General features: G+C 45.5%; 103 protein-coding genes (2 of these 103 cut by a window edge). 51 read left to right on the top strand and 52 right to left on the bottom strand.

What is annotated here, in order from left to right; translation table 11 throughout:
* A protein-coding gene (locus ACFFUV_RS11890) for an NADPH-dependent F420 reductase (RefSeq protein ID WP_390192892.1) crosses the window boundary here: on the bottom strand, nt 1-193 show its beginning. The gene continues 521 nt to the left of window position 1, outside the view; only the first 193 of its 714 coding nucleotides appear in the window; it begins with the start codon at nt 191-193; its stop codon lies beyond the left edge, outside the window.
* Between the two features lie 57 nt (nt 194-250).
* Between ACFFUV_RS11890 and ACFFUV_RS11885 the strand changes: the two genes are divergently transcribed.
* From ACFFUV_RS11885 to ACFFUV_RS11870, 4 genes are all read left to right on the top strand, one after another.
* On the top strand, nt 251-1,171 hold the full coding sequence (locus tag ACFFUV_RS11885) for a LysR family transcriptional regulator (protein ID WP_390192890.1): 921 nt from the start codon (nt 251-253) through the stop codon (nt 1,169-1,171).
* Between the two features lie 244 nt (nt 1,172-1,415).
* Complete coding sequence (locus ACFFUV_RS11880) at nt 1,416-2,087, top strand: chitosanase (protein ID WP_390192888.1); 672 nt, start codon at nt 1,416-1,418, stop codon at nt 2,085-2,087.
* A gap of 241 nt (nt 2,088-2,328) precedes the next feature.
* Nucleotides 2,329-3,351 (top strand): patatin-like phospholipase family protein, encoded by a 1,023-nt coding sequence (locus ACFFUV_RS11875; RefSeq protein WP_390192886.1) that lies wholly within the window; start codon nt 2,329-2,331, stop codon nt 3,349-3,351.
* A 47-nt stretch (nt 3,352-3,398) separates the two neighbouring features.
* A complete protein-coding gene (locus ACFFUV_RS11870) occupies nt 3,399-4,100 on the top strand; it encodes a hypothetical protein (RefSeq protein ID WP_390192884.1) in 702 nt (233 codons plus the stop codon).
* A 127-nt stretch (nt 4,101-4,227) separates the two neighbouring features.
* Here ACFFUV_RS11870 and ACFFUV_RS11865 read toward each other — a convergent pair whose 3' ends face one another.
* Complete coding sequence (locus ACFFUV_RS11865) at nt 4,228-4,899, bottom strand: type 1 glutamine amidotransferase domain-containing protein (RefSeq protein ID WP_390192882.1); 672 nt, start codon at nt 4,897-4,899, stop codon at nt 4,228-4,230.
* A gap of 109 nt (nt 4,900-5,008) precedes the next feature.
* On the opposite strand from ACFFUV_RS11865, the gene ACFFUV_RS11860 reads away from it, so the two are divergent.
* Nucleotides 5,009-5,887 (top strand): LysR family transcriptional regulator, encoded by an 879-nt coding sequence (locus ACFFUV_RS11860; protein WP_390192879.1) that lies wholly within the window; start codon nt 5,009-5,011, stop codon nt 5,885-5,887.
* Between the two features lie 132 nt (nt 5,888-6,019).
* Nucleotides 6,020-6,268 carry a hypothetical protein gene (locus ACFFUV_RS11855; protein ID WP_390192878.1) on the top strand — a complete coding sequence of 83 codons (249 nt, stop codon included), beginning with the start codon at nt 6,020-6,022 and terminating at the stop codon, nt 6,266-6,268.
* Between the two features lie 60 nt (nt 6,269-6,328).
* Here ACFFUV_RS11855 and araC read toward each other — a convergent pair whose 3' ends face one another.
* From araC to ACFFUV_RS11830, 5 genes are read right to left on the bottom strand one after another with little or no spacing between them, the layout of a single operon-like run.
* On the bottom strand, nt 6,329-7,168 hold the full coding sequence (gene araC / locus ACFFUV_RS11850; RefSeq protein WP_390192877.1) for an arabinose operon transcriptional regulator AraC: 840 nt from the start codon (nt 7,166-7,168) through the stop codon (nt 6,329-6,331).
* 59 nt (nt 7,169-7,227) lie between these two features.
* On the bottom strand, nt 7,228-7,743 hold the full coding sequence (locus tag ACFFUV_RS11845; protein WP_390192876.1) for a hypothetical protein: 516 nt from the start codon (nt 7,741-7,743) through the stop codon (nt 7,228-7,230).
* A 47-nt stretch (nt 7,744-7,790) separates the two neighbouring features.
* On the bottom strand, nt 7,791-9,293 hold the full coding sequence (araA, locus tag ACFFUV_RS11840; RefSeq protein ID WP_390192875.1) for an L-arabinose isomerase: 1,503 nt from the start codon (nt 9,291-9,293) through the stop codon (nt 7,791-7,793).
* Nucleotides 9,294-9,302: 9 nt separating this feature from the next.
* Nucleotides 9,303-10,052, bottom strand: a complete 750-nt coding sequence (locus ACFFUV_RS11835) for an L-ribulose-5-phosphate 4-epimerase (protein WP_390192873.1) — start codon at nt 10,050-10,052, stop codon at nt 9,303-9,305.
* The gene (locus ACFFUV_RS11830) at nt 10,045-11,748 is read right to left on the bottom strand and encodes a ribulokinase (protein ID WP_390192871.1); all 1,704 of its coding nucleotides are present in this window, start codon (nt 11,746-11,748) and stop codon (nt 10,045-10,047) included. The genes ACFFUV_RS11835 and ACFFUV_RS11830 overlap by 8 nt, the downstream gene beginning before the upstream one ends.
* A gap of 372 nt (nt 11,749-12,120) precedes the next feature.
* Between ACFFUV_RS11830 and ACFFUV_RS11825 the strand changes: the two genes are divergently transcribed.
* From ACFFUV_RS11825 to ACFFUV_RS11775, 11 genes are all read left to right on the top strand, one after another.
* On the top strand, nt 12,121-13,122 hold the full coding sequence (locus tag ACFFUV_RS11825) for an arabinose ABC transporter substrate-binding protein (RefSeq protein WP_390192870.1): 1,002 nt from the start codon (nt 12,121-12,123) through the stop codon (nt 13,120-13,122).
* Nucleotides 13,123-13,179: 57 nt separating this feature from the next.
* The gene (gene araG / locus ACFFUV_RS11820; RefSeq protein WP_390192868.1) at nt 13,180-14,694 is read left to right on the top strand and encodes an L-arabinose ABC transporter ATP-binding protein AraG; all 1,515 of its coding nucleotides are present in this window, start codon (nt 13,180-13,182) and stop codon (nt 14,692-14,694) included.
* Nucleotides 14,695-14,710: 16 nt separating this feature from the next.
* Nucleotides 14,711-15,700 carry an L-arabinose ABC transporter permease AraH gene (gene araH / locus ACFFUV_RS11815; protein ID WP_390192866.1) on the top strand — a complete coding sequence of 330 codons (990 nt, stop codon included), beginning with the start codon at nt 14,711-14,713 and terminating at the stop codon, nt 15,698-15,700.
* Nucleotides 15,701-16,037: 337 nt separating this feature from the next.
* The gene (ytfQ, locus tag ACFFUV_RS11810; RefSeq protein ID WP_390192865.1) at nt 16,038-16,997 is read left to right on the top strand and encodes a galactofuranose ABC transporter, galactofuranose-binding protein YtfQ; all 960 of its coding nucleotides are present in this window, start codon (nt 16,038-16,040) and stop codon (nt 16,995-16,997) included.
* A gap of 66 nt (nt 16,998-17,063) precedes the next feature.
* Nucleotides 17,064-18,569 (top strand): galactofuranose ABC transporter, ATP-binding protein YtfR, encoded by a 1,506-nt coding sequence (gene ytfR / locus ACFFUV_RS11805; RefSeq protein ID WP_390192864.1) that lies wholly within the window; start codon nt 17,064-17,066, stop codon nt 18,567-18,569.
* A gap of 7 nt (nt 18,570-18,576) precedes the next feature.
* Complete coding sequence (gene ytfT, locus ACFFUV_RS11800; protein ID WP_390192861.1) at nt 18,577-19,602, top strand: galactofuranose ABC transporter, ATP-binding protein YtfT; 1,026 nt, start codon at nt 18,577-18,579, stop codon at nt 19,600-19,602.
* The gene (gene yjfF / locus ACFFUV_RS11795; RefSeq protein WP_390192860.1) at nt 19,595-20,593 is read left to right on the top strand and encodes a galactofuranose ABC transporter, permease protein YjfF; all 999 of its coding nucleotides are present in this window, start codon (nt 19,595-19,597) and stop codon (nt 20,591-20,593) included. The genes ytfT and yjfF overlap by 8 nt, the downstream gene beginning before the upstream one ends.
* Before the next feature lie 317 nt (nt 20,594-20,910).
* Entirely contained in the window at nt 20,911-21,207 is a 297-nt protein-coding gene (locus ACFFUV_RS11790; RefSeq protein ID WP_390192859.1) for a hypothetical protein, read from the top strand.
* A 184-nt stretch (nt 21,208-21,391) separates the two neighbouring features.
* Nucleotides 21,392-23,089, top strand: coding sequence for an RluA family pseudouridine synthase (locus ACFFUV_RS11785; RefSeq protein ID WP_390193297.1), 1,698 nt, complete (start codon nt 21,392-21,394; stop codon nt 23,087-23,089).
* 132 nt (nt 23,090-23,221) lie between these two features.
* Nucleotides 23,222-24,619 (top strand): sensor histidine kinase, encoded by a 1,398-nt coding sequence (locus tag ACFFUV_RS11780; RefSeq protein WP_390192857.1) that lies wholly within the window; start codon nt 23,222-23,224, stop codon nt 24,617-24,619.
* Nucleotides 24,616-25,248, top strand: coding sequence for a response regulator (locus tag ACFFUV_RS11775; RefSeq protein ID WP_390192855.1), 633 nt, complete (start codon nt 24,616-24,618; stop codon nt 25,246-25,248). Before ACFFUV_RS11780 ends, ACFFUV_RS11775 begins: the two co-directional genes overlap by 4 nt.
* Before the next feature lie 126 nt (nt 25,249-25,374).
* Here the strand turns inward: ACFFUV_RS11775 and ACFFUV_RS11770 are convergent, their stop codons facing one another.
* The 9 genes from ACFFUV_RS11770 to ACFFUV_RS11730 are packed head-to-tail and all read right to left on the bottom strand — an operon-like array spanning nt 25,375 to nt 32,205.
* Entirely contained in the window at nt 25,375-25,815 is a 441-nt protein-coding gene (locus ACFFUV_RS11770; protein WP_390192853.1) for a F0F1 ATP synthase subunit epsilon, read from the bottom strand.
* Nucleotides 25,816-25,830: 15 nt separating this feature from the next.
* On the bottom strand, nt 25,831-27,216 hold the full coding sequence (gene atpD / locus ACFFUV_RS11765) for a F0F1 ATP synthase subunit beta (protein WP_390192852.1): 1,386 nt from the start codon (nt 27,214-27,216) through the stop codon (nt 25,831-25,833).
* Between the two features lie 23 nt (nt 27,217-27,239).
* Nucleotides 27,240-28,100, bottom strand: coding sequence for a F0F1 ATP synthase subunit gamma (gene atpG, locus ACFFUV_RS11760; protein WP_390192851.1), 861 nt, complete (start codon nt 28,098-28,100; stop codon nt 27,240-27,242).
* A 33-nt stretch (nt 28,101-28,133) separates the two neighbouring features.
* Nucleotides 28,134-29,672, bottom strand: coding sequence for a F0F1 ATP synthase subunit alpha (gene atpA, locus ACFFUV_RS11755; protein ID WP_390192849.1), 1,539 nt, complete (start codon nt 29,670-29,672; stop codon nt 28,134-28,136).
* Between the two features lie 12 nt (nt 29,673-29,684).
* The gene (locus tag ACFFUV_RS11750; protein WP_390192847.1) at nt 29,685-30,227 is read right to left on the bottom strand and encodes a F0F1 ATP synthase subunit delta; all 543 of its coding nucleotides are present in this window, start codon (nt 30,225-30,227) and stop codon (nt 29,685-29,687) included.
* 10 nt (nt 30,228-30,237) lie between these two features.
* Nucleotides 30,238-30,708 (bottom strand): F0F1 ATP synthase subunit B, encoded by a 471-nt coding sequence (locus ACFFUV_RS11745; protein ID WP_390192844.1) that lies wholly within the window; start codon nt 30,706-30,708, stop codon nt 30,238-30,240.
* A gap of 43 nt (nt 30,709-30,751) precedes the next feature.
* Complete coding sequence (gene atpE, locus ACFFUV_RS11740; protein WP_004730405.1) at nt 30,752-30,988, bottom strand: F0F1 ATP synthase subunit C; 237 nt, start codon at nt 30,986-30,988, stop codon at nt 30,752-30,754.
* 47 nt (nt 30,989-31,035) lie between these two features.
* Nucleotides 31,036-31,806: a F0F1 ATP synthase subunit A gene (gene atpB, locus ACFFUV_RS11735; protein ID WP_390192809.1), complete on the bottom strand. Its 771-nt coding sequence runs from the start codon at nt 31,804-31,806 to the stop codon at nt 31,036-31,038.
* Nucleotides 31,807-32,205, bottom strand: coding sequence for an ATP synthase subunit I (locus ACFFUV_RS11730; protein ID WP_390192807.1), 399 nt, complete (start codon nt 32,203-32,205; stop codon nt 31,807-31,809). It lies immediately after the preceding gene.
* A gap of 1,227 nt (nt 32,206-33,432) precedes the next feature.
* On the opposite strand from ACFFUV_RS11730, the gene cyoA reads away from it, so the two are divergent.
* From cyoA to cyoE, 5 genes are read left to right on the top strand one after another with little or no spacing between them, the layout of a single operon-like run.
* The gene (gene cyoA, locus ACFFUV_RS11725; protein WP_390192804.1) at nt 33,433-34,332 is read left to right on the top strand and encodes a ubiquinol oxidase subunit II; all 900 of its coding nucleotides are present in this window, start codon (nt 33,433-33,435) and stop codon (nt 34,330-34,332) included.
* Nucleotides 34,333-34,336: 4 nt separating this feature from the next.
* The gene (gene cyoB, locus ACFFUV_RS11720) at nt 34,337-36,373 is read left to right on the top strand and encodes a cytochrome o ubiquinol oxidase subunit I (protein ID WP_390192802.1); all 2,037 of its coding nucleotides are present in this window, start codon (nt 34,337-34,339) and stop codon (nt 36,371-36,373) included.
* The gene (cyoC, locus tag ACFFUV_RS11715) at nt 36,363-36,950 is read left to right on the top strand and encodes a cytochrome o ubiquinol oxidase subunit III (protein ID WP_390192799.1); all 588 of its coding nucleotides are present in this window, start codon (nt 36,363-36,365) and stop codon (nt 36,948-36,950) included. Before cyoB ends, cyoC begins: the two co-directional genes overlap by 11 nt.
* The gene (gene cyoD, locus ACFFUV_RS11710; RefSeq protein WP_390192797.1) at nt 36,950-37,273 is read left to right on the top strand and encodes a cytochrome o ubiquinol oxidase subunit IV; all 324 of its coding nucleotides are present in this window, start codon (nt 36,950-36,952) and stop codon (nt 37,271-37,273) included. The genes cyoC and cyoD overlap by 1 nt, the downstream gene beginning before the upstream one ends.
* Nucleotides 37,274-37,280: 7 nt before the next feature.
* Nucleotides 37,281-38,147, top strand: a complete 867-nt coding sequence (gene cyoE, locus ACFFUV_RS11705; protein WP_390192795.1) for a heme o synthase — start codon at nt 37,281-37,283, stop codon at nt 38,145-38,147.
* A gap of 115 nt (nt 38,148-38,262) precedes the next feature.
* Here the strand turns inward: cyoE and ACFFUV_RS11700 are convergent, their stop codons facing one another.
* On the bottom strand, nt 38,263-38,868 hold the full coding sequence (locus tag ACFFUV_RS11700) for an HAD family hydrolase (RefSeq protein WP_390192793.1): 606 nt from the start codon (nt 38,866-38,868) through the stop codon (nt 38,263-38,265).
* A 176-nt stretch (nt 38,869-39,044) separates the two neighbouring features.
* Here ACFFUV_RS11700 and ACFFUV_RS11695 point away from each other — a divergent pair, with 176 nt between their 5' ends.
* The 3 genes from ACFFUV_RS11695 (at nt 39,045) to ACFFUV_RS11685 (ending at nt 41,400) form a co-directional block, all read left to right on the top strand.
* Nucleotides 39,045-39,632: a TetR/AcrR family transcriptional regulator gene (locus ACFFUV_RS11695; RefSeq protein WP_390192791.1), complete on the top strand. Its 588-nt coding sequence runs from the start codon at nt 39,045-39,047 to the stop codon at nt 39,630-39,632.
* 115 nt (nt 39,633-39,747) lie between these two features.
* Complete coding sequence (gene curA / locus ACFFUV_RS11690; protein WP_390192789.1) at nt 39,748-40,773, top strand: NADPH-dependent curcumin/dihydrocurcumin reductase; 1,026 nt, start codon at nt 39,748-39,750, stop codon at nt 40,771-40,773.
* A gap of 9 nt (nt 40,774-40,782) precedes the next feature.
* Nucleotides 40,783-41,400: a glutathione S-transferase family protein gene (locus tag ACFFUV_RS11685; RefSeq protein ID WP_390192787.1), complete on the top strand. Its 618-nt coding sequence runs from the start codon at nt 40,783-40,785 to the stop codon at nt 41,398-41,400.
* Between the two features lie 85 nt (nt 41,401-41,485).
* Here ACFFUV_RS11685 and ACFFUV_RS11680 read toward each other — a convergent pair whose 3' ends face one another.
* The gene (locus ACFFUV_RS11680) at nt 41,486-42,019 is read right to left on the bottom strand and encodes an NAD(P)-binding domain-containing protein (RefSeq protein ID WP_390192785.1); all 534 of its coding nucleotides are present in this window, start codon (nt 42,017-42,019) and stop codon (nt 41,486-41,488) included.
* Between the two features lie 35 nt (nt 42,020-42,054).
* Nucleotides 42,055-42,987 carry an endonuclease/exonuclease/phosphatase family protein gene (locus ACFFUV_RS11675; protein ID WP_390192783.1) on the bottom strand — a complete coding sequence of 311 codons (933 nt, stop codon included), beginning with the start codon at nt 42,985-42,987 and terminating at the stop codon, nt 42,055-42,057.
* A 521-nt stretch (nt 42,988-43,508) separates the two neighbouring features.
* On the opposite strand from ACFFUV_RS11675, the gene ACFFUV_RS11670 reads away from it, so the two are divergent.
* From ACFFUV_RS11670 to ACFFUV_RS11655, 4 genes are all read left to right on the top strand, one after another.
* The gene (locus tag ACFFUV_RS11670; RefSeq protein ID WP_390192782.1) at nt 43,509-44,009 is read left to right on the top strand and encodes an HAD family hydrolase; all 501 of its coding nucleotides are present in this window, start codon (nt 43,509-43,511) and stop codon (nt 44,007-44,009) included.
* A 148-nt stretch (nt 44,010-44,157) separates the two neighbouring features.
* Nucleotides 44,158-45,453, top strand: a complete 1,296-nt coding sequence (locus ACFFUV_RS11665) for a GGDEF domain-containing protein (RefSeq protein WP_390192779.1) — start codon at nt 44,158-44,160, stop codon at nt 45,451-45,453.
* Nucleotides 45,454-45,531: 78 nt separating this feature from the next.
* Entirely contained in the window at nt 45,532-46,116 is a 585-nt protein-coding gene (locus tag ACFFUV_RS11660) for a mechanosensitive ion channel domain-containing protein (RefSeq protein WP_390192776.1), read from the top strand.
* Between the two features lie 357 nt (nt 46,117-46,473).
* On the top strand, nt 46,474-47,367 hold the full coding sequence (locus ACFFUV_RS11655) for a hypothetical protein (RefSeq protein WP_390192773.1): 894 nt from the start codon (nt 46,474-46,476) through the stop codon (nt 47,365-47,367).
* A gap of 55 nt (nt 47,368-47,422) precedes the next feature.
* Here the strand turns inward: ACFFUV_RS11655 and ACFFUV_RS11650 are convergent, their stop codons facing one another.
* The 3 genes from ACFFUV_RS11650 to ACFFUV_RS11640 all read right to left on the bottom strand — a co-directional run bounded on the left by ACFFUV_RS11650 (nt 47,423) and on the right by ACFFUV_RS11640 (nt 50,379).
* Nucleotides 47,423-47,980 (bottom strand): hypothetical protein, encoded by a 558-nt coding sequence (locus ACFFUV_RS11650; RefSeq protein WP_390192771.1) that lies wholly within the window; start codon nt 47,978-47,980, stop codon nt 47,423-47,425.
* Between the two features lie 293 nt (nt 47,981-48,273).
* Nucleotides 48,274-49,398, bottom strand: coding sequence for a M14 family metallopeptidase (locus tag ACFFUV_RS11645; protein ID WP_390192768.1), 1,125 nt, complete (start codon nt 49,396-49,398; stop codon nt 48,274-48,276).
* Nucleotides 49,399-49,458: 60 nt separating this feature from the next.
* Nucleotides 49,459-50,379, bottom strand: coding sequence for a LysR family transcriptional regulator (locus ACFFUV_RS11640; protein WP_390192766.1), 921 nt, complete (start codon nt 50,377-50,379; stop codon nt 49,459-49,461).
* 138 nt (nt 50,380-50,517) lie between these two features.
* Between ACFFUV_RS11640 and ACFFUV_RS11635 the strand changes: the two genes are divergently transcribed.
* The 3 genes from ACFFUV_RS11635 (at nt 50,518) to ACFFUV_RS11625 (ending at nt 55,036) form a co-directional block, all read left to right on the top strand.
* A complete protein-coding gene (locus ACFFUV_RS11635) occupies nt 50,518-51,312 on the top strand; it encodes an SDR family NAD(P)-dependent oxidoreductase (RefSeq protein WP_390192763.1) in 795 nt (264 codons plus the stop codon).
* Between the two features lie 45 nt (nt 51,313-51,357).
* Nucleotides 51,358-52,311, top strand: a complete 954-nt coding sequence (locus ACFFUV_RS11630) for an aldo/keto reductase (protein ID WP_390192760.1) — start codon at nt 51,358-51,360, stop codon at nt 52,309-52,311.
* A gap of 370 nt (nt 52,312-52,681) precedes the next feature.
* Entirely contained in the window at nt 52,682-55,036 is a 2,355-nt protein-coding gene (locus tag ACFFUV_RS11625) for a glucose/quinate/shikimate family membrane-bound PQQ-dependent dehydrogenase (RefSeq protein WP_390192757.1), read from the top strand.
* Between the two features lie 65 nt (nt 55,037-55,101).
* On the opposite strand, the gene ACFFUV_RS11620 is transcribed toward ACFFUV_RS11625, so the two are convergent.
* The gene (locus ACFFUV_RS11620; RefSeq protein ID WP_390192756.1) at nt 55,102-55,482 is read right to left on the bottom strand and encodes a hypothetical protein; all 381 of its coding nucleotides are present in this window, start codon (nt 55,480-55,482) and stop codon (nt 55,102-55,104) included.
* Nucleotides 55,483-55,614: 132 nt separating this feature from the next.
* Nucleotides 55,615-56,685, bottom strand: coding sequence for a glycerophosphodiester phosphodiesterase (locus tag ACFFUV_RS11615; protein WP_390192754.1), 1,071 nt, complete (start codon nt 56,683-56,685; stop codon nt 55,615-55,617).
* A 339-nt stretch (nt 56,686-57,024) separates the two neighbouring features.
* Between ACFFUV_RS11615 and ACFFUV_RS11610 the strand changes: the two genes are divergently transcribed.
* Complete coding sequence (locus ACFFUV_RS11610) at nt 57,025-57,975, top strand: SPFH domain-containing protein (RefSeq protein WP_390192751.1); 951 nt, start codon at nt 57,025-57,027, stop codon at nt 57,973-57,975.
* A 3-nt stretch (nt 57,976-57,978) separates the two neighbouring features.
* Nucleotides 57,979-58,449: an NfeD family protein gene (locus ACFFUV_RS11605; RefSeq protein ID WP_390192748.1), complete on the top strand. Its 471-nt coding sequence runs from the start codon at nt 57,979-57,981 to the stop codon at nt 58,447-58,449.
* Between the two features lie 88 nt (nt 58,450-58,537).
* Here the strand turns inward: ACFFUV_RS11605 and ACFFUV_RS11600 are convergent, their stop codons facing one another.
* The 3 genes from ACFFUV_RS11600 to ACFFUV_RS11590 all read right to left on the bottom strand — a co-directional run bounded on the left by ACFFUV_RS11600 (nt 58,538) and on the right by ACFFUV_RS11590 (nt 62,570).
* Nucleotides 58,538-60,286 (bottom strand): family 43 glycosylhydrolase, encoded by a 1,749-nt coding sequence (locus ACFFUV_RS11600; protein WP_390192746.1) that lies wholly within the window; start codon nt 60,284-60,286, stop codon nt 58,538-58,540.
* 526 nt (nt 60,287-60,812) lie between these two features.
* Nucleotides 60,813-62,171 carry an 8-oxoguanine deaminase gene (locus tag ACFFUV_RS11595; RefSeq protein WP_390192743.1) on the bottom strand — a complete coding sequence of 453 codons (1,359 nt, stop codon included), beginning with the start codon at nt 62,169-62,171 and terminating at the stop codon, nt 60,813-60,815.
* Nucleotides 62,172-62,360: 189 nt separating this feature from the next.
* The gene (locus tag ACFFUV_RS11590; RefSeq protein WP_390192740.1) at nt 62,361-62,570 is read right to left on the bottom strand and encodes a hypothetical protein; all 210 of its coding nucleotides are present in this window, start codon (nt 62,568-62,570) and stop codon (nt 62,361-62,363) included.
* Nucleotides 62,571-62,998: 428 nt separating this feature from the next.
* Between ACFFUV_RS11590 and ACFFUV_RS11585 the strand changes: the two genes are divergently transcribed.
* Nucleotides 62,999-64,528, top strand: a complete 1,530-nt coding sequence (locus ACFFUV_RS11585; RefSeq protein ID WP_390192738.1) for a sensor domain-containing diguanylate cyclase — start codon at nt 62,999-63,001, stop codon at nt 64,526-64,528.
* A gap of 43 nt (nt 64,529-64,571) precedes the next feature.
* Here the strand turns inward: ACFFUV_RS11585 and ACFFUV_RS11580 are convergent, their stop codons facing one another.
* The 3 genes from ACFFUV_RS11580 to ACFFUV_RS11570 all read right to left on the bottom strand — a co-directional run bounded on the left by ACFFUV_RS11580 (nt 64,572) and on the right by ACFFUV_RS11570 (nt 67,864).
* Nucleotides 64,572-66,026 carry an RICIN domain-containing protein gene (locus ACFFUV_RS11580; RefSeq protein WP_390192734.1) on the bottom strand — a complete coding sequence of 485 codons (1,455 nt, stop codon included), beginning with the start codon at nt 66,024-66,026 and terminating at the stop codon, nt 64,572-64,574.
* A gap of 333 nt (nt 66,027-66,359) precedes the next feature.
* Nucleotides 66,360-66,968 (bottom strand): LysE family transporter, encoded by a 609-nt coding sequence (locus ACFFUV_RS11575; protein WP_390192731.1) that lies wholly within the window; start codon nt 66,966-66,968, stop codon nt 66,360-66,362.
* Nucleotides 66,947-67,864 (bottom strand): 2OG-Fe dioxygenase family protein, encoded by a 918-nt coding sequence (locus tag ACFFUV_RS11570; RefSeq protein ID WP_390192729.1) that lies wholly within the window; start codon nt 67,862-67,864, stop codon nt 66,947-66,949. The genes ACFFUV_RS11575 and ACFFUV_RS11570 overlap by 22 nt, the downstream gene beginning before the upstream one ends.
* 114 nt (nt 67,865-67,978) lie before the next feature.
* Between ACFFUV_RS11570 and ACFFUV_RS11565 the strand changes: the two genes are divergently transcribed.
* Complete coding sequence (locus tag ACFFUV_RS11565) at nt 67,979-68,893, top strand: LysR family transcriptional regulator (RefSeq protein ID WP_390192727.1); 915 nt, start codon at nt 67,979-67,981, stop codon at nt 68,891-68,893.
* Here ACFFUV_RS11565 and ACFFUV_RS11560 read toward each other — a convergent pair.
* The gene (locus ACFFUV_RS11560) at nt 68,890-69,915 is read right to left on the bottom strand and encodes an AraC family transcriptional regulator (RefSeq protein ID WP_390192725.1); all 1,026 of its coding nucleotides are present in this window, start codon (nt 69,913-69,915) and stop codon (nt 68,890-68,892) included. The genes ACFFUV_RS11565 and ACFFUV_RS11560 overlap by 4 nt on opposite strands.
* A 332-nt stretch (nt 69,916-70,247) precedes the next feature.
* Between ACFFUV_RS11560 and ACFFUV_RS11555 the strand changes: the two genes are divergently transcribed.
* Nucleotides 70,248-70,922 (top strand): SDR family oxidoreductase, encoded by a 675-nt coding sequence (locus ACFFUV_RS11555; protein ID WP_390192722.1) that lies wholly within the window; start codon nt 70,248-70,250, stop codon nt 70,920-70,922.
* A 75-nt stretch (nt 70,923-70,997) separates the two neighbouring features.
* Here the strand turns inward: ACFFUV_RS11555 and ACFFUV_RS11550 are convergent, their stop codons facing one another.
* On the bottom strand, nt 70,998-73,652 hold the full coding sequence (locus tag ACFFUV_RS11550) for an alpha-amylase family glycosyl hydrolase (RefSeq protein WP_390192721.1): 2,655 nt from the start codon (nt 73,650-73,652) through the stop codon (nt 70,998-71,000).
* 842 nt (nt 73,653-74,494) lie between these two features.
* On the opposite strand from ACFFUV_RS11550, the gene ACFFUV_RS11545 reads away from it, so the two are divergent.
* On the top strand, nt 74,495-76,117 hold the full coding sequence (locus ACFFUV_RS11545; RefSeq protein ID WP_390192719.1) for a methyl-accepting chemotaxis protein: 1,623 nt from the start codon (nt 74,495-74,497) through the stop codon (nt 76,115-76,117).
* Between the two features lie 66 nt (nt 76,118-76,183).
* Here ACFFUV_RS11545 and ACFFUV_RS11540 read toward each other — a convergent pair whose 3' ends face one another.
* From ACFFUV_RS11540 to ACFFUV_RS11530, 3 genes are all read right to left on the bottom strand, one after another.
* A complete protein-coding gene (locus tag ACFFUV_RS11540) occupies nt 76,184-76,804 on the bottom strand; it encodes a hypothetical protein (RefSeq protein ID WP_390192718.1) in 621 nt (206 codons plus the stop codon).
* Nucleotides 76,805-76,934: 130 nt separating this feature from the next.
* Complete coding sequence (locus ACFFUV_RS11535; RefSeq protein ID WP_390192717.1) at nt 76,935-77,621, bottom strand: response regulator; 687 nt, start codon at nt 77,619-77,621, stop codon at nt 76,935-76,937.
* Nucleotides 77,614-79,209: an ATP-binding protein gene (locus ACFFUV_RS11530; RefSeq protein ID WP_390192714.1), complete on the bottom strand. Its 1,596-nt coding sequence runs from the start codon at nt 79,207-79,209 to the stop codon at nt 77,614-77,616. Before ACFFUV_RS11530 ends, ACFFUV_RS11535 begins: the two co-directional genes overlap by 8 nt.
* Before the next feature lie 222 nt (nt 79,210-79,431).
* Between ACFFUV_RS11530 and ACFFUV_RS11525 the strand changes: the two genes are divergently transcribed.
* Together ACFFUV_RS11525 and maeA are read left to right on the top strand one after the other, a co-directional pair.
* Nucleotides 79,432-80,715: a 2-hydroxycarboxylate transporter family protein gene (locus ACFFUV_RS11525; RefSeq protein WP_390192712.1), complete on the top strand. Its 1,284-nt coding sequence runs from the start codon at nt 79,432-79,434 to the stop codon at nt 80,713-80,715.
* Between the two features lie 9 nt (nt 80,716-80,724).
* Nucleotides 80,725-82,305 carry an oxaloacetate-decarboxylating malate dehydrogenase gene (gene maeA / locus ACFFUV_RS11520; RefSeq protein ID WP_390192710.1) on the top strand — a complete coding sequence of 527 codons (1,581 nt, stop codon included), beginning with the start codon at nt 80,725-80,727 and terminating at the stop codon, nt 82,303-82,305.
* A 68-nt stretch (nt 82,306-82,373) separates the two neighbouring features.
* On the opposite strand, the gene ACFFUV_RS11515 is transcribed toward maeA, so the two are convergent.
* Together ACFFUV_RS11515 and ACFFUV_RS11510 are read right to left on the bottom strand one after the other, a co-directional pair.
* Nucleotides 82,374-83,924 (bottom strand): methyl-accepting chemotaxis protein, encoded by a 1,551-nt coding sequence (locus tag ACFFUV_RS11515; RefSeq protein WP_390192707.1) that lies wholly within the window; start codon nt 83,922-83,924, stop codon nt 82,374-82,376.
* Between the two features lie 269 nt (nt 83,925-84,193).
* Nucleotides 84,194-85,672 (bottom strand): MAC/perforin domain-containing protein, encoded by a 1,479-nt coding sequence (locus ACFFUV_RS11510; protein WP_390192703.1) that lies wholly within the window; start codon nt 85,670-85,672, stop codon nt 84,194-84,196.
* An 866-nt stretch (nt 85,673-86,538) separates the two neighbouring features.
* On the opposite strand from ACFFUV_RS11510, the gene ACFFUV_RS11505 reads away from it, so the two are divergent.
* Complete coding sequence (locus tag ACFFUV_RS11505) at nt 86,539-87,948, top strand: family 43 glycosylhydrolase (protein ID WP_390192701.1); 1,410 nt, start codon at nt 86,539-86,541, stop codon at nt 87,946-87,948.
* 228 nt (nt 87,949-88,176) lie between these two features.
* On the opposite strand, the gene ACFFUV_RS11500 is transcribed toward ACFFUV_RS11505, so the two are convergent.
* The 8 genes from ACFFUV_RS11500 to ACFFUV_RS11465 form a co-directional block, all read right to left on the bottom strand.
* Entirely contained in the window at nt 88,177-88,689 is a 513-nt protein-coding gene (locus ACFFUV_RS11500; protein ID WP_390192699.1) for a hypothetical protein, read from the bottom strand.
* The gene (locus ACFFUV_RS11495) at nt 88,689-88,901 is read right to left on the bottom strand and encodes a hypothetical protein (RefSeq protein ID WP_390192697.1); all 213 of its coding nucleotides are present in this window, start codon (nt 88,899-88,901) and stop codon (nt 88,689-88,691) included. Before ACFFUV_RS11495 ends, ACFFUV_RS11500 begins: the two co-directional genes overlap by 1 nt.
* A 150-nt stretch (nt 88,902-89,051) precedes the next feature.
* Nucleotides 89,052-89,225, bottom strand: a complete 174-nt coding sequence (locus ACFFUV_RS11490) for a hypothetical protein (protein ID WP_390192695.1) — start codon at nt 89,223-89,225, stop codon at nt 89,052-89,054.
* A gap of 208 nt (nt 89,226-89,433) precedes the next feature.
* Nucleotides 89,434-89,817: a hypothetical protein gene (locus tag ACFFUV_RS11485; RefSeq protein ID WP_390192690.1), complete on the bottom strand. Its 384-nt coding sequence runs from the start codon at nt 89,815-89,817 to the stop codon at nt 89,434-89,436.
* 127 nt (nt 89,818-89,944) lie between these two features.
* Nucleotides 89,945-90,379: a hypothetical protein gene (locus ACFFUV_RS11480; protein ID WP_390192686.1), complete on the bottom strand. Its 435-nt coding sequence runs from the start codon at nt 90,377-90,379 to the stop codon at nt 89,945-89,947.
* A 356-nt stretch (nt 90,380-90,735) separates the two neighbouring features.
* Complete coding sequence (locus ACFFUV_RS11475; RefSeq protein ID WP_390192684.1) at nt 90,736-90,948, bottom strand: hypothetical protein; 213 nt, start codon at nt 90,946-90,948, stop codon at nt 90,736-90,738.
* 29 nt (nt 90,949-90,977) lie between these two features.
* Nucleotides 90,978-98,390, bottom strand: a complete 7,413-nt coding sequence (locus tag ACFFUV_RS11470) for a two-partner secretion domain-containing protein (protein WP_390192681.1) — start codon at nt 98,388-98,390, stop codon at nt 90,978-90,980.
* A 23-nt stretch (nt 98,391-98,413) separates the two neighbouring features.
* Complete coding sequence (locus ACFFUV_RS11465) at nt 98,414-100,072, bottom strand: ShlB/FhaC/HecB family hemolysin secretion/activation protein (protein WP_390192678.1); 1,659 nt, start codon at nt 100,070-100,072, stop codon at nt 98,414-98,416.
* A gap of 406 nt (nt 100,073-100,478) precedes the next feature.
* On the opposite strand from ACFFUV_RS11465, the gene ACFFUV_RS11460 reads away from it, so the two are divergent.
* The 4 genes from ACFFUV_RS11460 to ACFFUV_RS11445 all read left to right on the top strand — a co-directional run bounded on the left by ACFFUV_RS11460 (nt 100,479) and on the right by ACFFUV_RS11445 (nt 104,407).
* Entirely contained in the window at nt 100,479-101,351 is an 873-nt protein-coding gene (locus tag ACFFUV_RS11460) for a tetratricopeptide repeat protein (RefSeq protein WP_390192675.1), read from the top strand.
* A gap of 30 nt (nt 101,352-101,381) precedes the next feature.
* Nucleotides 101,382-101,777: a DUF2391 family protein gene (locus tag ACFFUV_RS11455; RefSeq protein WP_390192671.1), complete on the top strand. Its 396-nt coding sequence runs from the start codon at nt 101,382-101,384 to the stop codon at nt 101,775-101,777.
* 227 nt (nt 101,778-102,004) lie between these two features.
* Complete coding sequence (locus tag ACFFUV_RS11450; RefSeq protein ID WP_390192669.1) at nt 102,005-104,026, top strand: LTA synthase family protein; 2,022 nt, start codon at nt 102,005-102,007, stop codon at nt 104,024-104,026.
* Nucleotides 104,027-104,050: 24 nt separating this feature from the next.
* Nucleotides 104,051-104,407 (top strand): diacylglycerol kinase, encoded by a 357-nt coding sequence (locus ACFFUV_RS11445; protein WP_390192666.1) that lies wholly within the window; start codon nt 104,051-104,053, stop codon nt 104,405-104,407.
* 14 nt (nt 104,408-104,421) lie between these two features.
* Here ACFFUV_RS11445 and ACFFUV_RS11440 read toward each other — a convergent pair whose 3' ends face one another.
* Both ACFFUV_RS11440 and soxR read right to left on the bottom strand, forming a co-directional pair.
* The gene (locus ACFFUV_RS11440; RefSeq protein ID WP_390192665.1) at nt 104,422-104,895 is read right to left on the bottom strand and encodes an ASCH domain-containing protein; all 474 of its coding nucleotides are present in this window, start codon (nt 104,893-104,895) and stop codon (nt 104,422-104,424) included.
* Nucleotides 104,896-104,924: 29 nt separating this feature from the next.
* The gene (gene soxR, locus ACFFUV_RS11435; RefSeq protein WP_390192663.1) at nt 104,925-105,350 is read right to left on the bottom strand and encodes a redox-sensitive transcriptional activator SoxR; all 426 of its coding nucleotides are present in this window, start codon (nt 105,348-105,350) and stop codon (nt 104,925-104,927) included.
* Between the two features lie 91 nt (nt 105,351-105,441).
* Here soxR and ACFFUV_RS11430 point away from each other — a divergent pair, with 91 nt between their 5' ends.
* Nucleotides 105,442-106,635, top strand: coding sequence for an MFS transporter (locus ACFFUV_RS11430; RefSeq protein WP_390192660.1), 1,194 nt, complete (start codon nt 105,442-105,444; stop codon nt 106,633-106,635).
* A 149-nt stretch (nt 106,636-106,784) separates the two neighbouring features.
* Here ACFFUV_RS11430 and ACFFUV_RS11425 read toward each other — a convergent pair whose 3' ends face one another.
* The 3 genes from ACFFUV_RS11425 to ACFFUV_RS11415 all read right to left on the bottom strand — a co-directional run bounded on the left by ACFFUV_RS11425 (nt 106,785) and on the right by ACFFUV_RS11415 (nt 108,422).
* A complete protein-coding gene (locus ACFFUV_RS11425; RefSeq protein ID WP_390192659.1) occupies nt 106,785-106,979 on the bottom strand; it encodes a hypothetical protein in 195 nt (64 codons plus the stop codon).
* A 150-nt stretch (nt 106,980-107,129) separates the two neighbouring features.
* Entirely contained in the window at nt 107,130-107,585 is a 456-nt protein-coding gene (locus ACFFUV_RS11420; protein ID WP_390192656.1) for a GNAT family N-acetyltransferase, read from the bottom strand.
* A gap of 75 nt (nt 107,586-107,660) precedes the next feature.
* Complete coding sequence (locus ACFFUV_RS11415; protein ID WP_390192654.1) at nt 107,661-108,422, bottom strand: ferredoxin--NADP reductase; 762 nt, start codon at nt 108,420-108,422, stop codon at nt 107,661-107,663.
* 174 nt (nt 108,423-108,596) lie between these two features.
* On the opposite strand from ACFFUV_RS11415, the gene ACFFUV_RS11410 reads away from it, so the two are divergent.
* The 5 genes from ACFFUV_RS11410 (at nt 108,597) to ACFFUV_RS11390 (ending at nt 113,742) form a co-directional block, all read left to right on the top strand.
* Nucleotides 108,597-109,040 carry an acyl-CoA thioesterase gene (locus ACFFUV_RS11410; protein ID WP_390192651.1) on the top strand — a complete coding sequence of 148 codons (444 nt, stop codon included), beginning with the start codon at nt 108,597-108,599 and terminating at the stop codon, nt 109,038-109,040.
* Nucleotides 109,041-109,194: 154 nt separating this feature from the next.
* Nucleotides 109,195-110,496 (top strand): alpha/beta fold hydrolase, encoded by a 1,302-nt coding sequence (locus tag ACFFUV_RS11405; RefSeq protein ID WP_390192649.1) that lies wholly within the window; start codon nt 109,195-109,197, stop codon nt 110,494-110,496.
* Nucleotides 110,497-110,675: 179 nt separating this feature from the next.
* Nucleotides 110,676-111,656, top strand: a complete 981-nt coding sequence (gene trhO / locus ACFFUV_RS11400) for an oxygen-dependent tRNA uridine(34) hydroxylase TrhO (RefSeq protein ID WP_390192646.1) — start codon at nt 110,676-110,678, stop codon at nt 111,654-111,656.
* A gap of 132 nt (nt 111,657-111,788) precedes the next feature.
* A complete protein-coding gene (locus tag ACFFUV_RS11395; RefSeq protein ID WP_390192644.1) occupies nt 111,789-112,334 on the top strand; it encodes a glutathione peroxidase in 546 nt (181 codons plus the stop codon).
* Nucleotides 112,335-112,551: 217 nt separating this feature from the next.
* Nucleotides 112,552-113,742 (top strand): sugar transporter, encoded by a 1,191-nt coding sequence (locus ACFFUV_RS11390; RefSeq protein WP_390192641.1) that lies wholly within the window; start codon nt 112,552-112,554, stop codon nt 113,740-113,742.
* 66 nt (nt 113,743-113,808) lie between these two features.
* Here the strand turns inward: ACFFUV_RS11390 and ACFFUV_RS11385 are convergent, their stop codons facing one another.
* Both ACFFUV_RS11385 and ACFFUV_RS11380 read right to left on the bottom strand, forming a co-directional pair.
* Nucleotides 113,809-114,819 (bottom strand): LacI family DNA-binding transcriptional regulator, encoded by a 1,011-nt coding sequence (locus ACFFUV_RS11385; RefSeq protein WP_390192638.1) that lies wholly within the window; start codon nt 114,817-114,819, stop codon nt 113,809-113,811.
* A gap of 96 nt (nt 114,820-114,915) precedes the next feature.
* Nucleotides 114,916-115,343, bottom strand: the end of a protein-coding gene (locus tag ACFFUV_RS11380) for a 6-phospho-beta-glucosidase (RefSeq protein ID WP_390192635.1). It continues 1,009 nt past the right edge of the window; 428 of the gene's 1,437 nt are visible here — the last part of the coding sequence; the start codon falls outside the window, past its right edge; it ends in the stop codon at nt 114,916-114,918.

The raw sequence follows: 115,343 nt of genomic DNA, 5'->3' as shown, positions 1-115,343 counted from the left end.
GTGCTGCCTGTACATTTCTTGAGGCGACTGTCACCGTGTAAGCGGTTTGACCAAAAGTCAGAGCCAAACCTGAGCCGATGTTACCTGAACCAATGATTGCGATATTCATAATATTGTCTCCAATTCCTTGTATCTGTTTGTTGCGATGATGTTTCGCTGTGTGAGTAGTATCCCCCTGGTTGACCTTCGCCACAATGGAGATTATAAAGAATCAATTTCCACAAAATATTCTTAATTGAGGTCACTAAGCATGAATGTGATTGATGGTTTAAAAGCGTTTATGTATACCGCACAAACAGGTTCGTTTACGGATGCCGCTAATCGCTTGGGGATTTCTAATCGTTTAACGTCCAAATACGTTGCACAACTCGAAGACAAAATTGGCGCGCGATTATTGCAACGCACCACTCGCCAAGTTGGATTAACACCACAAGGAGAAGCGCTATTAGCGCGAGCCCCTGCGTTAATTGCTGAACTGGACGATTTATTAGGCTGCGCCTCTGAAGACGCGAAAGGATTGACCGGCTCACTGCGAATTTCAGCGCCCGTCACTTTTGGTGAAATGTATATCAGTGAAATGCTTGGCCGTTTCTCGGCGCAGCATCCAAATTTATCAATAGACTTAAGGCTCAATGATTCGCACGTGGACTTAGCCGCAGAAGGGTTTGATGTTGCGTTTCGAATTGGGTCACCAACACTAAATACGCTTAAAGTGCGTAAACTCGGTACCATCACTAGCGTATTAGTCGCTGAAAAGCAGTATCTACAACGTATGGGTGAACCTCGAACTCCAAATGAACTCGAGCATCATATCTGTATTCAAGATACTAATATGCGTGAAGCAAGTCGCTGGGTGTTTACCAAAGACAACATCGAGCATGTATTCCATCCGTCAAAAAACTTTACCGTGAACAATGCTCGTATCGCCAAACGCTGGGCACAAAACGGCTTGGGTATCACACTTTGCCCTAGTTTTCTGTTACAAAACAACCAAGGTAGCGATGGTTCTGCTTTAGTAAGGCTGCTCCCAGATTATACGATGAAAACGCTGCCCATTTGCGCTGTGTACTTGAACGGTAAAGTAACGCCAAAGAAAGTCCGACACTTGATCGACTTTGCGGTTCAAGATTTTGACGATAGCAAGTTATCAGCTTGCCGCTTAGAAAATTAGCAGCTAAGACATAAACCCGTTATTGAATATAAACTCCTGTACCGAAAAATTGGATATTTAACCTTTGAGAATGTCTATTTCATCTTTTCTTAAAAACTAGAAAAATAATAAATATATAAATTACGAAAATGTGAATAAAGAAACCTTTTCTATACTAACGAAATAATTCGGAACAATAGCATCAAAATATATCATCCACCCAGTATGATATATATGAACGAAGCGTTAGTTTAGGAACCCCAAAATGCAGGATAAAAAGGAATTAATTCAAAAAGTTCTTAATGTTTTTGAAACAGGATCAACCAAAGGAAAATATGAGCAATTAGTCATTTACCGTGATGGAATCGATGATAGTAAACAGATTACGTTTGGCCGCTGCCAAACGACAGAACAAGGCAATTTACTGACATTAATAGAAATGTACGTTGAGTGTGAAGGTGCTTATTCTGATGATTTTGTGCCCTATTTAGAGCTAATAGGACATACGCCGTTACATGAAAACAAACCATTTAAGGACCTGTTAATATTGGCAGCCAAAGACGATGAGATCATGCGTAGCACTCAGGATAGATTCTTTGACGATGTTTACTGGGCGCCAGCGATAGCTTGGTGTGAGCGCCACAAGCTGGACCTCGCTTTGAGTGCATTGGTCGTTTACGATTCTTTTATTCACTCTGGCAGTATTCCAATGTTCTTGCGTAAGCGTTTTATCGCCATGCCGCCGTCAAAAGGAGGCAATGAAAAGACATGGATCGCATCCTATGTCAGCACACGCCATCAATGGCTTAAATACCACCGTCGCCCTATCCTACGTAACACGATTTATCGAACTCAAACTTTGATCAATGAAATAGAGAAAAATAACTGGGATCTTAATACCATACCAATTATTGCCAATGGAATACCCGTATCGTAAAACGCATCATTGAACTCGTCACTCATTGATAAAAAGAAATCATTATTTAACGCCCGCCATTTTTCTAAAAGTGAAAGAATGAAATAGTCTCTCACCTATGACGAAAATTTTAATCCTCTCTATCTTCATCTTGCCCAACCATAAGGTTCAAACTTTAATAAATGGCGTTAAAGCACTTACTAATTATTTATTAATAAATCGCTAACTGAATGTAATTGAATTATAACCTAAGGATATAATTATGAATTATCATTTTAAAAACCTTGTTTTTGAAGGTGGTGGGGTAAAAGGAATTGCTTATTTAGGTGCGTTGAAAGTACTTAATGAAAAAAATATTCTTGAAAATATACAACGTGTTGGTGGCACTTCAGCTGGAGCCATCAACGCAGTCTTGGTTGGCCTTGGCTACAGTGAGAAAGAAACAGAAGCTATCCTTTGGAATTTAGATTTCAACAACTTCATGGATGACTCCTGGGGCATAAGTCGCGATACTCAAAGGTTGCTCAATGAATTCGGCTGGTATAAAGGCGACTTTTTTCGACATTGGATCGCTCAATTGATCAAAGCCAAGACTGGCAATACTGAGAGTACCTTCGCCGACATCGAAGCGCTAAAGCAAGCCAAAGGCTTTAAATCGATGTATTTTATGGGCACCAACCTTTCTACCTCTTTTTCTGAAGTGTTCTCAGCAGAACATACGCCCCGAATATGTGTGGCTGATGCAGCAAGAATTTCTATGTCTATCCCACTCTTTTTTGCATCAAAACGCAGTATGCGCGGCGATGTCTATGTGGATGGCGGTGTGTTGGATAACTATCCCATTAAGCTGTTTGACCGTAAAAAGTATCTCGAGAACCAAAACTACGTTGAGCCAAGCTACTACAAAAAGGTCAACAAGCAGGTAAAAGCAATTGCAAGGCCGATATCAGAATACGTCTACAACAAGGAAACGCTTGGATTTCGATTAGATTCCAAAGAAGAAATATCGGTATTTCGTGACCATGCCGCCCCCACCAGCCAGCGAATTGACAGTTTCTTTGACTATACATGGGCCTTGATTAACACCTTCATGGAAGCGCAGCAAAATAGCCACCTTCATAGTGATGACTGGGCTCGCACCGTGTATATCGATACCTTAGGCGTCAATACCACAGAGTTTGATCTCTCCGAACAGAAGAAGCAGGCGTTAGTTAGTTCTGGACTAGAGGGCGCCAGCGACTATTTCAACTGGTATGACAAATCGAAAATTGCACCGAATAAATAGAGCAGCTTATGGATGCCTAAGTCGATGAGCGCAGCAAGGAGCAGAGGATGCCTGAACATTTAAAATCGTTTTTGGTGGGCGGCATTGGTGGAATTTTACCAAAGTCGCTGACGCTCGCCATTTTATTAACCAACAGCCCAACGGCTCAGGTTACAGATAAAATCGTCTTTAGTTTCTACATTGGTATCGCGCTGTTTTTTGTGATCGGCGGTGTGATTTCAGTATTTGCCGTAGAACGAGAGCGTAAATTGGTTGACTACCTATTTGCTGGTATTGCCGCGCCATCACTCATTGTCTCAATTGGCTCGGGGATGAACGAGTCTAATCAGCAAGCATTTGCCAATATATTGGTTCCCTCAGCGATAGCCTCTGAAGTTCACCCAGAGCCAAACGGCTCAGGCTATCGCTATGTCATTACTTCTGTACCGCAAGGCAATCATGACTGGCGAAAATCCACACTCGCCTACGATATCCTGATTACTGACTCCAAGGGCCAGAAAAAGTCGGTCGCCATATCATGGCCGAATCCAACCGAAACCATTCATAGCGACAATCCAATTACCAAAATAGAAATGCAAGATGAGAATGGAAAAGAGATTAATGCATTAACCATTGATGAACCGAGCTCTGGTGAGTTGATAGTGCACCCTGCGGTTGAATCCCAACTCGATTTCATGTGGATACTCGGTGCGAAAGGTAAAGCCAAAGTTGTGAATTGTGATATGAAATTTGTGCCCGAAAAATCGTGATCGAGCCAGTATACAAGACGATTCACTCCTCGCATCGGCCTGTGCTCATAATATATGGCTAAAAAAATAGCTCATTATTTAATGAGCTATTCAACAACGGTTTTTAAACCGTATTCACAGTGGTTCTTTATAACAATGCATCGACTAATGCTTTACCAACGCCGTGAGCGCTGGCCGGGTTTTGACCGGTAATTACTCTTTCATCAACGATAACCAGCTCTTGCCACGGTTGGACTTTGCTAAAGCGAGCAGCTTTTCTTGCCAGTGATTCTTCTAATAGAAACGGGATATCAGCGATGGTTCCGAAATCGATCTCTTCTTCGCGTGTAAAGCCCGTTACTGATTTTGAGCCAAGCAGCGTTTCACCATTGCTCAATGTGATTGGAAGCATCGCCGCTGGACCATGACATACTGCAGCGATATAACCACCGTTCTCGTAATGTTTTGCTGACAATTGGGCAAAACTCGCGTCGGTTGCTAGGTCAGACAGCAACCCAAAGCCTCCGGGATAAAATACTGCGTCATAATCCTCAATCTGAATTTGCGTTACCGGAATCGTATTAGTGACTCGGTTCTGGAAGTCTTGGTTAGCCAATACTTTTGCGTTGACCTCGTCCCCTTCCATATCTGTCCCATAAAGTGGGGCTTTGCCGCCTTGAATCGACGCAATGTCATAATCAAAACCAGCGGCCATTAGCTCATGGATAACATGAGTAATCTCTGGAGAGAAAGTACCGTTAGCCTGATCAGTTTCGCCTAACGTTGCATGGTTGGTGACAGGGATAAGAATTTTTTTCATTGTGCTTTCCTTAAGTGCTGAGTACCAAAACATGTTAATTCAAACCCAATTGGATGATAATATAGATAATTAACAAAATATTATTGCTAAATAGCAACAATAAGGGCGTATGAATAGTTTCGACGGGATCATTGAATTTGTCGCGGTCGCTGAAAGCCAAGGCTTCTCCTCAGCGGCAAAGCAACTCGGCTGTAGTACCAGCCACATCAGTCGTCAGATATCCAAACTGGAAAAGAGACTGGGCGTGACTTTATTTGCTCGCTCTACCCGGCAGGTTAGCTTAACTGATGCCGCACAAGTCTATTATCAACGCTGTAGAGAGCTGGTTAATGGATTAGAACAGGCAAATGAAGGGCTAAAGACACAGCAAATTAATTTAAGTGGCACATTACGAGTCAGCGCTGCTGGCGCTTTTGCCGAAGAACATGTTGCCGCTGCCCTCATGGCGTTCTCAAGCTCGTACCCAGAACTCACCATTGAGATGGATTTTAACTCTCGCTTTGTCAATTTCATCGAGGACGGTATCGACTTCGCGATTCGCTACGGGGAACTGAAAGATTCAGGGTTAATGGCCAGAAAGCTAGTGGATAGGCCGATGGCAGCGGCTGCCAGCTATGACTATTTATCGCGTTATGGTCAACCGACTCATCCAACCCAATTAAAGCAGCATAGCTGTATCGTGACGAACAATGAGCATTGGGTGTTTGAACACAATAACAACACCATAACCACACGGGTTCACGGTCGCTGGAAAAGCAATAACTCACACGCTGCAATTTCGGCGTGCGAGCAAGGTCTGGGCATTGCCTACATGCCTAAAAGTAGCCTGTCAAAAGGCTTAGAGTCCGGTTCGCTGATTCCAGTACTCGAAGATTTTTGGGGACGAGGAAGCAGCAGTTGGATTGTGTATCAGAACCAGCGCTTTCTTCCTTTGCGGGCACGCCTAGCAATAGACTATCTAGTAAAGTATTTCTCAGACTGGGATTAATTTCGAACAGAAACCCCTTCACACCATCCATACAAGCAATGAAAAAGTTCAAGTTCAATGATATCAAAAAGTAAACATGTATCCTTGAGTATGCTACCGTAGCGACGATATTTACGTGCTTGGAGATAGATAATGAATAGCGGTTTGGGTAACTTCTTTCCGTACTTTGCTGGTGCTTTTAAGATCATTGTATTGGTGATCGGAGGCTATTTAGCGATCAAATGGCATTTTGATGAAGATCGAAGAGTGAAAGAAGCAGCCGGCGAGGTATTTGATAGACCAAGTGCGATAAAAAAATTAGCAATAATATTCGCTATCCTGGTGCTTGCGACCCTCGCGATCATTTTGGTGATTTATGCGACCGACAAGTTACTCTACTGATGGTCTTGGTGTAGCGATAGGGGGAAGCGTCCCCCCACACTCACCAATAAAAGCCGCGCATTAAGAAATTTGCTCACGATAACGCTTCGGACTTAACCCCGCCTTACGTTTAAACACTCGCGAAAAATACAGCGGATCAGTATAGCCAACAATGCGACCAATGTGGTTGACTGAGTAGTTGGTGGTGACTAACAACTGCTTGGCGCGGCTGATACGTTGGTCATCTCGCCATTGGGTGATGGTCATTTTCATTTCATCACGAAATAGGTGCCCAAGGCGTGAAGAAGATAAGCAGGTATGGTCAGCAATATCTTCAAGGGTGAAATCTTGATTCAGGTTTTGCGTCATGTAATTCATCGCTTCAATCACACGCGGATCAATCGGCTTACTTACCACATCAGGCTGCACGGTTTTACAGCGAATCAACAATTGTTCCAGTAGGTTGATCGCTAAGTCATCGCGATAAGGCATGTCTGATTTTGCCGCGTATTCAATATCGATAAACAGCCGTTCAATCTGCTCAATATTGTTATGATCGAGGTTTTGGGTCACAAACACACCGTTACGCTGTTCTTGCCAGTTGAGCCAATCATTCCAAAAGGCGCGTGGGCGGAAATAAACCCAGCGGTGAAACCAAGAAGCACTGTCCTTTTGACGCTGATAGAAATGCTCGGCGCTGGGCGGAAACAGCAGCAAATCACCCGCTTTAACATCAAATGCTTGTTCGCCAGAGAAGATCGTCCCTTCGCCTTGGCTGGTCATATTAATGATGTAACCTTTCATGCCGCCGGGACGTTCAATCAGAAAGTCCAGTTCATCACCTTCAATGATTGGCGTCAGACCCGCGACCAAATGGGCATTAAAGTTGTAGCCGGGTTTTAGAGGATCATTATTTTGCATAGGGGGTACTTTTTTTGGCTCAGTGTATGATCGCGTTATCGATAAAACGAATTCATGGTTCACATTTTATTAAGAACGATCCACTGAGTGGCGGAAAAAGCTTCACGAAAAAAGTCCGTTTTTTCAGTTTGAGACAAAAATTCACTCGGCATACCGTTTCGCTGCCGCTTTAAGACATCGGGAATCGAACTCGGATTGACAGGGGCAACATCGCTGAAAGCCGGTTGTAAGGTCGAAATGCTGTGGCGAATATCAAGTCGGGTTGGTACACTATTACGCGCCAAATATTCAATCACTAACGAGCCTTGGTGAAAGTAGTAGTTCATATTGACGGACAGCGTCTCGCTATGCCGTAATTGGCACCACTGCTCTAAACGCTGGGTTTTATGCCGAAATCGCCATTCAACGTCATCAACAGTGAGAAGCTCACCATTGTTTAACACTTCCAGTTGACCCAGGTACATACGTTCACTTTGATAAGTCAGCTCAAATTGGCTAGGTGAATGGTCAAACACCGAGAGTGCCCAAGAAGCATCGTGTAATTGATAGGTTTCCTTTGCGGTATGAGAAGTCACAGTTACTGCCCTATAAGCCCCCACGGATGTGGGGGCCAATTGATGGTTTAAAGACCAGAAGTCATACGGAAATAGGCGCTGTTATTTTTAAGCTCTTGCTTGAATTGACGCAGCTGAGTGCTGTTATCGATCACCACCATTTCAATACCCGCAATTTCCGCGTAGTCCGTTAAAGTATCCACAGATACCGCTTGGCTGTAGACGGAATGGTGAGCACCGCCGCCATGAATCCAAGCTGCTGCTGCAACATTAAGGTTTGGCTGAGGTTCCCATAACGCATGAGCGACAGGTAGATGGGGTAATGATTGTGGCGGAGTTACTGTATCCAGCACATTCACCAACATTCTGTAACGGCTGCCCAAATCAATCACAGAGACATTGAGTGCCGGACCTTGTTCTCCGCTGAAGATCAAACGTGGAATATCCGCGCGGCAACCGATGGTGTGCAGGTGAATTTCCAATTTTGGCTTTTTCGCGGCGATGCTTGGACACACTTCCAACATATGTGCACCAAGAACTTGATCTTTCGCCCCAAAGTTATAGGTGTAATCTTCCATAAAGGAAGTACCACCTTTTTTGCCTTGCGCCATCACTTTCATGATGTGCACCATGGCTGATGTTTTCCAGTCACCCTCACCGCCGTAACCAAACCCTTTTGACATCAAACGTTGGGTCGCTAAACCTGGCAAGTTGGTGGTGCCGGTCAGGTTTTCAAATGTATTGGTAAAAGCTTTCGCGCCAACTGCGTTGAGGAAATTTTCCATCCCCAGCTCTAAACGCGCTTCTTGTACCATGAGTTTTTTCAAATCGGTGTCGGTCAATAGCGACGGTGACATATCATAGGTTGAAGCGTACTCATCAAGTAATGCGTTCACATCGGCATCGGAAGTCTCGTTAATCGCTTCAGCCAACTCACCCAAGCCGTAAGCGTGCACTTCGTAACCAAATTGGATTTGCGCAGAAACTTTATTGCCTTCAGTTACCGCAACTTGACGCATGTTGTCACCAAAGCGCGCCACTTTTAGATTTTGACCTGCATCGATACCAATCGCCGCGCGGCACCAGTCATCAATTTGTTGGTGAACTTCTGGATTTTGCCAGTGACCAACCACTACCTTACGATCAAGGTTTAAACGCGTACCAATAAAGCCAAATTCACGGCAACCATGAGCACTTTGGTTGAGGTTCATGAAGTTCATATCGATCTCATCCCAAGGCAGTGCAGCATTGAATTGAGTGTGCAAATGTAAGAATGGCTTATTAAGTTGTGACAACCCAGCGATCCACATTTTCGCAGGCGAGAACGTATGCATCCACAAAATTAAACCGACACATTCTGGGTCATTATTCGCAGCGCGACATACCGCCAAGATCTCATCAGGCGTTTTCACCGTGCCACGTTCTTCTACCGGTACAGAAATGCTTTCAGCACCATTCAATCCGGCAACAATTTCAGCGCTATCGCGTGCCACTTGCTCTAACACTTTTGGTCCGTAGAGATGTTGAGAACCGGTAACGAACCAAACTTTTTTATCGTTGAAGACTTTCATAGTTATCCCTTATTTTTTGCTGGATTGATGTTGGCCGTAATACGCGTTTGCGCCATGTTTGCGCAGATAATGCTTATCCAATAACGCTTGATTGATGTAGCGAACATCTGGATTAATTTGCAGAGTTTGTAATGCCATCCCGGCGACGACTTCGACCACAACGGCGTTATGTACCGCTTGGTCGGCATCTTTGCCCCAGGTAAAAGGCGCATGTTCTTTCACTAGAATGCCGGGAGTTGCCAGCACTTCACTGTCGGCAATGGTCTCGACAATCACTTTGCCCGTATTCAGTTCGTAATCGTTGGCAATTTCGTCATCACTCAGTGCACGCGTGCAAGGAATGCTGCCGTAAAAATAGTCAGCGTGTGTGGTGCCTAAAGCTGGAATCGCTGTTCCGGCTTGCGCCCAAGCGGTTGCCTGCGGCGAGTGGGTATGCACAATACCGCCAATTTCTGGGAATTGACGATAGAGTTCCAAATGCGTCGCGGTATCAGAAGAAGGATTGAGATCACCTTCGATAATTTCGCCGTGGAGATCAACGACAACCATGTTCTCCGCGCTTAACTCTTCGTACTTCACACCGCTGGGTTTTATTACCACCAGCCCTGAATCACGGTCGATGCCCGAAACGTTGCCCCACGTGAACGTCACCAAGTTGTGGTGCTCAAGATCCATATTGGCTTGCCAAACTTGGTGGCGAAGCGTTTTTAAACGCTCCGCGACATCAGAGGTTGGTTGCCATACTGTGTGTTCAGTCATGATTACGCTCCTGATGTTGATGGTATTCAGCCATCTGTTCGATGTGTCCGCCAAATTCACGGTAGCTGGCGTAGCGCGCCGCACGCAGTGCTTGGACTTCTGGGTTTGGTTGGTAGACAGAACGAATCGGGCTCGCCATCACGTTTTGTGCGGTTTGTGAATCTGGGTGTACTCCCGCTGCCACAGCCGCAAAAATCGCAGCGCCCAAGGCGCAGCACTGATCGGATTCAACAACCGCAATTTCACGGCAAATGACATCAGCACACATTTGCATTACGTAAGGCGATTTCTGGGCAATCCCGCCGATGGCAATCACACGGTCCACTTTGACGTCTTGGTCAACAAAGCAGTCAACAATGGCTTTAGCGCCATGCGCCGTAGATTCGACTAAAGAAGAGAACAGCGCTGGCGCGGTGCTGCCAAGGTTAAGCTCACCTAACGCACCTTTAAGCCGTTGGTTTGCATTGGGGGTGCGGCGACCATTGAGCCAGTCCATCGCCAAAGGCGATTGAGTCTGAATTTGATATTCCTGTGCTGCTTGCGAGAGCATGGGCAGCAGTTCACCATCAAGTTCTTCCGCTGTTAAAGCAAAATCAGGATTTGCCGCTGCATAATGTTGTAGCGGCCACATTAATAAGCGTTTAAACCAGGCGTAGACATCACCAAACGCTGATTGACCCGCCTCTAATGCTAATAAACCAGGCGTTGCACTACCAAGCACCTGCCCGCATATACCATGAATCGTGCGATCGCCGACTTCTTCATTTTCAACCATCAGAATGTCGCAAGTAGAAGTACCAATGACTTTGACCAAATCTCCAGCGCCAGCCCCAGCACCAACTGCGCCCATATGGCAGTCAAACTCACCGACCGCAATGGCGAGCCCTGCAGGCAACCCGAGTTTGTCTGCCCACTCTTGAGTTAATACGCCAGCCTGTTGGTCAGCGGTGAAAACTTCAGTAAACATGCGCTCACGCATGCCATTTAGCGTTGGAGAAATCGCAGATAAAAACGCTTGGTCTGGCAAGCCATCCCAGCTGCTGTGCCACATCGCTTTATGCCCTGCGGCGCAAACGCCGCGGCGCAGATGACTTGGGTGTTCGTTGCCAGACAATAGCGCTGGAATCCAGTCACACAGCTCAACCCAGCTGTAGGCACGCTCTGCAACGCTATCGTCTTGCTCACTCACCCAAGCCGCTTTTGCCCAGAACCATTCCGATGAGTAGATCCCGCCGATGTAGCGAGTGTAATCAGGAAAGTCGCCCGAGTGGGCCAGTTGGTTGATCAAATCGGCTTTCGACACAGAGGTATGGTCTTTCCACAACACAAACATCGCATTTGGGTTGTGTTCGAATTCAGGTAATAACGCTAAGATTTTACCTTCGGCATCAACGGGCGCAGGAGTTGACCCTGTGGTATCAACTCCGATACCAACCACCGACTGTGCCAATTCGCGGGGCGCTTGTGCCAATGCTTCCTGTATCGCATTGGTCATCGCTTCAATATAGTCACGAGGGTGATGGCGGAATTGAGAGTGCTCAGGCACACAGTATTTACCTTCCATCCATCTTGGGTAATACACCACTGAAGAGGTCACCTCAGCTCCCGTTTCAGCATTAACAATAAGGGCACGAACCGAATCTGAACCAAAGTCCAATCCAATGACATGCTGCTGTTTCACATTATTAGTATCCATGACAGCTCCAACTGTAAGGTCGCAATATACCCAATGTTATAGCGAGAGCTCGGCAAATCTCCCATAAACCACAACGCTAAATTTATGGACAAAAACGTTACGAGGTTTTTTTTGCGTCATTGATAATGAAATGCACCCAACTTGTTACCAGTGGTGATTAATTGGTCGAAAAATCGTTTCAATCGCACCAAAATCATTCAAAAGTGCACCATAGCCATGCAAATGAGAGCTAGATCATAGTCTCGCACGCTAAATAAATGGACAAAATCGCTACTTTTTTCTGTTGTGATTTTTATCACTCCAATTACTTGTTAGTTACAAGAATAATGGAGGTGAATATTTACCCCCTACACACCAGTGGATGGAATAACAATGAAACTAAAAACTCTACTCGCAACTGCTGCACTATCGGGTCTGACCTTGATGAGTGCGTCTGCCAATGCCTTCTTTGGTTCTAGTGATGATGAACTTAAGCTCGGCTATCTTGTAAAACAACCTGAAGAACCTTGGTTCCAAACCGAATGGGCCTTTGCTGAAAAAGCCGGTGAGAAGTACGGTTTTGAAGTGGTAAAAATGGCAATTCCAGACGGTGAAAAAACCCTAAATGCCATTGACACACTTGCCGCAAGTGGTGCCAAAGGTTTCGTTATCTGTACGCCAGATCCAAAATTAGGTCCAGCGATCATGGCCAAAGCCAAAAGCTATGATCTAAAAGTCGTCACTGTTGATGACCAGTTCCTGAATGCCAAAGGCGAACCAATGACCAACGTACCATTGGTCATGATGGCTGCGAGCGAAATCGGCTACCGTCAAGGTTCTGAATTGTATAAAGAAATGACTAACCGTGGCTGGGATGCCTCAACCACTGGTGTTATGGCAATCACAGCAGACGAGCTAGATACAGCACGTCGCCGTGTTGATGGTTCCATCAAAGCGTTGAAAGAAGCGGGCTTCCCTGAAAACCAAATTTACCGCGTTCCAACCAAAACCAACGATATTCCTGGCGCACTGGATGCAGCGAACTCTCTACTGGTTCAATACCCAAATGTTAAGCAATGGCTGATTGTTGGTATGAACGACAACACTGTACTGGGTGGCGTACGCGCGACCGAAGGCCAAGGATTTGATGCAGCCAACGTTATCGGTATTGGTATCAATGGTGTTGATGCTGTTAACGAACTGGCGAAATCAAAACCAACGGGCTTCTATGGCTCACTACTTCCTAGCCCAGACGTACACGGCTTCAAGAGTATTGAATCACTTTACCAATGGGTAAATGACGATGTTGAACCGAAGAAATTCGTTGAAGTAACTGATGTCGTCCTGATTACACGTGACAACTTTAAAGCCGAACTCGAGAAAAAAGGCCTATAAGCCGCTGTCGTGGTGGCCCACTTGGGCCGCCACATCACAAATTCGGAGAGAAATACTATGGCGGGATCACCTTCTTACTTAGAGTTTCGCAATATCTCAAAGCATTTCCCTGGCGTAAAAGCGTTGAACAACATCAGCTTTCGAGCCAATAAGGGCAGCGTACATGCGTTGATGGGGGAAAATGGCGCTGGGAAGTCGACTCTACTTAAAACCCTAAGTGGTTTGCATAAGCCCACTGAAGGCGAACTGATCGTCGATGGAAAAAGCCTTGAATTCATCAAAACTACCGATGCGCTCGACGCAGGTATTGCCATCATTTATCAGGAACTTAACCTGGTTCCTGAACTGAGTGTGGCTGAAAATATTTATCTGGGCCAGATGCCAACTAAAAACGGGCGCGTCGATACCGATACGCTCAACAAAAATGCACGTGAACAGCTCAGTCGTTTAGGAGAACATTTTGATCCTTCACGCCCATTAAAAGAGTTTTCAATCGGCCAATGGCAGATGGTGGAAATTGCCAAAGCCTTAAGCCGCAATGCGCAAATCATTGCCTTTGATGAGCCAACCAGTAGCTTGTCTCAAAGAGAAATTAAAAATTTATTTAAAGTCATTCGCGAGCTACGCGATGACGGAAAAATCATTCTTTATGTTTCGCACCGTATGGAAGAGATCTTTGACCTGTGTGATGCCATCACCATTTTTAAAGATGGCACCCATGTTCAAACCTTCGATGACTTAAGCACACTGACCCACGATCGCTTGGTTGAGCTGATGGTTGGTCGTGAAATCAATGATATTTATAACTACCGTTCTCGCCCATTAGGTGAAGATGGCTTGCGCCTTGATAATATCGAAGGCAAAGGCTTAACCGCCCCTGTCTCACTCAACATTCTGCAAGGCGAAATTCTTGGCTTATTTGGTTTGGTGGGCGCAGGGCGTACCGAATTAACTCGTTTAATTTTTGGCGCAGAAAAATCCACCGCTGGGCAAATCTATCTTCACGGTGAACCCATCTCCATCCAATCACCGCAAGATGCGATTAAAGCCGGCATCACGCTATGTCCAGAAGACCGCAAAGCGGATGGCATCATTCCGATCATGTCAGTGGAAGAGAATACCAACGTCAGTGCCCGTCGCTGGCATCTAAAACTTGGCAGCCTGATTGACTTCAGTTGGGAAGGCAAAAACGCAGAGAAGCAACGCCAAGCGCTTAATGTCAAAACCGCCTCTTTACAGCAAGCCATTGGTGAGCTCTCTGGAGGTAACCAACAAAAAGTCATCCTTGGTCGCTGGTTATCCACCGCGATGAGTGTGATTTTGCTCGATGAGCCAACCCGCGGCATCGACGTAGGCGCCAAATCGGAAATCTACGAATTGATTTTCAACTTGGCGGAAAACGGCGTCACCGTATTGGTCGTATCCAGTGACCTTCCTGAAGTCCTTGGCATTTCTGACCGTGTGCTGGTGATGAAAGAAGGCGCCGTAACTGGCGAACTGAAACGTGAAGAATTTAACGAACAAGCAGCTCTGAGCCTCGCCATGTTGGGCGACGGACAAGCTGCAGCCTGATACGAAGGAATATCCTATGTCCCTATCTAGTTCAACCAAAGTCCTCAATGAGGAAAAACCAAAAAGCGCGATGAGTCTCGCCGGTATTTGGGATCGCTTCGGCATGCTAATGGTATTTGCTGGTCTATTCCTGTTGTGTGCCTTTTTCGTTCCCTACTTTGCCACTTTCATTAATATGAAAGGATTGGGGCTTGCCATTTCGATGAGTGGTATGGTCGCTTGTGCCATGTTGTTCTGCCTGGCGTGCGGCGATTTAGACTTATCGGTCGCCTCGATCATTGCGTGTTCAGGTGTCGTAACGGCGGTTGCTATCAACGCGACCTCAAGCGTGGTTCTTGGCATCGGTGCTGGGTTGCTGTCTGGTGTTGCATTTGGCCTGCTTAATGGCTTTGTGATTGCCAAACTGCAAATTAACGCGTTGATCACCACCCTTGCAACCATGCAGATTGCACGTGGTCTTGGCTACATCATCTCCGACGGTAAAGCGGTCGGTATTACGGAAGAAAGCTTCTTCTCTTTGGGTAATTCTTCGTTTATCGGCGTACCAACGCCCGTATGGTTAACCATTGTTACCTTTGCCGTATTTGCGTTCTTGCTTAACCGCACGGTTTATGGTCGTAATACACTCGCCATTGGTGGTAACGAAGAAGCCGCCCGATTGGCCGGGGTTAACGTGGTGAAAACCAAGATGATCATCTTCACTGTCTCTGGGTTTATCTCGGCGCTTGCTGGGGTGATTCTTGCTGCGCGGATGACCAGTGGTCAGCCAATGACTTCCGTCGGTTTTGAACTTGTTGTCATTTCAGCTTGTGTACTTGGTGGTGTTTCACTAAAAGGCGGGATTGGTAAAGTCTCTTACGTCATCGCTGGTGTACTTATTCTCGGTACGGTTGAAAACGCCATGAACCTATTGAATATGTCTCCATTTGCACAATATGTGGTACGCGGTGCGATTCTGCTAGCAGCGGTTATTTTTGACCGATACAAACAAAAGTCTCGCGCTTAAATATTAATTCGAAGCCCATATTAATTTAACTATTTCGATTCTATAAAACGCCTCAATTATGAGGCGTTTTTTTGTTTAAGACTTTTATCGTATTGCTAATTAAATATTGTATAAAATTACAAAAAAAGACATTAACACAAATATTAATAGCTCATAAAAATTCATTACTAATTCCGCTATTATAATGGATTTTTTTGCTATCGATGACCGGCTGTGACCTACCTCTAACCCAATATTCAGTGGGTTTCCTAATCTATTTTCGTATAAAAAATATACACCTGCAGTTCCTATTAATACCCTACACGTGAAATTATAAAATATAAGATAGAGAAAGATTATGCTAAAAAAACTCACCCTTGCGACTGCCATCGGTAGTCTCGTTATGTCTGCCTCCGTTTTTGCCAGTTCCTTAACGGTTGGCTTTTCTCAAATTGGTTCAGAATCTGGATGGCGCGCTGCCGAAACTGCGGTATCCAAAGCTGAAGCCGAAAAGCGTGGCATCAACTTGAAGATTTCTGATGCTCAGCAAAAACAGGAAAACCAAATCAAGGCGGTACGCTCGTTTATCGCCCAAGGCGTTGATGCGATCTTTATCGCCCCCGTGGTTCAAACAGGCTGGGGCCCGGTACTTGAAGAAGCGAAAGACTATGAAATCCCTGTATTTCTTCTTGACCGCGGGATCACCGTCGACGATGACTCTTTGTACATGACTGCCGTTACTGCAGATAACGTATTAGAAGGGAAAGTTGCTGGCCAGTGGCTCCTCGATACTGTCAAAGACAAACCGTGTAACGTGGTCGAACTGCAAGGCACCGTCGGTGCCAGTGTGGCGATTGACCGTAAGGAAGGCTTTAGCGAAGCGATCAGCAATGCGTCCAACGTCAATATTGTGCGTACCCAATCTGGCGAATTTACTCGCAGTAAAGGGAAAGAAGTCATGGAAAGCTTCATTAAAGCGGAGAACGGTGGCAAAAATATTTGTGCGGTATTCTCCCATAATGACGACATGGCCATTGGCGCGATTCAGGCAATTAAAGAAGCCGGTTTAAAACCAGGCGACGATATTTTAGTTGTCTCGATAGATGCGGTTCCGGATATTTTTAAAGCCATGATGAATGGTGAAGCCAATGCCACTGTAGAATTAACACCAAATATGGCAGGCCCTGCCTTTGATGCGCTTATTTCATATAAAGAAAATGGTACTCAACCTCCGAAAAAAATAGTGACCGAATCCAATCTTTATTTGCCGAAAGATGCAAAAGAACAATTGGATATGAAAAAAGACCTCGGTTATTAATTTTTGATAAAAGCCTCTCACTGAATCGAATTTTTTTGACGCTTGGTGGGAGGCTTTGGAGTGGGTATGTCATCGATGCAAAGTAATGACGTTATATTAAGCGCACAAGGGATCAGTAAATTTTTTCCTGGCGTGAAAGCGCTGCAGAATGTCGATTTTTCGTTGAGAAAAGGCGAAATTATGGCGCTGCTTGGTGAAAATGGCGCCGGAAAATCAACCTTAGTGAAAACGCTAACCGGTGTGTACCAACGTGACGCTGGTGATATTTTTTTAGATGGACAATCCATCTCTCCCCAAAATACCGCGCATGCGCAGCAATTAGGAATTGGCACTGTATATCAAGAGGTCAACTTATTGCCAAATATGTCGGTTATGGACAATCTGTTTATCGGCAATGAACCTAAAAAATGGGGCTTTGTCGACCGTAAATTGATGGCGCAAAAAGCCAGCCAAATCGTGACCAGCTATGGTTTAAATTTGGACGTCACTCAACCACTAAATAGCTTTTCCGTCGCGATTCAACAAGTGATTTCCATCGCGCGCGCGGTATCGCTTTCCGCCAAAATCTTAATTCTGGATGAGCCAACCGCCAGCCTTGATAGTAGTGAAGTGGACATGCTGTTTGGTATCATGCGAGATCTGCGTGCGAAAGGCATTAGCCTTGTTTTTATCACTCACTTCCTCGACCAAGTGTATGAAGTAAGTGATCGCATCACGGTACTGCGCAACGGTCAGTTAGTCGGAACGCACGAGACGCGTCAATTACCACAAATTGAACTGGTGAAACTTATGCTTGGGCGTGAACTCGAAGACAACGCACTGAGGCGAGCGGGCAAAACGCAATTGAGTGATGAACCTGTGGTCGAGTTCAGCCAATATGGTAAAAAAGGCACCATCGAGCCCTTTGATCTTAAAGTGCACGCTGGCGAAATCGTTGGGCTTGCCGGACTTCTCGGCTCAGGCCGCACTGAAACCGCCAAAGTTATCTTCGGTATTGAACCGAATGACAGCGGCAGTTGTAAACTGAAAAGTCGTCCAACTAAAGTCACATCGGCGCGCCAGGCGTCCTTGCAAGGTTTTGGTTTCTGCCCTGAAGATCGCAAAACTGATGGTATTATTGGCGCAGCGTCGGTCAGAGAAAATATCATTCTGGCGCTTCAAGCGCAGCGAGGTTGGTTCCGTCCGATATCGCGCGCCGAGCAAGAAGAGATGTCGCAGCGTTTTATCAAACAACTCGACATCAAAACGCCCAATATCGAACAGCCGATAGAGTTTCTCTCGGGTGGTAACCAGCAAAAAGTGCTGCTCGCACGCTGGTTGCTCACTAAACCCCGCTTTTTAATTCTCGACGAACCAACACGCGGCATTGATGTCGGCGCGCATGCCGAGATCATTCGCTTAATTGAATCACTGTGCGCCAATGGCTTAGCACTCCTAGTTATCTCTTCAGAACTTGAAGAGCTAGTCGGCTACGCTGACCGCGTCATCGTGCTGCGCGATCGCAAGCAAGTCGCGGAAATTCCGACCGAAGAACTCTCGGTACCCGCCATTATGCAAGCGATAGCGATGTGAGGTGAGTATGACAACATTTAATCCATCAACCCCGGGACATGCGCAGACTAAGCGCAGATTCAGCTTGCCCAAAGGCGCGCCCCAAATTTTGGCCCTTGTGTGTCTGTTTTTGATCAACGCGATCATCGCCGACAACTTCTTCTCCATTCACATTCAAGACGGACGTCTGTTCGGCAGTGTGATCGATATTTTTAATCGCGGAGCGCCTGTCGCGCTGCTTACTATCGGGATGACACTGGTCATCGCCACGGGGGGCATCGATTTGTCCGTTGGCGCTGTGATGGCGATCAGCGGCGCTGTGATGGCCAGTATGGCATCACAAGATTACGAGCCAACCACTATCTTAATTTGTGCGCTGCTCTCTGGGGTCGCCTGTGGTCTATGGAATGGCTTTTTGGTGGCCGTATTTAAAATTCAGCCGATCGTCGCCACGCTGATTTTAATGGTCGCCGGACGTGGTATTGCCCAGCTGATTACTCAAGGGCAAATCGTCACCTTTAATAGCGACACACTGTCGTGGTTTGGTAGTGGTTCATTCTTACTGCTACCAACTCCGGTCATTTTGTTGATCATCGCCACCATCGCGATTTGGTGTTTAACCAAAAAAACGGCGCTCGGGCTATTTATTGAATCTGTCGGTATCAACATTAAAGCCGCGAAAAATGCCGGTATTAACACGCCAGCCATAGTGATGTCAGTTTATGCCCTTAGCGGTCTAATGGCGGCGCTCGCCGGTATTATTGTCGCCGCCGATATCAAAGGCGCCGACGCCAATAATGCAGGTCTTTGGCTTGAGATGGACGCCATTCTAGCGGTCGTCATCGGGGGCACCTCATTGATGGGTGGCCGCTTTAACTTACTGCTCGCGTTAGTCGGTGCGTTCATCATCCAAAGCATCAATACGGGCATTTTGCTCTCTGGCTACCAACCGCAGTGGAACCATATCGTCAAATCCGTGGTGGTACTGCTTGTACTGGTCATGCAATCTCCCGCAGTCATTCAAATGTTTAAGAGGAAAATGAATCATGATTAAGCGTAACTTTCCTCTGTTTATCACCATCTGTGTGTTTCTTATTGGCTACGTGTTTTGCATGTTGGAATTCCCTGCCTTTATGACCACACGCGTCATCTGTAACATACTCACCGATAATGCGTTTTTGGGCATACTCGCGGTAGGGATGACCTTTGTGATTCTCTCCGGAGGTATTGACCTGTCGGTCGGCTCGGTGGTGGCGTTCACTGGTGTGTTTATGGCGAAGATGATTGGTGACTGGCACATTGCTCCGTTGATGGCGATGCTGATTGTGCTGCTCATGGGGATGCTGTTTGGCGGCTTTATGGGTTGGATTATCGATACCTTAAAAATTCCAGCCTTTATCGTCACGCTGGCTGGCATGTTCTTTTTACGCGGTGCCAGCTTTTTAATTTCCGAGCAATCCATTCCGATTCAACACCCCATGTTTAAAGAGTTGTCACGTACCGCTTGGCATATTTGGGGAGGCGGCCGCCTGAGCCTTATGGCGGTGATCATGCTGGTAATTGTCACACTAGGCATTTTACTTGCCCACCGAACTCGTTTTGGCAATAACGTTTACGCCGTCGGCGGTAATGCCACCTCGGCTGGATTAATGGGGGTTCCCGTTCGCCGAACAACCATTGGCATTTACATGCTGTCAACGTTTTTGGCGACCTGCGCAGGAATCGTTTTCTCGATTTACACCTCTGCGGGCTATCCATTAGCAGGCATTGGGGTTGAGCTCGATGCGATTGCCGCCGTGGTGATTGGTGGAACACTGCTTTCTGGTGGTGTCGGCACGGTATTTGGTTCCCTGTTTGGGGTGCTGATTCAGGGGTTGATTCAAACCTACATCACCTTTGATGGTACATTGAGCTCTTGGTGGACGAAAATCATCGTCGGCATTTTGTTGTTTGGTTTTATCGGTTTACAACGTTTGCTGCTGGTCATGAGCGAACGGCGTAAACAAGTTGCCAGCACCAGCATGATGAAATCAGTTCCCAGCTAAATAAACACCATAACTATTCGCAAAGGCTTCCGATTGGGAGCCTTTTTTATTCTTAACTTTCTCTTTTGCCCTGCCATCCCCGACGCCATGCGACATCTGTCTTTGAATGTGGATCACACGTTGAGTCCGACCAAAAATGATACTTGGATCCAAAACCTAACTGACTGTTTATGTGGAAAAAAGTGACTCTACATTTGTTCTCGAACCCAAATCACACTCCATACAATATGTTGTTTAATCTTGATCTTTAAAAGCCGCATAGTAGTGGCGAACACCATAAAACTTACAACGTTCACGGACAAAAGAATTCATCAGTTATGGCAAAGAAAACTCATCCGCTGGATCGGATCATCATTCAATTGTTGCAGTTTCAAGGATTGATCAAGAAAGAGGCTGAAGCGCAGATTCAATCTGAGGTTTATCAGCTTAATCATTCTGAAATCGTTCAAGTAAAACAGTATGCTCAACACTTTGGTGAAGGTGCCAAAGAGCGATTGATCGAAGAGCTACTGGAACAGCGCCGCGAAGCGTTGTTTCATAAAGTACAAAATCAGCTCAACAATCCGCTATTGCACATGGGTGGAGCCACAGCTGCGCAACTCGCACTAGGCTAAACACTCAAACGCAATCCCCATTGGGTGGCGCGGAATCTTCTTCTCCCCCTTTCTTTGAAGATTCCGTCCCCCAATTCTTTTCGCCGATCTCCAAATATGCGCTCGACACCGCTTTCGGTTAAGCGTGGCATTTGGCCTCATTTTCGGTACAATCGCCGCTCAGAACATCACGACTTCAACGCCCATGCCGCATCAAGACCCACGTTTTCATTCGTTCGCCAGCGATATTCGCTCGATAGAACTGCCGAGCCAGTTTACTTTTCCGTTTTATTATCAGCCTCATTCGCTTTGCAAACTGGCGGCGTCGCAGCTTCAGCAGCATTTACTCACTCAAACCGAGTGGCGGCATGATTTTGGTATCGAGGGGCAGAGTCAAAGTCGTGAAAAAACCGATGCGGTCGGTAAAATGTTTGGGGTACTAGTGGTACAGAGCCCCGAAGGGGAAATCGGTTATCTGGCTGGATTTTCTGGCAAAATCGCTGAGCAAAACCTGCTACCCGGTTTTGTGCCTCCGGTATTTGATATGCTGGCAAAAGACAGCTTTTTTCATGCAGAGCTGGCGCATATTACTGAACTCAATAGCCATGTGACCACGCTCAGCCACGATGATGAATTTATTCGCCTACAGCAGCAATTGGCGCAGTTAGAGTCAGACTACCAACAACACGAAGCGCAGCAGCGCCAGCATATGATTGCTGCGCGCGCCGAACGTAAGCAGCAGCGCATCAATGCAGAGCAAACTTTAGAAGGCGATGCGCTAAAACACGCGCTCGATGCACTCGCCAAAGCCAGTGTCGCCGACAAAAATACCCTCAAATACTTAAAGCTCGAATGGGAAGAAAAAATTGCCCAAGTCAACCAGCACGTTGAGCGCATCCAGCGCAAGCTTGAGCAGTTAAAAACCAAACGTAAGCAACTCTCTCATCAATTACAAAAAAAACTGTTCGACCAATATCAATTTTTAAATCAGCGCGGCGAGCAATTGGGGTTAAACCAAATCTTTCGGCAAACGGGGCTGGAGGTTCCGCCCGCCGGAGCCGGTGAATGCGCCGCGCCAAAACTGCTGCAATACGCCTATTTGCATGGTTATCATCCACTGGCGATGGCCGAGTTTTGGTGGGGCGTATCGCCTAAATCTGAAATTCGTAAGCATGGTCAGTTCTACCCATCATGCCATAGCAAGTGTCAGCCGATCTTAACTCATATGCTCAAGGGGCTAGAGGTGGAACCCAACCCACTGGAGCAAAACTGGGCTGAAGATAAACCGCTGACGATTGTTTACCAAGATGAGGCAATGGTGGTGGTAAACAAGCCCTCAGGACTGCTTTCAGTCCCAGGCAAAACCATCAAAGATTCGGCTTATACTCGGCTACAACAACAATTTCCCGATGTCGAAGGTCCGTTTGTGATTCACCGCCTAGATATGGCTACCTCAGGCTTACTGGTGTTTGCACTCACCAAACGCGCCAATAAGAGTTTACAAAAACAGTTCATCAGTCGTGAAGTCAAAAAGCGCTATGTTGCACTTCTCTGCGGTGAAGTGCCCGCGCCGCAGGGCCAAATTGACTTGCCTATGCGGGGTGATCCCGATGACAGGCCCCGCCAATTGGTGTGTTTCGAACATGGAAAACCGGCGCGTACCGAGTGGCAAGAGATCGTCAATACCCATGGGCAAAGTAAAGTTTACCTGTATCCGCATACCGGGCGGACGCATCAGCTGCGTGTACACTGCGCGCACCATCTTGGGCTCAACTTAGCAATGGTCGGTGACGGCTTATACGGGACGCGCGCCGATCGCCTGCATCTGCATGCCGAAACACTCGAATTTGCCCACCCCTACACCAAGCAGCCAATGGTGTTTCAAGCGGACGCCGAGTTCTAACCACCGCATCGTATCACTGATGCAAAACCGAGAATGGTGGTCATACCAATACCTCATTTTTGAAAAATTACTGTGAGCGAATAGCGCTGAAATCTCATTGCCCGGTTTTCAGCGCTGGCATAGACTGAGCCAATGGATACGCTCATAATTTTTAAGTTTTACTTACTTCACGGCTTAGCCCTTTTCGCTATCTCCTTTGCGATTTTTTTCAGGAAGCTTCATATCAGCCGCATCGCAATTGCCGAGGTGCTGCCCTACTTCGCGCTATTTTGTTTATTACGCGGCGCGCATGAATGGTTTGAGCTTTACACCGTGATGTACGTACACCAAACCGCACAAACCCTGACGCTGGAAACCATTCATACCATTGAATTAGGGCTTTCCATGGCGGCATTAGCCATGTTCTGTTGGAAGATGTTGCCACTGACTCAGTGGCCTGGAGTACGCTTCTTGCGTCGCGGTATGTTGTTGCTGATTTGTCTATTTTTGATTGGTGCCGCTTACCACTTCAACACTTTAGATTACTTCGAGTATCTGCATAATGTCGCGCTGCACATGCGCTGGATTTTTGGATTAGTCTGCGGCTTACTGGCCAGTTTTGCCTTGGCAGACTATGCCTATTCACTCAGCCGCCAAGGCTATGGTAAAGCACTGCCGTTTAAATTGGTGGGGTTTGCCTTGATGATTTATGTCATCAGCATCGGCGGGCTCTCCTCTGAGATGACCCCGTCGGTTATCGCGATTCGCATGGTATGTGCGGTGTTACTGCTTGCGGCGACGTGGTTTGCGCTGCGTGTCTTTGATGAAGAGCACGACAATTTAATCGAAGAAGCGCTGCAACTCTCATTGCAAAACCAAAAGTTGAAAGAGTTAGGTGAATTGACTTCTGCGATTGCTCATGAAATCAAAACGCCACTCAGCAGCGCACTCATGAGCTGCGATATTCTGAGCCACCAAGTGCAACATGAACCAGAAAGCAAAGAAAAACAGACAACAGAACGCCAACTTGAGCGTATTCGTCACGGGCTCTCACGCGCCGCTCAGATCAGCCAAGAAGTCCTAAATTACGCCCATCAAAATCCCCTTAAACGCGATACCGTTGTGGTTGCCGAGGTTATTAAATCTGCGATATCGCTGAATCACTTTCGCTTAAATGACTTTACCGTCGAAACCCATCTCGCACCTGAACTGCGTGTCGATGGCGATGCCGGACAGCTCGAGCAGATGCTGACCAACTTAATTGGCAACGCCATTGATGCTAGCCATACCACAAAATACCTTGCCATCTTCTCCTATCAACGCAAGAAAAATGCGGTGATTGAAATTGTTGATCGCGCTGGCGGCGTCACCAATCAAGTATTGGAGAAAATGACTCAGCCCTTTTTCACCACCAAAGCGGTGGGTGAAGGGACAGGTATGGGACTGGCAATCTGCAAAAAGATTGTTCTACAACATGGCGGCGAGATGAAAATGAAGAATAATCCTCATGGATTAACGGTAGGAGTCCAGTTGCCGAGGAAACGGTCATGAATTTAAAATTATTGCTTGCTGAAGATGATCAACAATTACGTGAAGTGCTGGTCGAAGCCCTAACGCTCGAATCCTTCGAGGTTACGGCCTGTCACTGTGCGGAAGATGCATTGGATGCCGCGTCTCAGCAGCATTTTGATTTGGCACTCTTTGATGTGGTGATGTCCGGGATTACGGGCATTGATGCTTTAACGTCCCTGCGCCGTTTGCAACCCAATATCGGCATCGTCATTACCACCGCATTTGCGACCGTCGATTTGGCTGTTGATGCGATGAAAAAAGGCGCTGATGAGTTTTTAACCAAGCCCTTTAACTTGCCATCGCTGTCTGTCACCTTAAAACGTGTTCATGCCGAACACGCCCCGCGGGTGATGATGGATGACGAAGATCGAGACGTGATTTTTAGCTCACTCTCCAACCCGATTCGGCGCACGGTAGTCAAACAACTTAAGGTTCACCATAAGCTCAAATTTATGGATTTGTGCCGCGTCGTCGGCATTGAAGATCACACTAAATTTAATTTCCATCTCAAACATCTCGTCAACAGTAAACTGGTCGAGAAAGAAGAAGGTCGTGTGTATTCACTGACTGAGCGCGGCTTACAAGTTTACGCCAATATGTTGCAGTAATCCGTTGGCATTTATGCCATGTCAGTTGTGTTGAAGCTGGCATGATATAAATGCCAATCGACCGTCAATTTAGACAATAAAAAACCACCGCTTAGGTGGTTTTTTGGCTTAACAATCGTAGTGGTATTAGCGACGTGTTTTCATACTCAATTCAAACGCTTTCAACTGAGCTAACGCTTTGTTGAGCTCCAATTGCGCCTGAGCAAAACTGAAGTTATCGTCATAATGACGAATGTTTTCTTCCGCCGCTTTTCTCGCCGCTTCCGCGCGCGAACTGTCGATGTCTTTACCATGCAAAGCCGTATCGGCCAGTACTGTCACTACATCAGATTGCACTTCGACCAACCCACCGGAGACATAAAGAATCTCTTCCGGTTTTTGTAGGTCACCCTGAATGCGGGCAACCCCTGGTTTCAGCTTGCTGATTAGCGGGGAGTGACCCGGACGAATGCCGAGTTCTCCATCTGCGCCAGCAACGGCAATGGCATGCGCCGGGCCGGAATACAACGTTCCCTCAGCACTGACGACGTTCAACTGGAACGTATTTTGTGAAACCCCTATTGCCATGATGCCTCCTGCGCGTTACAGCGTTTTCGCTTTTTCAAGCACTTGTTCGATGGTGCCACAGTACAAGAATGCCTGTTCAGGAATATCATCATACTTGCCATCAAGCAGGTCTTTAAAGCCAACAATGGTATCTTTTAGTGACACGAACACACCGGGTTGCCCCGTAAAGACTTCCGCCACGTGGTAAGGCTGAGTAAGGAAACGCTCCACTTTACGTGCACGGGACACCAAGCGTTTGTCCTCTTCTGACAACTCATCCATCCCCAAGATAGCGATAATATCTTTCAGCTCTTTATAACGCTGCAGCGTCATTTGCACTTGCTGTGCGACATCGTAATGCTCTTGGCCAACAATTTGTGGGTCAAGCTGACGTGACGTTGAATCGAGCGGGTCAATCGCAGGATACAAACCCAATGCCGCGATGTTACGTGATAGTACAACCGTTGCATCCAAGTGCGCGAACGTGGTCGCGGGTGACGGGTCAGTTAAGTCATCCGCAGGCACATAGACCGCTTGGATAGACGTGATCGAACCCGATTTAGTGGATGTGATACGCTCTTGCAGTACGCCCATTTCTTCAGCCAATGTAGGCTGATAACCTACCGCTGATGGCATACGGCCAAGCAGTGCTGAAACTTCGGTACCCGCTAGGGTATAACGATAAATATTGTCAACAAACAATAGTACATCACGGCCTTCATCACGGAAGCGCTCAGCAATCGTTAAACCTGTCAACGCCACACGTAGACGGTTACCCGGTGGCTCGTTCATCTGACCATAAACCATCGCAACTTTATCAAGCACGCCCGCATCTTTCATTTCGTAATAGAAGTCGTTACCCTCACGAGTTCGTTCCCCTACCCCGGTAAATACAGAAAGCCCCGAGTGCGCTTTTGCGATGTTGTTGATAAGCTCCATCATGTTGACGGTTTTACCAACACCGGCACCGCCGAACAGACCGATTTTACCCCCTTTGGCAAACGGGCAAATCAAGTCGATGACTTTCACCCCCGTCTCCAAAAGTTCAGTACTGTTGGATTGATCTTCATAGCTTGGCGCAGCACGGTGAATCTCATAAGATGTTTTTTCACCGATAGGGCCGCATTCATCGATCGGGTCACCCAGCACGTTCATGATCCGTCCCAGGGTTTCTTCGCCCACAGGGACAGTAATTGGGTGGCCTGTTGATTCAACGCTCAAACCGCGTTTTAGACCATCAGACGTACCCATGGCGATACAACGTACCACACCGCCACCAAGTTGCTGCTGCACTTCTAACATCAATGTGCTGCCGTCAGTTTCTGTCACCTTTAAGGCATCGTAGACTTTCGGACCTTGGTTTTGTTCGAACTCAACGTCGACCACCGCACCGATGACTTTGACAATTTTGCCAATACTCATAATTAAAACCTCAAATTCTCTCTTTAAACCGCTTGCGCACCCGAAACAATTTCACTCAATTCTTGAGTGATGGCCGCCTGACGAGCTTTGTTATAAACAAGCTGTAGATCTTCGATCAATTGTCCGGCGTTATCGGTAGCGGCTTGCATTGCCACCATTCGCGCGGCTTGTTCACAGGCGATGCTCTCTACGACACCTTGATACACCAGCGATTCAACGTAACGCTGGATTAAGTGATCAAGTATGTCTCTAGGCGCTTGCTCGTAGATGTAGTCCCAACGAACGTCTTTATCACGTTCAATATCTTCTTTCGGGAACGGTAACATCTGAATCACACGCGGTTGTTGCACCATGGTGTTGACGAACTGGTTACACACTAAGTACAGGCGGTCAATGCTGCCATCTGCATAGTGCTCCATCATCGCATTCACGGTACCGAGTAGATCTTCAACTCGTGGCTTGTCGCCTAAACCAGATGTTTGTGCAATCACTTTGCCGAATGAACGGAAAAAGCTAATGGCTTTTGAGCCAATCAAAGTGGTATCCACCTCGACGCCTTTGTCCTGCCACTCTTGCATGTCAACCATCACCTTCTTGAACAAGTTACTGTTCAAACCACCACATAAGCCGCGGTCAGAAGAGATGATGATGTAAGCCACTCGTTTAATTTCACGTTCTTGCAGTAAGGGATGGCTGTATTCCAGCGTCCCTGAAGAAACGTGACCGATCACCTTACGCATATTACGGGCGTAAGGGCGAGAGGCCTCCATATTGTCCTGCACTTTGCGCATTTTGCTGGCGGCGACCATTTGCATTGCACTGGTGATTTTCTGCGTGTTGGCCACGCTGGCAATCTTGGTGCGAATCTCTTTGGTATTTGCCATAACGGACTCCTACTAATGACGCGAGTGATTGCGTTACGAATGCACAGCGACGAATTTTTCTAGCAAGCTTTGCAATTCGCGCTCTGTCTCCTCGGTGTAATCGCCCGTTTGGTTGATGGTGTCTAATAGCGGTTTCGCGTTCTGACGAGCGTAAGACAGCAAGTCATCTTCGAACTTAGCGATATCACTCAACTCAACATTAGTCAGGAACCCTTTCTCGGCAGAGAAAATCGCTAATGCTTGTTCGGCAACCGTCATCGGCGTGTACTGCTTTTGCTTCATCAACTCAGTCACTTTCTCACCATGATCAAGCTGACGACGTGTCGCTTCATCAAGGTCAGATGAGAACTGCGCAAATGCCGCAAGTTCGCGGTACTGAGCCAGAGCGGTACGAATACCACCAGACAGTTTCTTAATGATCTTCGTTTGCGCAGCACCACCCACACGAGATACCGAGATACCTGGGTCAACCGCCGGACGTAAACCAGAGTTGAACAGTTGGGTTTGCAAGAAGATCTGACCATCAGTGATAGAGATAACGTTGGTCGGAACGAACGCTGACACGTCACCGGCTTGTGTTTCGATGATTGGCAATGCGGTCAAAGAACCGGTTTTGCCTTTCACTTCACCGTTGGTAAAGCGCTCCACATAGTCTTCGTTCACACGCGCTGCACGTTCAAGTAAACGTGAGTGCAAGTAGAAAACATCCCCCGGGAAGGCTTCGCGGCCTGGTGGGCGTTTTAGCAGCAACGAAATTTGACGATAAGCAACGGCTTGTTTTGACAGGTCATCATACACAATCAAGGCGTCTTCACCGCGGTCACGGAAATATTCGCCCATGGTACAACCGGCATATGGCGCAAGGTATTGTAGCGCAGCCGCTTCCGATGCTGACGCCACCACCACGATGGTGTTATCCAACGCGCCGTGCTCTTCCAGTTTACGAACCACGTTGGCAATGGTAGAGGCTTTTTGGCCAATAGCCACGTAGATGGCTTTTACGCCTAACGATTTTTGGTTGATGATGGCATCAATCGCCAGAGCGGTTTTACCCGTTTGACGGTCTCCGATGATCAGCTCACGTTGACCACGGCCGATTGGCACCATTGAGTCAACCGCTTTGTATCCGGTTTGGATAGGCTCGTCCACCGATTTACGGTCGATTACGCCCGGTGCGATTACTTCGACTGGGTCCATTTGGACATAATCGATCGCGCCTTTACCATCAATAGGTTGACCCAAGGTATTGACCACACGGCCTAAAAGACCAGGGCCGACAGGCACTTCCAAAATACGGCCAGTGCCTTTAACCTTCATACCTTCAGACAAGTCAGCGTATGGGCCCATGACCACCGCGCCGACAGAGTGGCGCTCTAAGTTTAGCGCTAGGGCAAAACGGTTGTCAGGCAGTTCAAGCATCTCACCTTGCATCACGTCAGCTAAGCCATGAATGGTAATGATACCGTCACTTACCGATACGATCGTACCTTCATTTCGCGCTTCAGATTGAAGGTCAAAATTGACGATACGCTCTCTGATTAGTTCACTAATTTCATTAGAATTTAATTGCATTTCTATACCCCATTAAACATGCAGGTTGGTGGCGAGTCGTTCAATATTGGCTTGAATACTGCCGTCGTAGACGGTTTCACCCGCTTTAATTACCACACCACCTACAAGGGATGGATCCAGCTGCTGCTCCAGTGTGACTGCTTTACCGTGTTTGCGTTGTAACGCCTCGATAAGCTGTGCTTTCTGCGCCTCATCAAGTGGCTCAGATGCCCACACTGTCACTGTCATCACTTGCTCGTAGTCCGCTTTCAATTGGCGGAACTGATCGATTACGTCACTCAGCGCGATTAAACGTTGATTTTCCGCCATCACTTTAAGGAAATTCTCAAAGTACTTGTCGAGCCATTCGCCACTGGCGGAGAGGATCAAATCAAGTAGCGGTTGCTCAGAGCTCTCTTCATCGAGTTCACTCATTAGCAGCTGCGTTTTAGGCTGCTGCATAACAAGCTCGATGATGGCAAACATCTGCTGCCAGTCCTCTAAGCTGCCTGCGTCCTTGGCATAATCAAACGCTGCTTTGGCATAAGGTTGAGCGACTTCAGTCAATTCAGACATGCACGCCCCCTTAAATTTCACTGATGAATTTGTTCACCAGCTCGCGGTTTGATGCACTGTCTAAGTTATGACGAATCAATTTGCTGGCACTTTCAATTACAAGGTCAGCCATCTCTTCTTTCAGCTCTTGACGAATGCGATTGCGCTCATTGTCGACGTTTGCTTTACCTTCTTCGATGATGCGCGCTTTTTCTTGGTTGGCCAGTTCCACTGCATCAGCAACCATTTGGTCCTGACGCTGTTTTCCTTGCTCGATTAGGGCCTGAGCCTTTTGACGCGCTTCCTTGATGATTTGCTCACCATTGGCTTGCGCTAACGACAATTCTTTTGCCGCTTTTTCAGTATGTTCAAGGCCTTGCGCAATTTCAGCTCGGCGCTCGTCGAGAAGTTTTACGAGTGGTGGCCAGACGTATTTCATGCATAGCCAAACGAAAATCACAAACGAGATTGCTTGGCCTAACATTGAAGCATTTATGTTCATAGCACCCTCACATCTATAACGTGTTGAAAATTATGTATTCGAATTACGCTACAGCGAAGATGATGTACAAACCGATACCAACACCGATCATAGGTACCGCATCCACAAGACCCATCATGATGAAGAACTGAGTACGCAACATTGGGGTTAAATCAGGCTGACGTGCCACACCCTCAAGGTATTTACCCGCAAGATTACCGATACCTGAAGCAGCACCTGCCGCACCAAGACCGATCAGTAGTGCACCTGCTACGTATAGAACTGCGCTAACGATATCCATAACAACTCCTAAAAATACAAATTAAATCAAAGTATTAAGTTAAAAAATTAATGATGTTCTTCCACAGCCATACCGAGATAAACCACGGTCAATACCATAAAGATAAAGGCTTGAAGAATAACGATTAGAATATGGAACAATGCCCATGGAACACTCAGTGCCCACTGCATCCACCACGGCATTAATGCAATAAGGATGAAAATCATCTCGCCTGCATACATATTTCCAAAGAGTCGAAGACCAAGTGAAATTGGTTTAGAAATAAGCGTTACAAGTTCTAAAACAAAGTTCACAGGATATAAGAATGGAGAATCAAAAGGCTGCGTTGTAAGCTCTTTAATAAAACCCATTACCCCTTTAGTTTTTAACGTATACCCAATCACTAAAATAAATACGCCCAAAGCCATAGACATGGTGACGTTTACGTCAGCGGATGGTAAATCGCGGAAATGACCAATACCCATCATTTTTGTTAAAGCCGGTACGAGGTCGATTGGCAATAAATCAATTGAGTTCATTAACAACACCCAGACGAATATTGTCAGTGCTAATGGACCTATTAATTTATCCTTAGATTGAAATATTTCTTTGACGAGGTCATCGACAAATTCAAATATAAGTTCAATTAAGCATTGGAATCGACCAGGGACACCTTTTGTTCCTTTACTCACCGCCAAACGGAAAGCCAGAATAAAAATGATCCCGAACAGCCACACCATAATCATGGAGTCGACATTGATTCCGAACCAGCCTTCGCCAGCAGTGAGAAAGGTCAGATGGTGCTCGATATACTCATGAGCAGTTACGACATTTTCCATTTAAGCCTTCCTTTCATCCTGGTCCTTAAAGAGCGGCGTAAAGAAGTGCCCAAACATGGTCAAACTAAACGCAATAAGTACCACAATGTTACGCAGAGCCATGAATCTAAAGGTCAATATAAACAAAATAATTGTGTATATCAGTTTGATATTTCTACTTAAATTCATTAAATCTCGTAGACTCTCCGTGGGTTTCATCTTCGACTTCATAGAGGCAAACAACATGCCCGCCATCGATGGGATGATGGCGATAACCACTCCCGTCACAGCAGACTCAACACCAACCACACCTCCAGAGAAAAGCTCAAAAAGTACAAACACTAAACCAATAACCAGTTGAGTGATTAGAATCCTTTTTCCCGCCAACATGATCGAGTCACTAGTGCTGCTTGCTTCCATAAAGTCACCTTGAGTTTCAATTTCTAAATGCGAGTTGAGAAATTAATTTCACAACAAAAATCTTCTCTGAGATAAAATCTCTTATTGTGATAAGAAAAATTCACAGAATAATTTCGGTCATGATAAATAATATTCACGACTGACATTTAGAGAAGATAAAAATATTTTTATCTGAAAACGTTTTGAAATATACACCCAGAAATAATCTTTCCGAAATCGGAAAACTTGAAAATTATCATTCCATTTTTGATAGGGTTATTTATTTGTATTTTTTTAATGCCATCTATAAAGTGGACGTTAGTCTTTATCAGCATTAAGACTAAAAGCTCAGTCACAGGGACGTGGACTCACCTTTCAAGGAATGAAAGTTTACCTACTTAAGAGTCCAATAATTTAATAAATGATTTATTAAATTAAAAAATTGAATGAAATTATCATTTTCAGGTTTCTTTAATATATTTAAGCGACCTGACGTTCCCTCGTTAAACTAATTAACAATTAAAAGTTTCACCTATTAAATAATTGTAAAAAATTTATCATTATTTATTTTCTGTGTTTTTTTGGTGCAGTGAAGATTATTTAAGCGATTTTGATCATTGATAAGCGCCGACTGTCAGTGGTCAATGTTTAAGGTGATGGCACTCACAAAGCGCTAAAACACTACATTTTTTGAGGTTTTTGCAGATTTTTTTGAATCATTCGCTCGCTGTATTTATAGTTAACAATTCTCGTGCCAACTTATTTACGACAGGCCATTCTGTTGGTTAAATCGTTAACTCCACAACGATTCTTCACAACTATGTTAATGAATCGTTAATCACCCCACTACAAAGTAACACATCCTTAACGTGCCCATATGCGACGTGGGCTAGCGCCAAATTTGCGATAAGTATTCCAAATCAAATACAAGGAAACAGATCACCCCTTAAACTATCAAAAATGCAATCTAAGATTGCATTTTCATTGCGTGAGGTTCGTTAACGATCTAAGCATAATTGCAGGATTGTAACATCGCCTTTTCAAGTGTAACAATTTGACCATATAGAAATCAGGGTTTTTAACTGATTCTCCACTCTAGCGGGTTTGTTGTTATCGAAAATACGGTATTACATAAGCTCAACACATACATATTCTAATGACGATAACGACCACGGTTTAGCTGGCGATTGTGTTTTACATTAGCAATTGTACAACTGGACGTGGCCCAAAAAGACATCGAGAAAGTTAATGGAAGCCTCAAGATATAAAAGCATCTTGTCGAGGGCTAGTCTGGCTTTTGCCGTTCTTTTGCTCTCAGGATGCGATTCTGCATTGCTTAATCCGAAAGGCGCTATTGGTGTTCAAGAAAAAGAGTTGATTATCACATCACTACTGCTGATGCTCATTGTAGTTATCCCTGTGATTCTGATGACACTTTATTTCTCGTTCAAATACCGAGCGTCCAATACGGATGAAGAGTATGCGCCTGATTGGTCGCACTCCACTAAAATCGAGGTGATCGTTTGGACTATTCCAATCATCATTATTGCGATTTTGGGTACCATCACTTGGCACTCGACTCACGAGTTGGAACCTTCCAAGCCGTTAGTCAGTGAAGTGGAACCAATGACCATCGAAGTAGTCTCTCTCGACTGGAAATGGTTATTCATCTATCCAGAACAGAAGATTGCGACAGTGAACTACGTTGCATTCCCTAAAGATGTACCGATTCAGTTTAAACTGACTTCTGACAACATCATGAACTCCTTCTTTATTCCTCGTTTAGGTAGTCAGATTTACGCAATGCCAGGCATGGTGACGCGTCTTCACCTAATCGCGAACCACGAAGGTGACTTCAAAGGAATCGCAGCGAGCTACAGCGGCGAAGGTTTCTCGCACATGAAGTTCACTGCCAAGGCGCTGCCTGATCAAGACAGCTTTGATAACTGGGTCAACATGGTGAAAGCCAGCCCGGATACCCTTTCAGACCTTGCTGCTTATAAATCACTGGCGGAGCCATCTATCGATGCGCCTGTGACGTATTATTCAAAAGTCGTTCCTGAGCTGTTTACCAACGTGGTAACGCAATATCCAGGTTCAATGAATGCGAGCTTTGACGCAGCCTGCCTAGTCTCAGAGGAAGGATAATTCTATGTTCGGTAGATTAACTCTCGAATCGATTCCATATCATGAGCCAATTATCATGATCACCCTCTCGGTGATCGCGATTGTGGGTATTGCTATCGTAGCGATGATCACAAAAGCAGGTAAGTGGCAGTATTTATGGACCGAGTGGTTTACTTCAGTAGACCATAAAAAATTGGGCTTCATGTACATCATTGTTGCAATGATCATGTTGCTTCGTGGCTTTGCCGACGCCGTTATGATGCGTAGTCAACAGCTGCTCTCTTCAGCCGGTGAAGCAGGTTACTTACCGCAGCACCACTACGACCAAATCTTTACCGCCCACGGCGTGATTATGATTTTCTTTGTGGCGATGCCTTTGGTTATCGGCCTAATGAACATCATCGTTCCGCTACAGATCGGTGCGCGTGACGTTGCTTTCCCATACTTGAACAACTTGAGCTTCTGGCTGTTTGTTGCTGGTGTGATTCTAACCAATATGTCGTTAGGTCTGGGTGAGTTCGGTCGTACAGGTTGGCTTGCTTATCCGCCACTGTCTGGTATTGATGCCAGCCCGGGGGTAGGTGTCGATTATTGGATTTGGGCACTGCAGATATCGGGTGTCGGTACAACGCTAACGGGTGTGAACTTCTTTGTGACCATCTTCCGTATGCGTGCGCCAAGCATGCCGATGATGAAAATGCCAGTGTTCACTTGGGCATCTCTGTGTGCCAACATTTTGATCATCATTTCATTCCCAATTCTAACCGTAACCATCGCCCTGCTGACGCTTGATAGATATCTTGGTATGCACTTCTTTACCAATGATATGGGCGGCAACATGATGATGTACGTCAACTTGATTTGGGCCTGGGGCCACCCAGAAGTGTACATTCTGATTCTACCAATCTTTGGTGTGTTCTCAGAAGTGACCGCAACCTACTCACGTAAGAAACTGTTTGGTTACACCTCACTGGTGTGGGCAACCATCGTTATTACTGTGCTCGCGTTCGTTGTTTGGCTACACCACTTCTTTACGATGGGTTCTGGTGCCAACGTCAATGCCTTCTTTGGTATTGCCACCATGATTATCTCGATACCGACCGGTGTTAAGATTTTCAACTGGCTATTTACTATGTACAAAGGCCGTATCCGCTTTACGACACCAATGCTTTGGACAGTCGGCTTCCTGATCACGTTCAGTGTCGGTGGTATGACGGGCGTATTGATGGCCGTTCCAGGTGCGGACTTCGTACTACACAACTCAGTATTCCTGATTGCACACTTCCATAACGTTATCATTGGTGGCGTAGTGTTTGGTTGTTTTGCCGCGATCACTTACTGGTTCCCGAAAGCGACAGGTTTCACGCTTAACGAAACTTGGGGCAAACGTGCGTTCTTCTGCTGGATTGTGGGCTTCCTTATGGCCTTCTTACCGCTTTACGCACTGGGCTTTATGGGTATGACACGTCGTATCAGCCAAAACCTTGATCCACAATTCTTCCCACTGCTTGCGGTTGCAGCAGCAGGTACTGCCGTGATTGCTCTGGGCGTATTGTGTCAAGTGATTCAGTTCTACGTTAGCTTCCGTGACCGCGCGCAAAACCGCGATGTGACCGGTGACCCGTGGGATGGTCGTACTCTTGAGTGGGCGACATCGTCACCACCGCCGTTCTACAACTTCGCGAAAATTCCAAAAGCCGATGAATTGGATGCGTTCTGGTACCAAAAAGAACGTGGCGAATTTAAGCCAATGGAAGAAGAAGAATACGAACCAATCCACATGCCGAAAAACACCCCAACGGGTATGTATGTTTCAGCGTGGGCAACCATCTTTGGTTTTGCCATGATCTGGTATGTTTGGTGGCTCGCAGCAATCAGCTTTGTTGCCATCATCGTGACTTCTATCCGTCACAGCTACAACGACGACGTCGATTACTACGTCACCGTTGAAGAGATCAAAGCGATCGAAGCTGAGCGTCGTGCTCAACTGGCTGAAGCGGAAAAAGCGTCTGGCAAACAGACAGACAGCGAAGATGATATGGAGGCGAACTATGCACGCTGATACTCACGATCATCATCATGATACTGGCGCGAACAAGCTGTTCGGCTTCTGGATCTACCTAATGAGTGACTGTATTTTGTTCGCAACTTTGTTTGCGACCTATGCAGTACTTTCTGGCGCTACCGCTGGCGGCCCAATTGGTAAAGACATCTTCGAAATTCCATTCGTCTTTGTCGAAACCATGTTGCTGCTATTTAGTAGTATTACTTTCGGCTTTGGCATGATTGCCATGAAGCGCAAAGATCTTCCAGCGATGAAACGCTGGATGATCGTGACCTTCTTACTTGGTCTAGGCTTCATTGGCATGGAAATCTACGAGTTCCATCACCTGATTGAAGCTGGACACGGTCCACAGCGCAGTGCGTTCCTGTCTGCGTTCTTTACGCTGGTCGGGACTCACGGTCTGCACGTAACCTTTGGTCTTATCTGGCTTGCCGTTGCTTATCAGCAACTGAACAGCAAAGGCCTAACGGAAACCATGCAAACCCGTTTCCAATGCCTAAGCTTGTTCTGGCACTTCCTTGATATCGTTTGGATTTGTGTCTTCACCATTGTTTACTTGTTAGGAGTGATGTAATGAGTTATCAACATTCAGACACTGAAAACACTGGTGCTCGTGATTATGTGAAAGGCTTTGTCCTTTCACTTATCCTGACCGTCATTCCGTTCTACTTTGCTTATACGCAAAGCCTACCGGAAACCACAACCTACGCGATTCTTTTCGGTTGTGCGATTGTTCAGGTGATTGTGCACTTTACTTACTTCCTACACATGGAAGTGAAATCAGAGCAAGGCCAATGGAACATGGTGTCCTTGGTATTTAGTGCCATCGTTGTGCTTATTTTGATTGCGGGTTCCCTCTGGATCATGTGGAACTTGCACGAAAATATGATGTTGTAGGTGCAAAATGCTGAAAAGCTACCTGTCTATTACGAAACCGGGCATTATTTTCGGCAATCTGATTTCAGCCGCTGCGGGGTTCTTCCTCGCAGCGAAGTCTGAAGCAGTAAGCTGGGAACTGATGCTACCGACGCTTGCAGGCGTAGCGCTTGTAATTGCGTCGGGTTGCGTGGTGAATAATATTTTCGACCGCGATATCGATATGAAAATGGCGCGTACAGCCAAACGTGAAATGGTGGTCGGTTCGATCAGTGTGGATCATGCGTTTGTATACGCTCTGGTGTTACTGGTTCTTGGGACCGGGCTTTTATATCAACAGGTCAACCCACTTGCCACGGTCGTGGTGCTGTTGGGATATATCTTTTACGTGTTCTTTTACACCATGTGGTACAAACGTACTTCGGTGTATGGCACCTTGATTGGAAGCATCTCTGGCGCAGTCCCTCCTTTGGTCGGGTACTTGGCGGTCACGAACTACATCAACATCGATGCCGTATTGCTGTTTGTGCTGTTTTGTCTTTGGCAAATGCCGCACTCTTATGCGATCGCAATGTTCCGTATGCAGGATTACCGTGAAGCAGGCATTCCTGTATTGCCGGTAAAAGAAGGCATCAGCAAAGCACACCGACATATGAAAGCCTATGTGGTGGCCTTCGCGGTCGTTGGCTTAGCGCTGTTCTTCCTAGGACAAGCTAGCTATACGTATCTCGCCGTGTCATCACTGGTCAGTTTTTACTGGCTAAAAGTGACTTTCCGTTCGGTAACCTATGACAACTACGAGACCTGGGCCAAATCCGTGTTCAAGATCTCGCTCGTTGCAGTGATGAGCATTAGCGGCGTACTCGGCTTTGAGTTACTGCCGTTTGCTATCTGAATTTAAGAATCTGGTGCACAGTTCAAGAGCTGTTGTTGACATTGCGGTCGCCTAATTCCGCGATGTTAACGGAATTCCGACACTCTGTTCTGATGCACCGACTTATTCTTCCCGCCTAAAACGTTAACCCTAACGCTTTTAATTGCTCTCGAGCTTGCTGAGCATGCTCAAAGACAATCCCCTGCATTCCAACTTGCTGAGCTCCTACGATATTTTTCTGTGCGTCATCCAGAAACACACAGCATGCTGGGTCTAAATCGTAACGTTCAAATAGAGTGGTAAAAATTTGAGCGCCAGGTTTAACGCAGCCTTCTTCCGCTGACACAATCGCTCCGTCAAACAACGGCCAAAACGTATACTGTTGCTTTAGAAACGTGACAATGTCATGCAGATTATCAGTTAGCGCATAAACACCATAGCCCGCTTTTTTGATATCTTGAACGAGCTCAACCGACCCATATAACGGGCATTGAGTACGTTTAACGTAGTAGAACAGAATCTCCATTTGTTGCTCAGAAATCCCAAGCATATAAGCAAATTGTTGTCCCGCTTCCTGCTCGGTCACCAAGCCACGATTTAACTTCTCCCAGAGATCACTGTGAAAAATGTCCTGCGACCATGTGTCGACATCAACATCATCACCAAATGTGAGTCGTAGAATCTCGTGTGGAGACCACCGCACCAGCACATTGCCAATATCAAAAATCACATTACGAATCATCGTTGTTCTCCTTTCAGTAGGGCTTACCACGTTAATGCTTTATGGGGGAGAATTCAGCCTATCATTTTGCTTTTATTGATATTGTCTTATATTCAACCAACAAACCGACGCTTAATGTTCAACCGTCATACACGCCCTACTAGACGACTGGTCTATTTTTATGTATAGTACCCACTATGAACAGCAAAACTCACGATACTCGACACCATATCCTCGATGTAGGATACCAACTGGTAGTGCAAAAAGGCTTTACCAGCGTAGGCTTGTCAGAGTTACTCAAAACCGCCGATGTGCCTAAAGGCTCTTTTTATCACTACTTCAAGTCAAAAGAGCAATTTGGTGAGGCACTGATTGAAGACTATTTCATGCGTTATCGTCAGCGCATTCATCAAATCTTTTCTGAGCAATCGCAAAATGCCTATCAGCGCCTGATGACTTATTTTCAACATTGGCTCTCGGTTGATGACGATACTTGCAACGCCAACCGCTGTTTGATTGTAAAGTTGAGCGCAGAAGTGTCTGATTTATCAGAGCCGATGCGCCTTGCTTTGGCTAAAGGTTCAAAACGCATCATCGAGACGGTGGCGAACATCATTGAACAAGGCCAACAAGATGGCTCCATTTTGGTGACCAACAGCCACGAAGCCGCACTCGATATCTATCATATGTGGATAGGCGCGAGTGTACTCAATAAGCTGTTCCATGACCAAAACGGATTAACACGCTGCTTGGCGTATACCGAGCAACGCTTAAAACAGCCTTAAGTCGCGGATTTAACACGACATCAAGGCTGACACCTAAGTCGAAACGCTGTAGCTTAAAAGCCACAGCTCTTTTTTCACTCAAAACTAGACGACTGGTCTAATGAAGGTAATTATCATGACAACACAAGAGCAAAATCGACGAATCGTACTCGCTTCTCGTCCTGTTGGCGCCCCAACCGAAGACGACTTTCGATTAGAAGCAGTCAGCAAACCATCACCTAAAGAAGGTGAGGTGTTGTTACATACTGAATACCTATCGCTTGATCCATACATGCGTGGTCGCATGAGTGATGCGAAATCTTACGCTGATCCGGTCGAAGTGAACGATGTGATGGTCGGCGGGACTGTCGCTCGCGTTGTCGAATCAAACCTCGCTGATTTCGAAGTGGGTGAATGGGTTCTTTCATTCTCGGGTTGGCAAGACTACGCTATCTCAAATGGTGAAGGTTTACTGAAACTTGGCAAAAACCCAGAAAATCCATCTTACGCACTCGGCGTCATGGGTATGCCTGGCTTTACCGCCTACATGGGCTTACTGGATATTGGCCAACCGAAAGCGGGTGAAACCGTGGTCGTTGCGGCAGCAACAGGCGCAGTGGGTTCTATGGTCGGTCAGATTGCTAAAATTAAAGGTTGTAAAGTAGTAGGTATCGCTGGTGGCGAAGAAAAATGCCGCTATGCCAAAGACGTGTTAGGCTTTGATGAATGTATCGACCATCGCGCTGACGATCTCAATGAACAGTTAGCAAGCGCTTGTGACCAAGGGATTGATGTGTACTTTGAAAACGTCGGCGGTAAGGTATTTGATGCCGTGATGCCTCTACTCAACACAGGCGCCCGCGTTCCATTGTGTGGTCTAATTTCTCAGTACAACAACACCGGGCTGCCAGAAGGCCCTGACCGTATGTCACTGTTGATGGGGCAACTTCTGATTAAGCGTATTAAAATGCAAGGCTTTATCATCTTTGATGATTATGCTCACCGCTATAACGAATTCGCTGAAGATATGACACAATGGTTACAAGCAGGAAAGATCCAATACCGTGAGCATTTGGTAAAAGGATTAGAAAACGCACCACAAGCCTTCATGGGCTTATTAGAAGGTAAAAACTTCGGTAAGTTGGTGGTTAAAACTCAATAAGGAATTCGCATGATTAAACTTCACCACCTCAATCAATCACGCTCAAAGCGCATCATTTGGCTACTTGAAGAACTTGGTCTCGAATACCAAATTGTGCCCTATAAGCGCGACAGTGTGACGTTTTTAGCACCACCTGAGCTAAAGAATATCCATCCACTAGGCAAATCGCCAGTGATTGAAGACGGTGAAAAAGTCATTGCGGAATCTGGCGCGATAACCGAGTACCTTATCGAACGCTATGGGTCAGGCTCACTGGCACCAGCGCGCGACAGTGATGCCTATGTTGACTATCTTCAATGGCTTCACTTCGCAGAAAGCTCGGCAATGCTCCCTCTGCTTCTTAAGATGTTTGTCTCCAAAGATGGGGCTAAAACCAATTTCTTAGGAGACTACGCAAACGCAGAATGTGTCAAAGTGCTAGGGTATTTTGATGCTTGCTTGGAAGGCAAAACCTATCTGGTTGAAGAGCGCTTAACCGGCGCAGATATCTTGATGTCTTTTGTCGTCGAGATTGTCGCACGCTTTGGGCTGATTGAACGTTTTCCAAATATTCAGCGCTATGCAAGCACGCTGGAAGGGCATGAAAAGCATCGTGCGGCTGAACAGCTGGAACGCCTTTACGGCTAAATAATAAAACACAGCCACTGAATATTCAGTGGCTTTTTCTTTCACTCATGAGCAATACAAGCGCTATCCATTGCTCTCCCTCGACTCAGCGATTCACCAGCACCACCTTTTGGGCATAGTGGCGCATAATGGGTTGAACACGCTCAAACGCTTCAAGCTGTCCTTGGCAGTCAATGGTAGTGAGCTCACCGTCTTGCTCTCGGCGATGTAAAGCCTCAATAAAAGGATGACCGGTCGTTAAGCAGGCTTGAGTTAGTTGTGCCACCACAGGTTTTGATGTCGCGCTATGGTCGACTAAAATCGCATCGGTTTTTAGCCCCCCTAATACACCATCCTCACCGTAAATGACTTGCTGTATCTCTACATCACTGGCGGTCCACACAAATACCACATCACACTCTTGAGCCGCTTCTTCAGGAGTCTCAAATACTTGGCCAGGAAACTCACTTCCCCATTTTTTCGCTACCTGAAAGTCTGCGTCATAAACGGACGTATGAAACCCCGCATTCTGTAATTGCCCAGCCACAGCATAACCCATGGCTCCTAATCCGATAAAAGCGAGGCGCGTATGCTCCATGCAAGCTCCTAGACATTGCGATATGTGAAACCAGTTTTGCAATTTATATCCATAAAATCAATTAGTTTGGATTTTAGCTAGCGAAAACCAATCACGGTTTTTATCATGCGATGCATTTCACCGCTTATCGACCGTTCCGTGGTGCGTGAACATATTCGCCGTCCAGACTGCAAAGACTTGAGCCATACATGATCTAAACTCAACATCATGAAATATGGCAGTGCCACCTCGCCAAAATGCGTAGGCCAACTGGCAACTGGCGCGGTTTCGAAGCCGGGAAATAACCCGGAAAAACGTAAATTGGTTGCTGAAATGCTCAAGTTACCGACCACCAGCATTTCATTCTGGTCATCAAGATAAACTTGCGATTCCACGCCACGCAACAACGCGTTTCTTAAAATCCACTGCGCTTGATCAAATGGGTAAGGTAACAGCGCAGAAACCAATGTAATTTGCTTTTGCGGAACCGGATGCCACACCGCTCTCAGCGCATGGTGTCCGTAGCCAATCGAAAATTGTGAAATGTTACTGAGGACAAATCGACTCAATAGCCATTGCCCACGCGAGGTCGATGATGCAGCCATTTTGTATTGATGGGGAAAAACTGCATTTAAACGCTTTGCGTTGTCCTCACTTAGTTCACCGTCGATGTTTTGAATCACGAGCATATCAACGCCGGTAGCAATCAGTTGCTGCCATTGTTCATCACTAAGTGTCGAGTCAGATAAGGTTAGTTGCCCTACTGAAACAGGCGTTGCACAGTGAGCAAGCACTTGCTGCTGTTCTGGCTCGGCCATCATTAAAAACACAACCGAGCTGCATACACCCACCACAAAATGCGCCCAGTAACGTAACGCAAAAGTCGCAATCGACAGCAGAGCAAAGTAGCTCAGAAAGATACCGGGAATTGAAATGACATTTTCTACCCACCATATATCGTGGTAGAGATGAAAAATCCCCCATGCAGCGATCGGAACAGCGATCGCTCCCCATAACAGCCAACGCAGCAAAAGCGTCTCCAATACAAAAGTCATCTTTAAGTATTATATAGGCGACCAAAAGCTAACCTAACAGACTATTTTTTGTATCAGGAAGTAATTTCACAATTTACCGGCTCCGTTTTTACCCCCTTGCCGCGATAGCCCTTATGTTACAACAAGTACTTATAAGTGAAATCTATGATTACATTTTTAATTATATTAACAATATTAATACAAATGGTAACTTAACTGTGGTCAAGTCGAAAAGAGTTACCTGACTCTGTAACTTTTAAGGCGCAATATGGATTATTTGACCATCTCCAAACATTTTTAGCATTGGTATTAGTGCCCTTTCAGGCCCACGTCCCCACGTGGGCCTTCTTTTATTGCAGACAGCAACACTAAGTTCGCTGCAAACAACTCGATAACCTCTCGACCGTAAATTGCCCAACGCCATTTCTTTTACCAGCGTCAACGATAAACACTGACGACCGCTGTTTTGTTTAGTATGTTAACTCGAAGCAAGGGAAGATTAATCACGAGGAGAGGGAATGACATCAAAAAGCACGACGACTTATTTGTTTGATTGGGGTGATACGCTTATGGTCGACTTTAAACATTTTGAAGGAAAAATGTGTGACTGGCCTGAAGTACGTCTCGTTGAGCATGCAGAGACCGTATTAAGCACACTCAGAAGAAATCATCAGATTTACCTAGCCACCAATGCGCGAGATTCTAGCCTAACCGATATACAACGCTGCTTTGAGCGCGTAGGACTCGCGCAGTATCTCTCTGGCTACTTTTGCTATGACACGCTTGGCGTTGGCAAAGGTTCCGACCAATTTTTTACACGCATCATCGACCACCTAGACATCCCCCCCAACCAAATCGTGATGGTTGGCGATAACTATCAGACCGACGTGGAATCCGCAATAAAAGCAGGGATTTATGGCATATGGTTTAATCCATTAGGTCATGAAACCCAAGGCACGTTGCCATCAAATGTCCAACAGATACATCATTTAACTGAACTGCTTAATCCAGTTCTTTGACGCGACTTTGATATGAATATGCAAACGTTTCATCCATATTTTTATGGTGAAGCATAATAATTACATTATAAATCTTAAGTTTATTACATCGACCTTCGGTAGACTCATATACTGAACCAGTTACATAACAAAAAAATAATCCCTAACAATGCTAGGAAATCAAGGAAAGATAGGCTTCCTTATCGCGTTAACGGTTTCATTATTGGCCTTACATTTTTGTTCTCAGAGAAACCTCAACCTCTTGAACTCTCCAGGCTCGATAACAACTAACAGCGATTATGGTGGCGGGAACTCAAAGGCGATAGCCCTTCCTTTTCAGGAGGGGGCGGGCTTTTTATGTCAGATCGCGGATCAGAATCCACGCTCATTTTGTGAATACACATTTCAACTGGGAAAAGATGCGACTCATGGCCTCAACTTTTCTCAGTTTGGAAGCTTAGATCTCAACATAAGCATGACTCGCGATGGTTGGCCTCTGCAGGATTATCCGGTTCGAGTCTATCTTCATCAATATGACCCGAACCTGCCTAAGCACTGGCATCATAAAATCCATCAAATTAATTTTGATACCTATGAGCATACCAATGGGTTGTCTCTACCGACCGAGTATATCCAAGTGGCCGATTGGTGGCGTGAAGCAAGCCAAGCGGATATGTTGCGTAGCATGGTAGACCTAACGAATATCGTAAGCCTTTCCATACTCACGCCTGAGGGCGCTCCACAAGGCTTATATCAAATCAAGATCAACCAACTCTCGACACAAGGTAAGTTAATTCCTGATTTCACACTCTACGGTTTGCTCAGTTTTATCTGGTTATGGTTTCTTCTTCACCAACTGATACGCTACCTAAAACGTATTCATTGCCAACAAAAACGCCTCAAACGCCGAGTGATCCAACTCTCAGAACGCAGTCATAGCTTGCAAAAGCAAGCGACGGTTGATCCTTTAACCAAAGTGCTCAATCGCGGCGGCGGTCTCGAACTGGTACATCGGCTGAAGGTTCTTCACACTCCGTTTTGTCTGTTATATATCGACTTGGACCATTTTAAACACCTCAATGACCGTTATGGGCACCAAGTGGGCGATGATGTTCTCACTCAATTCGCTGACATTGCACAGAGCATCGTACGCAGCCAAGGAACGTTAATTCGTTGGGGAGGTGAAGAGTTTCTCGGCTTAATACGCTGTGATGATATCGAGTCAGCCTATTTTACTGCGCGCCAAATTCATAAACAGATGGCAGCGCATTCTTGGCCTCATCAACAGCAAGTTACGTGTTCAATTGGCATCGCGCTATGCAGCCTAGAAACGCCATTCCAGCAAGCGACGGAAAAAGCCGACAGCGCATTATATAAAGCAAAACACAATGGCCGTAATCGTATTGAAGTGTCTGCGAGTGACAAAAAACAGTGTGTAGAGCCGGTGACGCGGCAAGCCATCTAATTAAATCGAGCGCGATAACAACTAATCGTTGGCGAAGATAGCAGAGTCGCTTATTATGCAAAAAACATAACGATTCTCATGCCATTTATGGAAGTTCTTACCCACTACCTGTCCGAATCCCTGATTCATAAATTGATCTGGCTTATTGCGTTACTCATTGGTTACCGTTTGGTAAAGCGAGGCGGACACGCAACGATTCGTAGCCTTGCGAGCAAAAAGCAAGTTAAGTCATTACGGCTTAATTTTATTTTGCGATGCTTTAACGTCATGTTGGCTGCAATCGTTCTATCACTGTTACTGATCATCAGCGGTGTTGGCTACGGGGATATTGCGCTATTTCTGTCTTCCATTTTTGCGGTACTTGGCGTTGCGCTGGTTGCACAATGGTCAATTTTGAGCAACATTACCGCCAGTTTTCTCATATTCTTTGTCTTTCCTTATCGTATCGGCGATCGCATTAAAGTGATGGATAAAGATGAAGATGTACGTGGAGAAATTATCGATATTACGATGTTTCACGTTCTGATTAAGCACGAAAGCGGCAATATGATTACCTACCCCAATAATTTGATTCTGCAAAAGGGTGTCATCAAGCTCTATCCGGAACATAAAACCCAGAGCAAAATCAAAACTCGCCTTTATACACGTCACACTCGCAAGTAATCGTCGCCCCTGGAAAAGGGGTTACCCTTTCTAAGCCTATTTGGCGAACCTTAAAACTAGACTGCCAAAGCTTAGAAAAATAAACTATTCCCTTATGCGAAACCAGCGCTTAAAAAGTTAACGACTTATAAATCAGATAGATAAACGCTTACCCTAATCATTAGCGCCTTCGAGATTCAACATCCTGCTGTTATTATGTCTTTGTATTATAAGAAAAGAGATTGATATTCTTATAAGTACCAAAAAAAGACCATTCCATTACCAGTGATAAGTCATTTGCCATCGCCTTCGTTAGAATCATGCCCCTCGCGCTGACCGCAGCGCTCGATGTGTTTGAAATGAAATAAGGAATTTACGATGAGTGTGATTATTGGTGCCTCCAACGTCGACGGTTCTGGCTCTTCTTTAGGTCTGAATAGCAGCAACGGTATCACCGTTAGCGGTAACTACCAGTTCGATGGTGTAAGAGCGTTTGATTACAACAGCAATGATGGCAGCCAATACTCGAGTCTGTATCTGTATACAGAAAGTTGGGGAGAAACGTATAAAGAGGCTTACGTTAACGGGCATTATGAAGAAGCCACCATTGATAACGTGACGGACGTCAGCTTGATTAATCAATCGGATTTAGGCTATTCAGCATTGGAAGTCCTTGGCGCAAAACGTGGCTATATTGATACCTCTGGTGTTGACTCTGACGACTCACTATTCATTGGCGTTGAAAGTAACAGTGCCAGTTGGAGCAATTTATTTACCATCAACACGGGCGAAGGCGACGACCAACTGGTGATGGGAAATTTTGGTGGCACGCAATGGACAGAGTTTGATATCGATATGGGCACCGGTGAAGACATCGTTGATATCTCAGAATTAAGTGATGCCCTCAGCTCTAGCCAAACACGTCAAATTGACGGTGGCGAAGGATTTGATGTGCTGATCACCAACGGTGACGATGTGGTTGAATTTAGTGGCTTTGAAGTGATTCATGGTAGCCAAACCGACCAATCTTTAACTGTCGACTCAGCATTAATTGAGAGCAATGCGCAATCTGAAATGGGCTTAGTGATTGTCGACCTTGATGTCGAACTCGCCGGTAATTTGGACTATCACGTTGACGCCGTCGACCGCGCACATCATCAATACCTCGAAGAGCTTAACTACGATGCCGACAGCTTTAGCCAAATCACGGTTCATATCGATGACGATGATTACACGCTGCTCACCAACGATGCCGATTTTTCGCTAGCATAAATCAATCGAATAACAACAAGCCCAATGCTGGGTTTGTTGTTTTCTGACCGACCCGTTATTGGCCAATTTGTGTCACATCTTTGATCAAGTGTTCAGCAATCAAGCTGACATCTCTTGGCTCGTCTTCTTGATCCCAATTGAAACTGGCAATTTTTAAATTGACTGCCAAGTCTTCAAGATACGAATACTTGGTGGTATAAGGCCCTTGTTCAAAAGACGCGAGTTTAGTGCCATTTTTGCTCAGCACGATAGCGTGCTCAACTTCTGGCTTGTTGAGCGCATGCCCACCATAATTAAACGTGCGCTTGTAATCGATGACGACATCAATTGTCGCATCAGCACTTGCACTGTCTTTTGCCGCGTGGCCACTTTGCTCTAGAAAGTGTTGCAAATACTGGGCAAATTCCTGCTGCAATTCCCGCTGAGAAGCAAATGTGCGATCGCCTTCAATCGCGCCGTGCCCGAGTGTTAGCTGGACATCGACATTACCCAACACATATTTCGATTGCTCCGCGACAAGCGGCGTGGGTTCGACATAATAGGTGTAGCGCTGGGAACCAGCACAGCCAGCCAGCCATAAAACGGCTAGCAATAACATCAACTTGTTTTTCATGTTTCGTCCTGATGAATTGAGATTTTTATTGTTGTCAACGTTGTTAGCATGCGCCGTATGGTTGGTTAACTTTTCGTCTTTGAACATGAACACACAAAAAAATTAACCACCACTGCCAGCAACCATACGGCGCATATATCTACTATGCGGCAACAAATTTGCGTTAAATAAAATACCCAACCGACTAAATTGTGGAGCAACCTCAAATCACCCATCAAAAGATTTGGAGCGTGTTAAAAAAAACCAGAGCACAAGCTCTGGTTTTCAGTGTCATCACGTCCTTATTGAAGGCGTTAAACTTTATCGACAACGGCCCACACCGCCGCCAAAACATCTTGTCCAAACGCCACACTACGTTCAGGCGACCAACCATAAAATTCATCAGGATGCGCAATGTGATCTTTAAACGGCATTTCGACGGTATACGATAGGCAGTGGAATTGGTGGTTCACCCAATTAGAACCTACCGTCAAATTGGCTTTTCCTGGCTTGTCTTTTGGATAACCTACCTCATCTTGGAACTCAGGCGAGATGGTCAATAATGCATGCTTGAACGCTTGTTCTGTGCTTTGCATCTGGTCGTCATAGCCTGGAACGCCTTCGCTACCCGCGACAAAGTTATACGGAATCGCTTCATCTCCGTGGATATCAAGGAACATATCAACCCCAGTTTGCAACATACGCTCGCGCACATAGTAAACCTCCGGGCTTTTATCTAAACTTGGCTCTGCCCATTCACGGTTAAGGTTGACGCCAATCGCATTGGTGCGTAAGTGCCCACGAATGCTGCCATCGGGATTCATATTCGGTACGACGTAAAACACCGCTTTATCGAGTAAAGCGCGTCCAACCGTATCGGTGTCGTCCAACAAACGCTGCAACAACCCTTCAATGAACCACTCTGCCATCGTTTCTCCAGGGTGCTGACGGCCGATAACCCAGATGCGTTTTTTACCCTCTTCCGGTTCACCAATGGTGAGTAAGCTCATGTCGTTGTTATCTAGCGTATGACCGAGTGTTTCCAGCGTAACGTTATGATTCATCTGCGCTTGATGCAGTAAATCTTGATGACGATCGTAAGAGTATGGAGCAAAGTATGCGAAATACATCGAGCCATATTCTGGAATCACTTTAAAGGTTAAGGTATCACCATCAAACTGGGCCGGAATACGGAACCACTCTTCGCGATCATAAGACGCCACCACATCGTAATCTTTCCAACCTTCTGGATAGGCGGATTTGGCAAGATTAACTAACTTAAATTGATGAGAGACTTGCGGTTCACTTTCTAGGCGAAAGTGAAACCACTGAGCAAATTCAGACTGGTTATCACAAGGAATCGATAGCTGAATATCCTCCGGCGATTGGGCTTTTTCGACAAGGATATTTCCGCTTTCAAAATTACTGAATATTTTCATTGGGTTCACTCTGGTAAGGAGAATGATCCAAACTTAGCAGGAAGCGCCCTGAGATGAAAGTCAGTCACCAAGCGATTGACCCGATAACAAAGGCTGGCGATCAATTTCGGCCATTTCAGATACCAAGTATTCGACAAACATTTTTACCCGCGGCGCAAGATCTTGGCTGCGTAAATACACCAAGTTGATGGGGGCTTCAATGATGGCAAATTGTGGCAGCACTTGTACTAAACGCCCAGAATTGAGGTCATCAGCAACATCCCAGTACGATTTCATCACCACGCCAACCCCCTGCAGGGCGAGACGATGACACGCTTCACCATCATTACACGCCATGTAACCATGGATATGAACTTTGTGCTCCGCAAAGCGCCACTCGGTTTCAACATGATGCCCCATCACAATGCAGCGGTGCTTTACCAAATCATCAATACTGGTGGGATACCCAAACTGCTGCAAATAATCAGGGGAAGCACAGAGCACACGCCGGTTGGTCAGTAACTTACGCGCCACCAGCCGAGAATCAGGCAGTTCGCCATAGCGAATGGCGACATCAATCCCCTCTTCAATCAGGTCCTTTAATTCATCACTAAAGAGCAGTTGCAGGCGGATTTGCGGGTAACGTTGGCTAAACTCACTTAAAGCGGGTAACAAATGGCGTTGACCAAAGCTGGTCGGCACAGTGATTTTCAAGCTACCAGAAAGCTGAGATTTTTGGTTCCTCAACGACTCTTCTGCCTCATCCACTTCATCAAGAATGCGCCGAATATGTTGATAGAGCGATCGTCCCTCATCACTGACCGATAATTTACGCGTACTGCGATGAATGAGTTGAGTGCCAAGACGCTGTTCAAAGTTAGTTAATCGTTTAGATACGGCCCCCAGTGACAGCCCTAAGTCTTCGGCAGCGGCGGTTAAGCTTCCCAAACTCACTACCCGTTCGAAAACCCGCATTCCAAGTAAATCCGTCAGACCCTGCATTCTTTACCTTTTGGAAATAAGCTATTGAAATCGTCTCCATTTAATCAATCAAAACACCTGCTTACAATGGATTATTCCAATATTCATTGAATCATTGGCTGACAAAATTCTTTTTGAGACAAGGTAATAGGAGGCACAATGGAAATACGATTAGATGGAAAAAAAGCACTGGTTACCGCATCAACGGGCGGCATTGGTTATGCCATCGCTAAAGGGCTTGCCGCAAGCGGTGCGCAGGTTATTTTAAATGGTCGTTCAGCACAAAGCATTGAAAAGGCTAAAAACACCCTCAAAACCGAGCTTCCAAACGCCTCCATCACGGCCGTCGCGGCAGATTTAAGTACCGCCCAAGGCTGCGATGACTTACTGGCCTCCGTGTCCGGTGTCGACATTTTGGTGAACAACGCTGGCATTTATGGCCCCGCCGATTTCTATGAAACCGATGACGATACTTGGCAAAACTATTGGCAGACCAATGTGATGTCCGGTGTACGTCTGGCTAAAGCCTTAACCCCTGATATGCAAGATAGTGGCTGGGGTCGCGTCGTCTTTATTTCATCAGAATCAGCACGCAACATACCTGCGGATATGATTCATTATGGCGTCACCAAAACTGCCCAACTTTCGCTGGCACGTGGTCTCGCCAAACGCTTGGCAGGCAGCGGTATTACTGTAAACAGCGTACTCCCCGGACCGACGATTTCCGATGGTTTCTCTTCAATGGTCGAAGAGGAAGTACAACGCACGGGTAAAAGCATTGAGCAAGTCGCAAAAGAATTTGTCATGGCGAATCGTCCAAGCTCGGTTATTCAACGAGCGGCGAGTGTCGAGGAAGTGGCCAACATGGTGGTTTATGTCTGCTCACAGCAAGCCTCTGCAACCAGTGGGGCGGCATTGAGAGTCGATGGCGGTGTGGTCGACGATATCGTGTAGTGCTGGAGTCACGACAGTGTGATAGACATAAATTGAGGAGATACCATGAACAAAACTTTACTTGGTAATACTGATATTAATCTCGTTCCTTTAGTGTTTGGCGGTAATGTGTTCGGCTGGACCATTGACGAAAAGACCAGCTTTGAGATCTTAGATGCGTTTGTCGATGCAGGGTTTAATGCCATTGATACCGCCGATGTGTATTCCGCGTGGGCACCAGGGAATCAAGGTGGGGAGTCCGAAACCATATTAGGCAATTGGTTTAAAGCGCGGCCGGGTATGCGCGAAAAAGTCTCGCTGTTTACCAAAGTCGGTTCAGAAATGGGAAGCCCTGATAAAAAAGGCTTATCGAAACGCTGGATCATGCAAGCCGTCGAAGATTCACTGCGTCGCTTGCAAACAGATTATATTGACCTCTACTTTTCTCATTGGCCCGATGAGAATACCCCGTATGAGGAAACACTCTCTGCGTATGAAACCTTGATGCAACAAGGTAAAATTCGCGCCATTGGCGCCTCGAATCTTAACGCCAAACAGCTTTATGAGTCACTCAAACAAGCCCGATCTCACAAGCTACCAACCTATCAAGTGTTGCAACCGGAATATAATCTATATGACCGTGATGGCTTTAATCGTGACCTGCAAACCTTGTGTCTGAAAGAGAATATTGGTGTGGTCACATACTTCAGCCTTGCTTCTGGCTTTTTATCCGGTAAATATCGTAGCCATCAAGACTTGGGTCAGAGCCAGCGTGGGCAGGGCATTGAAAAATACCTCAACGCCAAAGGATTTCGAATTTTAAATGCACTTGATGATATTGCGGAAGCGCAAAATGCGCAGCCTGCTCATGTCGCATTGGCATGGTTGATTGCCCAGCAAAGCGTCACTGCGCCAATCGTTAGTGCAACAAAACGCGAGCATGTTGAAGGGTTTGTAAAAGCAATGGAGATTGAACTTAGCGATCAAGAAATTTCGGTGCTCACCGAAGCTGGGCTCTAACTCTTCACTGTCTATCACTGCCCCATCATCGTATTTTTGATGGGGCGTCTCTTCCACGCTTTAGCTATTAGCTTTTTGAGTTTAAATGCAGTGGCATAAAACCGCCATTCGAAGCAATTCGCTCGATATCCTGTTTCGACACAAAATGTTAATTCGCTCAGGTTTACACATCACAACAACGCCAACCCACCGAGATAGCACACGCTAAGCAGTCACGTCAGTTGATACGCCCATCGCGCAAGTACACATTTATTTACAATTGTTACGACATTCTCACTCATATGTTTGACATAAATCACTCATTAAACCACGATTAATAACGTTTAGAGCTACTTATACGGCCTTTCGCATCATTAACTAAGGAGAGCACATGAGACTGTTCGCGGTCATTTTGGCGCTGCTCGGGATTATATTAACCGCTGGTGGTATTTGGTTAGTCTCCCTGAGTGGTAGCGGGTATTTTGCTTTAGCAGGACTGGCACTGCTGATTACCAGTTACTTTTTATTCACATCAAAACGTATTTTTGCCAATTACCTCTACGCCCTGTTTCTACTCGGTACGTCATTGTGGGCGTTGAGTGAGTCAGGTTTTGATTGGTGGCCTCTGTCATCAAGAATGGGAATCCCGCTCCTATTCGCTATTCCATTACTGCTCGGTTACCGAAAAGCGAACCCTTACTCCACAGGCTTTTTATTTGTCGTTTGGGCGCTGAGTGCCGTAGTAACGTTAGGCTCGCTGTTCAATACTACCCACACTATTGAAGGAACGCTCCCTACTGAGCAAGTAAATGCCTCTCCAAACATGGGCGGGATTGGTGATGACGAGTGGACGAGCTATGGACGAAGTAATTACGGACAACGCTACTCACCTTTAAATCAAATCAATACTCAGAATATTAGCCAGTTGACCGAAGCTTGGCGCATGGAAACTGGTGACCAGAAAGGCCCACAAGATGTTACCGAAACCACCTATCAAGCCACGCCAATAAAATTAGGAAATACACTTTACTTGTGTACTCCGCATAACTGGCTGGTGGCACTTGATGCAGATACCGGTAAAAAGCGCTGGGTATACGACGCGAAAGTACCAGAGGAAAGTCAGCGCCAGCACCAAACTTGCCGCGGCGTCTCTTATCTTCCTGCACAAAACGGTGATTTACAGCTCAGCGAAGCGTCAACTCAAAACGCGAATCTGCATACTGAAAACTTGGCGCCTGTCACCTGTGACGCACGGCTATTTATGCCAACCTCAGATGCCCGTTTACTGGCCATTGACCCAAGTACCGGCGCTTTGTGTCGTAACTTTGCGAAAGATGGTGTTCTCGATTTAATGCAGCATATGCCGTTTAAGCAATCCGGCTATTACTATTCCACTTCACCACCGGTAGTCACCAATGGTGTGGTCGTGGTCGCAGGCGCGGTCAATGATAACTATGACATTAACTCACCATCAGGCGTCATTCGGGCGTTCAATGCACAGACCGGTGAACTGGTTTGGAACTGGGATTCTGCGAACCCTGAAGATACCTCACCACTTAAAGAGGGTGAAACCTATACGGTAAGCTCGCCGAATAGTTGGTCGGTCGCCAGTGCGGATGAAGAGCTAGGGTTAATTTATTTCCCAATGGGCAACCGTACACCGGACCAACTCGGTATGTACCGTAATGAGGCCGAAGAGAAATACTCAAGCTCAGTGGTCGCTCTTGATGCAAAAACGGGGCAAGCGAAGTGGGTTCAGCAGTTTGTTCACCACGACCTGTGGGACATGGACACCCCTGCGCAGCCAGTATTACTCGATTTAACCATTGATGGTGAAACAGTGCCTGCATTGGTCGCACCGACCAAACAAGGGGATGTTTATGTACTGAACCGAGCAACAGGCGAACCTATCTTACCGATCACAGAGCAGCCTGCCCCACAAGGCACCATTGAAGGGGACTTTGCCGCTGAAACGCAACCAAGCTCTGCGCTGAGTTTCAACCCACCGGAACTTGAAGAGAGTGACATGTGGGGGGCTTCTCTCGTGGATCAACTGATCTGCCGAATCCAATTTAAACAATTACGCTATGAAGGCCGTTATACCCCTCCTTCTAAGCAGGGATCCATTGTCTACCCCGGTAACTTTGGTGTGTTTAACTGGGGCAGTGTTGCGGTCGATCCTAAACGTCAGGTCATGTTTGGTATGCCGCTGCGCTTTGCATTTGTATCAACCATTGTTCCCAAAGACGACGAAGGCTATTCATTGGCGGAAGTCAATACTGGCGAACATGGGGTCAACGCCAATGAAGGGGCACCTTATGCCGTTGAATTGAAGCCATTTATGTCGCCACTGGGTGTACCATGTCAGCAACCGCCTTGGGGCTTTGTCGCTGGTGCTGAACTCACTACCGGTCATATCGCTTGGCAACACAAAAATGGCACCATAGAAGACATGACCCCACTGCCATTACCGATTGAAATGGGCGTACCGGGAATTGGCGGTCCGATCATCACCGATGGTGGGCTCGCCTTTATGGGCGCAGCAATGGATAACTACATTCGAGCATACGACTTGACCAGTGGTAAAGAATTGTGGAAATCACGTCTACCTGCGGGTGGTCAAGCGACGCCAATGACTTACTTAAACAGCCAAGGAGAGCAAATGGTGGTCATCGTCGCCGGTGGACATGGCTCTATCGGTACCAAAACCGGAGACTCAGTTCTGGCCTACAAACTCAGCCAGTAACCCAAGGTTTTGTATTATGAAAACAGCAGCCAATTGGCTGCTGTTATTTTATCGAGGCCTGTTTGTCATCGTGATAAAGAAGATTGGCTACGCAAATGGATATCGTCTTGAATTGGCCCCAGTAAACCAAACAGTAAACCTAAAATCTTCAGAATGGTCGGCATAAATAGGAATGGCGCCAGTAAGACATCAAAGATGCCAGCAAACAGTGGGAAAAACAGCAGATAGCTGCGTCCGCTGTACCCTGCACGTTTTACCGAGCAACACACCATTAGCCCGTAGACGGCAATCAGCACTAACTCAGGCTTAGAGATAAAATACACACTGGTATAGGCTTGAGTGTAAGTCGACCCAAGCGTATTCACATCAGGGATAAACGCTGCGCGGATAATAAAAGTACCCACAAACAGAGCCAAGTAATAACAGGCAAAACGTTGTGTAGACATAACGCAAATAATCCTTCTCGCGATATTAAGCAGTCATTTATTTCAGGCGACATTTAATGGTTATTGGTTTAATTTTTAGGCAAAAAAAGCGCTCGGTGTTGAGCGCTTGCCAGTAATCTTACTCGATGCGTATTAATACGAAAGCGTACTTAACGTTTGGTCAACCTCATCAGGGACATCGCGTCCAAACGTCTTCGCAGCCGTTTGCGGGTCGTTGGTAAAGAAGCCATCCACACCACGCTGACGATAGGTTTTGAGATCCGATACTTGGTCAACCGTATACGCATGCACTAACAGCCCTTTATCGTGGCTCATTTTCACCATCCAAGGTAAAGCTAAATCCATATAGCTAAATTGACTTGAGAACGGACCGGAACGCTCGGTTTGAACCGTTGAAGGGCCTACCCCTGCCGCACCATTTTGCTTAGCAAAATCGAGCCACTCTTCAAAAGCTTGCGGCGAGGCCACTTGCTTACGAGCATAATAATCGGCATAAGATTCATCGTCTGCTTTCGCTGCCATTGGCTTCTCATCAATGTAGCCATCACCGGTCCACAACAAGAGAATTTTAGGGATGGTCGGCATCACCTTTTGCAGCTCGACTAAGCTTGGCTTTTCAAAAGTTTGCAAAATAACTTGGCCCGCTTTGTCGGCCTCTAACCACCCTTCAGATTGAAGATATTGCTTGAGATCGCGCTCAATGCCAGGGAATAACTTCGGCACCTTAGTTTCTATGTATAACCCCGGCTGAGAAGGACAAGCTTTCGCAATTTCACTCACTTGATCGAGCGTTACAATTTTTAAGCCTTTGTAGGATGGACGGGCTCTTTCAGGGTAACTTTGATTATACCAACTCCCCGCATCTAGAGCTTGCAACTCTTCTAAGGTAAATGCACTCACGGGTTCAGCAGCACGCTGCGGATAGACATCTTCCACATTGGTCGTGCGCTTAAGATTATTATCATGAAGGGCAATCAATTGACCATCTTTGGTCCGCTGGAGATCGAGCTCTAAGTAATCTGCGCCCATTTTACATGCCAGTAGATAGGCAGGGATAGTTGACTCCGGCGCGTGAAACGAATCTCCACGGTGCGCAATGATCGCCGGGTTTGCAATGTGTGTTTGCGCCAAAACCTCGTGCGTACTCATTAATACGCCGATACCACACACCAATGCCTGTTTAAAATAAGTTGAAATGTTCAAAACTGACTCCTGTCTAGTAAAACACTTGTAAACCTCATGCTTACCTATTTACCGTAACAATATTGACACATTTATAAAACAGCTATCGCCTAATAAATTTACTTAAGTGGTTGCTAAGACTAAACATTCGCGAATAAATACACCCAGCGATGTACTAAAAAACGCCAACGAAAGCAAACCCAGCATTAACGACTACACTTTTTATTGCCCCGTTCGGTGTAGGCGAAATCGTCTAGCGACTCGATCTGTGAACCTGTTTGAAGCTTTATGATGAAATCTCTGCTTAAACAAGCAGTTGATAGTAGAATGGGAACAGTACTGACCACATAGGAAACGTCAATGAACTATCCATTGGATATAATTTTTTCCAACATCGTGCCGATTGTCGCACTTGTTCTGATCCTCGCGATTTTAAAAAGCGGCATTAAGTTCGTCCCGCAAAACCAAGCTTGGCTGGTTGAACGTTTTGGTAAATACCAATCAACTAAGTTAGCCGGTATTAACTTTATTATTCCCTTTATTGACCGTATCGCTGCAGAGCGTAGCCTAAAAGAGCAGGCGCAAGACGTGCCTTCACAATCGGCGATCACCAAAGACAATATCTCCTTAGTGGTTGATGGTGTGCTTTATTTTCGGGTTCTCGACCCGTATAAAGCGACTTACGGGGTTGATGATTATACGTTTGCCGTCACACAGTTAGCCCAAACCACAATGCGTTCTGAACTGGGTAAAATGGAGCTCGACAAAACGTTTGAAGAGCGCGATCTGCTGAATACCAACATTGTTGCCTCAATAAACCAAGCTTCTGAGCCGTGGGGAATTCAGGTTCTCCGCTACGAAATTAAAGACATTGTGCCGCCAAATTCGATCATGGAATCCATGGAAGCACAAATGAAAGCCGAGCGAGTCAAACGTGCGCAGATTCTTGAATCAGAAGGGGATCGTCAAGCCGCGATCAACGTGGCTGAAGGTAAGAAACAAGCCCAAGTATTGGCTGCTGAAGCAGACAAAACCGAGCAAATCTTACGCGCAGAAGGCGAAGCAAAAGCGATCATCGCAGTCGCCGAAGCTCAAGCCGAAGCGCTAAAAACGGTCGGTGATGCTGCGAATACCGAAGAAGGTCAAAAAGCGATTCAGCTTGACCTGGCAACAAAAGCAATTGAAGCCAAACAGGCGATTGCCAAAGAGTCGTCGGTGGTGCTCTTGCCTGACAACGCGACCGATGCCAGTTCACTGGTGGCTCAGGGCATGTCGATCATTAACGCTCTGAATAAAAAACCAGGAGCGTAAGCGATGACTTCGCTACTGGATTACTTGCCAGAGCTGTTGATGAGCCTTGGGATCATCGCTCTGATCATCGAAGTTGCGGTACTTGGCTTTGCCACCTTCATTCTGTTTTTTGTTGGCTTGTCCTTGTTGGCAACGGGCATCGCGATGCAGATGGATTGGTTAAGCGTCAACGTCACCACCGCGATTTGGGCGAATTTAGTCGTGACTTTTGTTTTGGCTCTCGTGCTTTGGAAGCCACTCAAAAAACTCCAAAATCGCTCGGGTTCAACGGCAGACAACGAACCCTCTGATTTTGCTCAGCAGACATTTGTGTTAACAGGTGATGTCAACGCGCACAGCGATGATGTGTTCTACGCTTATTCTGGTATTAACTGGAAAGTACGCAGCGACCAACCCCTTACGCAAGGAACAAAAGTAAAGGTGGTCAAAATCGAAGTGAGTGTCATGTGGGTAAAGCCTGTTAATGACTGTTAAGCTCGTTTGCGTATGTTTAACCTAAAAAAGGCGCTGCCTCAGGCAGCGCCTTTTTATATCCCTTCCCAAAACACGATGTATTCAATCGCTAGTTGACGTCTCGCAGATAGAAACGTTGGCAAATATTGTCTAAGTCATCATAGACACCGACACTGACGCCATCGTTAAGATCACAATAAGACAGGTCAAGTAAACGCTGGTTGGCTTTAGAAACGATGCGATAGCCGCCTTCATCGCGAGGATGTAAATACCATTTACTTGCCTCACTATCACAGCGCCCAAACACGGTGGTGTTACCACTGACATTAAGACAGCGGCTTTGGTCGCTATCAGCCACCATCGTCACGCTGCCATCTTGTTGTGGACGTAACCACCATTTTTGACTGGCTTGGTTTGTCCAAGGCTGTTGCACCGTTGAACTCTGTGTCGCCGTAACCACTTTACCGCTTTGCGCGCTGACGATAGCCACCGCTCCAAGTGGAGAAAGCCCCCACAAATTACAATATTCACCTGTGCAGGCCGAATATGGCTGCTGATTAACGCTATTGGTCACGGTCAGTAGCCCAGCTTGCGCCACATCAAATTGCCATGTCTGACACTCTTTATTTTGCCAAGGTAAGAAGGCAAGCTCTCCGCCACAGGCGGCGCCCGATAAAAATTGCCCGGTAAAGTCGGCGAATCGAACTTTGCCATCAGCAATTTGATCGACGATAACCGGTGTACTGCTTTGAATCATCAGCGCGCCTTCATTAGCTGGAACATATTGATTTAACAACATCATTGGCGCTTCTGGCTGAACCCAAAGTGGTCCATTTTCCCCTGACGGTACATTGATTTGTTGGTCGCTTCCCGCTGGCTCGCCAAAGTTAGGCGTCCCATCGGCATTCCACGTAAATGGCTGAGCGCGTAGAGCACGAAGAGTGCTACACCCATCATCTTCACCCGCATTACCATGATAAACCAACCAATCTTCCGTTCCATCCGGAGATTTGAAGAAACCGTTATGACCAGGGCCGTAAACACCATTCGCTTTGGTAAATACTGGCTCTTCAGATTTAGTCCATGCATTCGGATCAAGTGGGTCATCCCCAGTCAGTTCAAGTAGCGCTAACTTATAATCTGGGGTCGCACAATAGCTTGCTGAATAAACCACAAACACCCGCCCATTGTGAATAAGAGGCTCTGGGCCTTCATTGACATTCAGCCCAGTACGCTCCCAATCTTCACTTGGCCTCGAAAGTAACGTTGGCTGCCCTTCCACTGTCCATGGGTTTTTCATTTTAATGATGAAGTTACGTTGCTCATCACCCTGCCATTGGGAATACATCAAATACAACTGGTTATGAATCGTAATGTAACTACCATCAATGTTGTAACTGTCTGCCATTGGTGACCCTTTGTATTCGTAAGGCCCCATTGGATCGTCCCCAACACTTTCCAGTACGGATTGATGTTGGTAATCATACGTACCGTCACGGCCACTGGTATACAGCACATACCACCGCCATCCATTGGGACCTTTTAATCGATGAAATTCAAAGGCCCAAAAGTTACAGCAGCGATCTTCGTTGGTCTCTGACCAGATATTGACAGGCGTGGCATCAGCCAACCCGGCTAGCGTCGGCGATTTACGCATTTCGAGCTGCGAGCTCCACGTGGTTGTCGTCGAGTAGTAATTGCCTTTATAAAACACCACCCAAGGATCCGCGCCATTTTCAAAAACGGGATTGGTGAAGGTGGTTGTCGCCGCATGAACGGCACCGGCAGCGAGCGTTATCACGAGCAAACACCAAAGCTTGACTAGCCCTGCATTCACCCATTTTATTTTGTGCAACATAGTTTATTCTCCGCTGGAGTAGGAGGTAAGAATATTATTGTTGCGGGCTAACCAATTCACAGCTCAAAGAGATAAGTGAGGGGGAAGGTCATTCATCGTACAGCATGCTAGCTCAATATCATTTGGCTAAACCGCGGTACAACTATATTTAAAGCTAATATTTGATCGAATATAACTAATATTATTAGTGATCATGATCGAGGTGGAAATTTATTTCTGTGCAGTACAATAAATAAACGTGAAATGCTGATAAATAACACTGTTTCATCCCAGTTAATAACATATAAAATAGTTAGAAATAGTGATGAAATAAATATTCATATAAAAAACAAACCGTTGAAAAATTAAGATTAAAATTAATAAAAGAACCTAGTAAAAACCATGTAATAACGTTTATAACCATCATAAAAAAGCATGAACCCATACTACTCATGCTTTTATTAATGACCACCACCTATTGAGTTTCAATGCGCGATTAAGTCACAAGACCAAGTGGCGAGTGCATCCTCAACCACTTGACCCTATTTTACCTCATGACCGACTTTGCTAATCGTTTCGCAGCGCGGCGATGGCGGTCAATCAATGAAGCCAAATCAACACCTTGTACTTCACCGTCGTGAACACGCCACTGGCCAGCGATCATAACTCTATCCGCTTGCTGAGCACCACACAAAAGAAGTGCAGCCAATGGATCATGACTACCAGAAAAACGAATATCGTCGAGTTTGAACATCGCGATATCGGCTTGCTTGTCGACGGCTAACTCTCCGATATCATGCCGTCCCATCGCTAAGGCGGAACCTTTGGTGGCCCAGCGTAAGGCATCTGTGTGGGTTACTGCCGCAGAGCCATACTGTAAGCGCTGTAAATACATTGCCATGCGTACTTCTGCAATCATATTCGAGCCATCATTTGATGCTGAACCGTCAACCCCGAGCCCAACCTTGACCCCGGCTTTCTCCAACTCAAGGTTACGGCATATCCCAGATGCCAACATCATATTCGACGTGGGACAATGGCAAACCCCAACCTTTGCGCGCCCCAAACGGGTGATTTCTTCTTGGTTGAAATGAATACCATGAGCCAGCCAGGTACGTTTATTCAGCCAACCAACATCTTCAAGATAGTCGACCGGACGCAGGCCAAAACGCTCGATACAGAACTGCTCTTCATCTTTGGTTTCACACAAATGCGTATGCACCATGACTTGCTCTTGCTCAGCGATGCGAGCCGTCTCTTTCATCAACTCAGTGGTCACTGAGAAAGGTGAGCAAGGTGCCAGAGCGATTTGAATCATCGCGCCATAATGATGCTGATGGTATTCACTAATAAGCCGCTTGCTGTCATCGATAATGGTATGTTCGTGTTGAATGGTTTGCCTTGGCGGTAAACCGCCTTGATCTTCACCCAAACTCATTGAACCACGAGTAAAAATAGCGCGTACGCCCAATTGCTGCGCCGCATCGATCTGTAAATCGATGGCATTTTCAAGGCCGTCGGGGAAAAGATAATGATGATCAGAAGCGGTCGTACACCCTGAGCGCATTAACTCAACTAGGGCAAGTTCGCTGGCAACACTCATCATTTCAGCATCAAGGTGTGCCCAAACCGGGTATAAACTTTTCAACCAATGAAAAAGCTCTTTATTGAGCGCATCAGGGTAGGCGCGAGTCAGAGTTTGATAAAAATGATGGTGTGCATTAATCAACCCTGGAGTCACCACATGTTGTGATGCATCCACCACATAATCGACGTGGTTCGTTGGCGTGGTGTCCTTTGCCACCAACTCAATAATCCGATTACCACGCACCAGCAGCCCACCTCGAGCATCGTGCTGATTTGCAGTGTAAATCGCGAGTGGATTCTTAATCCAAACGGTATCCATCCATAATAATCCTTAGCCGTTTCAACCATTTCAGGGGAAGCGGTCTTTATTTCAACCACCCACGATGTCGGTAAGTGGCTGACTGTTTAAATGACTTTATTCGCCAATATAATTTGGCGCAAACCTCAGTGATGGTTAACACCACCTTAGTTACCTTATCATAGATTATTCTGCATGGTTGGCTTACCACTAATGAACCGTAGCTTTAGGACCGAGTGCCGGATCGTGACGCAAAATGTAAAGCATCACTTCAGTAGGTAAGACAAAACGATTTTCAACCGTAAAATATTCACCCGATGCTTTTCTCGGAAAAGGCGCCGCCTGAGGCCATGCTTGAAGTCGAGTTTGATCATCGTGGCGTTCAGAAACCGTGAAATGTAAGTGAGGATATCGTGTCATAAATGCCTCCTATCGAACCTCATAAAAGACAAGCTAAATTACACTGCTAGGCCAACGAGCGACCTTACTAGTTATAAAAATGGGGGCAGACATGTTGAAATCCAAGTCAGTAATAAAAGATGTCTCTAAATCTTTTTTTATGTTCTTGCCTTAACGGATTATCCTGACGATGTAAACGTAAGTCTGAGGGTTAACTTTACCGGTTCTTATTCCTGAACCGAAAACAATTCACTTGTAAGCGATTGTATTTACTAATGAATAAAGCTACTTTTTCAACAAGTTTAGACCTGTACCACTGTTTCTTTATAACAAAATAAAAATAATCCATTAGAGATTCAAAAATCCAACAATGGATTATTTTAGGCTAAACTAAAGTTATCTATTATCCTCCGCTCTCGCTTTATTGCTCTAAGGAAATTCCAAGCTCAGTGCGTAAACTTAAAAATTTAACTCTAAGACAATTAACCCTGTTGATGTCGGTGTTGGTAGTACTGCTGTTCTTGGTGTTCTACTTTACATTCAAAGCGTTCTGGAGCTTTGATCAGCAAGTTACTGCCGTAACCGAAAGACAGAAAAATGAGATTGAACGTGTCGAGATTTTATTGTCGATGGCTGAACGAGAGTTACAAACCTCACTAGAAGATTACGCAGCCTGGGATTCGATGATCGAATTTACCAAAAATCCGACCAAGGAGTTCATTCGCGATAATATCGGGCCTCATGCGTTTGAATCGAAACTCATTGATGGCATTGTGATTTTAGATACTGACATGCGCCCCATATGGAGTGGTCAGTATCAAAATAATCATGTTTATGATGTGAATTTTCTAGACATGCCTAGGCGCTCTGAATCCAATGCGCTTTTGGGTCATTCTCTGTTGAGTAACGCCAAAGCTCTGCCCTCAAACCATATTACTTCTGCCGTAGAATATACGGTGTTTCAAAATCGTCCCTACCTTATCTCCTACGCTAAGCTTTGCAAAAGCACGGGGTATGATTGCCAATACGGCTATTTGTTTTTTATCCGTCAGATTGAGCCTCAATTTATCAGTGATGTAGAACAAGCCACGGGCGTGGGAATTACCATGCGTACTTTCTTTGATACTGACCTCCAGATTGCACCGCCAAACCACAGCTTTATTTACAAAAAGGATGCGCTCGACCAAGATATTCTGGCGATTGATATTTCTCACCCAGAAAAAATTCCCGAATTTCTAACGATTCCTGAAATCTACGCGCTCTCAAGCTTTGCGATGATTATGTTACTTTTTAACGTGGGTATCGTGACGTTTATGATTCGCCCAATCAACCGAGCACAGCGAGCACTCACCGTTTTTGAACAGACCGGCGGCAAGCTTCCCTGCGAAAACAGTTTTTATTCCAAAGAGATGCGTAGTTTTGCCCGTTACATCAATAAACTTATTTCAGAGCTTGAAGACAAAAGCGAAAAGTTAAAGTGGCAATCTTTTCATGACCCGCTAACAGGACTTGCAAACCGTCGTGGTCTTTACGAATCACTTGAAAACTATATCTCTCAACAACAATATCAATATGTCGCAATTGTCCTGCTCGATATTGACCACTTTAAACAATTCAATGATAACTATGGCCATATGTCGGGCGATGAAGCATTGAAAAAACTGTCAAAGGCACTGGCTGACGACGAGATAACGATGGAAAAAATTGCATGTCGATACGGTGGTGAAGAGTTCTGCTTGGTCTTTTTCAATGATTTTCCAATCAATATTGAAAAGCAGTTACATATTATTCAAAGAAAAGTGTCTGAATTGAAAATCAGACACGGCTACTCGCCTGTCAGTGAACAACTAACGGTCAGTATCGGGGCGACAACCCAAATTGTGGAAGATTATCGTGATATCGCCCCGATGTTCCAACGCGCCGATGAAGGCCTGTACGAAGCCAAAAATTCAGGGAAGTCTCAATACCGAATTCGCTAATTGAGGACTCGATTCATGGCCTAACGTCTCATTATAGGGCCAGTTATTGAACTCGCTCTAAGCGAAACTTTTGATTCTGCGCATCAGCAAGACAAGTGTACTGCATTAGATTTGCCCCCTCTTCCGACGAACTATTTTCGATGTCTAAACACTTTTGGCTATGGAGGTTAATGATTCGCCATAGCCCTTGCCCTGCGCTCTGAAAACGAAACAGTTGACCAGTACCTCCCCAATTTTCCCACAGCATGGCGTTTGCGGAGTTATCGTTGCTCATACTGTCGATATCGACCGCACGACCGGGTGCCGCCAACGGAGAAATACGATGCCAAACACCGCTTACCGGTGAGATAGTAAATTGCTGACACGCGTTATCCAGCCAACTCCATTGGCGAAGATTGGCACCATCGCTATTGGCGCAGTTTTCGACATCAATCGCCATACCACTGTGTGCAGGTGTTAGGCGATAAACGCCAGAAATAATCGCATTATTACCGTTATCTGGCGTACTTCCTACTGCATCGCAGCCGTTCACATGGAGACTCGAGCTCGTAGTGCGTACTAACTGGCAATTAGGGCTGCTGTTTGCCACTCGTCCGGCTAGAACATGGGTATCTGCGGCATCTTCCAAGAAAATCCCTTGCTGAGTGGCTTGTTCAATATCCACGTAGTCAATGGTCGTTCCACGGCTGCCTGAAACACTAAAAAAACCTCGCCCTGAATGCCTCGAATAAACACTGTTAACGTGAATATTCGGCCCATTGTCGTTGGCAACTCGAAACGTCGCATAACCACCGTCAATATTATTGTACTCGCCCCACACATTGCCCACTTGTGCATTCGTTGAGTCGTTCAAAATCAGTCCACATCCGCCATTATTCGTGACTCGAACATCACCAATATTGATGCCATCAATCCCGTAAGTTTCAATACCATGCCCCGTTGCGCCATCGATCACGGTATTTCCGGAGATGGTTAAGTTGGTTGCATCTCGGGTCGATGAGTCGACTCGAATCCCCAACCCTACAGGGTTTTGGCCATTAAGACTCATGGTGATATTGTCTAAAGTGACAAATGAACAACCTCGAAACCATACGCCATACCTTGGGCTACCCTCGACATGTAAATTCCGCACCGTAACGTTATCACGCCGATCGCAATAGACTGGGACCACTAAATCACCACCATTCGCGGTCACTGTGTTGCCATGAAAATCGAGGGTTTGTCCCGCTTGCGGGCGTATCGCGTATACATTGCCACCGTCAGGCCCACTTGAGCCCGAATTACGAATATGAATGGTACCCTGACCCATACTATTTGCTGCAGCATTCACCGCATCAAACATCCGCGCACCGCTGTACACGGTTTGTCCATCAACCGCAGAGTGCCATGTGGTACCACTAAGCATCACCTCTGCATCTGCTCGGGCAAAATGGCTCATCAGTAAAACCACCGCGATGAAACCAATATTTATCAGTCGCCTCATTGTTTTATTCTTCACGTTATTCTCCTTATTATATTCCTAGCCAATGATTCCAACTGATTAACGCACATCTTTAAGTTGACAAAATTAATTAAAATATGCCACACGCTCTCTTTAAGAAAATATACATCAATCAGGAAAATCAATATAAATACAATATTTGGAAAAGTATCTAGCGTTATTCAGAACTGCATATTTAATAAGGTTTAATGTTCTACTGTGAAATAATAAAACCATCACTTTAACTAATTCTTTATCTTCGTAAACATGATTTAAAATTCTTTATTCCAGTGTGAAGATACAAAAAAACCACAGAGTCGCTCTGTGGTTTTTTTGAGACTCGGCTCACGCCTATTGTATGGCGATTGAAGCGGCGATTGCGATGAACACAACACCAAACACCATATTGACATTTTTAATCGTCTGCTCATTACTCAATACTTGTCGAAATGAGCTCGCACCTAAGCTGTACAGAAACATGACGAGGGTATCCACCAGTACCACAATACCGCCCAGCAACAGATATTGCGTTGCCTGATTAGAATCGATATCAATGAACTGAGGCAAAAACGCCGTAAGGAAAATAATTGATTTTGGGTTCGTCAAATTGACGGTAAAACCTTGGCGCATCAACGTCAGCCAACTTTTTTTATCACCTAGCTTAATAAAGTTGGCTTGGTTTCTTAGGCTGCTGAGTATTTTTTCTATTCCCAAGAAAGCCAAATAGGCAATGCCCAAGTACTTAATTAAGTTGTAAAGAATCGGGGATTGCGAAACAAGAATACCGATGCCCAAATAGATTAAGACTAAGTGCATCGCTAAGGCCGCTTGCAAACCAAGAATGCCAAAACTTGCCCCTTTAAAGCCATTAACGATGACGTTATTCACCGAGACCGCCGCCCCAGAACCGGGCGATATGCTAAAAAAAATACAGGCAACTACAAATGCCACGATGTCCATTGATTAACCTTCGCTGTTTTAATGTGTTCAAGCTCATCCTGATTGAGCCCAAAACGTCGCTCAATCGCATGCAGCGAGTTGAGATTAGTGAATGACAAATGCAAAATATCGCGATGTCCGCCCTCCATCTGACTGTATAAATCACTGACCCCATGCAGCATGCGTGTATCATCCAATAGCATAATGTCGCCTGGATTTTGCAAAGTGGTGGTACAAGCCAGTTCCATATCTTGGTCATAGATGGAGCTTACTCCTCCTTCGACATTGGTTTTCTCCACCAACATCAAAAGAAAATAGGAAGTACCATCGCTATGCACTCCCTCCGGTGCGGGTTTTCCAACACGGGTGTTATCTGCCACAATTCGATATTGATCCACTTCAACAAACCATTGGGGCTGAGCACTGCCGAGTAAATTTTGGCAATGATTAAACGTCGTCAATGCCAGAGACAGTGCGCGTTTGAAATGAGGATTTTCAAACAAACCCGATTCGGTTTCATCAAAATAGCGAAACACATTTCCGGCAAAACTGTTGTATAAATTCGATTTATACAGTGGCATATAAGGCTTTCTTACCACGGTATTCGCTTGGGCAGCATAGTACATGGTTGAATATCGCCGCTTACGATAGGTCCCGTTGTCTTTCATGTACTCATCGGTCGTAAGCCGATCCCAGTACTGCCGAAACTCCGACCAAGAGCGAGATTCAGATGGTGCAGCCGCCAGCATTTGCTGAGCGACATAAAACCCGTCTGATAGTAAAGCGGCAGCAAACTCTTCGGTTTTTGGAAGCCCCTTTGTATCAATATCGACGTGTTGCCCATCTTGATGTTTATTTACCAGCCAGCCCATTTTTTCTAATTGTATTTTTGTATTAATAATTGGTTCAAAATACATCTTGAACTCCTAGTTGACGTTGTTAGCGGTGGCGTAAACATTTATCTATTAATATCATTATGTTATATAGGTGTTATATTTATAATTTCTTAATCGGCAATAAGGAAAAATTTAATGCTGTCCTCTCAGGATCTTCATTTCTTTTATGTCGTAGCCACCAGCAAAAGCTTATCGGCCGCCGCCAAAAAATTAAATGTCACGGCGCCTACCGTGACGCAGCGGCTTCAAAGCTTGGAAGCCAAGCTATCGCTTAAGTTGGTTGAGCGTGACTCACGACAATCAACATTGACCGCCAGTGGTAAGAAGCTCGCCAGTCGCTGCAAAGCGATTCTCGATGATATCGATTCCTTAACCGATGAACTCAAAGATCAGCAAAACTCCCTCAGTGGTACACTGACCGTCCTAGCGCCAGTTGGCTTTGGCGAAAAGCACGTTGCGCCGGCTATTGGTGCGTTTTATCAGCGCTATCCTGAACTAAAAATCCGCTTGTTGCTTTCTGATCATCCCGATAAAGACGCGTCGCCCGAATCGGATGTGGTGATCTATATCGGTGAGCTGAAAAATTCTTCAATGCGCCGCATTGTGTTAGCTAAAAACCAGCGCCTGATTTGCGCTTCACCAACGTACCTTGCCAAGCACCCGCCCATCCTCTGTCCCGATGATCTGGCACAACATCAATGCATTGGGTTGCTTGAGAACAATGAAGACACACTTCAGTGGTCATTTACTCATAAAGGCGATGGTCGCCATAGTAATATTCGAATTCATCCGCAACTGGTCTGCAACGTCGCGGACGCGGTCAAAGTATGGGCTTTGGAAGGGCTCGGGATCATCCATCGCTCGGAGTGGGATGTCGCAACTGAACTCAAGCACGGGTTACTGGAGCAAGTGTTGCCAAACTATCAATTGCCTGATGCAGACATTGTTGCCCTGCTCAGTACGACAGAGCGCGATCGCCCGCGCAAGGTTAGTGTCTTTGTGGATTTTCTTAAACAGCGACTGAGCGACCTTAATAACCAAACAAGCTAACCGCGAAAAGATGCCGTATTGATGTTGATATCTCGATATTGCATCGGTGACAGTTTGTTGTTTTTCCTGAAAAATTTAGAAAAAGCGGATTGGGACGAAAAACGACACAACATGCTTATCTCGCTGATGCTTTTCTCTGTCGATACCAACAAGCTGCAGGCTTTTTCAAGACGTATCAGCTTAAGGAGATCGCTAAATGTGGTGTTTTCCTTGTTTAGTTTCGCATTAAGCGTCCAGCGACTAACGCCTAAGCTCTGGCAAACATCATCAAGCAGTGTATCCGTGGCGTCATCCTCTTTCCGCTCAATGGATTGTGCAATGCACTCTTTAACGTAGGCAGAGTAAGAGCTCATCATCAGTAAATCACTGCGCCGCTGCTCAGCAAGCTGCTGTTGCATCGAGTAGAGGTTCGGGTTGTACATCGGATTCTTTTGGTGCAGATTGGCACTGGTGATCACCATTCGATTACGGTTTTCTCCGTAGCGGCAAAAAGTGTTAAATCGCGCATCCACACTTTGCCCATTGAGAGGTATTGCATTATCAAAGCTCACGTTGATAGAAAAACGAGGTAGATAGTGGCTCAAAATCTCTTTGAAAAATAAGAAATGCCCTATCGAGCTATTAGAGCGCTCATTGCGGTCGTTGTTGGTGTATTCCAGCCACAATCGGTCTTCAGAGACCCGCATCTCGATATCGTCACAGTCACCCATAATAAACCGATAGCGAATAAAGTTTCTCATCGCCTCCACGGCGGATTCTGCATTCAAACAGAGCCCAAACAACTCGGGGAAAATACCATAAAGCTGATTCAAGCAGGTCATCCCCGTGACGATATGCTCATTATACTGAGTCGTTTCATGAATAAATTGTTTATGTTGACGATAAGGGATACGTCCGTTGGATTTGTTTAACGTAAATTGGCTGATACCTGATTTTCGCAAAATCTGGTTAACATCTACGCCAATGCCGGCAAGCAGATTTAATTTATGATTGGTTAATCTATTAGAAACTGATTTTGTCATCTTGTTTTAATTCATGTTTCATACCACTTGCATCAATAGTATTCACTGAGTGATTAATTTCTTATTCGTCGCTCACAAGCCTATTTATAATTATCTCATTTTCATGATGTTTTTATTTTTAAGAATGTGTCGTTTGGTTTTTATTTCGAAGCGCGAAGTTAGTTCATAAATCAATAAAATCAATAATAAGGATGAGTCTGGTTTGATCACAAAAAAGCCCGTTTCATGCTTTTTAATGATCCTTATTACCGTTAATGTAAGGCATTAAACGAAAAGCAACAGTGCATTTTCTCACCATGACAATGTGTCTGAATGCCTTAATAGGAGAGATCATGAAAATCATCGTAACGGGCGCCACCAGCGGTATTGGTTATGAACTGAGTAAAGCCCTAACCGCGAAAGGACATCAAGTGTTTGCCACCGGGCGTAACCAGACAAAACTTCAGGCCCTCAAAGAGGAAACTGGGTGTTTGGTGGGTGACGCCGATTTGGCTGACGCGCAACAAACCGTAGATATCTTTCATACTGGCGTCAAAGCACTCGGAGGACTGGATGTTCTGATAAACAACGCAGGCATGAATTCAAGAAAATGTACGATAGAAGCGTTCACCAATGAAGAGTTCGACCTGCAATATGCCATTAACTTGCGGGCGCCTGCGATTCTTTGCCGTGAAGCCGTTAAAGTAATGAAGCCCGCCGGGCACGGACACATTTTCAATGTTGTCAGTACAGTCGCCAAACGCGCCAGTGAAACCATGGGCGTTTACACAGCAATGAAGCAAGGTTTATCGGGACTCAACGATGTGTTGATGAAAGAGGTTCAACCACACGGTATAAAAGTCACAGCCCTCTATCCTGGCGGCACAGACACCAATTTCCGCGAAGCCGAACGTCCACAATATATGCAGCCGCAAAGTGTCGCCGAGACCATCACAACATTGTTGGAATTACCAAGCGATGTGATTATTCATGAATTGTTGTTTCGTCCACAGGTTGAATTGGAATGACCATCATTGGCTGATAACCCGATTCAGGCAGAAAAAACGGGCTGGAAATACCAGCCCCTTTTGATATCAGGAGACTTAACGTAAATACGTACCATCTTGGCCAATTTTTCCAGGGCCGTTGAGTACGTAAATTCCCGCGCTGTAACCTTTCACCGTAAAGCTGAGTGTGCCATCAGCAACGCTCACTTGATGTCCCGTCACCGCATCAATATACAATCCATTACGAACACCGCTCACGCTGATCGTCTGTTGATTCGCATTGGCAAGCCCAACCACGGCGTAGCTTTCTCCTTGGTTATAGTCACGGACATAACTGATGCCTGAGCCCCATTCATTAACTTGTGTCGTCGGCGCTTTCTGCAGCGCAGGAACGGCTTTACGAATCGCATTTAAACGTTGGATATGAGTAAACAGAGGATGGCTTTCGGTTGTCTGGAGGTCATCCAAATAGGCGCCATAATAAGCACGGCCCGTTTGATCAATTGTGTCATTATTACCGGCGATGTCCTGCGGTAATCCAGCTTGGAACATCACTTCTTCCCCATAATACAGGGTGGGAATACCACGATTGGTCCACATTAAGTTATAGGCCATTGCGGCATTACCCGCTTCACCGCCATAGCGATATTTGAAGTCGTTATCCGGGCCAACATCGTGGTTTTGGAAAAAGGTAACAAGCTTGGTCGCATCACCGTATACCCAGTCCCAGCCGAGAACGCCGCCAATACCACCGAAGCTTCCTTTGGTGACGTTATCACGAAAGGTAGAGAACACCGAAAAATCCAACACCGAGAACCCAGAATCGCCACCTGCATTTGGGTTTGATGGGTCTTCGGTTGTTCGGGTGTACCACCAAGGTCGAATCACCGCAGAAGCATTATCATTATCCAGCTCGGAACCAAATCCTGTCCCTTTCACCAAGTTCTCGCCAAACACGAATAGCCCCGGTTTATAAGCTTTCCAATTGTTGACGTACTCCAGCAACTCATTACGCTCTACATGTTTAACCGTATCAAGACGAATGGCATCCACCCCCATGTCCAAATACTGATGGATCGCACCGTTAATATAATCCTTAACGTTTTGGTTTTCTGTGGCTAAGTCAATCGTATCTCCTGCCATATGCTTATTTTGCAATGACTCAGGATTTTCCCAATCGCCACCCGACATAAAGCCATCAAGATGATACCAATTCGGATCCAGTGTATTGGCATCAATCCCAAAGAAGCGATTGGGGTCATAGCCGGCAAGCGGTACACTGACACCCGTTTTTGGATCAACCAGCGGCACGATACCTTCTGGGTCAGCGTTGTGTCTTTGTTTAAACCACTCAGGCGCAACACTATTATCGTTATCATCACGGAAGGTTGACTGGTAATCCCCTAAATTGCCAAAGTAAGGATCATTGTCCACATCGCCTTGGCTCGCTCCTTCAGGCACGTAATATTTGATAGGTAAATGGTCAATCCATACTTTGCCTCGCAATCCATATTGACTTGAGTGGTTAATCACCACATCTTGAATCACTTTAAGTCCCTTGCTATGGGCAGCGTCGATAAAATCTTGATAACTGGCATCGGGTGATTCTAAACGAGGGTCTACTGTATAAAAGTCATACGCATGGTAGCCGTGATAATCAAGCCCAGATCGATTTTCGACTGGCGGCGTGATCCAAATGGCGCTGAATCCAAGCTCTTTAATGTAATCAAGCTTCTCAATCAAACCTTTAAAGTCACCACGCCATTGTGGATCGCCGATTTTTATACGGTCACGGTTATAGTAGTTGTTACTGCTATCTCCATCGTAAAAACGTGCCGTTAACAAGAAATAGATGGTCTCCTCACGAAAGTCATTACTCGACGTTTGGGTGTCGCCAATGTAGTAACTAAAGCTTTGAACCTGTTGATTACCAGATGCGTCAACCGCTAAAGTTTTAACCACCAAATCCGCCCCTTCACCGAGATCATTGGCCGCAAGCTGTTCACCCTGATAGTGAGCTGAGTTGATGCTAGGCTCGCTGCCATCGGTGGTGTAATAAATACGAGGAGACGCATCCTGGTTATCCGACACGATAAGAGTTATGGTTTGACTGTTTTGATAGCGGCCTGCTGCTGGGGAAGCCGCGACTATGGGCGCCTGAGTATCTTCGGCGGAGACAAGCGTCGCACTAATCTGTTTGCTGGTCGCATCGATACAAATTTGGTATTCGCTATTCTCATTAACACGGTAATCCTCACTGGGATACGCTTCCGTCCAATCACCAAAGTGATCGACTTTAAACCGAGGATCACCACGACCAAAACTCTGTACCGTGCAGTAATTTACTGCATCGGCGGTGGTCATTTCGGTCGTTGACCAATCGTTTGGCGTGCCACGGAAATACCACTTTTCATCGCCATTGCCTCCACCGTCGCAACTCACCACATCGGTGACACTGAGACTGTGACTATTGGTATTAAATATAATCTGGTAGCTCTGATTCCCCGCTACCGCATAATCGCTGTCAGGATAATTTTCACTCCAATCCCCGTAGCGATCGATCTTAAATCTCGGCCCACCCGAATCATCGCCTTCAGCGAACGTTTGACAAGTTTGAAATTCGCTGGTGCTGATGGCTTCTAATTGTGTGTTCGACCATTGGTTCGACGTGCCTCTAAAAAACCACTCGGCCTGGGCCGATGCGGTAATGAGAGTCAGTCCTACCATTGTCAATGGAAGTACTTTCATCATTCATTGTCCTTAATTGTGTGATGACATTGATGCGAGACCACAAAACACGCGTCAAGTCGCGGTCGATGACTTGGTCACGGACACGCTGTGCTCAGAGTTCGACAACATTGAGCGAGGTCGAGCCGCTTAAAGTGCATCCAATATCGTGGGGAGCAATCATGATGGGGTAGTAAGGCCAATCTAGATGGGAGAGTTTTATTGCTGTTCATGTTCATGCTCATGTTCCGATTAGGAGTTTGTCTTGGCTTAATATTGTTATGACCAACCGCATGTCAGTTCCTAAGATGATTAATCTCAGCAGGTGGTTGGTATTGCCAATTTCGGTTATGGCATGGCAACGATGAATCGACAACCTAAGGTGTATAAAATAAATATAGCGCTCACAAAATGTACAAATGTGGATTTAATTAACAATAAATTGCGCTAGTAGCGTCTCGGTTTGTAGGTATTACTTGTCTTATTTTCGGCGCATACAATCTGTGATTGTTCTATATAAAATAGGACGGCTAATTGGAGTAATGACTAAATAAGTCCCTAATGATCATCCACGGGCCAATCAGGTTTCGCTGCAAGTCATAAAATGCTTACTGACTGAAACTCTTCGTTTTTTAGTTAGCTACCCGAATAAATCCTTTGTGTATTTGAATTTACATTCCCATTCATAAGAGTTGGACAAAAGTCCGCATTTTAATCCTGAATAATTATTTTACTCTAGTTATTACTCACCCATAAGATTAAGATACGCTGTCACTTAATTGATTTTATAAAACATAGCGTACGTTAATTCGTACCACGTCTTCCTTCACAAAAATAAAAAGATTGATGTCTTTAAGGTGAGCTCAGTGAAATTTATCTCGCAAAGTATTCGTTTAAAACTGTCTATTTCGATTGGCGTTGTCTTCTTATCATTAATATTAATCTACGCTTCATACAATTCACTGACCAATAAATTGAATGATGGCCTTGGCATATTTGGACGCCAATATCTCCCTTCCACCTCTCTAATTTTAAATGCTGACCGAGACCTGTATCAGGCCCACGTGGCACAGCTGATGTACTTAGAAAGTAACGACAGCGCCTATCGCAAAGAATTTGATGACAATGCCCAGCAAGCATTGGATAAAGCCAAAGAGTTCGCTGACAACATGAGTGACCATGACGACGTTCTCGCCAAAATGCGTCAATTCGACACCGTATATAACACATGGTTTACGCTATCACAGCGCTTCTTCACCATGGTCAATCAAGGACAAAAGTCTGAGGCGTTTACCCTGTTAAATGGTGAAGGTGAGCGCGCTTTTCAAAAGTTACGACTGTTTTATGATATCGCGAGTGAAGATTTAGAAAACGAAGCAAATCAGAAACGCGCGACCCTAGCAGAAGACAGTAAAGACTACCAATTTTGGTTACTGTTATTGGTTGGTACAGCCGTGATTATCGCGGGTCTACTGACGTATTACACGCCTAAGCTATTGGTCGACAACATTAATCGCCTTAACGAACGTATTCGTGAAATCAGCGAAGGTGATGGCGATTTAACCCAACGAATTCGTTCAACTCGGGTTGATGAACTGGGTACGCTGGCCAGTGAATTTGATCGCTTTCTAGAAAAACTGCAAAGCCTGATCGGTAAAGTTTCCTCGGGCGCCGATTCGATCAACCAAGCATCCACACAACTTGATGAAGTGTATGCACATAGTCAACGTATCAGCAGCGAACAAATTAAAGGCATTGAACTGATAGCAACGGCTGTGCATGAATTTAGTATCTCGATCAGTGATGTCGCAGAGAGTGCGTTGAACACCTCAAATGAGGTGACGAACACCACCAGCCTCACCAAACAAGGCGTTGAAGTGATCGAGCACTCGGTGAGTGAAATCCACACCCTGTCACACTCCATTCAAAGCGCCAGCGATGTTGTTCAACAGTTAGCGGCGGAGTCCGAAAACATCATCTCGGTGGTGGATGTCATCAATAGTATTGCCGAACAAACTAACTTGCTTGCGCTTAACGCCGCCATTGAAGCAGCACGGGCTGGCGAGCAAGGACGAGGCTTTGCGGTTGTCGCTGATGAAGTGCGAGCACTGGCGAGTAAAACGCAGAAATCAACCGAAGATATTCAGCACATGCTTACTCAGCTTCAGGCTGGCGTTAAACAGGCGGTGTTGTCTATCGAAGATGGAACCCAGCGAGTTGAAAAGAACGTTGAGCTTGCGGTTCAAACTCAACAGGTATTTGAAAACATTCTTAATTCGACCAGTGTGGTGAGTGATATGGCCACACAAATCGCCACCGCCACCGATCAACAAACCAGTGTTTCAACGGAGCTAAGTCAAAACTTAGAGAGCTTAAACGAGCAAAACGAACAGACCAAGGCGCTGTCAGTTGAAGTCAACACCGTTGCCAAGCGAGTGGGTGTCGCTTCCTGTGAATTGGTGAAAGATGTTGGACGTTTTAAAGTCTAAGGGAGCGAGCGCTTTTCCAGACACAAAAACCGGAGCCATACGGCTCCGGTTTTCTTTATGCGGTGATTATTTCGCTGATACTTGGCGAGAGTAGCTGATTGAACCAAACATGAGCAGGCCATAACCAAATAACTCTAGCCCTTCTTCGACAACATTCTTGACGATTCGCACGTAATTGTCACCTAAAGCCCCTTGCCAAAAATCGCCCATCCCCATCAAGCGGCTAAACACCAGTACTACCGCCATGCCGTAACAGAGCGTATTAAACTGAGCGGTACGCGAGAAATCGTTGAGCGCGTTTAAGGTCGAGCCTGGCGCTTTCACGCGGGCAAAGACAATGGCGCCCAACGCAATCAGCCACGCTGGATATTTCCAGAAACCATGTTGAATTTCGTCGAAAAATGCATCAAGTTCACGAATCAGCATACATAGGAAGAAACTGGCAATCAGTACATACGCACCACGCGATGACGCATGCTTTGCCGCCAATCGGAAGAAGCACAACGAGCTAATCAGCAGGAACAACTCTTGAGAAATTTCCGTCGCCGACTGCTCCGGAATGTCGTTACCTAGGACGAGAATATCGAACATTACAATGCCAGCAATCAGCGAGAATCCAGCGCAGATCAGAAAGAAGCGGGCACCAGCGCCGAAAATGGCTTGCCAAGCGTTAGTATTTTTATTCATATTGATAACTCAAACGAGTGACTTAGATCACATAAATGGATGAGGTAAATGTATCAATATTGAATTTAGTTTCAATCAAAAAAAGATAAAAAGATATCAATCTTCAATTAAGCTTATGATTAATAAATATTTATTTTTTGTACACTGTTCGATACAAACGCTGAGGTCGACCTCTGGTCTGATAGTTTAGAACTAGCTGTACTTGCCCTTCACCTTCTAAAAACTCCAAATAGCGACGTGCTGTCACGCGGCTAATGTTCATTTTCTGGCCAATATCGTCGGCTGAGAATTCTTGCAAATCTTGCTCTTTGATCAAATTCTTTAAACTTTCCAATGTGGTGGCATCAATCCCTTTAGGCGTTTCTCGTTGTGATTTCTGCGCACGCTTACCCAGCAGAGCATCAATGTCATGCTGATTGACTTCGCTATGAGCCAGTAGCTGCTGCTTATAGTGTTTGTAGTCGTTCAAAGCTTGGTTGACCCGCGACATGCGAATCGGTTTGACCAAATAATCAGAGACGCCAAGATGAACCGCTTGTTCGACCGTTGTCGATTCTCGCTCCGCCGTCGTCATAATGAAATCGCACTGCACGCCTTGTTTTCGCAAGCGGCGCATAAACTCAATGCCCGAGCCATCCGGTAGCGTAATATCCACAAAAATCAGGTTGGGCTGATAAATCGCGTATTGCAACATCGCATCGGCCACGCTTTCACTTAACGCGACAACTTGAAAATCCGAGTCTTGGGTTATAGTTGATTCAAGCAGATAACTGGCTCGCAGGTCATCTTCGAGAATCATCACGCTGTATCTAGTCATATTGGTTGAGCACTTGTTTATCGATATAAATACTAAACACCGTAGTGTCGTTATCACTGCGGTCCCATTCAAGGCTGGCAGAAAAGTAGGTCACCAATTGATGAACCAGATACAGCCCCACTCCATGCTGCTCCTCACCCTGTTTTGTGGATACGCCAAATTCAAAGATCTGCTCCGCCACGGCGTGGTCAATACCTACTCCAGAATCTTCGACTTCTATTTTGAGCAGTTGACCTCGATCGCTAATCGATACATTAACTTGAGCAGAACGTTGTTTTCGATTTTGCCACGCGGCTAACAATGCGTTATCAATCAAATTACCAAGCATTGTTAGTAACTTATCAGACACCGGCTTAGGATATTGTTCAATATGGCTGTGGTCATCAAGTTGAAAATCCACGCCCATATCATTGGCTTTATTGAATTTTCCCAGCAGTAATCCGGCTAATGCGCTGTCGTGTACTGAGTGGACAATGCCATTCACCACCCGCTGATAATCATCGCTTTCTTGCTGAATAAAACTGACCGCTTGCTGATAGTTTTCCATCTGTAAAAAGCCCGATAAGGTATTCAGTTTGTTGGAATACTCATGGGTTTTACTGCGCAGTAACTGCGTATAATGCTTTAGGTAGGTCAGCTCTTTTTCTACCTCACTGGCGGACTGATTGGCGAAAAACACCACCACGTGCCCAGTGAGTGTTTTTCCTCGATGAATGGGGTACAAGTGCACTCGGTAATCGGTTTTGCCAAACGCCACCGTAGCTTGGTGATAGCCGCCACTATGTTCAAGGACAAAATGAGCCAACGCCGGAGCAAGATCGCTCAGTTTTGTGCCAATGGTGACCGAAGTCCCACTGGGAAGGGCGAGTGATGCACTGCGGTTTAACGTGGTGATTGACAAGTTACTGTCTAAAGCAATGATGCCATCTCGAATGCTATCGAGGATCAATTCATGTTGATGAAATTTCGCGACGATCTCTTCGGGCTGATAATCCAAGAATGTGCGGCGCATTTTGTAGAGAAACAACAGCGTCATGATGATGGCCATCACATAAACCAGCACAATCATAAAACCGATTTGTTGATATTGTGCCATCACAATACGGGTGGTTTTTTCTGACAAATACCCGACGCAAATCGCGCCAATGACTTCCCCACCATGAATGAGCGGCACAAAGTTGCGGATGGCAAGCCCGAGCGATCCTTTCGCTTCACTGCTGTGTGTGATGCCTTGATTTAGGGTGGGCAACATGTCATCACCGATAAAATGCTGGCCGATACGCTCACGGTTGGGATGACTTAAGCGATAGCCGTTCTTATCAACAACCACGATATAAGACGCATCCGTTTGAGCGCGAATTCCTTCAATATAATCGTAAAGAACAGCGGGCTGTTGCTGGTTTACGTCCTGTACTGCGTCAACAATCTTGCCATCGTGAGCCAGTACTTTTGCCAATTCAATGCCACGCGCTTGTAGTCCTTGCTGATATTGAGTCTGCAATAGAAAAAAGATCGCCGTCAGCACCGTGGCGACAATCACAGTCGACGTGGTAATCGCGCTGAGCGCCAAATGGTTCTTCAATTTCATGAGTCATCAATCGCAAAGATGAAAAAAGTGGCGGGTATTCTCCGTACTTATTCGCAATGAGTCAAAAGTTATCCAACTTTTGGTCTGAAAATCATCGCCTCAGCATGAACAAAAGTTACAAAAGGTGTTCTTAGTTACATTACACCGAATCTCAATCTTCCTTTTCACAACAATTGTTAAACTTCGCAAAATTTTAAAAACAACCCTACAAGAGAGCGAAATATGTTTAACAATGATGTCATATCTTCACGTGACAAGCGCATGATCAACTTTGTGTTTGCCGCTTCCGCTATCGTCATCATGGTTGCCACCATAGGTAACAAAATGCCAACGGGCCTCATTGGCGCATTAGGCGTAATGGCTGTGGTGGGTTACATCCTCAACACACTTGGAAACAAAACCCCCATTATCAACCAATACTTCGGTGGTGGCGCGATTGTGGTGATTTTTGGTTCTTCGTATATTTTTCACTCTGGATTGATTCCAACGGAAGCCGTCAATACCGTGACCACCTTTGTCAAAGGCGGTGGTTTTCTCGCATTTTTTATTGCGAGCCTGGTCACCGGGTCAATTCTCGGCATGGAAACAGAAGTGCTAAAAAAAGCGGCGCTAAAGTACATTCCCGTCATTTTTGGCGGCGTTGCGTGTGCCTTTTTGATGGCAGGCTTCGTCGGCGCCATGCTTGGCGAAGGCTTTTTTGATTCCATCATGTTAATTGCTTTACCGATTATGGGCGGAGGCATGGGAGCAGGCGCGGTGCCACTGGTCGAGATCATGAAAGGCAGCACGGATCTATCAACCGAAGCACTGATGTCAAAAATGGTCCCAGCATTAGCCATTGGTAATGCGGTTGCGATCGTAATGGCGGGCCTGCTCGACAAACTTGGCAACCTGTTCCCATCTTTAACCGGCAATGGCAAGTTAATGCATGGTCAACAAGAGACCGCAGCGCCAGAGGAGCAAGAATCCTCGCTGAGCGTGCAAGCACTTGGTGTGGGCGCGTTACTGGCGATCACCATGTACTTAGTGGGCTCGTTGCTAAGTTCAGTGATTAGCATGCACCCGTATGCGCTGATGATTTTATCCGTGGCGTTTATCAAAGTATCAGGTGTGATGCCTCGTGAACTTGAACGTGCAGCGCATGCTTGGAGCACTTTCGTTGTAAACAATCTTACTCCTGCCCTTCTGGTCGGCATTGGTGTGGTTTACACCAACCTTGACCAAATCGCGATGGCCTTAACTTGGACCAACCTGATGATGGTGGTCGCAACGGTGTTTGGCGCCATCCTTGGTAGTGCCCTGATTGGGCGTCTTATTGGCTTCTATCCAATTGAAGCAGCCATCACTGGCGGCTTATGTATGGCGAATATGGGTGGCACCGGTGATGTTGCCGTGCTTGCGTCATGTAAGCGTATGAGTCTGATGCCATTTGCCCAGATCTCTTCTCGTCTTGGTGGTGCCTTCATGCTGATTCTGGCCACTTTTATTCTAGAAATTTTCTTATAAGGCCTTGTAATGTCACAGATAAACGAATTGGACATTCATTCTGATGCGGGGATATCCCCGCTTTCTTCCGTGGGTATGTCACAGCAAAATCTCCACAAGAAAACGGCGCAAATCCGCTTTTCACTGGATTTGGCAAACAATAACCTGTCGAAGTACTTAACCCTTCGTCATGTTCAGGATCAGAACGAACGTCTTTTCTATCACTACATTCGCGAAAATATCCGCGATAGCCTGCCCTACATCTATACCCCTTCGGTAGGCGATGCATGCCAAAACTACAGCTATCTGAACTTTTCACCTCGCGGCTTATATCTCACCTACCGTGACGGCCAGTCAGTAGCTGAGCAAGTGCAAGCCATCGATCAAGAGATCGATATTATTGTGGTCACTGATGGCTCTCGCGTACTGGGTCTTGGTGATCTCGGAATCGGTGGCATGGGCATCTCGATTGGTAAACTCTCTCTGTATACCGCGGTGGGAGGCATTCCACCAGAGCGTACTTTGCCAGTTTGCATTGACGTAGGCACCAATAACCCGAGCCTCAAATCGGATGACCAATACTTGGGTGATAAGCAAGACCGCGTCAACGACGAGGCATTCTATCGCTATCTCGATGAAGTCATGACGGCTCTTGCTGAGCGCTGGCCAAACGCGATTATTCAGTTTGAAGATTTCAGTAATAACCACGCATACCCACTATTGAAAAAATATCAGCATCAATACCGCTGTTTTAATGATGATATTCAAGGTACAGCGACTGTTGCAGTCGCGTCGATCAAACGTGCGCTACTCAAAGCGAAGAAAGCGCCAAGTGATGCCAGAATTTTCGTCGTCGGTGGCGGCTCAGCTGGTTGTGGTATTGCGGATTTGATACAGCGCAGCTTTGGGTTTGATAACGGCGCAGTTTACATTGTCGACCGTGATGGTGTGTTATTTGACGATGACACATTAAGTGACATGCAAGTACCGCTGGCCCGTCCCGCCGGTGAGCGTAAGTCAGCCCGCGCCCCACTGCCTCTTTTAGATGCGGTTGAGCACATCAAACCGGACGTGATTGTTGGCGTTACTGGCGTTACTGGCCTATTTAACGAGCAAGTCATTCGAACCATGGCAAGTCACACAGAGATGCCCGTGATTATGCCACTGTCTAACCCGGTGAGTGCCTGTGAGGTCACACCACAGCAAGTGTTTGACTGGATTGGCGACAACGCCATTGTGATGACCGGAAGCCCGTTTGCTCCAGTTGAGTTTGCGGGTCGCAGCCACATAATTTCACAATGTAACAATGTTTACGTGTTCCCAGGGATTGGTCTTGGCGCGCATGTGGTTAATGCAAGCACCATTACCGACACGATGCTGCAAAAAGCCATGGATGCACTGGCAAACTTTGAATGTTCACGCAATAGTGATTATGAAGTGCTGCCAGCGATTGAATCGACTCTCGACATCTCAAAAGCCATCGCTCACGCCGTTGCCATTCAGGCAATGGAAGAAGGCGTTACCAATGAGCAGGACCTTTGCTTAGAAACATTATCTCTGCGCATTGAGCAGGCGTTCTGGAACCCAAACCTTGAGACGTTTCACGCCTAATCGAGCATAGCGCCGTATTGACCGGTGAGAAAACGGATGTTTTCACCGGCCAGCGATTTCAGTAAAAATCACCCCATAAACTGCGCCATTAAGCGCTTTAAAGCCTCAATGCTGTCCACCAACTGTTTCGTGCGCTGCACGGAACTTTGCGAATGTGTCGACGTGTCATTCGCAAGTGCTTGAATATTGGCGACGTTGCTATTGATTTCACGAGTCACGCTTGCCTGCTGCTCTACCGCAGTCGCGATTTGATGGCTGTTATCAGAAACTTGATTGAGCTTTACTTCGATGTCCGCCAGGACTTCTGCGGTATTATCGGCACGCAGCTGACACTGCTGAGATAACTCTATCCCCTGTTGCATCGAGTTCGAAGCAAGGCTAACGGTCTCTTGAAATTGACTGAGCATGGTTTGAATTTCATCGGCAGAATGGTGCGTTTTTTCGGCAAGCTGGCGAACTTCATCAGCCACCACAGCAAACCCTCGACCTTGTTCTCCGGCGCGCGCCGCTTCGATCGCCGCATTGAGTGCAAGCAAATTGGTCTGTTCTGAAATTTGGCTTATCACGGTAAGCACCTGACGAACATGTTGAGTTTCCACTTCCAAAGACTCAACAATCTGTTGCGATTGGGCCAATGATTCCACCAAGTGTGTGATTGCTTGATGCGTTTGCGCCAGGCTTTGGCTGCCTTGCGCTGATTTATCCGTCGCTTGTTGCGTTAATTGATGGGCATCCGCTGCCGAACTCGCGACATCTTGAATCGAGTGAGTAAGCTCTTCCACTGCGGTCGCCACACTTTGAGTCGCGCGACATTGCCGATCAATACTGCTGCCAATGGTTTGGATATTGGTAAACTCCTGCTCTGCTGACGATAAAATTTGCCCTGAAGTTTCCGTGGCTCTTGCCGTGATTGCCCGAAGCTCAGCGTTTCGCATGATCAATGCTAGCTGCAAGGGAGAATAATCATCAAAATGATCGGTATACGGTTTTTCCATCAACGGATTTGAATACGCTTGTTCAGCAAGTTGACGAATCGATTGGTATCGTCGCCCTTGATAGTAGACAACGGCGAGTAAGCAAGCACTGGCTACCGTCAGCGTTGTACTTAATATGGTCGGTGCAAGCACCCACTCGACACCACTGCCCATCAGCAATATTGCACTCAGACCCGCAACACTTTTATGCAACGACAAACGCCAATGACGCAGCGTCTTTCCTGACTGCAATTTTTGATACAAGGCCAATGCGCGCTCAGTTTGCTGCTCGGTTGGCTTTGAGCGCACTGACTGATACTCAACCACCTTACCTGACGCATCACGAATCGGAGTCACAAACGCTGAGACCCAATAATGCCGACCACGATCTTTGCACTGGTTTTTGACTAACCCCATCCAGCTCTTGCCCTGCCCAAGATACTGCCATAATTGGGAAAAAGCTGCCTTTGGCATATCTTGATGACGAACGATATTGTGAAGCTCTCCTTGTAATTCTTCCGGCGTGTATTCAGCAATATCACAAAAATCCTGATTGGCATAAGTGATACGACTTTGTGGATCGGTGGTCGAGATTAAATTGGCATCCGGTTGATAAGTTTTATTGCGAGTCGTTTGGCGAGTCATTAAAACGGTCCATTCATCCATAAGGGCTAAGTCAGTGTGCCGGACTATTTTATAGAACCCATTACCCTTGGTTATATGATACGTATCAATGATGATATAAATATATTTTTATCAGTAAACAGCCAAGCCAATCATTCAGTTTAACTGCGCTTCTAGTTCACTAAAATCGAAACTGCCCTACATCGCATCTGTAAGGCAGTTTATTCGTGTTGACGATTATCAGAAGTGAATAAGTTTTCAATAGTGACATTGACCCCGAGCGAAAAGTACTAACCTTTCTTTGAGATAGGTAACATAAAATCGGCATGTAACAGTTTCAGCGCAACCACGCTCTTAGCTCGGCTAGAAGAGGTCACCTTAATACCTTGAATCACTTTACCATTGTGATTTTCTGGTTCGCAAACCACTTCAAATCCACTGCCGCCACTGTGCGGAGCATGCATCGAAAACACCTCGGGCTCCAAAGCCGGAACGGATTGATTAAACTTGTCTTTGACGGGGGAAATCAACTGATAAAACGCCACGAGTCGGTTCAGATTATTATCCTTTTCTCGAAGTCCGATCCCTGTCATCGCGCAGCCTTCCGGCACTTCAACCAGCCGTTCATAATCACCTGGGTTAAAGCTGGTTTTATCGCCGTCTACTCGCCATTCACGAACTCCAGTTGCCGAGTTTTCAAACTGCACCGCGCAGCGCGTAAAATGACATCCGCTGTTAATTCTTGCGCCAAACCCAGTCACAAATTCAAGTGGATCAACCGTAAAACACCCGACTTGGATAGGATGCGTACCTCGAGAGTAATCTTTCCACTCAGGCTGATAACAACAAGGGGTAAATAGACGGGTAAACTCCATTTCTAATGTATCGCGGCGAGTGGTGTCTTTACAGAGTTCCCAGACGGGCAATAATCCTTGCTCGGTAAAGGCAACCCAATCGGGGTTATCTGCTACGGTTTCAACCCACGCATCCCACTGCTGATGATTGAGTAAACTTGGATCTCCGCCGACAATCTGAAGGCCGCTTTGTGACTGGACATGGGTTGAATCGACAGACGTGCTGGTTTCAAACTCGCTATAACCAGACACCGTCGCGTACTTGGCTTTAGCTTCCAGCTCAAATGTTTGCAAACTTTGGTAGTGCTGACTACTGCCCGAACACATATAGGTTGATTTCCCTCCAATACGAACCCCAACCACCACATGTGTTCCCCACTCATTAAATAAGGTTTTAGCATCAACGCTTGGCGAGTTTAATGCGTCATCAAACTCTGGAATGAGGCTTTTACTCAGGTAATTATCGATGCTTAACGTCGCATATTGGCACATCACGTTAATCGATAAAAAGTGGGTCGTTTTCTCCGTGCGCTCTTTCTGAGAAAACTCGCTAGAGATTGAGCCAGAGAACGCACCATATCGCCCTCTAACTCCGGCACTCAATGAAAATGCCTTCTCAAAACTTCGATAAGACGTTTCTCTGATCGTATCTTTTTCACCCACACTCTGACTGTTATTTAGCATACAGATTGTCGGATAGACATAATGTTTATTACCGACTTTTTTTGCATCCTGACTCATATTATGAATATCTTTAAAGATCGCAGGACGTGCTAAATTACAAGATTCTGAATTGGCTATCTCACCTTGAAAATTATACAACCGCCCAATCGAATCTGCCCCAGAAATAATTTCAGACTGAGCTTTAATCTCTAATTCTTCTGGCGTTAATTCTAAAATTCCATTTTCACTCATCGTGATTGATTCCTTATAACATGAAGTTAATTGATATTGCATTACACGTATTTCAATGAAACGGCCTCCGAATAAGAAACTCGTCTCATTTGCACTCAATAACCTTGGAACAAAAACACCAGAGCAACAAATAAAATTAAGTTATTGATATAAAAATTAAGCCAACATAAAACAGCAGCTTATCCATTTTAGTATTTTCTCTATCGTGAAATAATATCACTCGCAATCATTGATGAGAAAAAACTCAACATACAGACAAGGTTTGATAAGTGAGGTAAAGTTATTAGAGTTAATGATCTACCACTGCATTTGTATCAACCCGTGTATCGGCTTAACCACGAAGGATAAAGGTTTGAATTTCTATCGCTTCGATCGCAACTGGCCGCGCACACAGGCGCTCCACACAAAGAGACGTCTAGAACAAAGACAAAATGACAATTCAATCAATACTGCATTTTGGTATAGATATTTCCTCGAACGACACACTTAGATGCCTCTCCAACAGCCACAGCTTCTCGCCCACCTCCACTACATGCCCCTTAAAAAAGCCACATATAATACTAAGTTTGGTATAAATAAAACACGGAATATTTAAATATAAGGCATGTTATTAATAATTCTATATATTTACATTAGAGTTAATATCATAAAAATGTTTAACTCGTAGGATAAAATACAAATTTAACAATAAAATTAAACGATTAAAATCATCAATATATAAAGTTAAATTAATAAATAACATTTTAAGATTTATTATTAAGACTCGGATCACTTTTTATTTAAAATGATTAACTATACCCTTTAAACGCTTATTTATTTCAGATCTATTTTTAATACAACGATGTCTAGGTTAATAAGGGAATATCATGAATAAACAGTACTCTGTTTTATTATTATCTTCTGCCGTGTTCGCAAGCCCATTCGCACTCGCATTAGATAATGGCGTTTATACCATCACTTCCAAACACAGCGGGAAATTACTCGAAGTCGCCAGCTGCCTAACCGGTGACGGCGAGAATGTCGCCGTTTGGGCAGAGAATGGCAATGACTGTCAAAAGTGGCTGATCACCAATCAAGGTAACGATCAGTACTCACTCATCAACCTCAATAGTGGCAAAGCACTCGAAGTGTATGAGTTTTCAACCGCAGATGGGGCGAATATCAGCCAGTGGGAGTTTAACCAACAAAGCGGACAACTATGGACGATTGAGCAGCATGGCGGTGACTACAGCTTTGTCAACGTTAACAGTGGTAAAGCACTCGATCTCTATGGTTTCGACACCGCAGATGGGGCCAATGTGGCTCAATGGACCTACACCGCCAACGATGCCCAATTATGGACGTTAACCAAAACCGCGAATGTTGAGTCTGAGCCTTATGATCCTTCAACTACGGGTAGTAACCCTGACCATTGGGATCTCGCTGGGAACCTCGTTACTCACGATCCAACGCTTACCTATGAAGACGGTATTTGGTGGGAATTTCAAACCAGTGATGATGGTATTGCCGGTAAATACTCGACAGATGGCTTAACATGGTTTGGCGCCAGCAACATTTTTGCCAACGGTTTATCTTGGTGGACAGACTATGTGCCGGGGAATGACGGGCGTAACGTTTGGGCGCCTGATGTAAAATTCTATAACGGCCGCGCATGGATGTATTACACCGTGTCTACCTTTGGCTCGAACACGTCAGCGATAGGCTTAACCTCAACCGACAGTATTATCGGTGGCGGCTGGGTCGATAATGGCTTAGTGATCAATAGCGTTGCAGGGCAAGATGATTACAATGCCCTCGATCCTGATTTGGTCATAGCGGAAGATGGCGCGCCCTGGCTGGTGTTTGGCTCTTGGTTCTCTGGTATTAAACTGACCAGAATTAATCCAGAAACCATGAAGCCGTTTGGTTCAATCTATAGCCTTGCCAGCCGCTCAGGTGGGATTGAAGCGCCAAGCATTATTTACCGCGATGGCTACTACTATTTGTTTGTCTCTGTCGGCAGTTGCTGCCAAGGCACCAATAGTACCTATCGCATCGCTTATGGCCGTTCACAAAACATCACTGGCCCATACTTAAACAAGGCGGGTCAATCGATGCTCAATGGCAATATTGAGATTTTTGATGCGGGCAACGAACGTTGGGTTGGCCCTGGCGGCCAAGATATCCTCAACACCGATGTGATTATCCGCCACGCCTACGATGCCGAAGATAACGGCACTCCTAAAATGCTGATCAGCGATCTCAACTGGGACGCACAAGGCTGGCCAAAGTATTAAACTGGCTATTTATATCTAAAAACCAAAGAGCTAAGCGCAAGCTTAGCTCTTTGTGTTTCCATGCAATAATCACGGCTTTAAATTCAGCCAGTGAAAATCTATCGGCTGGTTGTCCGTCCAATCATCATTTACGGTATTATAAACTTATCCAATAATAGGATGATTTTCCCCATTAACATAAAATAATGTCAACTCCATCTACTACCTCTAATTAGGTGGCAAAATTCACTATGCCACTACACCTCTAGGATTACATGCAAGGAAAATATATTGCCTAACAGTATCTTTTGATGGTAATGAATTAAGGTAATCATCACAGATGATATATCCCTTCGTATCATCATAACCATAGGTTTGGTAACTTTTCATAGTGGCTTTTACTATGCACCCTAACAGTATTTGGTCTATCTCTTGCCACCCATCATCTAACCCGAGAACTAATAAAAAATAATTATCATAATCAAAAGTTAATCTTAGTTGATTCTTAAGTACAAACTCCTCAACTTGTTCGTCACGATATATCTCAACCCGTATCCAAGGCTCCTGATCCTGAATCTCAGACCATTTACTGTTTGCCTCCCACTTATTTACCTTTAGATCTAAATAAGATGCGTCATTTAAGACTTCATTATCTTGGGAGAATGATATTGGGATATCTTTTCCCCAAGCTCGGGAAATTATAGATATACGCTCAGGTAGTGGTAATTTATTATCGATAAAAACAATATATTTAGAATACATTACATATTTCCTGTATCTTGGAGGCGCTTTAAACCTTTTTCAGCTTTTTTAATCAACTGATCTCTAATAAACTTAGGTTGACGTTTAAATGCCTCATTAATTTGAGGTGCCAAAGGCTTTGATAGATCAGGTCTAAAGTCAACGATCGAATTTTTCCCACTACCGGACTGTATTTGTAGCTTACCATTTGGTTCAATATCAACCCTTAACAATCTTTTTCTATTACCAATGACAGCTTCAATATCTGGCCCTATCGTTTCACTAGCCTTAATGTCTCCTTTTATACCATCACTACTACTAGAGTTTACGATAAGAAGAGGGGGCCTCCCCGAATCAGCAGGGCTTTCTGTCCTATCTAATCCTTATTCATTGGTTGCCGTCTCGGTTGATGGAACTATCGGCTCTGCTGACTCGGTTACCGTAGTCGGATCATGGCCGCCTTGAATGGATAATGAAGTCGAAGGATAAATTGAGTCGGCAATCGTACTACTATCATTGCGTAGCGCCTCAGCTCTTGTAACAACCTCATTTGGCATGCTGTAATATTTAACGTTGTGATTTTAAATCTGCTGACCTGTACCCCCTAAAATGCTGATCAGCGATCTTAACCGGGACGCACAAGGCTAGCCGACTTATTAATCTCACCAAACGACAAAGAGCTAAGCATAGGCTTAGCTCTTTTACAATAATTATAAAAATTGAATATTTAAGTACATGTTAATTTTAACAAAACCGCTTAATAATTTAAATTTCATATAATCTATCATTGTATAACCCTGCTTTTTTATTGTAGAGAACCACATCAAAAAAAACATTAAAAATAGTAATAATTATATAGATAAAAAATAAAGGAACCCCACCATATAAAATAGAAACAGTGATTAACCATTGACATAAATGTCTAATTATAAATGAATGGTAACCTCTTATTTTCTTTATGTTGCTTTGAACGTAGTAAACAGGAGAAAAAACAAGAATAATCAAGGAATAAATAGAACTATCTTCACTGTAAAATTGATGGAAAAATTCTACACCTATTAGCATATTAATCTGTGCCAATTTCCCTAAGGACTCTATCTCAGACCACGTCAACTTTTTATTTATCTGTGTTTTCTTTTTTATTTTCAAATTCTTTATCTCTATCAGATAAGGGATTGAAGATAATTACCGTTTTAAATATTGATTCCATATAGAATCATACTATCAAAAAGAGCTAAGAATCGATGACTTAGCTCTCCAGAATTAGCACAGACTATTAGTCAACAATACTTGCGTACTTAAAGTTCAATCGGTATTGTACTGCAGCTTCATCACCATATTGTCCTCCAGATACAAAATAAGGATGAAGTGGTACCAATTCCTCTATTGTCTTTTCTTTTGAATAGTAACGGAATGTCACAACACCGCTATCACTAACTTGAAAATAAGGTCTTGTAAAGACGCCCTCTTCTCCCAACTCTAAATCTTTAATAACTCTATTATTGTCGAATGTACCAAATAGCACAGGCTTTTCTTTTCCTGCTAAAGGTAGAAACTTCACATACAAGCTTGTATCAAGTTTTGGGTTACTAAACTTGTATAATTTTCCAACCTCTACACCGGCTTGCTGATGAGGTGGAATTATTGCAGCACAACCCACGACTAGGGCCAAAACAAAGAGAGAAAAGTAGACTTGAACGATCTTTTTCATGTAATACCTATTTTCTTGCGTTATTCATCCATTATCTATAGGCGACAAAGACCGCAAAAATATAAAGGTATCATCAACACCGATGTGATTACCCGTCATGCCTACGATGCCGAAGATAACGGAACCCCAAAAATGCTAATTAGCGATCTCAACTGGGATTCAGATGGCTGGCCAACTTATTAACCTCGCCAAACGACAAAGAGCTAAGCGCAAGCTTAGCTCTTTGGGTTACAGCTCTATAGTTATCTTCGAATCTAGAGACTCTGGCAATTGTAGAAACTGTTTCCATATAATAAACATAGCTTTAAATTGAGTATCGCCGAAATTTTACAAGCCAACTTATGCGGGTTTGTAAATTATGGCTCGATTCCCTGTTCATCGAGAATAGACCGAAGTTGACGAACTAAAATGCTTACTTGCTCTTTGCTGTACCCAAGCCTTGTATCAAAAGCATGTATATCTACACCAAAACAAATTTCCCGCATACCTGCCATAATAATTAACATTTCCTCATGGCTAATCTCGCACGTTAAAGTAGACGTAGTGTCGTCATTATCAATAACTTTCATAAAACTTCTCCTAAACAAATTTCCAATCGCTATGGGTATGGAGTTGAACGACTAGGCAACGTATCAAGGTACTCTGTCCAATCAGAGGGCTGAAAAGCAGTACTTTCACCTGCTCCCGAATTTCGAATCACTACAGTACTCGACGAATCTTGAATATAAACAGTACGTCCATCTTTGTAATAGCGTACCTCACTCGGGTTATGAAGAACATCTTCCACATGGTTTTGGAATTGCTGTCTTGTTCTAACGTCCGGAAATTCTCCTTGCTTCAAAACGTGCTTGTCAAATGCATGTCCATTAGCTATTTCTTGAGCTGTTAACTGTTTATTTAAATTTGAACCGCTTGCAAAACTACTGGCGTCCCCGTTTTTAGCACCGCTGGTACTAGAAGAACTACCTTTACCTGCGATGGAGCCTACACCAACCCCAATAACTTCAAGTGCAAATCCAGAACCATCTTTTATATCAGATAAGCTATAAGAGCTTCCGATATTTTCTACGTTATTCTCTGTTAGAGCATTTACATCATCGGGGCTAATCCCAGAAACTTTTGATGTTATATATGTTGATGCTTTGTCTTTAACTTCCGCTATTTGCTCACCAATGGTAGCTGAAACAACGACATCTTTTGCAACTTCAGCAACGGCTTTGACGACTCCTCCCGTCATTACGCTTAAAGCAAACATCGCTGCTTGCGCTTGCTCAACGGGAAGCGTGTCTATATACTTTTGTACATCACCAAGCTTACCTAACGCTATTTCTGCAGCAGTTTGATTTGCGAGTACCAATTCAAGAGCTTGCTCTGAACTCTTCTTAGCTTGCTTCTTTGGTTCTGAAAAATCGGCAATATCTCCGTTAGCCAATATATCAGCGACCGTAGTGTAAAAGGTTTCGTTAGTGAGAATTCCTTTTGCAACTTTAGGGTCTACACCTCTCTCAATTAAAGTATCGAGTGTGCTCTCGACTTGCCCTTGAAGTGCTATCGAGATATCTGGGTTATCAATATCAAAAAGCGCTTTAGCTAACGATTTGCTTCCCAATTTAAATGCAATATCGCCAACATCCTCAGCAATTTTCTCATGGCCTTTTGACGTCAACAGCCGATGGTCAACCGTAAAATCAAAGTCTCCTTGCTGGCGTGTTACATCGTAAAGATCTTTATCAGATTGAGTAATATCGCGATTTAAAGAAGTCAGTTGCTCATCATCGGTTTGAGTAACTTGAATATCGCCCAAGCCAATGGTTGCAAGTGATTTAGTTTTTTGATAATTGGACTCATCGCTATACTGAAGGTGTGACGATCCCTCAGAGAGATCAAACTGACCTATCTTATCGGTTCCGATATCGGTACTTACATTGGCGCTTTGATCACTTTGATAACGGGTATTACTCAGATCAGAATACGTCAATGTGTTAGTGACAAGAGACAACGCCCCTAAGTCATCGCCTTGCTCGTTGATCGTTGCAATCGTCGCGCCCTGAACGTCCGTACTCCCGCCAACATTGATATCAGCAGAGCCTTTGGAGATAAGAGATGTAGTGACCGTTTCTCGGCTCGTAGAGGTACCATTGGCTAAGTTAAAACCGCCATTAAGTCCGTTGACGCTGGTTTGAGCCGAAATACTTGTTGAGGCGCCGCCACTAACCCCTTCGCTATGGTGGGTACTGGTATTCTGATTTTGTTGCGACACAACATTAAGGTTGCCGCCGACATCTGCGGTTAACTGAGAATCGGCTTTCAGGTTTGCACCCAATATGCTTGTATCCTGCTGCGATGCAATCTGAATGGTGTTACTGGATAGAGAGCTATTGCTGTAGGTTGTTGAGCTAGATTGACTGCCAGAACGATTTAAACTCGCGTTGATGTCCGCCCCAGTTGCAGCACCATGAGCCGAAAGGGAAATCGAGGCAGAGCCTGATAGCCCCGTATTTTGGGTCTGCGCTTTATCTTGGGAAGCAAGCAGATTGATGTTGTTACTCGAAAGCGCAATGGTATCAGTGGCAGAAACCTTCGAACCTTGAACCGTAATTTCGTCGCCAGTTTCGTTTCCTGAATTGATCGAAACATTTTGTCCTGAAAGATTCGAGGCAACAGACGTTGTACCACTACTCGAGGTACTGTTTTTGGAGACGCTCATATCTATATCGAGCGATGCGTTAAACCCTTGAGTGACGGTACTGTCCATCGACGTATGCACTTGTTTTGCCAGCAATACTCCTTTGGTCGTCACATCTTCCGTTGCCATCGCAATGCCTGCGATGTACCAAGACTCATCGGCTTTTGATGCCGCAATTAGATTACTGAGTTCATCTAAATCTTCAGCCGCAACACCCGGCACTTGATTGTTATAATCTTGCTCGAGTTGCGCGTAGGTCTTTTCAAGGTCCTTCAACTGATCTTTGTATTCTTGATACGAATCTTTCGCTTCTTTAAGAGCCTTAACTGAATCTTTTAACGTAACTGAAGCGTTATATGTTTCAACGGCTTGATGTTTAACCGTAAAATTAACCGACGCATTGCCATGCGTTTCATCGGTTTTAGTTTGATAAGTGTCTTTAGCTTCTTTAATTGACACATCGCCAACAGAGGTCAGAGATAAGTCGCCTTGATTATCGTTGTCACGATCAGCAGCTAACTGAGAACCTTCAACAGTAATATCACCATGGCTATTTAGGCTAACGTTATTGTTGGCGGAAATAGATGCGCCCGTATGCGACGTCGATTGAGTTTGAGTATCGACTTTGTCGTATGTCGCCTCCGCAATTTGCATTGATAAACGACCATCCTTTAAGTCGTCTAAACTGCCTAATAGCCCTGTAAAGTTCCCCATGGCCAAGGAAGCAAAATTTGCCGCATTTGCTACGTCACCAAAACCAATCGACATTTGTTCGTCGTTAGAATAGGAGCTGGTATGGTTTGTGGCCGCAAGGACTTTGATATCACCGGCTTCACTGCTTAGCTCTGCGCTACCGTTAGCAGCTAATTCCGAGCCTACTACCGAGACTTCAGCACCGTTGACGGCTAAGTTACCCCTCGATTGAATTTGGCTACCCTGGGCGGTTGATGAAGTCACGCCTTCGCGATGGGAGTTCATTGAATAGATATCGCCACCACTAAACAGACTGCTCTCTTCACTCCATTGCTGACTACTTTGCTGCACATAATCGGCGCCAACCATCACTTGGTTTTCAGCATCAAGGCCGACATCACCGCCTGCGGACACATTACTGGCAAGAATGCCAATATCATTCCCAGACTGAATAGTGACATCCGCCCCGGTAATCACATTTGCGCTGTCTAGCAATGTGGCATCATCGATACTGCCCGTTGTTTTGCCAGTTAACCCACCAAAACCTTTTTTGATGGTCTCTTTGCGCTGGTAATCACGATAGCCCTGAGCGGCCAGTACGACATCACCATCGGCGCTGAGAGTCACGCTGTCATTCGCGCTAAGATCTGCGCCAACCAAAGTTAAATCACCTTGGCTTTGTTGATTTCCACCTGCTGCAATATTGATATTACCCGCATTGATTTGCGTGCCTTGTGCCGTCTCTTTAATGCTCTCTTTAATGGTGGTTTTCTTGCGACCAAACGATTTCTTTTTGGTTTTCTTGTCGTAGTGGTAAACACTGTCGTTGGCAGCCAATAGACTGACGTCACCTCCTGCATTAATGCTCGCCTCGTTGGTTGCTTGCAGGTCAGCCGAGGTTATCGCAACATTATTGCCAGCTTCGATTGCAATCGAATCACCGCGAAGCGAAGCTCCCTGATGTGTTTTGGTTTGTGAGATGCTGTCGTGTCTGTGCTCGTTGACGGACTGATATTGCTCATCGACTGCCGTATCTAAAGTGATATCCCCTTGTGCTTTAAGGGCAAGGTTTCCTAACGCTGCGAAATTTGACCCCGTAACATCAATATTTTCAGCAGCATTGACCATAAGATTGCCGCCAGAGCTTAAGCCCGATGCCAGATTGCTGACTGAATGCGTATCAATCTGAGAGCGGCCCTCAATGGTATGGTTGGTGGTTTGCTGGCGAGCGGAGCTTACCGTCACACTGCCCCCAGCGTTAAGGTTCTCATCACCGAGTGATTCAACATTCGCGGCAACAAGCTCGATGTTCTCACCAGCCGTCAAATCAAGTTCACCCCGCGATGAAATGGAAGCCGTGTTGCCCACGCCCGTCATAACATCGGCGCTGCGACTTGGGTTAGCTTTTGTGCTTAACTGGCCATTACCCGATACACTTAACGTCTCAACTTGAGTACGATTGATGATGCTGCCGTTTTGCGCAGTAAGAGACACATCCTCACCAGAGATTTGACCACTGATATTTTTAATATCTTTGCCTGCGGTTAGCGAAAGGTCACCTCCCGCCTCAATCGCCCCCTTTTTATTGAGGATTGAATCGCTTGCTTGCAGGTTCATACTTTGATCGGCGAAAAGAGTACCGTCTTGATTAGTGATGGTATTAGCGGAAATCGCCACATTGTTACCCGCAATAAGAGCGCCGCCTTGTGCAATACTCTGCTGGGTTGCGGACGAGAGGTACAGCTTTGGCGCAAGCACTTCTTGGCCATTTACGGTGACACGTTCATACCAAATAATGTCGTTTTCTAAATTGGCAATTTGTTCTGGTGTTAGCGCCACACCTGCTTGTAAATCTAACTCGATTTGTGCGCTCGCTGCCGCATCCATCAGGCTTTGCATTTGCGCTAAATCGCTACCTATGTTGGCTTCGAGGTAACGTTGTCCCGTTTGTTCGAAGATTGCCTGAGTGATTGTACGAGTATCATAGTAAGAGTCGCCAAGAAACTTCACGTCATTGTCAGGCTGATATTCGATCTTGCTAAGGAAATAATCCGACCCCACAAACTCGCCCATGTCGGTTAATAGAGGATTGGTTTCAATCACATACTGACTTTGTGGGTCACGACTTGGCACAAACAAACCATTGGGCGACTGTGGAATGGTGTAATTAGGGAACGCAATATCGTTATCACTGATAAACGGGGTATCACTTTGTTCAGCAGGCAAAGAAACTTGCGGCGCGCCAGGCAGCTCTATACCACTGCCTTCCGCGTTCGCTTGAGTGGTACCGTTGTCGACCGAATCGCTGGCAGTGATGATGATGTCACCATTAGCAATAATCGAAGAATTATAGAGTTCACCGACTTCCTCTATGGTAGTGAGTTGTCGTTGAACCTTTTTTTTGACAGTTGTGGAACTACTACCAAAACCACCACTTACCCCTCCCCCTTTTACGCTATTAGCGGCAATGTGATAGATCGCTTTAACCGTATTAGATTTCGCTTGATATGCTTTATTTGTAAACAGATCAGTATTGATATAGACATTCGAATCGCTGCTAATTAATGATGCTTTGTTGCTCATCTGGTTGGTATTAACCGTTAGATCATCGCCTGATACCAAAGATGAAGATTCTCCTTCAATAAGAACTTCCGTTGCGTTTTGCGATGCAATCCTTTCCACAGTGACAGCATTGGATGATGTGTCGCATCGCCAAATTTTTCCTCTATCGCCAACATCCTCACAGTTACTCTTTTTAACAAGTACTTTAAGAGTCATTTCTTGGGGAGCACTTTCTGAGCGATTAATAACTGTCTTTTCTGCTTTTAATCGAGTGTTTTCAATAGTATCGGCACTAAGCTGAATACCTCCTTGGGCTTCGATATTGCCTGAACGGTTATAAAACCCCTGACTCCACTGGCCGTCAGTGATCCCCTTAGAAATGAAGTCTCCACCAATCAGCATATCGCCTTGCTCGTTAACCACATCGCCAGCGACATTCAGCTTGGTATCTTCAGCGCTATACACAAGCCCGCTGTTGGTGACATTATTGGCTGCGATAATTTGCAAATCATGTGCGGCAATCAATGATCCTTGGTTATCCAAGTCTGTCACTGAAAGAGCGAACGCATCTGCCGATTGCAAAACGCCTTGATTGATTAAAGATTGGGCGCCTAATTCAAGCGCTTGGCTGGCATTAAGGTGACCTTGCTCACCCAGCTCTAAGCTTTCGACCGCAGAGGTGATAGTCGCACCCTGAAGTTGGCTGTTAATCTCGGCAACACCACCTTTCAGTGATAATTGCTCAGCACTCAGGTTCCCTTCACCTTCAATATGATAATTGTCGCCAGAAAAGGTTACGTTCTGCTCAGCGTGAATTTGCCCATCATTAAGTAGGGAAGAAGTACTGTCGAATTGAATCTGTTTAGCTTGCAACTCACTTTGAACATCCAGTTCAATGTTTGATGCTTGTGAAGTCACCCCACCACTTGAAGTCACTTGCGATTGATTTAAATTTAGCGAATCTGCCGTAATGTTAAGTTGACTCGGCCCTGCTAGCGTGCCTTTACTATCAAGTCCTGAAGTGAGGTGAGATTGCGAGAGTTGTATGTCTTGCTTCGCATTTAAATTTAACTCCTTGCGCGCGGCAACTGCACCGTCAGTGATCTCAATTCGCTTGGCGTTGGCATCGAATGTCTCTCCCGCATATTGCTGACCACTGAGCGCTAATTGATCGGAAGTCTCAAGCACAATATCGTGAGTCGCACTTGCATGACCAAGCGTGATTTTCCCGTCAGCCGAAATCTGAACATCCCCATTGGAAGCCGCTAAGTTACCAGCATTAACTCCAACACCGCTTTCTGTTGAGACCAATTGAATGCGGCCAGCGTACATACCGCCAAGCGCGGAGGAGTCAATCGCTAATTCAGGTTGGGTTTGTGGTTGCGATTGGCTTTTAGTGACATGATTGGTTTTATAGCCGACCTGATTGCGCCCTGTCACCACATTCAAATTTTGCGCATGAATGTCAGCACTTAACTTGGCAGCACGAGTAATAATATCAAAATACGTTTGCTGCGAACCATCAAGGCCCAAACCTTCAATACTGATGCTCCCTTGCGACACATCAAATCCATTGAGGCTCCCATTGATAATTTGCGGCGTACCGGTTGAAAGCGTGACGCGCGGGATGTTCATAAATCCGCAGCCATCACAGGTGATCCCATAAGGGTTAGCTAAAATTACATTCGCTTGTTTACCCAACACCTCGGTATAACCGTTGAGCTGACTGCGATTAGAACCGGTGACTTCGTTAAGAATCACACTGGCGGCTTGACCTTGCAGATTGGCATTGCCTTCCACAATTCCTGCAAGTTGAGACTGACTAAGTGCCTGTGTTGAGTTATTAAGAATCAAGCCAGTTGGGTCAACATTGAACATCTCATACTGGTTATGCGACAACCCCTTGCCATTGGGCTTAGCGATGTCCACCACTTCAACGCCATTGAGCGCCTGCGTCACTTGGGTTTGAGTTCCATTGACGACCACATTCGCCAATACAGGCTGAATGTTTATTGTCCAGCACAGAACGTAAACCAGCCAGCGGTTAAAACGAGTTTGCCAAGAAGTCATGAGAAGTAACCTTTTTTGCCCGCTTACAACATGAAGCGAATTTGATAATTAATAACGTAATCGTCTGTCGGCAATCGAGATGGCGATTGCAAAGGAAAGCCCAACGAAACCGAACTGGAGTAATAGGAATGGCGAGTCATGAAACCTAGAGAAGTCCCAAGCAATGAGCCTCTTTCGAACTTATCTTGTGAATCAGGTACGATACTGCCGGTATCCAGTGCTAGAACGGCACTCACCTGCCCAATAACAGGCCACTGTCCCATTTGGTAATTCACCTCATTTCGCCAGTAATACCCTTCATCACCAGAGAGCGAAACTGACTTAAATCCACGTACTGAATATTCACCACCAATACTCATTCGTTGGTTGCCAAATAATGTATCGTTGCTCCATTGTGCAAAGAGTGTTGATGAATAACGCACCGCTGGTAGTAACGGATAGGTATAACTCAGCGTGAGTTCTGCTTTATCAAACTTTGAAACTGGAGCCCCATTAGAGCGACCACTATCACCCAAAGCATTAAACCAAGTGGTTCCTTTACTGTACTTAGGCATCACCGTGATAAAGCCTTGACCAACTCGCGTGCTCAACTCCATCCCAACACTGAAATGAGTGAGATTTCGGCTGCTGCTATCGAGCTTAGTGCCTAATAAATAGTTGTTTTCACGACGATGGCTGAGGTTAGAGGTCAACGTCGCTTTCGTTTGGCTATTGCGAAAAAACAGATAATTAGCCCCGAGCTGGTAGACATCAGTCCGCCCATCGGTATCAATACTAAACCCGTTGTTTTCAAACGCGCTTTGGTAACTCGAGTAAGTCATCTGATAAGAATAAGTCCAATAGCCAAACGGAAGGTTGGCACTAAAATTTAGGCTTTCCGAATCAAAACTTGAATTAAATTCACTGCTCTTACCCGTGGATAACGACACTTGCTCCAATCCACCTAAACCATTTTCTGCACTCGCCGCTGCTGAAAGTTGAGTCTCACCCGTACTTTCACTGCCGCCGTTATTAAATCCAAATGATCCACTAACAAGACCTTGATCCTGTGTTTGAATATCAACAATGGTGTATCCTTGCTGCTGTGCAGGCAGCAATTTAATCTGCGCGTTATAGCGACTAAGGCGGTTGATTTGATCCAAACCTTGCTCGATATCTCTCAAATTCAGCTTACGACCAGCCAGAAATGGAAACGCAAATTTCAGCATGCTACTTGGCTGTCCATTGAGTTGAACTTCTTGTAACTTACCCTCCAAAATCACCATATTTAACACACCACTGTTAAGATCTTGCGGCGTTAAATAGGCGCGAGAGGTCACATACCCATGCTCTATGTAGTAATTGGTTATGTTTCGCAATAAACCATTAATCCCACCCAAACCTAAACATGTTGGTGTGAAACGAATATGCTGGTTAAGCGCCTCATCACTGAATAGTTCATTCCCTGAATAAGTAATGCTGTTTATCTCAAAGCATGTACTGTCATCTTCATTTGACGTGTCAGGAAGTGTGGGTAACGGGGTGAGGTTTTCCAGTTGATTTTGTTGTTGTTTTATATTTTCTAATCGCTGCTGCTGCTGAGCTTCGATTTCATTTTGTACGCTAGGAGGGAGAGGTGCGGAAGAAACAAAAAATGAAATCCAATAAAGCAGCGAAACGAAAAATACGACTTTCAGCTTCAACAATAACTCATACTTTAGTTTATAAATTTGGACGTTTTTTAATTCAAAATTGTTGAAATGTTCACCAAAATAAACCGAGATTGTGATTAGAATCACAATAAAGCACTATGTAATCGATTACTCATTTTTTATTTAATTTTTCAGAAAAACGGTCGACCCTTCCTGCCTCTAAAAATCCCTTTCGGTAAAAATATCGGGCTACCATTAACGTGAATCCGTGTCGGGCGACAGGGAAAATCCGCTATTTGTTAGCCACATTTCACACTATGCTTAGAGGCAGAAGGTAAACGTCTTCTTTTGGTTCAAGAAATTGACTGGCTAGATGCCATGGATTTTGCGCTTTCCCTTAACATTTTGTTATCTTATGAACGATAAAAATTGCCACTTTTAAATAGGTTATACGCTCATGCGGTCTTTGATAGTTTTACTCCTTTCTTCTCTATGTGCTGTGTTTGCCGCTCACGCAGAAAATGCACAAAAATACTCGCGTTCCGATATGCTCGACCGCCCGCTTATGGAGCGCTACATTCTTGACGAGCTCAAGTCACTGCGTACCGAACAACAAGATCTCGAAAGAAAGTTAACGGTTGAAATTACCGACCGAGAACTCGCGGTTGCCGATAAATCGCTCAATTATGCTAACGTTACCGTCACCTATTTCTTCTACATCATTGCAGGTGTAGCGTCTATGGTCGCGCTGTTTGGCTGGCAGTCACTGCGTGATATTAAACACAACACCAAAGAAATGGCGGATAAACGTCTCGATAAGATAGCGCAAGACTACGAGAAAAAATTTCTCGCCTTGGAGCGTGACTTAAAACGTAAAACCCGCATCATCAGCGAAAACAACAAAGAGATTGAAAAAATCAACGAAATCCATAACTTGTGGTTGCGAGCTCAAAGCATGCCGACGCCTGAGCAACGCATTGAAGTGTATGATGAAATTTTACGTATTCGTCCTGGTGACTTAGAGGCGCTCACCTATAAAGCGGATGCGGCGATGGAAATCAACGAGTACCACTGGGCTATGAGTATTTGTAACCGAGTACTGGAAGTTGATGATGCGAACGGCCCAGCACTGTATCAACGTGCTTGTGCGTATTCACGATTAGGCGCTGAAGATCAAGCAGTCGAAGATTTGGAACGCGCGATCGAAGCCAGCCCATCAGTTCGTGATTTGATTTCCGATGAAAAAGACCTCGAACCACTGCATGGTCACCGCCGCTTTGATGCCTTAATCGCCGGCGATCATATCGATAAGACCGAACCACATAACTGATTAATTAACAATTAACGCGGAAGTTTGCTGATGAAAATTAGCTTTAATTGGGAAGATGCCAGCCAAGTGTTTGTCGGCGCTTTCGCGTTAGCGGTGCCTATTTCATTTTCAGAAGAAGCATGGCAACTGGGGGAAACTCTGCCTCTCACAAACCTCGCCATGCTGTTCAGTTTATCGGTTCTGTTCCTTGCTATCTTCACCTACCAAAGTGTGTTTCAACAAAACATTCGCCACCGCGTGCCCGTGTTTCTATTGCGGATCGTGATTGCTTATTTAATTGCCGCACTCGTTGCTGCTTTGGTGCTATTTTGCCTCGATAAATTGCCTATTTTGACGGATCCCCTAACTGCCTTTCGACGCATTGTTGTCGTTACCATGCCCGCATCGATGGGCGCCATCGTCGTGGATAGCTTTGATAAAGAATAGTAATAAAACACTGTACAATTTTACGTAAAATCAATAAGTTATATTGACAATATCATACAGTATCACCTTCACACTTTTCCCTTCTTTTGTAATCATCCTCCCAAATCCAGACGATAAAAATCGATTTCTTAAGTCAATCTTAAGTTCCTCTCATTATGCTGACGCAGTGGTTGTTAAGTCTCGTTATAAAAATAAACCAATGGTGCAGTAAAGGAACTTACTTGACTATGAATCAGCAAATAAATTTGACCCAAAATACCAATTATATCGGTCTAAAACAGCGGCTCGGTCCACTTTACCCGGTGATCATGGCTAGCCTCGCTGTGATGGTGACTTTTACACTTTCACGACTAGGACTTTCGTTGTGGCAATCTCAGCGAATTGAAGGTTTTTCCTCGTGGTCTTCGATTTTTTTGAGTGGTCTTCGTATTGATTTCGCTTCAGTGTGTTACCTGTTTATTCTTCCTGCTTTTCTTTCAGCGCTGATTACCGGAAATCACCCCCTAGGGCACATCTGGCGCTGGGTGATACGCCTGTGGATCGTCGGCGGTTTATGGCTCGCGGTGTATATGGAAGCCGCAACGCCTGTTTTCATTAACGAATACGATTTACGCCCCAATCGCCTGTTTATCGAATATCTTATCTATCCAAAAGAAGTATTTAGCATGCTTTGGTCTGGCTACAAATTGGAATTGTTGCTAGGCGCCTTCGTCAGTGTGGCGACGATTGTTTTTGGGTGGAAATGGAGCCGTACGTTGACGCAAACGCTTTCTTTTCCTAAGTGGTATTGGCGCCCTGTGATTGCACTATGTGTACTGGCTATTGGGGTTATGGGCGCACGCTCTACGCTGGGTCATCGCCCTTTAAACCCAGCGATGGTTGCCTTCTCTAGCGATCCATTGGTTAATGACCTTACACTTAATTCATCTTACGCCGTCATTTTTGCCGCCAAACAAATGGGCAGTGAGGCCAATGCCTTTCATTATTATCCCAAGATGGACGAAAGCGACATTGTGGCGCAAATTCGCCAATCAATGAACGTCAACCCAGATGATTTTGTCGATACATCATCGCCAACCTTGGCTTATCGACCAGCCAGCTACAAAGGTAAACAAAAAAACATCGTCATCTTGTTGATGGAGAGCCATGGCGCTCGTTATGTGAAAAGCCTTGGTGGTATTGATGCATCACCAAACATGGATAAGTTAATTGACGAAGGCTGGGCATTCACGCGAATGTATGCTTCAGGGACACGCTCGGTACGTGGCTTAGAGGCAGTCACAACGGGCTTCTCCCCGACTCCGGCTCGCTCCGTGGTGAAACTCGGCAAGAGCCAAACCCAGTTCTTTACGATTGCCGATCTGCTTGCCCAAAATGACTATCACACGCAGTTTATTTATGGTGGAGAGAGCCACTTCGATAACATGAAGCGCTTCTTCCTTGGCAACGGTTTTGAGGACATTCAAGACCTACCAAACTTTACGAACCCTAAGTTTGTTGGCTCATGGGGCGCCAGCGATCAAGATTTATTTGATAAAGCTGACCAGCAGTTCACTGAGCTTAATCAACAAGATAAACCGTTCTTTAGCTTGGTGTTTACGTCATCCAATCACAGCCCACATGAATACCCAGACAACACCATTACTCAATATAATCAACCAAAAAATACGGTAGAAAACGCGGTTCATTATGCGGATTTCGCATTGGGTGAGTTTGTCGACAAAGCCAAAAAATCCGATTACTGGGATAACACTGTGTTTGTCGTCGTGGCTGACCACGATGCTCGTACCTTTGGTTCATCTCCGGTGCCAATTGGCCACTTCCACATACCGGCAATTATTTTTGGTGGGGGGATCGAAGCCCACAAAGATGACCGCTTGGTGAGCCAAATTGATATTGCCCCGACACTGTTATCTTTGGCTGGTGTCGATAGCGTTAACCCGATGATTGGCTTTGATCTCACTCGAGATATTCCGCAAGAAAAACAGCGTGCGCTGATGCAACGTGACAAAAACTTTGCCTGGATGAATGCCAACAACCAAGTGGTTACCATCTTGCCTGGCCAAGGGATTCGCAGTTATCGCTACGATCCGTCTGCAGATGTGTTGCTCCCCGAACAAGATGACCCCGCGTTGGTCAGTAAAGCACACGCGAATGCGATGTGGGGTAGCCTTGCGTTTAAGAAAGATTATTACGCAGCGCAAATAAGCTACATGGCAGACGGCTACCTACTCGCAAAACAGCCCTAATTGAGCAAGGAATACATCGCATCCATGAAAACAGGACACACAGGTATTAAACGCATTATTTATGCGACGGGTTACTCAATCAAAGGATTAAAAGCGGCTTGGCATAATGAAGCCGCGTTTCGTCAGGAAGGTGTTGCTGCTGTCGTATTAATCACGCTGTCTTTCTTTTTGCCGGTGACCAAGCTTGAGCAGTTGGCCATGATCGGCAGCATAGCGCTGATATTAATTGCTGAACTGATGAATTCCGCTATCGAAGCGGTGGTTGATCGCATCAGTGATGAGCATCATGAACTCAGTGGACGAGCCAAAGATATCGGCTCTGCGGCGGTATTTATTGCATTAGCGTTTGCCGCGTTTACTTGGGGTTTTATCTTAATCTAACCGCTCTCGCCGCCTCATTGTTGGGGCGGCCAAACCACCTTAAAGCGCTCAAGCAGTAACTCTCTATCTTCATGCATCGCAATACCCAACTCTTGACATTCCATACTGAAAAAATCCCAGTGCGCCTTTCTCCACCAAGCTAAGGTTTTATCTCCCTCACCTTCTGCTGCGGCAAACGCTGCGCTGACCTTGTCGTATGGACAAGTTTCAAGATCGGTTATTTCGATAATGCACAGCGGCACGTTATTCCAGTCAGTAACAACATGCAAATGCCCCACTTTCGGCATTGCTTCCCCTTGCTCGGTATACCACAGTAGAAGACTGCAACTGGCTTGTTTTTCTCCGTTTACGATAAGTTGGGCACACAGGTTGGCATTGGTTTCATCGGCACAAAAATACCCATCGGTTGCCTCGGCAATACGCTCGTCAGAAATGGTCGGGGTTGCGTGGCAATATTCGTCGAGCATCTGTTTTGAAGCTTGTTGCATGTTTGGATCCTTGTACATCATGGTGGTTGTTATACATTCAAGTTGCTGCCAGGGCGAAGCTGACCCAGACTATCATCAGGATTGTATAATTGACATTTTTCGAGAGACAAACAGCCACAGCCAATGCAGCTGCCAAGGCTAGTTTGTAAGTTTTTCAGTTTTTGAATTCGCACTTCGAGCAAATCGTGCCACTCAGTCGCCAAGCGCTCCCACTCCGCTTTGCTCGGTGCTTGATGTTTCGGTAAATGCTCAAACGCTTGTGCAACCTCGTCTAAGCTCAGCCCGACTTGCTGCGCAGCTTTGATCACTGCAACACGGCGCAATACACTACGCTCATATCGGCGCTGATTCCCCGCATTCCTCCCACTGTAAATTAGCCCTCTTTGCTCGTAGAAATGCAAAGTAGAAACCTTTACATTGGTTCGCTTGGCTACCTCTCCAACACTCAATTCCATCAACTGATCCTAAATAATGCTTTACCTCAACCTTACTTGAGGTTTTACAGTGAGCCCAGTTTCTCACTTTTCATTTGCAAGGACTACTTCAATGGACAAGAAATCTCGCCCATATCTCATTGGACGTTTCTTCGATGGCATTTCATCGGGCTTATTTATGATGGCACTACCATGGATCATGTTGCAAACCCCAAATATGGGGACATTTGTGGCGCTTGTTGCTCTGAGCTGTACCTTAGTGTCGTTTGCTTTAACACCGTATTTTTCGGCGATCATTGACCGTTATTCAAGAAAGCGCGTTCTGCTTATCAACCAGTGTATTCAAGCATCGGTTGCTTTTACTGTGGTGTTCTGTTCCCTACTCAATTGGGATTCAGTTTGGTTATTGGCTAGCGCTCAACTGCTGTTTTGGGTCTCAAGCAATGTGGGGTGGAATGCCAACAATGCATTTACTCAAGAGAACTACAGTAAGAACCAATACGCAAAGATTTCTGGGCAACAAGAAGTTGTGATGCAGGCGACGACGCTTGGCTCTGGCGCATTAGGCATTCTGTTACTCGCGCAGTGGGGAATGCTCGAATTTGCACTATTTGCAGCTTTAGCATCAAGCCTATCAGCCCTCGCCTACGCACTCACCCCCTATCGGCGTAAACTTCGTACACCACAACAGCAACCTACGTTTGGTAGTAATTGGCAACAACTCAAAACCGAACTGCGCTTTCGTCGCCGTTTTTATACCGTGGTTTTTCTCTCTGCACTCACCTACCCCATGCTCACCTATCTTTCTAAATTGGTTCCTATTTGGTTCACCGAGCAACATATCGACGGGTATTGGTTTGCGGCTTACAACCTGTGCTTTGGGATGGGCTCATTGATGACAGGTATTGTCGTCAGTCGAATCTTAAACCGCTGGCAAGCACCAAAACTGATTCAATTCGCGCTCTACACGATTACCGGGCTGCTGTTTGCAATGAGTGTTTCGTCGCCCCTTCCTCTGGTACTGCTTACGATCGGGTTTGGTTTTTTCAACGCGCTTAACCGCATTTCAAGAACCAATTGGATGCACCATGAAGTTGACATGCGAATACGCGGACGAATAGATGGGGCGATCAGTATGTTTAGTACTTTATGTCAATCTTTGGGGTATGTGGTTATCGCGTTGCTCACTCACGCTCAGATTACGGTGTGGGGGTTCTACCTCGCGGCGATAAGTATGTTGTTGGTCGCGTTGTTTATTCAGCGCCTTAATCGGCCAGAAGTCTGCACTGAGCAAGTCTTGGGATGAAGGAGTCTTGATGTGGCATCAACACACACGATGTCACTGCAGCAAGGTGAACTTGTGAACATGAAACGCAAAAAAGCCAGCTTATTACCGGCTTCTGAAATCTCAATATAATGAATGCTTGTCGCTTTTAGCAAAGAGCACCTAAAGCACTATTTATCAATCGACATGCCAATCCCATCGAGCTTGTCTCGAAATTCATCAATCGAATCGGCTTTGTAAGTGGGGGAGCCATTAAAGTAACGAGGTTTTTCTGGGAGCATTGCGTTTTTCAACTGTTTTTCTTGTTCAATATCATCATGATAGACAGTTACTCGATGAGGAATATCCTGCTTAAACGTAGCCATTAGCATCTCCTTGTCCTGACGTAGTTTCATGTTTAAGCGTAGTTTACTCAGCTCGGCTGTCAAAAATCATACTGTGTCTCTGACCAAATATTGACATAACATGACCCCGCTTAGCACTTGAAACTCAAGACAAAACGCCAACAGCATCCGCTACAACTCTCGAGTCATAAACAAGCTATACGGGTCAAGTTGATAGTCACCGAACGGTTCACACTCGTTAAAACGATAACGATGATATAGACGGTGTGCTGGGGAGAAAAAGGCCATCGAACCGGTTTCTAGACTTAAGCGCTGATAGCCTTCACCCTTGGCGTGCTCGATGATGTGCTCAAGTAATTTAGACGCCACGCCTTGTTTCCTCGCTAATGCCGTGGTGCGCATCGACTTAATTTCCCCATGATGCTGGTCAAGTTGCTTTAACGCGCCACACCCGAGCAGTTGCTCATCTTCCCAAACGGTCCAAAACGTCACACTTGGGTGCTTAAGCCCAGAAACATCGAGCGCATGAACACTTTCCTCCGGAGAGTTTGAATTCATGTCATTCAAATGTTGTTGGAGTAATTCAAGCACTTGTGGGTGCGTTAATGGATCAGTTTTTATTTCCATATCCCTATGTCCTAAATACGGCTGAACTTTTCAACCAATAGAACATATCAAATGTTTTTTGCCATGTAACTCAAATTACCAATAACGTTCATAAACAATGTGTCCACCGGTTTTAACACGATACTTCTCCAGCCCCAGTTCTTTGAGTACCGGCAACGTATCTTTGATCATCTGTGGGTTACCACACAACATGACAAAGCTTTCGTCAGCAGAAAGGTCAACGCCGGTGTGTTGACTCAGCGCCCCACTGGCAATCAGTTGAGGAATACGACCACTGAGATACTCTGTCGGCTCACGACTGACAATAGGAACGTATTGAAGCCGACCATCATATAGTTGGATGAGTTGTTGAATAAGATATTGGTACACCAAATCAGCACGATGGCGAACGGCATGCACCAAGATGATTTTCTCACAGCGTGGGCGTAGATGAATATCATCGAGCAGTGACAAAAAGGGGCCAATACCCGTACCGGACGACAAAAGCCAAAGATCGTTGGCACGTTTAGGAATCACTTCGCCGAGTAAGTCACCATTGGCACGCGTACCCACATACAATGACTGGCCAACGTTCAAAGCTTGTAGCTGCGGGCTGAGCTGGCCTTGAGGATTGGCGATGATTAGGAATTCCAGCATGTCACTGGTACTCAATGGCGCATTGACCACCGAGTAAGCTCGGCTCACAAGCTTTCCCTCAGCATTAGGTAATGCCAATTTGGTAAATTGTCCGGCTTTAAACGACAAGTCAGCACCCGAGACACGTAAGCTGAACAGTTCTGATGTCCAGTCGGTTCGTTGCGTCACCGTAGCGGATTGGAATCCAGGGTAATTCAACATCTTGACGCCTCCATCGACTGCGAAGATAACATCAAACTAACGCGATGCTAACGCGCAGTAAAGCAGTGAATTCCACCAATTAACTTTGATCACATTTTTATAACAATTCTTATTTTTTGTACAGCGTCAGAGTTAGAATAAAGATTCTAATTGTGATGAAAGCAGGACAACGTCATGGCTGAATCTGACTTACTACAAGACTACCCGGTACGCACCGAAATCTCTGTCGCATGGGGAGAAATGGATGCGTTACAGCATGTTAACAACGCGGTGTATTTTCGCTATTTTGAAACGGCCAGAATTGATTACTGCCAAGCAATCCATCTAATGGAAACCTTGGCATCAATGAACGTTGGCCCAGTCGTTAGTGAAACCCAGTGTCGCTATAAAATGCCCGTCACCTTTCCAGATACACTGACTGTCGGTTCGAAAGTCATTGAAATGAGGGATGACCGCTTTACGATGGAATACGCTATCTTCAGCGCCAAGCACCAAGCAATCACCACAGTTGGCCGCGCAACGATTGTGATGTTTGACTTTAAAAGTGGTCAAAAAGCCGCCATACCGAAAGTAGTAAGAGAGTACATCACCAAGGTCGAAGCTCGTGATCCACTCTAAACTCAGGCTACCATTCACACTGTAAATTGCGCTGCTTGTCTGTTATCAGCTATGTAAAAGTATCGGCTGCATAAAAGCCTTTTGCTTTTTAAGGTGGATACTTCACAATGCATGGGTTTGTTTTTATTTTCCCCATAACGTTCAGTGAGTCACCATGCAGATAGCCAGCCAAACTTTTGTCGATCAGGGCCTAAAATATACCCCTAAATTTTATACGCTCCCACTGAATCATGATGATTCAAATCAAGGTAATATTGAGGTGTTCGTTCGTGAAGTCACCTACGCTGATGGTAGCAATCACGACAGACCTTGGCTGGTCTATTTTCAAGGCGGTCCTGGCTTCCCTTCGCCGCGCCCTAACGGACACAATGGTTGGATAAAGCGAGCCCTGAAAGATTATCGCGTGTTACTCCTCGATCAACGAGGCACCGGCCATAGCAGTGTTATCACCCATCAAACGCTCGCCGCATTTGACTCAGAGCAGCAAGCAGACTACCTCAGTCATTTTCGCGCCGATAATATTGTCCGCGATGCAGAACATATTCGTCAGGAAATGGGGGTCGAAAAATGGGCAATTTTAGGTCAAAGCTTTGGCGGGTTTTGCTCACTCACCTATCTTTCGATGTTTCCAAGCAGTTTGCTACGCAGTTACATTACCGGCGGTGTACCGTCCATTTATCCCGATGCAGATACCGTTTATCAAGCCACGTTTGAACGCGTTAAAGAGAAGAATCACGCTTTCTTTCGCCAATTTCCGTTAGCGCAAACATTGTGTCAGCGTATTGCCGATCATCTGATGGATAACGAAGAGTTTCTGCCTAATGGTCAACGATTTACGGTCGAACAGTTCCAACAAATTGGCATCAGTTTCGGCATGAGTGATACGTTTCTTCCTACCTATTACGCCCTTGAAAATGCGTTGATTGATATCAATGGCAAAAGTGTCATGCGCTATGAATTTCTCGATTTGATGCTTCAACACCAAGGGTTTCAAACTCACCCCATTTACGCCATTTTGCATGAAGCGATTTATTGCCAAGATGCCGCATCCAACTGGAGCGCTCATCGTGTACGTCAATCTTATCCGGAGTTTAACTATCAGCCGGGGCAGGCTTTCTACTTTACCGGCGAAATGGTCTTTCCATGGATGTTCGAACAATACCAATGCTTGAAACCGCTGCAACCTGCCGCTGAACGTTTGGCCCAAAAAGCCGACTGGGGCAAGCTCTATGATCCAGAAGTACTGGCAAATAATACCGTACCAATGACCTGCGCCGTTTACGCAGATGACATGTTTGTCGATATGGATTTGAGCCGCCAAACGCTAAAACACGTGGCCAATAGCCAAGCTTGGATCACAAATCAATATGAGCATAATGGGTTGCGAGCAGATGGTGAACACATTCTTGACCGACTGATCGCCATGGGCGATCAAATTGCCGCCAACCAAGCTTAGCCTCGATTTCTTTTGCTTTTCATCACCTTGTGTCAGTCGATACCGGGTGATGAGTGAAGCTCTAAGCTCTCTGACGTTTTGGCTTAATATTGACCTTAAACCCTGTAGGTATTTGTCGTGGTGAAGCTCGGCTATAATGCGCCGCGTTATCCCATTATCTTCCATTAAAGGAACCTTTTATGAGTCAATACGTCGTATGCGCGCTTTACAAATTTGTCGAGCTCGAAGACTTCCAAGCATTGCAAGCACCATTAACCGCATTGATGGAACAGCACGAGATTCGTGGCACGCTGTTGTTGGCCAAGGAAGGAATCAACGGCACGGTAGCAGCCAAACGCAGCGGCATTGATGCCCTACTCACTTGGTTAGAAGCAGAACCTAGGCTCACAGGCACAGTAAGCAAAGAGTCGTACTCCGACGAACAGCCTTTCAACCGGACCAAAGTCAAACTCAAAAAAGAGATTGTAACCATGGGCGTTGAAGGCATCGATCCCCGTCATGTGGTGGGTACTTATGTCAAACCAAGCGAATGGAACCAACTGATTTCAGATCCAGAAGTCCTGCTGATTGATACGCGTAATGATTATGAAGTCGAATTGGGAACCTTTAAAAACGCCGTGAATCCGCATACCGATACGTTTAGAGAGTTTCCTAAATACGTTGAAGAGCATCTTGACCCAAATAAACATAAAAAGGTCGCCATGTTCTGTACCGGTGGTATTCGCTGCGAAAAATCAACGGCTTACTTAAAAGAACAAGGCTTTGATGAGGTTTATCACCTTGAAGGTGGTATTTTGAAATACCTTGAAGACACGCCTCAGGAGCAAAGCCTATGGGAAGGCGATTGCTATGTGTTTGACGGGCGTGTGGCGGTCAATCATGCTCTCGAACAAAGCGAGTACGATGTCTGCAACGCGTGTCGCCTGCCGATTACCGATGAAGACAAACGTTCGGAGAAATACGAACAAGGCGTAAGCTGCCCTAAATGTTATGGGACCCATAGTGACGAACAAATCGCTCGTTTCCGCGAGCGTGAAAAGCAGGTCACACTTGCCAAACAGCGAGGTGAAGATCACGTGGGGGGCGATGTGCAAAAAGTGATGGAACAACGCCGACAACAAAAATTAAGCTTGAAAGACCAACAGCGAAAAACCAAATAATGTTGATGAAGCCGCCTCATTCGTTAGGCGGCTTTTTTATTGCCTTCATTCTCATCGCGCCTGAGGCATATTTATTTCTGCTAAGGTTTATGTCATCTTGTTGGAAAACAACATAAATAAAAGGAAGTCTCCATGAGTAAGATCTACGATATTGAGGTTACCTCAATTGATGGAAAAGCACTGACCCTGTCACAATATCAAGGCAAGGTTTTATTGGTCGTCAACGTTGCGTCAGAATGTGGCTTAACACCTCAGTACGAAGCGCTTGAAGCGTTGTACAAACAGAAGAAAGATCAAGGTTTAGAAATCCTCGGGTTCCCATGTAACCAATTTGGCGCTCAAGAACCAGGAAGCGAAGCCGAAATTCAAAACTTCTGTACCGCTAATTTCGGCGTTGAATTCCCAATGTTTAGCAAAATTGATGTCAACGGTGATAACCGCCATCCTTTGTACCAACAGTTACTTAGCGAGATTCCGGAGCGTACCTTCGCCCCAGATAGCGGCTTTGTGGAAAAATTGAAAGGTCACGGTATTGAAGGCAAAGAAGGCGATATCCTTTGGAACTTTGAGAAATTCTTAATCAATAAACAAGGCCAAGTCGTTGGTCACTTTGCTCCTGACATGGCACCGGATCACCCAATCTTGCAGCAAGCGATCGATAAAGCTTTAGCCGAATAGTCTAGGCACTCAAAGCCAGTCAACGCCGCACTCGCGGCGTTTTTATTTCGCCACTCTTTCCCCAATGCCTTACACCGTATTGCACAAGCTTCTGACTTGATTCTAAACATTCATATTCGGCTAACAAATCCTTATCAACCTCACAAATTTGTTTTACTTATCGAATAAAAACGAGATAATCGTCACACTATCAACCCCAAACTAACGATTGAGTTTTATGACGCAACCTACTTCTGCGCCTGATAACGCACCGCGCAGTGTCCAATATTGGCGAGTCTTTGCCTTAGGTTTCAGCGCCTTTATTTTTAACACCACTGAATTTGTGCCTGTCGGTTTGCTTTCTGACATTGCACGCGACTTCGATATTCGCCCGGCATCTGCCGGTTGGATGTTGACCATCTACGCTTGGATCGTAGCATCGATGTCGCTACCAATGATGATGCTCACCAGCAAAATTGAGCGCAAAACCTTGCTGATCGGCGTATTCACTCTATTTATCGTCAGCCATATTTTTTCGGTGTTTGCATGGAGCTTTGAATCTCTCATTGCCAGTCGAATCGGTATCGCTTTTGCGCATGCGGTGTTTTGGTCAATAACCGCTTCCATTGCGATTCGCGTTGCCCCTCCTGGCAAAAAGACACTCGCTCTCAGTGTGCTCGCTACCGGAACCTCATTAGCGATGGTCATGGGTGTGCCACTTGGTCGTATCATCGGACAGTGGGCGGGTTGGCGAATGACTTTTGCAGTCATCGGAGTCTGTGCATTATTGGTCATGTTGACCTTGATGCGGTTGCTGCCACGCCTACCAAGTTTGTTTAGCGGGACCACCAAAAAACTGCCAGAACTCTTAAAAAATCCAGCGCTAATGGGAATGTATTTCTTTATCTTTGCCGTATTTAGCGCTCACTATACGGGTTACAGTTATATCGAACCGTTTATGAAACAAGTTGGGTCGGCGAGCGAAAGCTTCACGACACTGCTACTTTTACTGTTTGGCGGCGCAGGGATTATTGGATCAATCATTTTCGGCACTTGGGGAGAGAAAGCTAATTCGAAGCTATTGCTCTCTGGTACCACCGTCATGAGCATATGTATGGCGCTGATGCTGAGTGTGGTCCACATCAAGTGGGCAACCATTGGTGTTGTCTTGGTATGGGGAACCGCGTTGATGCTCATTACCTTAGCGATGCAAGCGAAAGTGCTTAACATTGATACCAATGCCTCTGACATGATTATGTCCATGTTCTCCGGCATCATTAACTTAGGGATAGGTGCTGGCGCACTCATTGGTAGCCAGGTCATTCATCTTCGCTCTCTGCATGAAGTCACGTACGCTGGCGCATTGATCGGTGTATTCGCGTTAGTGTGGATTGGCGGGTTACTTGGGCGTTATCGCCATATTCGCTAAACCCAGCGACACAAAATAGAAATATAAAAGTCGCTCATCATGAGCGACTTTTTTACGTTTAGGCTATCATGATTCGCGATATGGCTGGGTTGACTCTCTGGCCACCAGCGAACCAACATAGCGATAGTGCACAGGTTCAGAGCTGCATTTGTTTCCAACATGAATAGCAAGACGCACTGCGTCGTCCGTCAATTGCTCAATAGGCAGTGAGACGCTGGATAAGCTGGGAATGGCGTATGCCGCCGCAGGCTCGTTATCAATGCCAATCACCGAAACATCTTTTGGTACGTTCAATCCGTGGTCATGTAAAGCACGAATGGCTCCAATCGCCATATCATCATTACAGGCAAACAAGGCACTAAACTCAACGCCAGCCGCGATCAATTGCTTGGCCGCTTCATAACCCGTTTCTAACGTATTCTCACCCTCAGCAACCCAGTGTGGTTGGTAAGGTAACCCATATTTTTCTAACGTTTTCTGATAACTTTGAAAACGTATCTGCCCAGTTTCACTTTCCATTGGCGAGGTAATACAGGCGATGCGTTGGTGTCCAAGCTGACACAAATGCTCAACCGCAGTGTCTGCCAATTGTTGTTGGTCAAGGCCAAAACTGTGGAGTTGTTCACTATCGAGCAAGCGATTCAGAATAATCAGTGGAACCTCATAGCACTCCTGCAGCGTCACCAACGCCTGTTGCGTAAGATGGCGACTGTAAACAATAATGGCATCACAGCGTTGATTAACTAGGGTATCCAGCGCTTCACGTTCGCCGTCAGCGCTATTTTTACTATTCACAACCAGCAGTTTTTTTTGCGCTTGCTGCGCCCCTAACTCAGCGCAATGCAAAACAGAACCAAAATAATTACTACGGAAATTAGGTAATAGTAAGCCGATGGCGTTGGATGTATTGGTCGCTAGGGCTTGAGCCAAGGTATTGGGCTGATAACCCAGTTCTTCCATCGCGGCAAGCACCGAATTACGGGTTGATTCTTTCACTTGACCCGTTTGATTGATCACTCGTGAGACAGTGGCTTTCGATACCCCTGCTAGCTTGCATACATCTTTAATATTGGCCATCGATACTCCTGATTTATCGCCGCCCTACCTGCATGGTAAGACGGCAATTTTAACGGATATGCGGTACATTATGAACCGCTAATATGTAGCTATCGGTTACAAGGTCTCGCCATTGGTTGCTATGACATTTTGATACCAGTAGAAACTTTTCTTCTTAGAGCGTTGTAACGTGCCGCTGCCATCATTGTGTTTATCGACGTAGATGAATCCATAGCGCTTTTTATACTCACCCGTGGTAAAAGAGACACAGTCAATACAGCCCCATGGGGTATAACCCAAGACATTGACACCATCAATGGCCACCGCTTGCTGCACCGCTTTAATATGCGCAGCCAAATAATCAATGCGGTAATCATCATTGATTGAACCATCGGCTTGCACTTCATCAACTGCACCTAAGCCGTTTTCAACAATAAAGATTGGCTTTTGGTAACGCTCGTAAAGCTCAGAAAGTGCATAACGTAGGCCGTCAGGATCAATCTGCCAACCCCAATCCGATGCAGGAAGATAAGGATTAAGACGAC

Source organism: Vibrio olivae, from assembly GCF_042428525.1.
GTDB classification, from domain to species: domain Bacteria; phylum Pseudomonadota; class Gammaproteobacteria; order Enterobacterales; family Vibrionaceae; genus Vibrio; species Vibrio olivae.
The sequence above is the reverse complement of the archived record's forward strand: the minus strand, read 5'-3'. Positions and strand labels throughout refer to the sequence as shown.

Excerpts from the sequence above, each read along its gene's own strand:
- ACFFUV_RS11450 (WP_390192669.1), top strand. The coding sequence starts at position 102,005 with ATGAATCAGCAAATAAATTTGACCCAAAATACCAATTATATCGGTCTA.
- ACFFUV_RS11790 (WP_390192859.1), top strand. The coding sequence starts at position 20,911 with ATGGCAAAGAAAACTCATCCGCTGGATCGGATCATCATTCAATTGTTG.
- ACFFUV_RS11490 (WP_390192695.1), bottom strand. The coding sequence starts at position 89,225 with ATGCCAAATGAGGTTGTTACAAGAGCTGAGGCGCTACGCAATGATAGT.
- ACFFUV_RS11470 (WP_390192681.1), bottom strand. The coding sequence starts at position 98,390 with ATGACTTCTTGGCAAACTCGTTTTAACCGCTGGCTGGTTTACGTTCTG.
- ACFFUV_RS11865 (WP_390192882.1), bottom strand. The coding sequence starts at position 4,899 with ATGAAAAAAATTCTTATCCCTGTCACCAACCATGCAACGTTAGGCGAA.
- ACFFUV_RS11695 (WP_390192791.1), top strand. The coding sequence starts at position 39,045 with ATGAACAGCAAAACTCACGATACTCGACACCATATCCTCGATGTAGGA.
- ACFFUV_RS11750 (WP_390192847.1), bottom strand. The coding sequence starts at position 30,227 with ATGTCTGAATTGACTGAAGTCGCTCAACCTTATGCCAAAGCAGCGTTT.
- curA (WP_390192789.1), top strand. The coding sequence starts at position 39,748 with ATGACAACACAAGAGCAAAATCGACGAATCGTACTCGCTTCTCGTCCT.
- ACFFUV_RS11620 (WP_390192756.1), bottom strand. The coding sequence starts at position 55,482 with ATGTCTACACAACGTTTTGCCTGTTATTACTTGGCTCTGTTTGTGGGT.
- atpG (WP_390192851.1), bottom strand. The coding sequence starts at position 28,100 with ATGGCAAATACCAAAGAGATTCGCACCAAGATTGCCAGCGTGGCCAAC.
- ACFFUV_RS11830 (WP_390192871.1), bottom strand. The coding sequence starts at position 11,748 with ATGGATACTAATAATGTGAAACAGCAGCATGTCATTGGATTGGACTTT.
- atpD (WP_390192852.1), bottom strand. The coding sequence starts at position 27,216 with ATGAGTATTGGCAAAATTGTCAAAGTCATCGGTGCGGTGGTCGACGTT.
- ACFFUV_RS11870 (WP_390192884.1), top strand. The coding sequence starts at position 3,399 with ATGCCTGAACATTTAAAATCGTTTTTGGTGGGCGGCATTGGTGGAATT.
- ACFFUV_RS11405 (WP_390192649.1), top strand. The coding sequence starts at position 109,195 with ATGCAGATAGCCAGCCAAACTTTTGTCGATCAGGGCCTAAAATATACC.
- ACFFUV_RS11610 (WP_390192751.1), top strand. The coding sequence starts at position 57,025 with ATGAACTATCCATTGGATATAATTTTTTCCAACATCGTGCCGATTGTC.
- ACFFUV_RS11770 (WP_390192853.1), bottom strand. The coding sequence starts at position 25,815 with ATGGCAATAGGGGTTTCACAAAATACGTTCCAGTTGAACGTCGTCAGT.
- atpE (WP_004730405.1), bottom strand. The coding sequence starts at position 30,988 with ATGGATATCGTTAGCGCAGTTCTATACGTAGCAGGTGCACTACTGATC.
- araG (WP_390192868.1), top strand. The coding sequence starts at position 13,180 with ATGGCGGGATCACCTTCTTACTTAGAGTTTCGCAATATCTCAAAGCAT.
- ytfQ (WP_390192865.1), top strand. The coding sequence starts at position 16,038 with ATGCTAAAAAAACTCACCCTTGCGACTGCCATCGGTAGTCTCGTTATG.
- ACFFUV_RS11455 (WP_390192671.1), top strand. The coding sequence starts at position 101,382 with ATGAAAATTAGCTTTAATTGGGAAGATGCCAGCCAAGTGTTTGTCGGC.
- ACFFUV_RS11600 (WP_390192746.1), bottom strand. The coding sequence starts at position 60,286 with ATGTTGCACAAAATAAAATGGGTGAATGCAGGGCTAGTCAAGCTTTGG.
- trhO (WP_390192646.1), top strand. The coding sequence starts at position 110,676 with ATGAGTCAATACGTCGTATGCGCGCTTTACAAATTTGTCGAGCTCGAA.
- ACFFUV_RS11855 (WP_390192878.1), top strand. The coding sequence starts at position 6,020 with ATGAATAGCGGTTTGGGTAACTTCTTTCCGTACTTTGCTGGTGCTTTT.
- ACFFUV_RS11885 (WP_390192890.1), top strand. The coding sequence starts at position 251 with ATGAATGTGATTGATGGTTTAAAAGCGTTTATGTATACCGCACAAACA.
- ACFFUV_RS11395 (WP_390192644.1), top strand. The coding sequence starts at position 111,789 with ATGAGTAAGATCTACGATATTGAGGTTACCTCAATTGATGGAAAAGCA.
- ytfT (WP_390192861.1), top strand. The coding sequence starts at position 18,577 with ATGACAACATTTAATCCATCAACCCCGGGACATGCGCAGACTAAGCGC.
- ACFFUV_RS11860 (WP_390192879.1), top strand. The coding sequence starts at position 5,009 with ATGAATAGTTTCGACGGGATCATTGAATTTGTCGCGGTCGCTGAAAGC.
- ACFFUV_RS11565 (WP_390192727.1), top strand. The coding sequence starts at position 67,979 with ATGCTGTCCTCTCAGGATCTTCATTTCTTTTATGTCGTAGCCACCAGC.
- ACFFUV_RS11555 (WP_390192722.1), top strand. The coding sequence starts at position 70,248 with ATGAAAATCATCGTAACGGGCGCCACCAGCGGTATTGGTTATGAACTG.
- ACFFUV_RS11780 (WP_390192857.1), top strand. The coding sequence starts at position 23,222 with ATGGATACGCTCATAATTTTTAAGTTTTACTTACTTCACGGCTTAGCC.
- ACFFUV_RS11665 (WP_390192779.1), top strand. The coding sequence starts at position 44,158 with ATGCTAGGAAATCAAGGAAAGATAGGCTTCCTTATCGCGTTAACGGTT.
- ACFFUV_RS11510 (WP_390192703.1), bottom strand. The coding sequence starts at position 85,672 with ATGAGTGAAAATGGAATTTTAGAATTAACGCCAGAAGAATTAGAGATT.
- cyoA (WP_390192804.1), top strand. The coding sequence starts at position 33,433 with ATGGAAGCCTCAAGATATAAAAGCATCTTGTCGAGGGCTAGTCTGGCT.
- ACFFUV_RS11640 (WP_390192766.1), bottom strand. The coding sequence starts at position 50,379 with ATGCAGGGTCTGACGGATTTACTTGGAATGCGGGTTTTCGAACGGGTA.
- ACFFUV_RS11625 (WP_390192757.1), top strand. The coding sequence starts at position 52,682 with ATGAGACTGTTCGCGGTCATTTTGGCGCTGCTCGGGATTATATTAACC.
- ACFFUV_RS11385 (WP_390192638.1), bottom strand. The coding sequence starts at position 114,819 with ATGGCCAATATTAAAGATGTATGCAAGCTAGCAGGGGTATCGAAAGCC.
- araA (WP_390192875.1), bottom strand. The coding sequence starts at position 9,293 with ATGAAAGTCTTCAACGATAAAAAAGTTTGGTTCGTTACCGGTTCTCAA.
- ACFFUV_RS11685 (WP_390192787.1), top strand. The coding sequence starts at position 40,783 with ATGATTAAACTTCACCACCTCAATCAATCACGCTCAAAGCGCATCATT.
- ACFFUV_RS11730 (WP_390192807.1), bottom strand. The coding sequence starts at position 32,205 with ATGGAAGCAAGCAGCACTAGTGACTCGATCATGTTGGCGGGAAAAAGG.
- ACFFUV_RS11635 (WP_390192763.1), top strand. The coding sequence starts at position 50,518 with ATGGAAATACGATTAGATGGAAAAAAAGCACTGGTTACCGCATCAACG.
- ACFFUV_RS11745 (WP_390192844.1), bottom strand. The coding sequence starts at position 30,708 with ATGAACATAAATGCTTCAATGTTAGGCCAAGCAATCTCGTTTGTGATT.
- ACFFUV_RS11460 (WP_390192675.1), top strand. The coding sequence starts at position 100,479 with ATGCGGTCTTTGATAGTTTTACTCCTTTCTTCTCTATGTGCTGTGTTT.
- ACFFUV_RS11530 (WP_390192714.1), bottom strand. The coding sequence starts at position 79,209 with ATGAAATTGAAGAACCATTTGGCGCTCAGCGCGATTACCACGTCGACT.
- cyoC (WP_390192799.1), top strand. The coding sequence starts at position 36,363 with ATGCACGCTGATACTCACGATCATCATCATGATACTGGCGCGAACAAG.
- ACFFUV_RS11645 (WP_390192768.1), bottom strand. The coding sequence starts at position 49,398 with ATGAAAATATTCAGTAATTTTGAAAGCGGAAATATCCTTGTCGAAAAA.
- ACFFUV_RS11415 (WP_390192654.1), bottom strand. The coding sequence starts at position 108,422 with ATGTTGAATTACCCTGGATTCCAATCCGCTACGGTGACGCAACGAACC.
- cyoD (WP_390192797.1), top strand. The coding sequence starts at position 36,950 with ATGAGTTATCAACATTCAGACACTGAAAACACTGGTGCTCGTGATTAT.
- ACFFUV_RS11430 (WP_390192660.1), top strand. The coding sequence starts at position 105,442 with ATGGACAAGAAATCTCGCCCATATCTCATTGGACGTTTCTTCGATGGC.
- ACFFUV_RS11630 (WP_390192760.1), top strand. The coding sequence starts at position 51,358 with ATGAACAAAACTTTACTTGGTAATACTGATATTAATCTCGTTCCTTTA.
- ACFFUV_RS11605 (WP_390192748.1), top strand. The coding sequence starts at position 57,979 with ATGACTTCGCTACTGGATTACTTGCCAGAGCTGTTGATGAGCCTTGGG.
- ACFFUV_RS11535 (WP_390192717.1), bottom strand. The coding sequence starts at position 77,621 with ATGACTAGATACAGCGTGATGATTCTCGAAGATGACCTGCGAGCCAGT.
- ACFFUV_RS11595 (WP_390192743.1), bottom strand. The coding sequence starts at position 62,171 with ATGGATACCGTTTGGATTAAGAATCCACTCGCGATTTACACTGCAAAT.
- ACFFUV_RS11480 (WP_390192686.1), bottom strand. The coding sequence starts at position 90,379 with ATGAAAAAGATCGTTCAAGTCTACTTTTCTCTCTTTGTTTTGGCCCTA.
- ACFFUV_RS11445 (WP_390192666.1), top strand. The coding sequence starts at position 104,051 with ATGAAAACAGGACACACAGGTATTAAACGCATTATTTATGCGACGGGT.
- yjfF (WP_390192860.1), top strand. The coding sequence starts at position 19,595 with ATGATTAAGCGTAACTTTCCTCTGTTTATCACCATCTGTGTGTTTCTT.
- ACFFUV_RS11660 (WP_390192776.1), top strand. The coding sequence starts at position 45,532 with ATGCCATTTATGGAAGTTCTTACCCACTACCTGTCCGAATCCCTGATT.
- ACFFUV_RS11575 (WP_390192731.1), bottom strand. The coding sequence starts at position 66,968 with ATGGACATCGTGGCATTTGTAGTTGCCTGTATTTTTTTTAGCATATCG.
- ACFFUV_RS11390 (WP_390192641.1), top strand. The coding sequence starts at position 112,552 with ATGACGCAACCTACTTCTGCGCCTGATAACGCACCGCGCAGTGTCCAA.
- ACFFUV_RS11525 (WP_390192712.1), top strand. The coding sequence starts at position 79,432 with ATGTTTAACAATGATGTCATATCTTCACGTGACAAGCGCATGATCAAC.
- ACFFUV_RS11515 (WP_390192707.1), bottom strand. The coding sequence starts at position 83,924 with ATGACTCGCCAAACGACTCGCAATAAAACTTATCAACCGGATGCCAAT.
- araC (WP_390192877.1), bottom strand. The coding sequence starts at position 7,168 with ATGCAAAATAATGATCCTCTAAAACCCGGCTACAACTTTAATGCCCAT.
- ytfR (WP_390192864.1), top strand. The coding sequence starts at position 17,064 with ATGTCATCGATGCAAAGTAATGACGTTATATTAAGCGCACAAGGGATC.
- ACFFUV_RS11410 (WP_390192651.1), top strand. The coding sequence starts at position 108,597 with ATGGCTGAATCTGACTTACTACAAGACTACCCGGTACGCACCGAAATC.
- ACFFUV_RS11590 (WP_390192740.1), bottom strand. The coding sequence starts at position 62,570 with ATGACACGATATCCTCACTTACATTTCACGGTTTCTGAACGCCACGAT.
- atpB (WP_390192809.1), bottom strand. The coding sequence starts at position 31,806 with ATGGAAAATGTCGTAACTGCTCATGAGTATATCGAGCACCATCTGACC.
- ACFFUV_RS11700 (WP_390192793.1), bottom strand. The coding sequence starts at position 38,868 with ATGATTCGTAATGTGATTTTTGATATTGGCAATGTGCTGGTGCGGTGG.
- ACFFUV_RS11440 (WP_390192665.1), bottom strand. The coding sequence starts at position 104,895 with ATGCAACAAGCTTCAAAACAGATGCTCGACGAATATTGCCACGCAACC.
- cyoB (WP_390192802.1), top strand. The coding sequence starts at position 34,337 with ATGTTCGGTAGATTAACTCTCGAATCGATTCCATATCATGAGCCAATT.
- ACFFUV_RS11550 (WP_390192721.1), bottom strand. The coding sequence starts at position 73,652 with ATGATGAAAGTACTTCCATTGACAATGGTAGGACTGACTCTCATTACC.
- ACFFUV_RS11880 (WP_390192888.1), top strand. The coding sequence starts at position 1,416 with ATGCAGGATAAAAAGGAATTAATTCAAAAAGTTCTTAATGTTTTTGAA.
- ACFFUV_RS11835 (WP_390192873.1), bottom strand. The coding sequence starts at position 10,052 with ATGACTGAACACACAGTATGGCAACCAACCTCTGATGTCGCGGAGCGT.
- ACFFUV_RS11875 (WP_390192886.1), top strand. The coding sequence starts at position 2,329 with ATGAATTATCATTTTAAAAACCTTGTTTTTGAAGGTGGTGGGGTAAAA.
- ACFFUV_RS11570 (WP_390192729.1), bottom strand. The coding sequence starts at position 67,864 with ATGTATTTTGAACCAATTATTAATACAAAAATACAATTAGAAAAAATG.
- soxR (WP_390192663.1), bottom strand. The coding sequence starts at position 105,350 with ATGGAATTGAGTGTTGGAGAGGTAGCCAAGCGAACCAATGTAAAGGTT.
- ACFFUV_RS11540 (WP_390192718.1), bottom strand. The coding sequence starts at position 76,804 with ATGAATAAAAATACTAACGCTTGGCAAGCCATTTTCGGCGCTGGTGCC.
- ACFFUV_RS11420 (WP_390192656.1), bottom strand. The coding sequence starts at position 107,585 with ATGGAAATAAAAACTGATCCATTAACGCACCCACAAGTGCTTGAATTA.
- ACFFUV_RS11775 (WP_390192855.1), top strand. The coding sequence starts at position 24,616 with ATGAATTTAAAATTATTGCTTGCTGAAGATGATCAACAATTACGTGAA.
- ACFFUV_RS11500 (WP_390192699.1), bottom strand. The coding sequence starts at position 88,689 with ATGTATTCTAAATATATTGTTTTTATCGATAATAAATTACCACTACCT.
- atpA (WP_390192849.1), bottom strand. The coding sequence starts at position 29,672 with ATGCAATTAAATTCTAATGAAATTAGTGAACTAATCAGAGAGCGTATC.
- ACFFUV_RS11825 (WP_390192870.1), top strand. The coding sequence starts at position 12,121 with ATGAAACTAAAAACTCTACTCGCAACTGCTGCACTATCGGGTCTGACC.
- ACFFUV_RS11425 (WP_390192659.1), bottom strand. The coding sequence starts at position 106,979 with ATGGCTACGTTTAAGCAGGATATTCCTCATCGAGTAACTGTCTATCAT.
- ACFFUV_RS11560 (WP_390192725.1), bottom strand. The coding sequence starts at position 69,915 with ATGACAAAATCAGTTTCTAATAGATTAACCAATCATAAATTAAATCTG.
- araH (WP_390192866.1), top strand. The coding sequence starts at position 14,711 with ATGTCCCTATCTAGTTCAACCAAAGTCCTCAATGAGGAAAAACCAAAA.
- ACFFUV_RS11650 (WP_390192771.1), bottom strand. The coding sequence starts at position 47,980 with ATGAAAAACAAGTTGATGTTATTGCTAGCCGTTTTATGGCTGGCTGGC.
- ACFFUV_RS11505 (WP_390192701.1), top strand. The coding sequence starts at position 86,539 with ATGAATAAACAGTACTCTGTTTTATTATTATCTTCTGCCGTGTTCGCA.
- cyoE (WP_390192795.1), top strand. The coding sequence starts at position 37,281 with ATGCTGAAAAGCTACCTGTCTATTACGAAACCGGGCATTATTTTCGGC.
- ACFFUV_RS11785 (WP_390193297.1), top strand. The coding sequence starts at position 21,392 with ATGCCGCATCAAGACCCACGTTTTCATTCGTTCGCCAGCGATATTCGC.
- maeA (WP_390192710.1), top strand. The coding sequence starts at position 80,725 with ATGTCACAGATAAACGAATTGGACATTCATTCTGATGCGGGGATATCC.
- ACFFUV_RS11475 (WP_390192684.1), bottom strand. The coding sequence starts at position 90,948 with ATGAAAGTTATTGATAATGACGACACTACGTCTACTTTAACGTGCGAG.
- ACFFUV_RS11655 (WP_390192773.1), top strand. The coding sequence starts at position 46,474 with ATGAGTGTGATTATTGGTGCCTCCAACGTCGACGGTTCTGGCTCTTCT.
- ACFFUV_RS11670 (WP_390192782.1), top strand. The coding sequence starts at position 43,509 with ATGACATCAAAAAGCACGACGACTTATTTGTTTGATTGGGGTGATACG.